Raw genomic sequence first — 114,351 nt, forward strand, 5'->3', positions numbered from 1 at the left:
GCCGCATCCCGTTTGAAATCTGTCGAAAAATATCGTCTGGTCAAATCACACCTCGTCGTTGGGCGTAGATTAACGCCCTTTAGGGGTGTCCAGAATCATTAAGCCAGATCAACCGAGGTGTCTGGCGTTATACATCGACCTGAATGACCGAGTCGATTATGGATTCGGTAAAGATCGATCACGTCGGCGCAGTTCTCCAATATCCCCCAATCAATCCCCTCTCCTTGAGGGAGAGGGGGCCGACCGAGGTGTCTGGCGTTATACATCGACCTGAATAACCGAGTCGATTATGGATTCGGTAAAGATCGATCACGTCGGCGGAGTTCTCCAATATCCCCCAATCAGTCCCCTCTCCCTCCGGGAGAGGGTTAGGGTGAGGGGCTTTTGATCTTGCCTTAAAACTCCAAAGTGCTGGACAACGAAACCTGCCGCGCATCCCCCATCGACACAAAGAACCGGCTCGCCGCCGAGGTGTAGTACGTGCGATCAAACAGGTTCTTCACATTGAGCTGAAACTTGACCTTCTGCCCCTCGACTTTGGTGTCGTAAGTGGCAAACGCATCGGCGACGGTGTAGCTCGGCAGATCAAAATCATTCACCGCATTACCGGCACGTTCACCGACATAACGCGCCCCCGCGCCGACGCGCAATTGATCGCCGCCGATCACGCTGCCGAAGTCATACACCGCCGACAACGAGCCGGAATTCTTCGCCACGTTTTGCAGGCGCTTGCCTTTATAGTCCGGGTCTTCGGTCACTTCGGCATCGGTGTAGGCGTAGCTGCCGATCATGCTCCAGTGGTCGCTCAACTGACCGGTCAGGTCCATTTCCAGACCGCGCGAACGCACCTCACCGGCCGCACTGTAAATGGTCGTCGGGCCTTCGGAATTGGCCACCAGCACGTTACGTTTCTTGATGTCGAACAACGCGATGTTGCCGGTGACGCGCCCCGGCATGTCCAGCCGCGCACCCAGCTCCCACGACTTGGCTTCTTCCGGCGCGATGCTGCCGTCGAGCACAGTGCTGCTGCCACTCAGCGGGGCGATGGTCGAGTTGGGTTTGAACGATTCGGTGTAGCTGCCGTAGAACGACAAGGCGTCGGTGTAGCGATACACCAGACCGGCGCGCGGGACGAACTTCTGGCCGTTGCTGTCGGTGTTGGCTTTGAACGGCACGCCTTTGCCGGCGTACTGGTCGTACTCCTGGAAGCGCCCGCCAGCAACCAGAATCCACTGATCGTTAAGGTGAATCGAGTCCTGCATGAACACCGAGTCACTGCGTAGCTCATCGGTCTGCGCGCTGTCGGGAGCGCTGACGGTCGTGCCGGCGACTTCGCGACCGTACACCGGATTGAGGTAGCTGAAGGTGGTCAGGCTTTTCTGCCGGATCAGGTCCTCACGGTAGATCTTGCGGTACTCGTCATCGACGCCGAACACCAGATCATGCTGCATGCCCAGCACGTTGACCTTGCCTTCGAGACTGGCGGTGGTGAAACGGTCGGTGCTGATCGCGTTCTGGGTGCCGTCCATGCTGCGGGTCAGTGTGCCCTTGTTGGTGTCGATGGCGGTCACGCGGACCTGGCTGGCGTCGTAGGTTTCGCGGTTCCAGCTGTAGCCGAAGTGGGCTTTCCAGTCGTCGTTGAGGTCGTGGTCGGCTTCGAAGTGATACAGATCCGAGCGGCCTTCCATGTTGTTGAACGGCTCATCGAGACGCTCTTTGCGCGAGATGTCCAGCGGATGATTGGTGCGCGGATCGATCAGCGTGCCACGGTCGAACGGCGTGAGAAATTCGCGATGCTCGTAGGCGAACAACAGCTTGGTGCTTTCGCCGAACCAGGCTAGGGACGGCGCAATCAGGGTTTCACGGTGGGTGCCGAAATTGCGCCAGTAATCTTCGTCTTCGTGATCGAGCACCATGCGGTAGGCCAGCCCGGAATCGCCCAGCGGGCCGGTGCTGTCGAAGGTGCCGCCGCTGCCGTTCTTGCCGTCGCCGTAGGTCGAACCGCGCAAGGTCAGGGCGTTGTATTGCGTCAGCTCAGGTTTCTTGCTGACCATGTTGACCACGCCGCCCGGGTCTTGAATGCCGTAGAGCAGCGAGGCCGGACCTTTGAGTACTTCAACCCGATCAACCGTGGCGTTCATGCCGCGGCCCTGCACGATCGGCATGCCGTCGCGCATGATTGAGCCGTTGCGGTTGTCGCCGAAGCCACGGGTCATCACCGAATCCTGGGTGCTGCCCAAGGTGTTGCCTTGGGTGATGCCACTGACATTGGCCAGTGCATCATCGAGATTGCGTGGCGCCTGATCGCGGATGACTTGGGCCGGGATGACGTTGACGGTCTGCGGGATTTCCTGAAGCGAGGCCGAAGAGCGCATCACCGAACTGGTTTCCGGTGGCTGATAACTCATCGATTCATCGCGCATCGAGGTGATGGTGGTGGCGCCGAGGTTCAGCGCGCCTTCAGTCGGTTTGGGCTCCAGCGCCAGCGTGTGGCTATCGGTGCGGCGGAAGTTGAGGCCAGAGCCACTGAGCAAGCGTTGCAGTGCCTGTTCGGCACTCATCTGGCCATTGACTGCCGGCGCGGTGAGGCCGTACGGCGCTTCGTCGGTGTACACCACACTCTGCCCGGTGACGCGGCTGAAGTCGCTCAAGGCTTGCGGCAGCGGTTTGGCGGCCAGGGAAAAATTGAACTGCTTTTGCGCCTGGCTGCTGACGGCTTCAGCGGCCAGAGACACGCTTATCGGCAGCAATGCCAATGCCGAAAAACTCAATGCCGACACGCTTAACCACTGTTTGACCGAACCCGACTTTGCCCTGGACTTCATGACTCAATGACCTGTGTAGAACCGCAACGGATGCGAATGACTCGCAGTTTCAGTCACTACACGGATGGGGCTCGGGTTTACCTCACCACAAATCTGAAAATATTTTTGCAGACGTGTTGTCGGGTCTGATGCCTTCGCGAGCAAGCTCGCTCCCACAGGGGGTTTGTGTCGATCACAGATCCAATGTGGGAGCGAGCTTGCTCGCGAAGAGGCCATCAGCCCTAACGCAAGATAATCAGATGCCCCAACACCTGATGCTGCTCAAACCCCAACACCCCTTGCAGGGAACTGAGCACCGCTTGCGGATCCTTGCTCGGAAAACTGCCACTGACCTTGCGCGCCGCCAGCTCATCGTTGAGCAATACGATCCGCCCCGGGTAATAACGGCGCAGATCCTCCACCACATCGGCCAGCGTCGACTTGTAATAAGTCAGCCAGCCCTGACGCCAGGCCAATTGCGCTTCGCTGTCCACGGCATGCAGTTTTTCCGCCGCACCGTCACCGTAAGCAACCTGCTGGCCGGCTGTGAGAATCTGCTGTTCGCCACCACGCTCCGCCGTCACCCCGACGCGCCCGGACAACACCGTCACCTGCGCGCCATGCGGTTGCAGTCGCACTTCGAATTGCGTCCCGAGCACGCGCGCTTCGCCCTGCTCCGCCGCAACCACAAACGGCTCGCCGGTGTGCGTAACCGTGAAAAACCCGGCACCACGACGCAGCTGAACATGCCGCTCGCCACGGCTGAAATCCACGGCAATCGCACTGTCAGCATCCAGCGTGACTTGCGACTGATCGGCCAGGGTCACGGTGCGGATCTCGCCGGGCGCCGAGACATAATCGGCACCCAGATCATCGATCCAGCGTTGCGGCTGCCACCCGCTGCCGAGGCTGACCATCAGCAACAGACACGCGGCCATCGCCAGCGCCCCCGACCAACGCAAAAGCTGCGGACGGCGCGGGCGATCCATCGCATCGAGAAAGCCCTGCAACGCCAAAGCCTCTTCATCGGCCAGCGTGCGCGCCGGGCTTTCGCTCAGTTCCCAGACCACCTGCGCCTGCGCATAGGCCTCGGCATGCGCCGGATCCGCCCGCAGCCATTGGCTGAAGGTCAATTGATCGCCCGCACTCGGCCGATCATGCAACAGGCTCAGCCACGCAAACGCGGCCTGCTCTTGCGCGGGCGTCGGGATGATCGAATCGGATCGGTTCACGGTGCTTTCCCTGGCAGGCGTGGCGCGGGTTCGCGCAGGCTGGCCTTGCAGGCCTCGAGGGCGCGCATCATATGTTTTTCCACGGCACTTTGGGACAAGCCCATGGCTTTGGCGATTTCCGCGTACTTGCGGCCGTGAATGCGATTGAGCAAAAAGATCTGCCGGGTACGCTCGGGCAAGGCGCGCAACGCCGCTTCGACATGGCGCAGATCATTGCCCGCTTCCAGCGCCGCTTGCGGTTCGCTGCCGTGGCTGTCCGGCGCGTCCGGTTGCCAGCCTTCGTTGACCCGCGTGCGCGTGCCTTCGCTGCGCAAATGGTCGATGGCAATGTTGCCGGCGCAGCGCAAAAGATAGGTGCTGAGTTCTTCGACCTGCACCAACGGCCGGCGCCAGAAACGCAGAAACAGATCCTGCACCAGGTCCGCCGCCGTCGCCCGACAACCGACGCGCCGGTTCACCAGCGCCTCCATTTGCGAACGCTGAGACAGGAAAACCTGGAGAAAATGCGCACGCGCCCCGCGCGGCTCGTCGTCGCGCGATTCCGGCGGCAGACCGATCAGCACGTCAGCACTGCGCCCATGCGGCCACCGGGCTGGCCAGCAGACTGATCCCGGCCAGCGCCAACGCCAGACGCGGGCGATACGGCAGCAGCAATACCAACGCCAGGGCGCTGAGCATCAGCACGGCGAACCAGTCGACCAGACCGAAGCTCCAGCCGTTGGAGGTCACCGCCGCCCACAGCGACAAACCCAGCAGCAACCAGCCCCCCAGCATCAAGCCCTGACGGCGTCGAGGCGAAGGTTTATGGCCGAGCAATTCATCGTGGTGGCGAGGCATCGACAGACACAACGCGGTGAATCCGGCGTAGGTGAGCAGCAAAGGCAAAAGCATCAGTTCGCCCCTTGCTCAAGGGTAATCGGCCGGGCCTTTTCGCGAGGAGGTCTTTTAGTGCTGACGGTGCTGCCGGCACGCTGCATTTTCCACGCGGCCCACGCCAGAAACACACCGGTTGCAAGGCACGTCAGATCAAAACCGGCCAACGCCCAATCACCCTGCATCAGACTGACGGCGAGATTCCAAGGGGTGGTCAGTGCATTGATCAGCGGCATCGCAACAAACAATGCGGCGCTCAGGGTGAGTTGCTCAACCCAGGCCTTTCGTCCCGGACGCAGTAGCGCGTGCAGCACACTCAGAGCCCAAGCGATAAAGAACGCATTCACTTCCCAATCTGCGCGTTCGGCAAGGCTCACCGGCAACAGACGATTGGCCAGGAAGAACACCGCCACCGCAGACACCAGCCCGGCCATGCTGGCGATGTTCAGCACTTCCACCAGCCGCAGTTCGAACGGCATCACGCCGCTCTTGGCGTGTTTGAGCTGACGCTTGCCCAGCCAGATCACCAGCCCGGTGCCGATCATCGCGGTGCCGGCCAGCCCACAGATGAAATACAGCCAGCGCAACACCGACCCGGCAAAGTGGCCCATGTGCAAACCATAGAACGCGCCCCCCACCGCCATCGCCAGCGGTTGCTCCGGTGTGCTGCCGAGCATCTGCCCGGTCACACCGTTGAAGGTCACGGCGCGGCCGAAATCATGCACCACACGGTCACCAGCACGGGACAGCACCACCGTCGCATTGGCATCGCCCGGATTGCTCACCGACAGGCGCGCCGTGTGGCCGCCCGCCCATTGCTCACTGGCCTTGCTCAACAGCGGCGCCATGGCCGCCAGCGGTGCCGCAATGTCGGCGCGCTCCGGTGTTTTCGATGCCGGGAAAACTTCGTCATAGAACTTGCGCACGTCATTGCCGTACGACGCGACGATGCTCGCCGGCATGACCATCGACATGAAAATCACCAGGCTGCTGTAGGTGATCATCAAATGAAACGGCAGCACCAGCACACCCACTGCGTTATGCCCGTCGAGCCAGGAACGCTGGCCCTTGCGCGGGCGAAAGGTGAAGAAGTCCTTGAAGATTTTCTTGTGGGTGATGATCCCGGTGATCAGGGCGACAAACATCACCATCGCGGCAATGGTCGATAGCCAACGACCCCACGGATAAGGCATTTGCAGTTGAAAGTGGAAACGGTAGAAGAACTCGCCGCCCATGCTGTCGCGGCCCTGAACTTCGGTGCCGGTTTGCGCATCCAGGGTTTTCGCTTCGAAACGTCCGCGCTCACCCGGTTTTGCCGGTGCCGGCTGCCAACGCACGGTCAGGGCGGGATCCCGGGCATCGGGCAAATCGATCAGCCAGCGTGACGCGCCGGCCGCGTGTTGCTGCAGATAATCCTGGGCCAGCGTCAGGCTCGTCTCGGCACTCACCGATCGCGCGGGGATTTCCGGCTGCATCCAGTGGCTGATTTCATCCTTGAAATACGCCAGCGTCCCGGTCAGAAAAATCGCGAACAACAGCCAGCCGAACAGCAGTCCGGCCCACGTGTGCAGCCAGGCCATCGCCTGACGAAAACCCTCTTTCATGCCAGGCCCAATCCACGTGCTGCGCCAGAGATGGTCGCCAGAATAACGCTTGGCACCAGCAAACCGACCCAGGCCGACCACGCCGTACGACAGGCGAAGCACCAGAGCACGGCCACCAGATAGACCAGAAAGGAAATGGTCATGCCGGTCACCACTGCTTCGGCGCGGCTCAACGGCAGCCACAGCGTCAGGGTGACACTGGCCAGCGCCGCGACCAGATAGCCGCCAAACACCGCGGCCAGTACCCGTGAGGTAACGGCCAGACGATAGGACATGGGGAGTGTGGCGAGTTTGCCTTTCATGTTTCGACCCTGAAACGAAAACCGTCCGGCCGACAAGCCGAACCCAAGGCGAGCAATATTAATGATAAATATTCTCATACGCAAAAGCATCTGATTGCCGGACAGTGTAGCTCCACCCTACAATGCGAACAGTTCTTGTTCTCTAACGCATACTCTCTACCGCGTCCTGAAAACGCCTGGAGTAATCCCGTTGTCCGCCGCCCATTCCGTCGAATCGCTCTATCAAGCCCATCACAGCTGGCTCACCGGTTGGCTGCGGCGCAAACTCGGCTGCCCGGACAGCGCGGCGGACCTGGCCCAGGACACCTTCATCAAGGTGCTGAGCGCCCGCGAGCCGCCGCTGATCATCGAGCCGCGCGCCTTTCTGACGACCCTGGCCAAACGGGTTCTGTTCAATCATTACCGACGTCAGGATCTGGAACGCGCTTACCTCGATACCTTGGCGCAGATGCCAGAAATGCTCGCGCCGTCGGAAGAGGACAAAGCGATCATCCTGCAAACCCTGATGGAGCTGGATCAGTTGCTAGACGGTTTGCCGCGTCAGGTCAAACGCGCCTTTTTGCTGGCGCAGGTCGATGGGCTGACTTATCCACAGATCGCCGCTGAGCTCGACATCTCTGTGGCCACGGTCAAACGTCACTTGAACAAAGCGGCGATGCGCTGCTACTTCGCCCTATGAACCGCGCCCCGGATTTTTCCTCGCAGGTTGCCGAGCAGGCGGTGCACTGGTTGCTGGAAATGCAACAAGGCACGCTCAATCCGCGTCAGCAACAGGCCTGGCAACAATGGCTGGACGCGCACAGCGAACACCGCCGCGCGTGGGAGCATATTCAGCGGGTCAACCAGCGCTTGCGCGGTGTGTCTTCGCCGCTGGCACACGCGGCGTTGAACGGGCCGAAGTCCGCCAGCCGTCGTCAGGCGCTGAAGCTGTTGCTGATTCTTGGCGCCGGTTCGGCGGTGACCTGGGGCATGCGCGAACACACACCGCTGCCGTCGCTCTTCGCCGATTACCGCAGCCCGATCGGGCAACGGCGCAAGGTGGCACTCGGTGCCGGCGATCAGTTGCAACTCAACACGGCCAGTGCTGCGGATGTCGACACCTCGGCGCGACTGATCCGCTTGCTCGAAGGCGAAATCCTCCTGACCGCCGCGCAATCGTTCGAAGTGCGCACGGCCCAAGGCACTCTGAAAACTCACGGCGCACGCCTCAATGTGCGGCAATTTGCCGATCACACCCAGGTTGCGCTGTTTGAAGGCCAGGTCGAGCTGAGCAGCAACGGAAGCGCGCCGATGCTGCTGCCGCTCGCGCGTCAGTTGAGTTTTACCTCTGCTTCAGTCGCCGAAGCCAAGCCTTTGGACGCCAACAGCGGCGCCTGGGCCGACGGCATGCTGGTGGCCGCGCATATGCGTCTGGGCGACTTCCTCGATGAACTGGCTCGCTACCGTCGCGGCCAGCTCAATTGCGACAGGAACGTCGCCGACCTGCTGATCTCCGGGACTTATCCACTGGACGACAGCGAGCGGATTCTCGATCTGCTGGAAATCAGTTTGCCGGTGAAAGTGAAGCGCTTTACCCGCTACTGGGTCACCGTCGAAGCGCGGGTTTAAAAAACTCAAAAATAAATGAGCCGTTTTTCAGATCTGGCGTGACAGAGAAGGAAAGCCCCCTTGATTCAACCTTCTCAGGATCATCCACCATGCACCCTACCCGCCTCACGCCACTGGCCCGCAGCCTGCGCAATCTTGTCCTCGGCGCCAGTCTGAGCTTCGCCGCTCTGCCCGCAGCACTGGCTGCCGATGCCAAGGCTTATCACATCGCGCCGTCGTCGCTGGAGAACGCCCTCAACCAGTTTGGCCGTGAAGCGGGGGTGTTGATTTCATTCGGTTCGCAAGTCACCAGCGGTGTGCAAAGTCGAGGTCTTGAGGGCAGCTACACGCCTGAACAGGGTTTGAATGCGCTGCTCGAAGGCACCGGTCTGCAAGCACGCGCCGAGGGCAACAATGCGTTCAGCCTGCAACCGGTGGCGGATGCCGCGCTGGAACTGGACACTTCGAAAGTCGTCGGCGACTGGCTCGGCGACGCTGCGCAAATCAATGTGTTCGAACATCCCGGTGCTCGTGATGTGATCCGTCGCGAAGAGTTCGAACGTCAGGGCGCAACGCAGGCCCGTGATGTGCTCAACCGTATCCCCGGCGTCAACGCCCCGGAAAACAACGGCACCGGCAGCCATGACATGGCGCTGAACTTCGGCATTCGTGGGTTGAATCCGCGCCTGGCCGCGCGCTCGACGGTGTTGATGGACGGCATCCCGGTGCCATTCGCGCCTTATGGCCAACCACAGTTGTCGTTCGCGCCGATCAGCATGGGCAACATGGATGCCGTGGACGTCGTGCGTGGCGGCGGCGCAGTGCGTTACGGCCCGCAGAACGTCGGCGGCGTGGTCAACTTCGTGACCCGGGCGATTCCCGACGAGCCGACGGTCAAGGGCGGCTTCCAGACGGAAACCAGCCCATCGTCGAGCCACGACGGCTTCAAGACCAGCGCCAACCTGCTGGCTGGCGGCACCAACGCCAATGGTCTCGGCGGCGCGTTGCTCTACTCCGGCACCCGTGGCGGTGACTGGCGCGAACACAGCGACACCGAGATCGACGACCTGATCCTCAAGGGCAAATACCAGCTCGACGAAGCCAACAGTTTCAACGCCATGGCCCAGTATTACGAGGGCAAGGCCGACATGCCCGGCGGTTTGAACGTCGCTGATTACGACGCCGACCCATACCAGTCGACACGGCCGAAAGACCAGTTCTGGGGCCGTCGCACGATGTTCAACTTCGGCTATCGCTACCAGGAAGATCGCCGCGAATTCACCGCCAATACCTTCTTCACCAAGACCCTGCGCAGCGGTTATCTCGATCAGGGCACGTTCCTTTCGCTGTCGCCGCGCGAGTATTGGGTGCGCGGTCTGGAAACCCGTTTCGCCCAAGGCTTCGACCTCGGCCCGACCAGTCATGAAGTCGGCGTCGGCTATCGCTACATCAACGAGGCCGGCCACGAACTGCGCTATCGCACGCCGATCGCCAGCAACGAATATCCGACCACCAGCAGTCGTAATGACCGCGACACCCGTGGCGGCACCGAGGCCAATGCGTTCTTCGTTGACGACCGCATCGACATCGGCAAATGGACAATCACCCCGGGCGTGCGCTACGAGATGATCGAATCGCAGCAGACCAACAACCTGACGAACGTCAAATACAAGGGCGACTACAACACCGCACTGCCGGCGTTGAACGTGCTTTATCACCTGACCGACAGCTGGAACCTGTACGCCAACACCGAAGGCTCGTTCGGCAGCGTGCAGTACAGCCAGATGCCCAACCGCGTGACCAGCGGTGAAGTGAAACCGGAGAAGGCGCGAACCTGGGAACTCGGCACGCGCTATGACAACGGTGCGCTGCGGGCCGAGATCGGCGCGTTCCTGATCAACTTCGACAATCAGTATGAAAGCAACCAGACCAACGATTCGGTGATCGCCCGTGGCGAAACCCGTCACCAGGGCATCGAGACCAGCATCAATTACGCGCTGGATGATTTGAGTCCGGCGCTGGCCGGTTTCGATGTGTACGCGAGCTACGCCTATGTTGACGCGACCATCCGCGAAGACGGGCCGAACCAAGGCAATCGCGTGCCATTCTCCTCGAAACACAAAGGCACGATTGGCGTGGGTTACACCGAAGGCCCTTGGAAGTTGAATCTGGACAGCAGCTTCCAGAGCGATCAGTTCGCCGACAACGCCAACACCTCGAAAGAAAGTGCCGATGGCAGCACCGGCAAGATCCCGGGTTACATGCTGTTCAGCAGCCGCGCCGGGTATGACTTCGGGCCGCAGTTGTCGGATCTGAATGTGGCGGTGGGGGTGAAGAACATTTTCAATACGCAGTACTTCACGCGTTCGTTTGATGACAACAACAAGGGCAAGTATGTGGGGGAACCGCGTACGGTTTATGTGCAGACATCTGTGGCGTTCTGAGGATTGAAAAAACCCTCACCCTAACCCTCTCCCAGAGGGAGAGGGGACTGATTGGGGGATGCTTGCGAGGTACGCCGACCTTAACGTGCTGTGCCGAATCCATAATCTACTCGACCTGAAACCGCTCGAATCCATAATCGACCCGGTCTGTCAGGTCGATGTAGCCCGCAAAACACCTCGGTCGGCCCCCTCTCCCTCCGGGAGAGGGCTGGGGTGAGGGGAATGGGCTACAGTGAAATATCAAACCCACTTCACAAGGATCGTGAAGCATGCAAACCCGCCCCAACCTCGCCCAATTCGCCCGCCAGTTACGCGTCAACCAAACCGATTGCGAACAGCTGCTCTGGCAAAAACTCCGCTCCCGCCAAATCGCCAATCTGAAATTTCGTCGGCAGTTTCCCTGTCCGCCCTATGTGCTGGACTTTTACTGTGCCGAACTGAAATTGGCGATTGAACTGGACGGTGGTCAGCACTATGAAACGTCGGGACTGATTCATGACCAGCGCCGGACACGCTATCTGAATCAAAAGGGCATTGAAGTCGTGCGCTTCAGCAATCTTGAGGTGATCCAGCAGATGGACGATGTGCTGGAGCAGATCATAAGAATTGCGGCGAATCGAAAAATGCCCTCACCCTAACCCTCTCCCAGAGGGAGAGGGGACTGATTGGCGGATGCTCATAATTTCCGTCGACCTGAAATTGCTTTGCTGAATCCATAATCGACACAGCCTTTCAGGTCGATGTACCTCACCAGACACCTCGGTCGGCCATCTCCCGGAGAGTGGCGGGACTGATCGGGGAATGCCTGAGAAATACACCGATCTGAAAGTACTGTGTCGAATCCATAATCGACTCGGTCTTCCAGGTCGATGTATCACGTAAGACACCTCGGTCGGCCCCCTCTACCTCCGGGAGAGGGCTGGGGTGAGGGGCTGCTTTCTCGTGCCATCCCCAAAAACCATCCAGCCACACAAACAAAAAACGGGCCTGCTTCCGGAGGCCCGTTCTCATTGGGTGGTTTATAAAGTCAGCGCATCAACTGTTGATCGCTGCCTGTTCGTTCTCAAGAAATTCTTCCTCCAGCAGAGCATCATTCGCCTTGCTAAATGGCACCACAGCGGCACGTGGCTTACCTCGCAGTTTGCCGAAAAGGTGCTCCAGTGCGTGCTCGAGTTTTTCGGCAGCGCCGTCGATCGCCTGTTCCAGCGAATCGGCTTTGTGGGTCACGGAAATCGGTTGATGGCCTTTTGGCCGCGCTTCCAGTTGGCAGCGCAAGTCATGGGGACCTGGTTTGTCACCGTTCTCGTCGGCCAGATGGACTTCGACGCGGGTCAGGTCTTCTTCATAACGTTCGAGCGTGCTCTCAATGGTTGTACGTACCCACTCCTCCAGTCGTTGACTACTTTGAATATGGTTATCGCTGTTGACTTGGATTTGCATAGTTCATCCCTTATTTCAGCTAGCTCGTGAGAGGCCTTGAGTTGAATTTCCTGACCTCCTGGTTACAACAATCGGCCCGACCGGCGAACATTTCAACCCCTGAAAAAAGATAAATTTTCATTCGCAAAAAAAGCCGGACAACCGAGCAAAGCACTGGTAAGGTCGGGAGTTGGATCGCCTCCTAATCCGGCAAAATTTGCTCACAATTGCCCGTCATTCAACGGGTGCAAGCTGCGAAAAATCCCCGCCTCCTCCACCAGCCAGTCATGCACGGCGCGCACGCCAGGATGGCTCAAGGCCCCCGGCGCATAGAGCAGCACATAACGTTTGTGATTGGGCACCGACAGGCCAAACGGCACAATCAATGTCCCCCGCTCCAGCTCATCGTTAAGTAACGTGCGTCTGGCAATCGCCACGCCCATGCCGGCAATCGCCGCTTCGATGGTCAGGTGATTGCGGTTGAAGGTATGCCCGCGCCGTACGTCGGCGCCTTCGAAGCCAATCGCGTTCAAATAGAATTCCCACTCTGCATATTCATAACTGCCACGCCAGGCGGTGATGTCGTGCAGCAACGGAAAATACACCAGATCCGCCGGCCCGTGCAGCGGCGGACGCCCACGCAACAGACTCGGTGCACACACGGGAAAAATCTGCTCGTCGAGCAAGGCTGTGGATAACAATCCCGGGTAACTGCCGTCGTTCAGATCGATCGCCAGATCAAAGTCGCCCTCGTGCAACGGCACGCTGCTGTCCTCGGCGACCAGTCGTAGCTGAATATCCGGATAGCGCTGTTGCAAGCGCGGCAGACGCGGCGTCAGCCACTTGCTGAGGAATGACGGAATCGAGCGCACACGCAAAATCCCGCTGATCATTCCAGCATCGAGCCGACGCAATTCCGCATCGATGCTGCCATATGCCTCATTGACGGTAATCGCCAGCCGTTGCCCCTCAGCACTCAATTCCACACCGCGCGCGCGCCGATGAAACAGACGGAAGCCGAGGCGTTCTTCCAGTTGGCGAATCTGCTGGCTGACCGCCCCCGGGGTGATGTGCAGTTCCTCGGCACAACGGGTGAACGACAGGTGCCGCGCGGCACAGGAAAACACCTGCAGCCAGACATAAGTCTGGGCATGCAATTGACGACTCATCGTTTAGTCCTGCTAAAGGCTTACTTAGGAAGTTTCGTTAGTCACGTAGGACCGAGGTAGGCAGTATCGCCGACATTGCGCTTGTCCTACAAAAAATGGCAGCGATTCCTACTCCATTGCTTGTAAGGGTTTAGCATGGCTATCAGTGTTTTCGATCTATTCAAAGTCGGCATCGGCCCGTCCAGTTCCCACACCGTCGGCCCGATGCGTGCGGCGGCGACCTTCGCTCAGGCACTGATCGATCAGCATCTGTTGAACGATGTGCGCCGTGTGGAAATCCGTTTGTACGGTTCGCTGTCGGCCACCGGCGTCGGCCACGCCACCGACCGCGCCACGGTGATGGGCCTGATGGGTGAATGGCCAGACAGCATCGATCCGACGACCATCGATCCGCGCATTCAGCAACTGCGCGAGACGGGCCAATTGTCCCTCGCCGGGCAAAGAGAAATTGCCTTCAACTGGCAGCGTGATCTCCTGCTGCTCGACGAGAGCCTGCCCTACCACCCCAACGCCATGTCCCTGACAGCCTTTGGCGAAACGGCCGAGCTGTTCGAGCAGACGTACTACTCGGTTGGCGGCGGTTTCATCATCGAAGCGGCCGAAGCCGAGTCCGGCGTCGCCCCGGCCGGTGACGTGGTGTTGCCGTACGATTTTTCCAGCGCCGCCGAACTGCTGTCACTGTGCAAACAGCACAACCTGCGCGTGTCCGAACTGATGATGGCTAACGAGCGCGCTTGGCGCACTGACGCGGAAATCCGTCAGGGCCTGCTGCACATCTGGTCGGTGATGCGTGAATGCGTTGAACAAGGCCTGCGCCATGAAGGCATCCTGCCCGGCGGTCTGAATGTGCCGCGCCGTGCAGCGAAACTGCACCGCAGCCTGCTGGAGATCGGCAAGCCGAATGTCATCAGTTCAACGCTGTCGGCAATGGAATGGGTCAACCTGTTCGCCCTCGCCGTCAACGAAGAAAACGCCGCCGGCGGGCGCATGGTCACCGCGCCGACCAACGGCGCAGCCGGGATCATCCCGGCCGTTCTGCACTACTACATGAAATTCAATCCGGATGCGTCTGACGATGACGTGGTCGCTTTCTTTCTCGGTGCGGCTGCGGTCGGCATTCTGTGTAAGAAAAATGCCTCGATCTCTGGCGCCGAAGTTGGCTGTCAGGGTGAAGTTGGTTCGGCGTGCGCCATGGCCGCAGCCGGCCTTGCCGATGTGCTCGGCGCGACCCCGGAGCAAATGGAAAACGCCGCCGAAATTGGCCTGGAACATAACCTCGGCCTGACCTGCGACCCGGTCGGCGGCCTGGTGCAAGTGCCGTGCATCGAGCGCAATGCGATCGCCGCCGTGAAGGCGATCAACGCCACGCAAATGGCCCTGCGCGGCGACGGCAACCACTTCATTTCCCTCGACCGGGTGATCCGCACCATGCGCGATACCGGCGCCGACATGCACGACAAATACAAAGAGACTTCACGGGGCGGCCTGGCTGTGAACTGGGTGGAATGCTGAGGCGCATTCCCTGACCGCCCCGGCAGACCGCATCCGACGGTCTGCCAAACGTGAGCCCGAGCAAAAATAATAACGAGGCGATACCGATGACCGATGTACGTACACCTGCTGCCGAAAATCCCGCTGTAGACCGCACACGCAACACAGAAACGGCCCACACGGGCTGGAGCAAATCCGACACCACCTGGATGCTTGGCCTGTACGGCACGGCTATCGGTGCAGGGACTTTGTTTCTGCCGATCAACGCCGGCGTCGGTGGTTTCTGGCCATTGCTGATTCTCGCCGTGCTGGCTTTCCCGATGACGTTTTTCGCCCACCGTGGCCTGACCCGCTTCGTGCTGTCCGGGCGCTCCGGGGACATCACCGAAGTGGTCGAGGAGCACTTCGGCATCGGTGCCGGCAAGCTGATCACGCTGCTGTATTTCTTTGCGATCTTCCCGATCCTGCTGGTGTACAGCGTGGCGCTGACCAACACTATGAGCAGCTTTCTCGAACATCAATTGCACATCGCCCCGCCGCCTCGGGCGATTCTCTCGCTAGGTCTGATTCTCGGTTTGATGGCGATCGTGCGCTGCGGTCAAAGTGTGATCGTCAAAGCCATGAGCGTGCTGGTTTATCCCTTTGTTGCCGCGTTGCTGCTGCTTGCACTCAGCCTGATTCCAAACTGGAATGGTGCGTTTTTCGCCAGCGCCCAAGAAGCCATGCCAATGTCCGATTTCTTCAAGACAATGTGGCTGGCGATCCCGGTGATGGTGTTCTCGTTCAACCATTCGCCGATCATCTCCGCGTTCGCGGTGGATCAGAAACAGCGCTACGGCGAGCAGGCCGAACGCAAGAGCAACGGCATCCTCGCCATGGCCCACGGCATGATGGTCGTGACGGTGATGTTCTTCTGCTTCAGTTGTGTACTGGCGTTGTCGCCGGCAGATCTGGCGGCGGCGAAAGCGCAGAACATTTCGATTTTGTCGTACCTGGCCAACCACTTCCAGACGCCAGTGATCGCTTACGCCGCGCCGCTGATTGCGCTGGTGGCGATCACCAAATCCTTCCTCGGCCACTACATCGGCGCCAGTGAAGGCTTCCAAGGCATGATCGTGAAAAGCCTGCGCAGCCGTGGCCGGGTCATGTCAGCGAGCTGGCTGAACCGCGCGACCGCCGTGTTCATGATCCTCAGCTGCTGGGCCGTGGCGACCTTCAACCCGAGCATCCTCGGCATGATCGAAACCCTCGGTGGGCCGGTGATTGCCTGCCTGTTGTTCCTGATGCCGATGTACGCCATCCACCGCGTGCCAGCTTTGCGCCAGTATTCGGGCCAGGTGTCCAACGTGTTTGTGTTGTTGATCGGCCTGATTGCACTGTCAGCGATCATCTATTCGGTTCTGCCCTGAAAACGGGCCATTAAAAAAGGCGAGCCGCGTGGCTCGCCTTTTTTATCCCCGTGTTCATTGTTCGACAATTTTCCCGGCATGCCCCTTGCTATATCCCAAATGAGGCAAACGGAAATTGCATACCTCAGCGAACGAGATGCCAGTGATCCGGTTTGGCGAACCAACCCGATCACGGCCGGTCAACAACTGCACGTTCAATCAGGCGGTGACGCATCATGGACAATCCTTTTCAGATCATTACCGATGCCTTCGCGCCGGACTATCAGATCAACCTGAGCATTCAGGGCCTGGACGGCAGCATCATGCTGACCCTGTCCAACAGCGGCCGAATCGTGGCCAAACGCATGATCAGCGCCGAGCAGCGCAACGATCCCGTGCGCCTCAAGCGCCTGGTGCAAAGCATTCAATTCGGCATCGCCATCGAACAGGGTCACAGCGCCATGGCGATCCTCGAAGCCATGACCAGCGGCGCCGGGCTGACCCCGCCACCGCCCCTCGTCAGCAGCCAGCCCGGACAAGCGGCCGGGCTTTAAAGCTCGCCCTTCTCGACTTCCGGATGCTCGCTGGAACCGGCGCCAAGTTTGCGCTGCGGTTTCTCGATCTTCACCGAAGGAAATTGTGACGAGGCGTAACGCACCACCAGAATCGAGAACGCCAGCAGCAGAATCCCGCCGCACAGGTAGATGATGCCCATGTCCGGCGGGTTGTGGTGCGAGACGTTGGAGATCAGCAGACGGGTCAGCGCGGTGATCGCCACGTAGATCAGGAAGCGCACCGGCATGTGGTTGGTCTTGAAGTAGATCCCGACCATCGCCCCCAGTTCGAGATAGATGAACAGCAGCAGAATGTCATCGATCTTGATGTGGCCTTCCTCGAGCATCCCGAGAAACTCCATCACCGCCGCCCACGCCGTCACCGCACCAATGGCAAATAGCGCCAGATAGTGGAAGGTCTCGACGAACAGGTTACCCAGGGACTCGGCCAGTTGATGCACGTTTTGCCGCAGTTTCTCGGCCCAGTTGATTTTCACGATGATGTTCCTTAGCTCGAATGCGAGCGGATGATGCGTGTTGGACGTGACGGTTTTCTGCACGTAACGGTTTTCATGCAGAAAAGAGGCCACGCCATCATGGCGAGCCGCCGCCAAACCCGCGCCGTGGCGTTTGGTCGCACCGCTGTACTTTTGTGGGAGCGAACCTGCTCGCGAATGCAGCGACACGGTCTCCCTGACAAACCCGAAATCCGGTCTACATTGAAAAGCCACTACCCATGGCGCAGGGATTCGCTTATCCTTTTCGCTGTATATGGATACAGTAGTCGTCAAGACAACTTAATGTGAAGGCATGTGAGGTGGTGAATGGCCGTCGAAGTGGTATACCGCAGCAGCCGAGATCTGGAGCGCTTGTTCATGGATAAAGCCGAAGCTGACCGTCATGACAAAATGCTCGAACTGGCCGAATATCTGGCCGATGTCCTGCAAAAAGCCGTTCCGTCCCTGACTGAACAGCAAGTGGAAGAAGCCGGGATCTACATGGCGAAGAATCGCGATGTGTTCGCCCGGGCGTTCAAGAGCCAGCCGGATGCACTGTCCGAGCTGCTCAATGCACCGGCCGAACCGGTCGAGAATGCCGAAGCTGCAGAACCTGCGGAAACGCCGGCGAAGCCAGCCAAAGCGGCAAAAGCGGCCAAGTAAGCAATGACCGAATTGAATAGGCCCTGAGTCGATTGGCTCAGGGCCTTTTTCATGCCTGTGAAACTCAGCGATACAAAACTTTCTCCGCCAACTCATCCGCCACCCGCGCCGGCGAACGTTTTTCCGCCTGCGCATGAGCGAACACCTCGGTCAGCCGCGAACTGATCTTCGACAGGTGCGCAGTAATCGTCGGCAACTCCTCGCCACGGTGTTTCAGCGAGACGTAGATCAAGCCACCGGCATTGATCACATAATCCGGCGCATACAGAATCCCGCGCCGTTCCAGTTGATCGGCGACATCCAGATGCGTCAGTTGATTGTTCGCCGAACCCGCCACCGCCGAGCAACGCAGTTGCGTGACGCTGTGGCTGTTCAGCACACCACCCAGACCGCACGGCGCGAGGATGTCACACGGCGTACTGAGCAACGCATCGTTGGCAATCGGATGCGCGTTGAGCTGTTCCATCGCCAGTTGCACCTTGCCGTGGTCAATGTCGCTGACCAGCAATTCCGCCCCGGCGGCGTGCAGTTGCTCGGCCAATGCGTAACCGACATTGCCCAGGCCCTGAATCGCGATGCGCAAGCCTTCGAGATTGTCGCTGCCCAGCCGTGCCATGGCGGTTGCCCGAATGCCGGCAAATACGCCCATTGCCGCGTGCGGTGCCGGGTCGCCGGCCGAGGTGGTGCTGGTGACATGCTGGGTCTGCTGAGCGATGCAATCCATGTCCGCCACCGAGGTGCCACTGTCGATGGCGGTGATGTAGCGGCCGTCGAGTTGTTCGATGCAACGGCCAAAGGCTTCGAACAACGAGCCACGGTTTTCCACATGAGCCGGGCGCACGATCACTGCCACGCCACCGCCCTGCGGCAGCCCCGCCAGCGCGGCCTTGTAGCTCATGCCCTGAGCAAGGCGAATGGCGTCCTCGACGGCCGATTCGTCATTGGGATAGGCAAGATAACGACATCCGCCCAAGGCTGGCCCGAGGCGACTGTTATGGATGGCAATGACCGCCTTCAACCCGGAGACCGGATCAACGCTAAGGTGCAGCGATTCCAGGCGAGTGCTTTGCATGAGCGCAAACATCGTTGGGCTCCCGAATCACTTCTTGTAGAACGCCAGTATAGGCTTGCGCCCGAAAATTGCTGGAGCGCACCGGAATAAGCGCCCGCGTCGACAACGACTTTGCGGCATAACCCGACACCGGTGTTGCGAGGCACTGGACGAATGACACGGACCGGGCTAAAACGAGGCATTCCCCGGAGATTTCGATGAGTGCGCGTCAACGTTTTTTCGAATGCCTGCACCGTTCACCGCCCGCGCTGTTCGAAGCCGCGCTGTGGATGGCGGCCGAGCACGAAAAAGCGGTCGATCCCGACGCGCTGCTGCACGAATTCAAAGAACTGCAACAGCGGGTCAGTTACGGCTTGCCGATGCTGCCGGTCAGTGAGCTGGCGCAACCTTTGTTACGCCGCATGACCGATCTGGGTTTTGCACAGGACGACTTTCTGCCGTTGCGCCCACAGGCTGCATTGCTGCACAAAGTGTTGCAGACTCGTCGCGGCCAGCCGTTGACGTTGGCGCTGATTGCTCTGGAACTGGCGCGCAGCCTGGAAATTCCGCTGGTCGGGGTCAACTTTCCCGGGCACTTCCTGTTGCGGGTGCCCGGTGCCGATCACTTGCTGGATCCCTGCGGTGGCCGGCGGTTGTATCCCAATGATTGTCGCGAGCTGTTGCAGCGCCAGTACGGGCCGAACATGAAGCTCAACGCCGAGCATCTGCTGACCGCCACACCGCAGCAGATGCTACAGCGCCTGTCGCGCAACCTGCGCCAATTGCACCTGACCCATGATGACTTTATTGCTGCGCTGATCGACGCCGAGCGCGTCCTCGAACTGGGTGACGCTGGCGCCGCCGATTATCTGGCCCGTGCCAGTCTGTATCAGCGGCTCGACTGCCCGAATGCCGAGCGCTTCGATCTGGAGCATGCGTTGCTGCTCAGCGATGATCCGATTCAGCGCCTGCGCCTGACAGAACGCCTCAGCCACCTGCCGCCCAACTCAGTCGTCCACTGAAAACGCTCGCGATAGCGGTGTGTCAGGCAACGAATGTACTGACAGAAACACCGCCTTCGCGAGCAAGCTCGCTCCCACAGGTTTGGTGTGGACCTAAATTATCGGCTCGGCACACATCACTGTGGGAGCGAGCTTGCTCGCGAAGCAGACGGCGCGGTCTTTCAGTTAAACCGCGTTATCGTTCTTCGCTAGCAGGCTAGCTCCCACAGGAGATTGCGCTGTGTCGGTGGGCGAACGCACCTGAATGATCAGCAGCGCGGCAATCACCGCCGGGATCGCACAGAAGAAGAAAATCTGCGCCACCGGAATGTGCATTGCCAACAACAGGCTGCCGAACAGCGGCCCGAGAATCGAACCGAAGCGCCCCACGCCCAATGCCCAACCGGTGCCGGTCGCGCGCACATGCGCCGGGTAGAAGTTACTGGCAAACGCATTCAGCGTCAGTTGCCCGCCGATGATGCAGAACCCGGCGGCAAACACGCAGGCTACCAGATACCGCGGATTGTCATGATTGAGTCCGAGCAGAATCGTGCACAGCGCCGCGCCCGCCAGCACCGCTGACAACAGACGCACCTTGCGCTTCAAGCGGTCGGCGAACCACGCCATGCAGATCGCGCCCAACGTACCGGCGAAGAGGAACATCGACGTCACCAGATTGGCTTCGTTGAGTTTCAGGCCACTTTCCAGCAGCAGCGTCGGCAGCCAGCTGATCATGAAGTACAGCAGAATCAGGCTGACGAAAAACGTCGCCCAGATCAGCAAGGTCGGCCGCGCGTAACCGTTGCGGAACAACTCGACCACCGTTAGCTTGCTGCCCTGCTCGCGTTCGTTCTGTTCTAGGCTGGCAACGGGCGGTTGCCAGTCCGGCAACATCCGCGCGGTGACTTTGCGCAGTCGCGCGTATGGCGGCGCATCACGCAGCAGGCGTGGCAGCGACTCCGGCAGCATCCACCACAGAAACGGAAACAGCAGCAACGGCGTGACGCCACCGGCGAGGAACACCGCTTGCCAACCGAATTGGTCGATGAACCCGGCGGCGACGAAACCACCCGCTGCCCCGCCGAACGAGAAGCCACACGCAGCCAGCGTCACCATCAACGTGCGCAGGCGCGGCGGCGAATATTCCGACATCAGCGCCATTGCACTGGGCATCGCCCCGCCCATGCCGATGCCGCAGATAAAGCGCGCGATCATCAGCGTGTTAAGCGAATCGGCGAAGACCATCAACACTGTCAGGCTGGCGTAGATCAAGACGCACGCGAGCAGAATCCGCCGCACACCGAAACGGTCAGCCAGTGGCGTGACCGCCAGCGAACCGAGGGTCAGGCCCAGCAGGTTGGCGCTGAACACCGGGCCGAACGCAGACTTTTCCAGGCCCCAATCCTGCGCCAGCGCGGGCACCACATAACCGAGCACCTGGGCGTCATAGCCATCGGTAACGAGCAGCAAGGCGAGCAGGATCAAGAGCAACCACTGATATCGGGACACAGGACGGGCGTCGAGTGCCGCCCGGAAGCTGGCAATCTGGTTGTGCATCGCAAGGTACCTGTTTTGTTTTTATGATTTTTTGGTGTCGCATCCGAGACCCCTTGTGGGAGCGAGCTTGCTCGCGAAAGCGGTGTATCAGGTATATAAATGTTGCCTGACAGACCGTCTTCGCGAGCAAGCTCGCTCCCACAGGGTTACGGTGTATCTGGTTGATTGGCCGGATGGGCCTTGATGAACGCTGGATGTTCAGCCGCCAGTGCGGCGACCCGGCGGATTTTCGGATACGCCTCAAGGCTGACGTTGAACCGCTCTGCCGCATACAACTGCGGAATCAGGTAAACATCAGCCACGCACGGCCACTCGCCGAAACAGAAACCCTCGTCGCCAATCAACGGCTCCACTGTCGCCAGCCCTTGGCTGATCCAGTGACTGATCCACTCGACCACCTGCGGCTCGTCTAGCCCCAATTGGCGCAGGCGATTAAGCACACTGACGTTGTGCAGCGGATGTACATCGCAACCGATCACCGCCGCCACTCCCCGCACCTGCGCACGGGCGAGCAGATCCTCAGGCAGCAACGGCACCTGTGGATAACGTTCCTCCAGATACTCGATGATCGCCGGCGACTGAATCAGCAAACCGCCTTCGTCAGTTCGCAAGGCCGGCACCCGGCCCTGCGGGTTGATCGCCAGATACGCCGCTTGCCGATGCTCGCCACCCAGCGGCGCGATCAGATTGACCGGCACCGCCTGATAGTCGAGCCCCTTCAGCGCCAGCGCGATTCGCACCCGGTACGACGAAGTGGAACGGTAATAGGTATAGAGATCCATAAGCCGCTCCTGTCAGCGCGCCGCCAGCACTTTGCCGCGGCACTCGCCGAAGCCGATCGAAGCAAAACCATCACGAGCACAACGCGCGCGCAGAATGATTTCGTCACCGTCCTCAAGGAATTTGCGCACTTCGCCAGAGGCCAGTTCGATCGGCTTTTTGCCGCCCTCGGTGATTTCCAGCAGACTGCCGAACTGACCGTTCTCAGGGCCGGACAAAGTGCCAGAACCGAACAGGTCACCGGCCTGCAACTGGCAACCGTTGACGCTGTGGTGCGCGACCATTTGCGCGACGGTCCAGTACATGTAGCGGGTGTTGCTCAGGGTCAGGCGATGGGCCGGCAGGTTCTGCTCGCGCATGGCTTCGGTGAGCAACAGCACTTCCAGTTCGATGTCGAAGGCACCACCGTCCTGATCACGCTTGTCGAACAGATACGGCAGCGGCTGCGGATCACCTTCAGGGCGCGCCGGTTGCGCGGTGCGGAACGGCTCCAGCGCTTCGGCAGTGACGACCCACGGCGACACACTGGTAATGAAACTCTTGGACAGGAACGGGCCCAGCGGCTGGTATTCCCACGCCTGAATATCACGCGCCGACCAGTCGTTGAGCAGGCAGAAACCGGCGATGTGATCGGCCGCGTCACCGATGGCGATCGAATCGCCCATCTCGTTGCCCTGACCGATCCAGATGCCCAGTTCCAGCTCATAGTCCAGACGTGCGCACGGGCCAAACGTCGGCTCGGTCTGACCGGCCGGCAAGGTCTGTCCTTTCGGACGACGCACGTCGGTGCCGGATGCACGCACAGTGGAGGCGCGACCGTGATAACCGATCGGCACATGCTTGTAGTTCGGCAACAGCGGGTTATCCGGACGGAACAGTTTGCCGACGTTCTGCGCGTGCTCGATACCGACGTAGAAGTCAGTGTAATCGCTGATGCGTGCCGGCAGATGCAGTTGGCAATCGGCAGCCAGTGGCAGCAGTTTCGCGCCTTGGGCTTCGATGTTGCCGCGATGCGTGCTGCCTTCACTGAACAGTTCCAGCAGACGCTCTCGCAAGGCCACACGAGCGTCGCGACCAAGTTCGAAGAATGCGTTCAACTGGCCGCCGTGCATGGCTTCGACTGCACTGCGCGCAGCACCGTCGAACAGCCCGGCTTCCAGCGCCACTTGCAGATCGAAGATGTGTTCGCCAATTGCCACGCCTGCACGCGGCGCCGAACCGTTAAGGCTGAACACGCCCAACGGCAGGTTCTGCAACGGGAAATCTGTGTGGCCATTGGCCGAAGCGACCCAACTGCGGGTGATGGAATTCTGTGTCATGGGTTATCTCCGGGTCGGGTCGAACGTGGCGGGCAGCGTGGCCCAGCAAGCGTCGTAAGTGGATTGCAGTTGCGGGCAGTCGAGGGCGAAACGGCTTGGGCGCAGCACCTGGCTGGTCTCGAACATGAAGGCCATGGTGTTGTCGATTTTCGCCGGTTTGAGCTCGGCGTTGATCGCTTTGGTGCAGGTCTCGCCATCCGGGCCATGAGCGCTCATGCAACTGTGCAGCGAAGCACCGCCGGGCACGAAACCTTCGGCCTTGGCGTCATATTCGCCCTGGATCAAACCCATGAATTCGTTCATCAGGTTGCGGTGGAACCAGGGTGGCCGGAAGGTGTTTTCGGCAACCATCCAGCGTGGCGGGAAGATCACGAAGTCGAGGTTGGCCAAGCCGTGCACGCTGGTTGGCGAAGTCAACACAGTGAAGATCGACGGGTCCGGGTGATCGAAACTGACCGTGCCGATGGTGTTGAAACGGCGCAGGTCGTATTTGTACGGCACGTTATTGCCGTGCCAGGCGACCACGTTCAGCGGCGAGTGATTGAGTTCGGTGGCCCACAACTGGCCGAGGAATTTCTGCACCAGCGTGGTCGGTTGCTGGAGGTTTTCGTAGGCGGCGACCGGGCTCAGGAAATCGCGCGGATTGGCCAGACCGTTACTGCCGATCGGCCCCAGATCCGGCAAGCGCAGCGGCGCACCGTGGTTCTCGGCGACATAACCGCGCGCTTGCGGGTCAAGCAGTTCAACGCGAAATTTCAGCCCGCGTGGCAGCACAACGATTTCCAGCGGCGCCACTTCCAGCACACCCAGTTCGGTGGCGATGCGCAGACGGCCGAGTTGCGGCACCAGCAGCAGTTCACCGTCGGCGTTGAAGAATACGCGCTCCATCGAACGGTTGGCGGCATAGTTGTAGATGCTGATCCCGGCCGGCTTCTCGGCGCCAGCGTTGGCGGCCATGCTCACCAGTCCGTCGATGAAATCGGTCGGTTCGGCCGGGATCTCCAGCGGGTTCCAGCGCAGGCGATTGGGGGTCACTTCACCCAACGGGCCACCGGCCAGTTGTCGCTCCAGTTTGACGAAGGCCGGGTGATTGGCCGACGGCTGAATGCGGTACATCCAGGTGCGCCGCGCTTCACTGCGGGTCATGGTGAACGCGGTACCGGAAAACAATTCGGTGTAGAGGCCGTAAGGGGCTTTTTGCGGGGAGTTCTGGCCGACGGGCAGCGCGCCGGGCAAGGCTTCAGTGCTGAATTCGTTGCCAAAACCGGACTGATAGGCCAAGGCCTGCGCGGTTGAATCGAGGTTCATGGAGCCTCCTGAACAGGGAGTCGGCAGTGGCCCATCGCTCTGGCTCAGAGGTTTCGGCACGCCGGGGTTGTTATTATCGTAATTCGATTACGCATAACGTAATTTGCTCGCTATCCAGCGTCAAGCTATAAAGACGCCCATTCGTTTCGGAACCCGGCCGCACCATGGAAAAAACCAGCGACAGCAACGGCAAACAGAAAGTCCGCTCCGCCGAAGTCGGCACCGACATCCTCAAGGCCCTGGCCGAGTTGTCGCCGTCGACTTCGTTGTCGCGGTTGGCCGAACATGTGCAGATGCCGGCGAGCAAGGTCCACCGCTATCTGCAGGCGCTGATCGCTTCGGGTTTTGCCGAGCAGAACGCCGCCACCAACCATTACGGCCTCGGCCGCGAAGCGCTACGCGTTGGCCTTGCCGCCCTAAACAGTATGGACGTACTGAAAGTCGCCGCCCTGCCGCTAGCCGAACTACGCGACGAACTCAACGAAACCTGCTTTCTGGCGGTGTGGGGCAATCAGGGCGCAACCGTTGTGCACATCGAACCGGCGGTGCGCGCAGTGACGGTGGTGACGCAACTGGGTTCAGTGCTGCCGCTGCTCAGCTCATCGACCGGGCTGGTATTCAGCGCCTATCTGCCGCATCGGGAAACCGACGATTTGCGCGAACTGGAAATCGCCGCTGTCGATCATCCTTTGAAGGACGAAAAAGCCTACGCGACGCTGTGTGAACAGATCCGCGAACGCGGTCTGCATCATGTGCATGGTTTGCTGATGCCGGGTGTGGATGCGTTGTCCGCACCGGTATTCAACGCCGTCGGCCAGGTCGCAGCGGTGCTGACCATCGTTGGCCCGACCTCGCTGTTCCACGCCGACGAAAACGGCCCGGCGGCGCAGCGGTTGCTGGCTGCGACGCGGGCCGTGAGTTGGCGGATGGGATTTGATGCGGACAGCCCTCCTGACGTCCGCTAGTCAGCACCTAGTCATGGCTTACAGCAAGACGGTTTTGCTGTCGCTCGCAGGTTCCTCTGCAAGGATATCTTCCAGCAATTCCTGGAAGCGCTCGTAGCCGAGTTTTTGACCAGTTGCCGAAGCAACTAGCCCGACAATGGTCTTGCTGTCACCCATTAATTGAATCAAGGTTTTCTGCGCTTTGGTCGCCTCCTTGCCGCCGGGAACCAGCGAATACAGATCGAGCAAGGCATCCTTGAAATTGTCGAGCGCCGTGGCCCGGTCGCCATATCGGTAAGCTTCGGCGCCGTCCAGTACGTTCTTGGTGATCTGCACGACGGTGAGGGCCACGCCTACCGGTGGGATTACCAGACTGATCGCGCTTGCCGCCAAAACCGCAGAATCATAAGCCAGCTTGCCAATGATTTCGCTGAGACTGGTGGTTTGCGCGTCGACATCGGAAATAATTCGTTCAATGCGCTGGTTATAGCTCGAGCGCAGCGACAGCACTCGGCTGTTCAACTCAAGCACCGGAAGTTTTTCAGCGATATTGGTGAACTCGACATTGTTGATGAAAGTTCCCATGATCCGCTGATCCACATACTTCACTCGCTTATAGAAGTATTGGCCCAAGCCATTCTCCCTGATCGACTCAAAGAGCTGACTCAACGGGCGAAAATTCACACCGTCGGGGGCGTTTGGCGTGTAGAGAATCTCATTGATCTTGCCATTATTTATCAGCCTGAAAACATACACCCCTTCAACCAGGCACCTCTTCACATGAAAATTGAATACTGCACTGTACGTGACATTTGAAACTGCCTCACCGTAAGGGGGAAAAGATGAAGAAGTCGGCTTATTAAAGCCCTCAACCAGCGCAAATAGTTGTCCACTCACGTCATGGGAAATCTCACCAGAGAAATAACTGGACTGCACTGCACGGTACATTTCCGCATATTGAATCTTAAAATGAGCTTCTCGCTTGAGCTGATAATCTGGATGCTGCAGATTCAAGTATTCAGCCCGCAACATTGCAATGTATTTTTCTCCCGGGCGCAAAGTCCTTGACCAACTCGACACCTGACGTATGTCCAAATTACGCAATTGTGGATGCTTGACGCCCACAGACAACCGAGGGTAGGCACCAATAACACTGCCACCACGCTCTTGAACATAAAAAGGCGTTTCCTTAATGATAAGCTGTGTGAGAGTAACTTTCTCCTTCTCACTTAACTCAATAAAAATCTCGTCCGGATTTACCTTTACGTTTTCCCCAAAGGTTTTCAATAGTTCTTCAATACGTTGTTTTATCAGGTCGTAACAGAATCGCTCATAGGTAATGACACCCGCTTCGCGCGTTCCGAGGGTGTAGAGCGCCTTCAGGTCGGTACTCAACCGAGCGAAAACCTGACGTGCCTCCCCGGCTGCATTTCGATAGGCCGCCGGATGCACGAGATCTTCCTGGGCCTCATCCCATGCGATCTGATGAAACACCGGCTCGGCGAGAATCCCTTCAGGCGCGTTTGACCATTCGGTAAACGTTGCGCCTTTCCAGGCGCTGGGGAGTTGCCTGAGCGCTGCCATATACTTTGCCAACACCGCCCTCTGTGCAGGATGCGCCTGCGAGGACAGGTAGGCCAGCCCCTGATCAGTACGCCCCCAACCGGCCACCTGGAACTCAAGTTCGCGTATATTGGGAAATTCATACCAGTCGCGTCCCCCTGGCGATCCCGGCGCGAACAAGACACAGCTTCCAAATGGATTGGCCTTCTCCCGGAAGACCATCAGATCCCGGAAATTGACGCGATACCCCGTCATCACGAAGGCAGACGCTGAAATATTTTGATCTGTGCGCATAAAGCGCTCGACCATCGCCACACTTGGTTGCTTGATATGTCCCTGCAAGGTTGCCGCAAACATGCTGTAAGTGATGCGCGCGCCCAGCACTTCGATCAAGGCGATTTGCAGGTCGTAGCCATTAACAGCTTTACGCCGTACATTCCGAAAGTCAGAGCGAATATCACTGTTAGAGAGCCAGTTTTCCACATGCGCAGAAGTCAACCCTGCCGGCACCGGGCCTTCGAAAGTCATATCGTAACGATTGTCACGATCATGCAGACCAAACAGAGCAAGTTCCACGAGCGTGCGTTTGTCTTCTTGAACAAGTTCACGCTGGGCAACTTTGATTGTATAGCGGCACGTCACCTTCACTTGCTCAGGCTCGATCGAGACACCCCGCGCACTATTGGCCCACTCTTTAATCCGGAAAGACGCATAGGCTTTTAAAGATGCCGCCTTACCGAGCAAGCGATCACGCTGGCTCTCCAGTTCAATCAGTTGTTGCATTAAATCATCGTGCCGCTTCAGCTCTTGCTGGCTGACGCGCGACAACCATACCGGCCGAATAACTGCAGACTTAATTAAATCACTCATATTCAGTTCCTTTGTTTTCCCGCACTAAAAAAATGACATCAGGTCACTTTTCGAATGCAACAAAGTTATCGAACACGCACCATCATTAAAACCAGAGAGACGTTACCTTAGATTTTAAAAAGTCATAAAACATCTCCGAAAAAAATCCGGACAGATAAGTACCACTCCATCTGTAACCAACTCAATGCAGATCCAGCCCCAACAATTTCGCACTCGCAACCGCTTGCGTCCGACGTTTTACACCCAACTTCCCATGTATCCGTCTCGCATGAGTTTTTACCGTATGCAAAGAGATATACAGTTGATCGGCAATTTGTTGATTGGAATATCCTTTGGCAATCAGGCACAACACTTCTAACTCTCGCTGACTGAGCAAAGCGCTATGAGTCAATGTCTCGGCACCGGGTGCTTCAACAACTTTTCCCAGCAAACCCAACAGGCTCGGCTGACGCAACTTCAGTTCATGCAGTGACTGATGCAGCCCATGCTGGCTGACCCGTTCAAGCCCCTGTCGCAAGTGCTGGCGCGCGCCAGCATGATCACCCAGCGAAAAGGCGGCTTCTGCCAACGCCAGACGCACATCGGTTTCCAGCGAGATCATTTTGCATCGTTGCGCCGTTTCAAGCAGGCGCCCAAGGTCGACCATCGGGTCGCAAGCCGTACCTGAACCCACCTGGGCAAGGACCAACAGGTATTCAACCCGCGGAATCAGCTCAAGTGTCGCCGGCGGTGCCTGTAATGCCGCAGAGCCTTGATAATGCCGTAGCAATCGCGTCATTGCCTCGCATGCCAGTTCGGCACGTCCTTGCTGCAACCAGAACAGGCTGCTGACCTGTAACACCACTCCCCGATAAACCGTGTCTGGAATCTGCCGTTGCTGCATCAGTCGCTCGGCATCACGCAACCATACGAACGCAGCGTCGTAATCGGTCTGGTTGGCGGCCAGTTGCGCCATTCCCAGGTAGCCGTAAAGAACACGCTTGTCACCGTTACGTTTGCAATCCTCCAGTCCGGATTTGAAGAACGCTGCTGCCGATGCCTCCTGACCCTGACTCAACGCGAGACGCCCTCGACGTAACGCTACCCTGCCCTTGAGCGGCGTCAGCCGATTCGGTTGTCGGGCGAGCAAATCATCAACACCGGCCAAAAGGCTTTCGGCGCGAGACGCCGCGCCGCGTTGTTCAAGTAATTGCGCATGATCAAGCTCAAGCAGCGCTTCGAAAACCAGCGAACCGTGCGCCCGAGCCAGGCACAAGCCTTGTCGGTTGAGTGCATGGGCCACGTCGAGTTGCCCTCGCAAGAGCGCTTGCTGCGTCAACCCGGACAGACACATCACCCGCGCGATCCAATTGTCGCAATCAAGAGCCTCCAATGCCTGCGAGAAGTGTCCATGGGCGCAATCCATCCGCCCTTCCAGATGACCTGACCAGCCACTCAGCGTTTGCCAGCGGGCGATCAATTGCTGCTCAAGCGCCGCCGAGGGCTGCGGCATGAAATGTGAGAGGTGGGCGATGCACCGCGCCGCCTGCTCGAAACGACCGGCAAACAGCAACGCAGCGGTGATCAGCCCGACCAATTGAGGGGTGCCCATCGTCAGTTCTTCACCCTTGCACTCATGCAGCTGCAACAGCAGCGCTACCGTCTGCTCCTCGAACAGGTGCTCGAAATTGAAGTGTTGTAAAAGGCTGACCGCCGTTTCGAACTCCTCGGCAAGCAAGGCTTGTTCAAACGCTGAACGCCAGTCCTGCCTGACCGCAAACCACTGGCACGCCCGGCGATGCCACGAGCGGGCGGCAGGCCAGTGTTCGTCCTGCATCACCCGTGATAGGGGTGGGAAAACCTGTAACCAGTCGGCGGAGTCCTGCCAAGGTTCGATAAAACATCCAAGAACTTGCAGTAACCGCAGGCTCTGCGCCCCCTCCCCGACACCGAACAAGTGCTCACACAGCTCAGCATTGAAGCGCGGCAGATTCGCCAGCACCCGCCAGACTTCTGCCAACTCCGGCGTCAGACCGCTGAACAGTTCGTGCTGCAGATAATCAAGCAACGTATCAACCCGTTGCTGCGACTGGATACTGTGCGACCAGTCGCACTTTTGCAGCAACGCCATACGCACGCCGGCGCACCAGCCACCGGTGCGATGAACGATCCGCCCAGCCACACTGGCCACCTGCTCGGCTGACAAATGTTTCAACGCCTGGGCAATCTCGTCTTGGGTCAGCGCCAGCGTCGCGCTCTCGCATTCATACAATTCGTCGTCCAGCAGCAACCGTGGCCAATTGCATTGTGGGCGTCGACGCGTACCGATCCACCAGACCAACGCAGGGCTGCTGAGGGCCAGCAAGCGGTCCAGCAGCGCATCGAGTGCCGGGGCGGGTAGCCGACAGTAATCATCGATAAACAGCCAGGTGGGTGTCGACCAGCAGGCCAAAGCAGCAATCAACTGTGCCTCATCCATTTCTGCCAACCCCAACGCATGACCAAGCCGCCGACAGAGTTCCTCGCTGCTCAAAGACGCGCCCATCAATGGCAGCCAGTGCAGCAGACAATGCGCCGGCGCCTGTGCCAGGCACTCAACGAGCAACGCACTTTTGCCACTGCCGGCCGGCGCACAGATCAGCCTGATCCGTGCGACCGATGTCAGCAGAGGGTCACTCAATCGAGGGCGAGGTTGATGATGGGAAGAAAGTCTGGGCAAGAATCCGGGGCGATCCAGACAGGCAGTCATGGCGGTCATCGGGTGAGCCTTTTTATCGTTGTGCCTTCACCCTAGCCCTCTCCTCTGTACTTGTTGACGAGTATTCAGCGCGCTGATTGGCAGCCATAAAAAAGGCGACCGAGCGGTCGCCTTTTGTCCACTGATGTATCAGAACCGTTACCGCACACCCTCTGCACGCAAGGCTGCTGGCGTGTAGTCGGCAGCCTTGGCTTCAAAGCCGAATTCGTAACTGTGCTTCTCTTCGTTCTTCATCCCCAAGGCAATGTAGCGGCCGGCAATGATGTCGTAGAGCGCTTCGAGTGTGTATGCCTGTGCCTGATGCTCGTAGTGATATTCAGAGTGGCCTTCGGCTACGCGCCAGAGTTGACCGCGACCGTCGTAGTGGTCAGCCAGTGCAACCTGCCAACTGTCCTCGTCGATATACATGTGGCGTTTGGCGTAGATATGCCGCTCATTCGGTTTGACGGTGCCGATCACTTCCCAGACCCGGTGTAACTCATAGCGCGTCAGGTCCTGATTGATGTGCCCGGCCTTGACGATGTCGTCGTACTTGAGCTTCGGCGAATCGAGTTTGTAGCTGTTGTACGGGATGTACATTTCCTTCTTGCCGACCAGTTTCCAGTCGTATCGATCCGGTGCGCCGGAGAACATGTCGAAGTTATCCGAGGTACGCAGGCCATCGGCGGCGGTGCCCGGACCGTCATAGGCTACTTGCGGCGCACGACGCACGCGGCGCTGACCGGCGTTGTAGATCCACGCCAGGCGCGGTTCCTTCACCTGATCGAGGGTCTCGTGTACCAGCAATACGTTACCGGCCAGACGCGCTGGCGCAGTCACCGACTGCTTGAAGAAGGTCAGCACGTTGGCGGCTTTTTCCGGGTCGATATCCTTGATCAGTTGCGGCACGGCGATCTCTTCTTCGAAGCGGATCGGCGTGTAGCTGCCGTTGGTCTGCGGGGTCACCTGGGTGATGATGCGTTTGACGTTGCCGCCGTGATAACGGGTGATGTGGTTCCACAACACCTCGACGCCGTTCTTCGGAATCGGGAAGGCGTAATAGCGATTGCCGGTGAAATTGGCCAGGCCATTACCGTCGTTGATCGTGGTGACATTGAGCGCGCTGCGCTTGGCCGATTCGTAGATTTCCGCCGGTGCGGCCACCGTACGGTGGGTCGGGTAAACCGGGATCTTGTAAGTTTCCGGGTAACGTTTGAACATCGCCACCTGGCCGTCGGAGAGCTTGTCCTTGTACTTGTCGACGTTGGCCGCGGTGATGGTGAACAACGGTTTTTCATTGGCGAACGGGTCAGCGAGAAAGCCTTTGCTGTCCACCGCGGCGGCATTTTTCGGGATGCCGCCGGTCCATGCCGGGATAGAGCCATCGGCGTTACCGGCTTTCTCGGCACCCAGCGGGGTCAGGCTGGTGCCGAGTTTGTTGGCCTCTTCCGGCGACACCGCCGCCATTACATTGGCCGCCAGCAGACTCAGGGCCAGCACGCCACATTGCAGAATTTTTTTGCGCATTGCAGTCATCCTTCTCGGGCAGATCAGAAGTTCACGCCGAAGCTCAGGGCCACGAAGTCACGGTCTTCGAGGACGTTGTAGTCACCACCGAAAAAGTCGGTGTAACTGAGGCTCGCGGTGTAGGTGTTGCGGTAGTCGGCATCGACGCCGACGCTGATTGCTTTCGCGCCTTCGTTGAACAGGCCGTTGGGGCCGTAACCGGCGACGTCATGCGACCACGACAGGTTGGGTTTGAGGTTGATCCCGCCGATCACGTTGGCGTAATCGAGGATCGCCCGGGCGCGGTAGCCCCACGAGGTCGAGGTGACGAAACCATCAGTGTCGCCGCCGAAACCGGACTGCCCGTAAACCGAATCGCGGCCATAACGCAGCTTGTCGCGCGACTCCAGGCCGCCGACCCGCACCACTGCGGCTTCACCGACCAGGGTCAAACGTTGAGCACCCCAGACCTGATCGAAAAAGTGCGTGAGCGTGCTCTGGATTTGCGTGACTTCTTTGCGCCGATAGCCCTTGTTGTCCGCTCCCGGTGACGTCGAGAGTGGCGACGCCGTGCCGCCCGCAATCGGGTTGAGCAACGCCAGTGTCAGGTCGTTGGTGTTGACCTGCACCGGGGCATTCGGCCGGTAGCTGATCTCGCCGGTCCATGCGGTGCCGGTCGGTAATGTGGTGGAGAAACTCGCGCCGTACAGGCGAATGTCTTCCGGATACTCAAGGTAGTACTGGCCGCGCCCGAGCATCACGCTCTGCGCCAGACCGGAACCGCTGCCGGGGGCGAGGCCATTGGCGATACCGACCATGCCCGGCAATGCTGCCAACGTCGAAAGACCGGCTGTGGTAGTGCCTACCGTCGGCGTGCGGCTGTGGTAGTTCATGAAGTAGAGACCGTACTCAGTGTCATCACCGAGCCAGCGCAACGCCGTCCCCCACTGCCCGGAATCCCGCGCATCGCGGTCGCCGCTACGCGGGATCACCACGCCTTCGCGAGTCACCTGAATGCCTTGGCCAAAAGCCTGGGTCAGCGGCACAAACGGTGCAATTGCCGGGTTGCCGACGGTGTAGCCGTTGTTGCAACCGTCCGCCGCCACATCGACACCGAAGAAGGTGCCGCAGTTGTCGAGAACAGTCTGATCCCATTCCAGTTGATAGAAACCTTCGACGGTCAATTGATCGGTCAGGCCTTGCGAGCCAAACAGCATGTTGACCGGAATCAGACCTTCCTTGATCTCCGCTCCGGGGCGACGAAACGCTGAAACGTCGATCGGGTTGATGCTGTTGATCGAGTTACCGATGAAGGTACTTTCGCCCCAGCTCACCACTTGCTTGCCGGCGCGCACCGTGCCAGGCAGATCGGCGATGGAATAGTTGTGATAGACGAACGCATCGAGAATCTGCGCGCCGGACGATTTGGCGCCTTCCTTGCGGCCCTTGTCGCTGATTTGCTTGAACTCGCGGTCTTCATCCTTGAGTTCGAAGTCGTACCAGTATTTGCCGCGCACAAACACGCCGGTATCGCCGTACTTCAGTTCGAGGTCGTGAATGCCTTTGACGATTTTCGAGAAGGTCTCGCCCTTCTTGAAGTTCAGGCGCCCGTCATCACCGGTCGAGGATTGCCCGGTACCACCGTTGACCGTACCGACCAGCGATCTGTCGGCATCACGCATGCCCCAACTCGCGCCGACCGACAGCGACGAGTCGAAGGTGCCTTCAATCTCGCCAATGTTGAACGCGACCGCTTGCGCCTGGGCGCAGCAACCCAAAGCCACCGCGGCTGCCAGCGCCTGCGGTGTGAAGATGGCGCGCATTGTTGTTTTTGTCATGCGTCTTCCCCGGTGAGTGACAGAAGGCCCCACCCTACTGCCGGGCAACCGCGTCGATAAGCGCACCAAGGAGGTATTCGTGTTGTCGCTCGAAAGGATGAATGGCCTTGCGCGGCGGGACTTTGCGCCGTTCATGGATCGGCTGGATGGCGGATCATCAGTCCAGTGCATGGTGCACATCGGATCACGGGACTGTTGCATGCCCCGCAACAGTGCATGTCCGGAATCGGTATTTTTCCTACGCGCTCAAGACCTTATTCTGAACGCGCTTTCACGGGACACGCCGCAAAGCAACAAGCACTGGCCTTTGAGCGACTCAGGCCATTGCTGACAGATTTCAGGTGAATCGAAGTTTTCGGTTTATCGCCCCGGTGTTCACTGACGTTGATTTGTAGCTCCTTGATCCAACGTCTTACCTTGGCCGCTGCGTTTGCAGCGGCCTTTTTTATGCCTGTTGAAAAGTCATCCCTACAACCTGCAAACACTTTCCGAGAACAACGTAGGAACTTTCCTGCGGCGCAGAAGAATTCTCCTTGCTTTGTTATTAGCCTGCGAAAAACCTCTCGAAACAACGCCCTGTTACTTACGGGCTTCTCAGATTTTGTAACCGCAAGTCTGATGTAACTTGAAACACCTCAACCCCTCGCTGGTGACACGGACGTCACTATCGGCCGCGCTGACTTGCCAGCGAGTTATCACGCACATTCAAAAGGACATGAATATGCAAAAGCCTCCCCCCTTTGTGTTAACCGAAGCTGTTCATACGACAGCAACAGCCCCCCCAACACACCTTTGATTCGAGGGACATCACCGAACCTCTCCCAAAGCGGCACGTTTGCTATTCCCAACAATGTTCAAGTCAACTCTCGGGAGTTTACTGCCCACAGCCTGAGAACTGCTCGTGAGTTTCAAACTCGAACAGAGCAACTGCCCCAATCAATCGAGCAGGATCTGGCCGCAACGCGGCTGGAAGGCGCAACCCACCCACTTCCTCCCGGGCAAGCAATCATTCGTGAGCTGGGTGTACGGCATACCCTGATTCAAAGAAAGACCGCTGAATTTCATCAAAAAACAGCACAAGCCAATCAGTTCTTTGGAGATGACCCACTTAATAAAGACTTCCATGCCTACTTTCGAAAAGCCCAGAGCATCGATAGAACCGTTAATGCGCGGGGAATTGCGATGCAGACCTGGGCTGCCTCGTACAGAGCCGCACACGAAGCGAAATTGCTGGCGCAATCAATTCAGATGCTCAACCAGCAACAGGTCAACGTGCAGAACTGGCTTACCGCCGTTCAGGCAAATGATCAGGCGCAAGCACAAGCGGCGGCAGAGGCTCAGCGATTGGCAGCAGAACGCGCGCGAATCGCGGCCGAACAGCAACGTCAAAGAGAACTCGCCGAAACAGCACGTGTGGAGCAAGCAAGACTTGCTGCTCTGGCAGAGGCTCAGCGGTTGGCTAAGGAACGCGCTCGCACCGAAGCAGAAACAAGGCGAAAGGCTGCTGAAAAGGCAAGACTTTCCGAACAGCGTCACCAGCAGGCATTGGTCGAGGCGACAAGACGCACAAAGGAAGAGGAGCTGATACGCACGCCTGAACAGGCCCGACTTGCAGAGTTGGCAAAGAAACAGGAACTGGCTGCCAGTTTGGCAAGATACTCTGAAATCTTGACACGATTGATTGCTGAAGCCCGGGCCCAATCGCAGGAGACATCTCGGATTGCAGCAACGAAGACCGCGGTGGATGGCGCAGATTCCAAAGCTGAAGCAGCTGAGCAGAAATTGGCAACCGAGAAGCCCCAACCTAAAACGAAACCGGAACAACCTATCGAGAAGTCGCAACAGCAAGAACGCCGTGCGACAGAAGTTCAGCATGTCTACCCGGCTAATGGAGCACTGGCGAGCAACAGTCCGGCGGTATCATTTGCTTCTAAAGCTACGCACCTTCCTCCAGCAACATCTTCCGCGATCCTTACCTCTCTGCGGGCGGGGTTACTGACCGTGAGAGCGGCAGGGGCTGCGCTGATCAGCGGTCCGGTGCTGGTAGGTTTCGCGGCACTGTTAATGCCATCACGCTTGGGCAACGGCGAACGCTTTTCCATGAGCGTTCCACTTGCGGAGTTGTCGCCGGAGTCTCCTCAGAGATTGCGCGAAATAGCAGATCGGCAAGGCACGCTGGAGTTGCCCGTGGGATTGGGTGTAAGGCGGCTCGGGGCTGGCGCGGAAGTCTTCGTCGCCACAAGCGATGACTTCCATATCCGCTCGAGTGTGCTGGTTCTGAATGCGGCCTATGACTTGCTGAATGATGTTTATGAAGTAGCGCTACCAGATTCGCCGACGGACTTTCTGACCTGGACACCCGCTATCTCGCCGGATGACAGCTCGACTGCTTCGCCCATTGCCGAGACTGATGCGCCAACCTATTTCGGCGCCCCGATTGTTCCGATTGAAGGGCGGCTGGACCTCAATCCGATCCTTGTTGAAGGTTGGGAACGATTCATCATCGTGTTTCCCGATGACTCGGGGATTGCACCGCTTTATGTGGTGTTTAGCAGTCCGTACGGGGGTGTCGAGGACGGAGAACACAGCGGGCGAGATTTCAACCCCGAAGAAACAGGGTTACCGGTTACAAGCTCGGACTGGGCACCGTCCATCATCGCAAAAAACGGAATTAATATCGTGAGGCTACACACTTCAAAGTTCCCCGATTCTGATGCGAATAAAATAATGATCGATCGCCTAGAACGAATTTTTCGAGGAGAACTAGAGGTAACCGATACCGACAAACGCTTCTACACTCATGAGATCAGAGAGTTCGAAAGGCTTAAAGCCTTGGGATATGGGGACACGGAAATGCCCGACAAAGACTCTTCCGTATGGAACAACGTCCACACTGCAACACTGGAGGATTACAAGCTTAAAGATGATCCAACGTTGTTATATACGCCAGAGGCGCTGGAAGCTGCCAGGCGGCAAGAAGAGCGTGAGTATCAGAAGTTGCTTAAGGAGATGTGGTAATGAATACCATTGAACAAATTTTAAAAAATGAACCATTGGATGACATCGTGACCGTATTTTCACTGTTCAAACCAAACCCGCACTTGGACATGATGATCAGACAATACAACCGAGATTTGATCAGTCAATATGGAGCCCTTGAGGGTGCCTACACTCGACTCATTGCGTCTGGAGTACTGGCACACGGAGATAAAGGCTTAGCTATTAAAGGCCCCAACTGGAAGGCTCCAAAATTCATGACCGAAAAACGATACGTTTAATGGTTTGTTGGCCGCCAAGCCCGAGCTTGGTGGCCTCACCCCTTAAAGCGAATACTTCTGCAAATTCGCCATCTTCTCTTTCAGCACCTCAATGTTGCCTTTCGGATGCGCCGCACCTTCGAAATCACAAATCTGCTGCCAATGTTTCGGATAAATTATTGCGCAGCCACGCACTAACGGTGATTTGTCGCTCCTTGATCCAACGTCTTACCTTGGCCGCTGCGTTTGCAGCGGCCTTTTTTGCGCGCCGTTTTACCCATGCCATCTGCATCAGCGGGAAAATCCCCTATTGTTGTAGGAAATCTCCTTTTTTATCTTCTAATGCCAAGCTATCAAACCGCCTTCCACATTATTCATACAACCAAGCAGGTCATTACTGACGATCGATGCAGATTTTTCCGTTCGAAAGCTGATGTAGGTTAATTGCTCCGCAAAACCGAAAATTCGCAGTGAGTAAAACGAATGTTGGAGCAAAGTTTTGTTGAGGTCGCAGAAACAAAAATTGAAGGAAAAGGGTCTGCAGCCAACCTCATCATGATCAAGCGTCTTGACGCCATACTGGAGCGCAAGCTCGAGATGACCGATACCGATCGACGGTTCTATGCCTATTCACTTCGAATGATGGAGCGATTCAGAGCGATGGGATTCGCCGACGACTACATTCCCAAAAGTAATCCGTCCCTTTGGAATAACCTCCATACGGCCACACTTGAAGACTTCAAACTGAGCGACGATGAGTCATTACGCTATACCGACGAGGCCATCGACGCGGCGAAAAAACAGGAGCGGGAAGCATTTGAATGCGTCAGCGGATGCAAGAGTTCGATTGCAAAACTCGAACAAGCTGTCAGGCAAGAAAATCTCAGAGACTTGTTATCAGTTTTAGCTATCGGTTTGGCATTTCCCTCAATCGACACACTGTTCGGGCGTTATCGATTTGAAGTCATCGCGCGCGGTGAATTGTGGAGAGCGTATGAGGAATTATTTCATGAGGGTGTATTGGCTGAGGGCAATGCGGCTGTCGCCATTGCGGGTCCAAACTGGAGAATCCCGGAGTTCATGATTGATAAACGGTACAAGGAATAATGGAACGAGCCTCGCCGCATCGAGAACGCAGCGAGGCTCAAACGTCCCTTAAACCGAATACTTCTGCAAATTCGCCATCATCTCCTTCAGCGCCTCGATATTGTCCTTCGGATGCGCCGCCCCTTCGAAATCACAAATCTGCTGCCAGTGCGCCGCCACGTCTTCCGGCGAGAAACCCAAGCGTGGGTCGAAGCCGGCACCGAGGCTGCGTTCCCAGCGCACCTTGCCCATCCAGCCGCCACCCACTTCGAACAACCCGGAAGTCTCCTGGCATTGCTCGCTGGCCAGATACACCACCAGCGGACTGACCAGCTCCGGCTTCAATTGCTCGAACACTTGCGGCGGGATCAGGCCTTCGGTCATGCGCGTGCCGCCGGTTGGCGCGATGGCATTGACGAGAATGTTGTTCTTGCGACCTTCGATGGCCAGGGTGCGGGTCAATCCATACAGGCCCAGTTTGGCCATGCCGTAGTTGGACTGGCCGAAGTTGCCGTAGATGCCCGAGGTCGAGGCGGTGAAGATTACCCGGCCGTAGTTTTGCTCGCGCAGGTGCGGCCATGCGGCGCGGGTGACTTTGTAGGCGCCTTCGACGTGGACGCGGTAAACCAGATCCCAGTCGGCGTCGTCCATCTTGTGAAAGGTCTTGTCGCGCAGGATCCCGGCGTTGTTGACGACGACGTCGACACGGCCGAAGGCATCGAGGGCGTTCTGCACCAGTTTGTCACCGTCGGTGACCGAGTCGTGGTTGGCTTCGGCAATGCCGCCAGCTTCGCGGATTTCCGCCACCACGCGGTCGGCGGCGGAGGCATTGGCGCCCTCGCCCTGGGTCGAGCCGCCGAGGTCGTTGACCAGCACTTTGGCGCCTTGCCTGGCAAACAGCAATGCATGGGCGCGTCCGAGGCCGCCACCGGCTCCGGTGACGATGACGACTTTATCTTCGAAACGCACAGACTCATTCATCGCAGCAACTCCAGCAGGCCAGTAGTGATCCCGAGTGTCAGGCAGACAGCTTTTGGTCACAATGAATACGGCTGAGGCTGAATGGTGTGCGATAAGGTTGGGGGATAGTGAAGATCAAAAGATCGCAGCCTGCGGCAGCTCCTACATTAGATTTGTGTAGGAGCTGCCGCAGGCTGCGATCTTTTGATTTTCAGGAGCAGGCGACTTTGCGCGGCGGCAGCACAAAACGCTCACGAAACGCTAGGTAGTGCTTGAGCACCTGCACTGGCGCCTCGGTCTGTGGATAGTGACCGATGCCCGGCAACAACACCGTGTCCGCGTCGGGAATCAATTCGCGGTAACGCTCGACCATGTGCGCCCCGGAAATCGGATCGACCTCGCCATCGATCACCCGCAACGGAATTTCACCGCGCTGCATCGCCATCACCCAGCGATCACGCTGCACGCGGCGTTCGGGAATGTAGCTGATCAACTTGTGCATGATCCGTGGCCCGCGATTGCTGTCGACCAGGCTCCAGAAATCGTCCAGCTCACTTTCAGTCGGCCGGGTCTGCGGGCCGAAGATCTGCCGGAAACTTTTCACCAGCGCATCGCGCGTGAACGCGCGGCCAATCATCCAGCCCAGCGGACTAAGCAGCAGTTTCTGCATCAGCACCGGACGGTGGGTTTCCGGGAACAATCCGCCGTTGAGAAACACACAACTGGCCACTTCGATCTGGTCTTCGTAGTGCCGGGCGAGCAGTTCCTGCGCAACGCTGTCACCGTAATCGTGCGCAAGCACATGCACCGGTTGCTCGACCTGCAAATGCGCGAGCAAGGCTTGCTGCAGGTCAGCCTGCTCCAGCAGGCTGTAGGTGTGATTGAGCGGCTTGGCCGAATCGCCAAAGCCGAGCATGTCGCAAGCAATCACTCGATATCGCTGGGCCAGCGGCTGCCACAGGTAATGCCAATCCCAACTGGCGGTCGGGAAGCCATGGATCAGCAGCAACGGCTCACCCTGCCCCGCTGTCCAGTAACGAATCGGCTGGCCACGAAAGACGAACGTCTGGCTGCGTTTGCGCCAGACACACAGAGGAATCTCGGCAAGAGGCATTAGAGTTTATATCCGGGGTCTTGTTTATCGAGTTTGCGCAGCAGCGCCGGCCAGGCCAGCGCACCACCCATGCCTCGAGCACTTTTAGTGACGCCGGCGATCATCGCTTTGGCGCCGGCCAGAATTTGCGGTTCGATGGCGATGAGTTCAGCCCCGCCGGTTTGCGCCATGACCTGAATGTCGCAGGCGCGCTGGAAGGTGAACATCATCAGAAAAGTGTCGGCGATGGTGCCGCCACAGGTCAGCAGACCGTGGTTGTGCAGCATCAGGAAATTGCTCTCGCCGAGGTCGGCCTGCAAACGGGCCTTTTCTTCGTGGTTCAGCGCCACGCCTTCATAGGCGTGATACGCCAGGCTCGACAGCACGAACAGCGATTGCTGGCTGATCGGCAACACGCCCTGCTTTTGCGCCGACACTGCGACACCGGAAGCGGTGTGCGTATGCAGCACACAAACCACGTCGTGTCGCACTTCGTGTACGGCGCTGTGAATGGTGTAGCCGGCGGGGTTGATCTCGTACGGACTGTCCATGAGCTTGTTGCCGGCCTGATCGACCTTCACCAGGCTAGAGGCGGTGATCTCATGAAACATTAGACCGAACGGGTTGATCAGGAAGTCTTCGGTGCCCGGCACCTTGGCGGAAATATGGGTGAAGATCAGATCGTCCCAGCCATGCAGCGCGACCAGACGATAACAGGCGGCGAGATCGACACGGGTCTGCCACTCGGCGGCGCTGACCTGGTCTTTGACATTAAGGGACGATTGGACGGGGGCTACGCTCACTGTATGCACCTCTGCGTTCTTATTGTTCTGCACGTGTGAGCAGTCTAGTCAGGCGCAGAGGATCACGTAGTTGCATTGGCAGCCAGCTTGATGACTGATCGAGTCAGCAATGCAAACAGCTTGGATCCATGTCAAAGCAACGACGCCAACAACGGTGCAGCGAATAGATTCAGCAAACCGGTAAGCACCATCACCAGCCCGGCGACTGAGCCTTCTTCCCCGCCCACTTCATGGGCCCGGCTGACCCCGGCACCGTGCGCGCCAACCCCGAACAGCGCACCGCGGGCCAAGGCACTGCGTAGCGGCAACCACTTCAACAACACGCCGCCGAGCATCGCGCCAAACACACCGGTGAACATCACGAAGACTGCCGTCAATTCCGGCACACCGCCGAGATTTTGCGCCAGCGGCATAGCGAATGGCGTGGTGATCGAGCGCGGCACCAGTGACATCGTCACCGAGCTGTCGAGCGCCAGCGCCTTGGCCAATCCGAAGGACGTGCCGATCGACGCTGCGCTGCCGGCAATCATCCCCAGCAGGAGTGCCGACCAGTGCCGCATCAACAAACGGCGTTGCTGCCAGATCGGCACGGCGAAAGCCACGGTGACCGGGCCGAGCACCAGCATCAGCCAGTGGGTGTTGCTGGAATATTCGGCATAGGCGGTGTGCAGCGGCACGGCGAGCGCCAGCAGCAACGCCGGCACCAGAATCAACGGTGACAAGACGTAGCGTCCGGTGCGCCGATACAACCAGCGGCTGAACAGATACGCCAACAGGGTGAAAGCCAGCCAAAACATCGGCATCCATTCAAGCTTCATGGGAACGCCTCATGCGCACCGCAAGCTCGACGGTGAACGCCGTGACCAACATCACCATCAAGGTGCTGGCGGCGATCACCAACAGAATCCGCCAGCCGTCATTGCGCAACAGCGCGCCGTAGTCGAGCAGACTCATCAGCGCCGGAATAAAGAACAACAACATCTCGGCCATCAGCAGTCCCGCGCCCAATTGCAGCGCTGCCGGTTTGACCCATCCAAAGGCAAATGCCAGCAGCAACAGCGCCATACCGATGACGCCGCCGGGGATTGGCCACGCCAGCCAGGCCGCCAGTTGGCAGCCGAACAGGTAGAGACCGAGCAACACGGCGAGTTCGACGACTAAACGAGAAAGGTACTTGAGGGGGACGACGTTCATGATTTTGCTCCTGACATGCGCTTATTTTACGAAGCGCACAGCCATCTCCGAAGCGAATTGTTAGACTCAAAGCCATTCCAAAACGGAATCAGGTAATGGAATTCAAACAGCTGCGAAGTTTTGTCGAAGTCATGCATCAGGGCGGTTTCACCCAGGCCGCAAAAACCCTGCATATCAGTCAATCAGCGGTCAGCAAACAGATCGCGCAACTGGAGCAGAGCCTCGGCACGCCATTGCTTGAACGGCTCGGTTCGCAATTGCGCCTGACCGCCGCTGGCAGCGTCGTGCTGCAACGGGCCGAGGGCATGCTGCGGTTGCGCAACGAGTTGCTCGCGGAACTGGACGACCTCAGTCATATGGCCCGAGGAGAGCTGCGACTCGGCTTGCCACTACTCGGCAGCGACGCGCTGTTCGCCGGACTGTTTGCCGAATACCGGCGGCGCTATCCGAATATCAGCGTGCAATTGCTGGAGGGCGGCAGTCGCAATATCGAGCAGGCAGTGTTGAGCGGGGAACTGGAATTGGGCGGCAGTCTGTTGCCAAAGGATCCGCAATTCGACTGTCAGCTGTTTTGCGATGAGCCACTCGACGCCCTGCTGCCGGTGGATCATCCGCTGGCCGAGCGGGGTGAGATCGGTCTGCAAGAATTGGCCGAGACGCCCTTTCTGCTCTATCAGCGCAGCTTCGTACTCAACGACCGCTTGCTGCAGGCGTGCCAGCAACTGGGCTTTACCCCGCAGGAAGGTGGACGCAGCGGGCAGGCCGATTTTCTTGCGGCGCTGGTGGCCGCCGGGCAAGGCGTGGTGCTGTTGCCCAGCGTGGTCGCACGGGGCCTGGTAAGGCCAGGCGTGGTCCGCCTGACCTTGCGCGCGCCGGATTATCTGCGTTGGGATATCGCCTTCATCTGGCGTCGCGGCGCGTATCTGTCGAAAGCGGCGCAGGCATGGCTGGCGCTGTTGCGCGAGCGCGGAATCAGCCCTTGAGCGCGTCGATAAACTGTACCAGCCAAGGCTCGGCATCGGTTTCCGGGGTGACGCTTTCGCTGGCGTCGATGCGCAGCATCTCTTGCACTTCGCGCACGCCGAGTTCGCCGAACAGTTCACGCATTTGCTCGCCACCGCCGCAGAAGGTGTCGCCATAACTGGCGTCGCCCAGGGCAATCACTGCACCCGGCAAACCGAGCAGTTGCGCTGGCAGCTGGTCGCGAATCGCCGAATACAGCGGTTGCAGGTTGTCGGGCAATTCGCCCATGCCGGTGGTCGAGGTCACCGCGAGCAACGCTTCGGGGCCGAACGCCTGGATGTCGGCGAGGTTGGCGCGCGAGTTGTAGAAGGTTTCAATGCCAGCGTCTTTCAACAGGTTCTGGGCGTGGCGGGCGACTTCTTCGGCGGTGCCGTAGACCGAACCGGAGAGGATGGCGACTTTCATCAATCTGATCCTGAAACTGGAAAAAAGAGCGGCGATAGTAACAGCCTCCAGCGCAAAGCTGCGATTGGATCTCAATTGGCGGTAATGGCCAGTAGACAGCGCCTACGGTTCTTCTAGAATGCGTGCCACTGACAACTCTGAAAGGATTCAAAGATGATCAACGCCAGCCTGCTGCAAATGGTAATCAACGCGTCGAACGACGGGATCGTGGTCGCCGAAAAGGAAGGTGAACAGAACGATATCCTGATCTATGTGAACCCGGCCTTTGAACGACTGACCGGCTACACCAGCGAGGAAATCCTCTATCAGGACTGCCGCTTTCTGCAGTCTGGAGACCGAGATCAGGACAGCCTGAAACTGATTCGCGAGACGCTGGATAACGGCGGATCGTGCCGGGAAATCCTGCGCAACTATCGCAAGGACGGCACACCGTTCTGGAATGAACTGTCGCTTTCAACGGTGAAAAACGCCGATGACGGGCAGACTTATTTCGTTGGCGTGCAGAAGGACGTCACCGTTCAGGTCAAGGCTCAGCAGCGCGTGGCGCAGCTTGAAGCTCAAGTCGCAGCCCTTGAAGCAGAACTGGCTGCACTGAAAGCGACAAACGGTCAAAACAAAATCGCGAACTAAGTGTCATTAACTACAATCACCAATGACTTTGTAACTATATCTTTCGAGTTAGCCATGCAGCGCGACGCCTTACTCACTCAGGATGAGCTGGATTTCATCCAGACCATGCAGCACAACCCGCAATTGAACGTGCGGGATGCGACGTCGAGTCTGCTGGTTAACGGCGGTTCGCAGATTCGTGATTTGCTCACGCGGCTGGCCGCTCACGAGCAGGTGACCATTCAGGCCAACTTCGAAAATCAACAAATGACCTTCCCGCTGCATCTGGTGGAAGACGAGTTTCACGCGTTGCATCTGCGCCTCGGCGTGCCGAGCATTTATGAGGACGGCCCGATGGTGCGGCCATGGCGATTGACTCTCGAAGAGCCAGTAGCCCTGGAGAACGCCAAAGGTCAGCCGGGCACGTTGTGGGTCCACGAGGTTTCGCACAAGGGTGTGCTATTGGAAGTGCGCAACAAGACCAAACCACCCAAGCACTTCGCGCTGTGGTTCAGCCCTTCGGGATACGAACGGATTTCATTGCGCGGCAATTTCGAACGGGAAACCGAAAGTGGTTTCTATGCCTACGAACTGAGCCAGACCGACACCGACGAAACCGAGCGTCTGCGCCAGTTCATCCTGCAGCAACATCGCCTGACGCATCCTGCGCTTCACACCTGAGGTTCAGGTATCCAGCTTCCCGGCCATAAATTGCAGCATGCGCTGACGCATGTTCGCCCCTTCATTGCCCAGACACGCTACAGAAGATCCGGCCAGGCTGTCCTGCGCCAGATCTGAAGCGTTGCCCGCCAGCATCAACTGACAATCGAGACTCAATGCCAGCCGGTTCAGACGTCGTGGCAATTCGGCGCTGGGCGCGTGATTGGAAAACAGGACGAGTGCATCAGGTTTGATTTTTTCGCAAACCAACGTCAGCTCATCGAACGGCTGACCGGTGGTCAGCACTCGAACACCAGAATTGCTGTCGCTGAGAAACAGCGCCGCCACCAGCAACTCCAGCTCTCGACATTGCCCGGCCAGCGCGCTGACGATCACCCGGCGCGGTTGCGTGCCGCGCAGCATGACAATCCGTTGCAACACCCGCGCCCGCAGGAATCCATCGAAGAACAGCCACTCGCTGGTTTGCCCGAACGCCTCCTGGCGCTGCAACAATTGCAGCCACAGCGGCATCAGGATGTCCTGAAACACCACCGGCAATGAGTAAGAAGAGAAAATCTGACCATATACACGGTCCAGTTGCTGATCATCGAATGCGCTGACCGCCTGCTGGATCTGTTCCTGCCATTGCAGATAATCAGCCTGCACCAGATCATCGGAGATGATGTGCGCCAGCACTTTCTTCGGTTCGGTCTTGGCGAGGATCTTGCCGACTTTGCTCACGGCTACACCGCGATCAATCCAGTCAACAATGCTGCGCACGCGCTCGATATCGGTCATCGAATAGAGCCGATGCCCACTTTCGGTGCGTGTCGGCTGAATCAAACCATAGCGCCGCTCCCATGCGCGCAAGGTCACCGGGTTTACACCGGTAAGGCGTGCGACCTCACGGATCGGGAACAGATCAGCGCGCTCGAGCGCAACAGAGGCCTGCGTAGCGGGGCTTGCGTCCGTGATGACAGGCATATGGCGTTCAACTTCCATGTCGGTTCAATTGGATCCCATTCTAACGCTTATGCCCTAATTGGGTTCAAGTGGTGAAATGCGACGAAAGTCGCTGGTTTAATCGTGAAAAACCGGAATAATCCTTGCTTGTTGAAAAACGCAGGCCTCTACCCCAGCCCTGCGTCAGGCGAAACTCCTACCCGGAGCGACGCACTCGAAATACGGAGATACAAAATGTCTACTTCCCCCGTCACGCTGATGGTTGCCCGTCGCGTCGCTGATGGCCGCTATCAAGACTTGATCGCCTGGCTGCGCGAAGGCGAACAACTGGCTACAGATTTCCCCGGCTACCTGGGTTCTGGTGTGCTCGCTCCGCCACCCGGCGATAACGAATTCCAGATCATTTTTCGCTTTGTCGATGAGCAAACCCTGCATGCGTGGGAACATTCGGCATCACGCACCGCGTGGTTGAGTCGAGGCAGCGATCTGTTTGCCCATCCGAAAGAGCATCGGGTCAGCGGTATCGAGGGCTGGTTCGGCGCCGTCGGCCAACGTCCACCGCGCTGGAAACAGGCCGTTGCGATCTGGCTGGCGTTTTTTCCGGTGTCACTGTTGTTCAACTTTGTCTTCGGCCCGTTGCTCGCTGACATGAGTTTGTTGCCGCGCGTATTGATCAGCACGGCGTGCCTGACGCCGCTGATGGTTTACTTCTTTATTCCGCTGTCGACGCGCTTGCTGGCGAACTGGCTGAACAGCACCCCGGTGCGCCTGCCTGTTTCGGCGACACCTCAGAAACATTAAAGATCGCAGCCTCGTTGCAATCGACAGCTCCTACAGGACTGAACACAGACCAGGGTAGGAGCTGCCGCAGGCTGCAATCTTTTCAGGCTCGTCGCTGTTATAGTTTTTGCTCCCACCGCGATGCGAGCCGTTCATGCCTGATTCCTCAGCCCCGATCCTCATCACCGGTGCCGGCCAGCGTGTCGGTCTGCATTGCGCGCAGCGGTTGCTCGAAGAAGGCTATCGCGTCATCTTCACCTACCGTAGCGAACGCCCCGGCGTGCAGACACTACGCGATCTGGGCGCGACTGGCCTGTTCGCCGATTTTTCCAGCGAAGCCGGGATTCTTGCCTTCATCAAGGAACTGAAAACCCACACCGAGAGCCTGCGCGCCATCGTGCACAATGCCTCCGAATGGCTGGCCGAAACCCCGGGCAGCGAAGCCGAAGCGTTCACGGGCATGTTCAATCTGCACATGCTTGCGCCGTACCTGATCAACCTGCACTGCGGTGAACTGCTAAAGCACTCGACGCCCGCCGACATCATCCATATCAGCGACGATGTCACCCGCAAAGGCAGCAGCAAGCACATCGGTTATTGCGCCAGCAAAGCCGGGCTCGACAGTCTGACGCTGTCCTTCGCCGCCCGCTATGCGCCGGCCATCAAGGTCAACGGCATCGCCCCGGCCCTGCTATTGTTCAATCCTGACGACGACGCGGCATACCGCGCCAAGGCGCTGGCCAAGTCTGCGCTGGGCATCGAACCCGGCAGCGAAGTGATCTATCAGAGCCTGCGCTATCTGCTCGACAACCCTTATGTCACCGGTACGACCCTGACCGTCAACGGCGGAAGGCACGTCAAATAACACCTGCCTGCGAGGCTGCCCATGAGCCGCTCACTGCCCGAGAACTACCGCGAAATCCTCATCGGCCTCGGTGAAGACCCTGACCGTGAAGGACTGCGCGACACCCCGGTACGCGCGGCCAAGGCCATGCAATACCTGTGTCACGGCTATGAACAGAACGTCGACGAGATCGTCAATGGCGCGCTGTTTGCCTCGGACAGCGACGAGATGATCATCGTCGCCGACATCGAGTTGTACTCTTTGTGCGAACATCACCTGCTGCCCTTCATCGGCAAGGCTCATGTGGCTTATATTCCGACGGGCAAGGTGTTGGGCCTGTCGAAAATAGCGCGTCTGGTGGACATGTTCGCCCGGCGCCTGCAGATTCAGGAAAACCTCACCCGGCAAATCGCCGATGCGGTGCAACAGGTCACCGATGCTGCCGGCGTCGCCGTGGTCATTGAGGCCAGACACATGTGCATGATGATGCGCGGTGTCGAAAAACAGAATTCGACCATGAACACCTCGGTCATGCTCGGCGCCTTTCGCGAGTCGAGCAACACCCGCCAGGAGTTCCTGCAATTGATTGGACGGAGCAAATAAATGTCACAACTTCAGCCGGGAATGGCGCGCATCCGGGTCAAGGATCTGCGCTTGCGCACCTTTATCGGGATTAACGAGGAAGAGATCCTCAACAAGCAGGATGTGCTGATCAACCTGACCATTCTGTATGCCGCGCAGGAAGCGGTGCGTGACAACGACATCGACCACGCGCTGAATTACCGCACCATCACTAAATCGATCATCGCCCACGTCGAGGGCAATCGCTTTGCGCTGCTCGAACGCCTGACTCAGGAATTGCTCGATCTGGTGATGAGCAACGGTTCGGTGCTGTACGCCGAAGTCGAAGTCGACAAGCCGCATGCGCTGCGTTTTGCCGAGTCGGTGTCGATCACGCTCGCGGCTAGCCGCTGAGCTTCAAGCTTCGAGCTGCAAGCGGTAAGCTAACGGCCGACCCCGATCCAATCTTGCAGCTTGAAGCTTGCCGCTCGAAGCTGTCTCGCAGAGACTTTTATGACTGATCAACAACGCCTCGAACTCGAAGCCGCTGCCTTCCGCCGGCTGGTCGCGCACCTGGACAGCCGCAAGGACGTGCAGAACATCGACCTGATGAACCTCGCCGGGTTCTGCCGCAACTGCCTGTCGAAGTGGTACAAGGCCGAAGCCGACGAGCGCCAGATCGAGGTCAGCCTCGATGACGCCCGCGAAGTGGTTTACGGCATGCCGTACGCCGAGTGGAAAGCCCAATATCAGCAAGAAGCCAACGCCGACCAGCAAGCGGCGTTCGCCAAAGGAAAAACCCATGAGTGACCTGAACACCCTGCGCGCCCGCCTCAACAGCGGCGAACACGCTTTCGCCGACACTCTGGCGTTCATTGCCGCCGGTTACGACTATCAACCGCAGGCGTTCAACAATGGCGGCGTGGAAAACGCCGCCGGACAGAACGAAGGCTCGTGCAAGACCTTGGGTCTGGCGCTGCTGGAAGGTCTGAGCGATGAAGAAGCGCTGCTGGCGTTTGGTGAGCATTACCGCTCGGTGGTGGCGACGCCTGAGGGCAGCGATCACGGCAACATTCGTGCGTTGATCAAGCACGGCCTGGCCGGCGTGAAATTTACCGCCCAACCCCTGACTCGCCGCTGATCCCTACAGCCCCCCCCTGTGGGAGCGAGCTTGCTCGCGAATACGGACTGACATTCAACATTAATGTCGACTGACAAGCCGCTTTCGCGAGCAAGCTCGCTCCCACAGAGTTATGCGGCGTGGCTGAACCTGCGGGCACAAAAAAACCGGCCAATATGGCCGGTTTTTTTATGCCTGCGATCTTAGAACGAAGCGTTCTGCAGACCGTCCAGGTAACGCTCGGTGTCCAGTGCGGCCATGCAGCCGGCGCCTGCCGAGGTGATGGCTTGACGGTAAACGTGGTCAGCCACGTCACCGGCGGCGAAGATACCTTCGACGCTGGTCGCAGTGGCGTTGCCATCACGGCCGCCTTGCACCACCAGATAACCGTCTTTCAGGGTCAGTTGGCCTTCGAACAGCGAAGTGTTCGGGGTGTGGCCGATGGCGATGAACACGCCGTCGACGGTGATTTCGTCGAAGCTGCCGTCGTTGTTCTTCAGACGCGCACCGGTCACGCCCATGTTGTCGCCCAGCACTTCGTCGAGGTTGGCGTTCAACTTGAGGATGATCTTGCCTTCAGCGACGCGAGCGTTGAGCTTGTCGATCAGGATCTTTTCGGCGCGGAAGGTTTCGCGACGGTGGATCAGCGTCACGGTGCTGGCGATGTTGGCCAGGTACAGTGCCTCTTCAACCGCGGTGTTGCCACCACCGACCACAGCTACCGGTTTGTTGCGGTAGAAGAAACCGTCACAGGTTGCGCAGGCGGAAACGCCTTTACCCATGAACGCTTCTTCCGACGGCAGGCCCAGGTAACGAGCGCTGGCGCCAGTAGCGATGATCAGGGCGTCACAGGTGTAGGTCGCGCTATCGCCAGTCAAGGAGTACGGCTTGGAAGCGAAGTCCACAGCGTTGATGTGGTCGAAGACGATCTCGGTTTCAAAACGCTCGGCGTGTTCACGCATGCGCTCCATCAGCACCGGGCCCGTCAGACCGTGGACGTCGCCCGGCCAGTTGTCGACTTCAGTGGTGGTGGTCAGTTGACCGCCGGCCTGCATGCCGGTGATCAGCAGTGGCTTGAGGTTGGCACGGGCCGCGTATACCGCAGCGCTGTAACCGGCAGGGCCGGAACCGAGAATAATCACTCGCGAATGACGGACTTCAGACATGACCTGCTCCTGTTGACCGGGCCGAAAAACAGGCCCGGATCGCCGGACTGCCGGCGGGAATAAAAAAGGACCGTGGAAAACCTTGGGGAAGGCTTGAGCTCGACAGTCCTGTAAAAAGTTGGGTGCAGCGTATCGAGGGGGGCAAGATTAAGGAAATACGGTTTAACAATCCAGCTCATAGGTGGTCTCTATGCCGACACACTGACGAGATGGACGTCTTTGTTACAGTGAATGTCGATCGCTCTGCCGCGCTTTCGCAGCCCTTGCAAAGTCGGTAAGGTCGGCGCGTTTTCCCTTGCTCGGAGCACCTTATGCCCGCCCCTGTTCTGTCTGGCCCGCAATACCTGCGCGAAGGCCTGAAACTGGTCCTAAGCCCCGGCTTGCGCCTGTTCGTGTTGTTGCCGCTGGCGATCAACCTGGTGCTGTTCGTCGGATTGATCTATCTGGCCGGCCACCAGTTCAGCCTGTGGGTCGATACGCTGATGCCATCGCTGCCCGACTGGCTGAGTTTTCTCAGCTACATCCTCTGGCCGTTGTTTGTAGTGCTGGTGGCGCTGATGGTGTTTTTCACCTTCACCATGCTCGCCAACGTGATCGCCGCACCGTTCAACGGCTTCCTCGCGGAAAAAGTCGAAGTGGTAGTGCGCGGCACTGATGATTTCCCGGCGTTCAGCTGGGGCGAGTTGATCGCCATGGTCCCGCGCACCCTTGCACGGGAAATGCGCAAACTGGGCTACTTCCTGCCGCGCGCCATCGGCCTGTTCATTCTCTCGTTCATCCCGGTGGTGAACATCATCGCCGCGCCGCTGTGGCTGCTGTTCGGCGTATGGATGATGGCAATCCAGTACATCGACTACCCGGCGGACAACCACAAACTGGGCTGGAACGAGATGCTCGCCTGGCTGCGCCAGAAGCGCTGGCAGAGCATGAGTTTTGGCGGGATCGTCTATCTGGTGCTGCTGATTCCGGTGGTCAACATCCTGATGATGCCGGCCGCAGTGGCCGGGGCAACGTTGTTCTGGGTGCGTGAGCGTGGCGCCGAGAATCTGGTAACGCAACGCTAGGCCGCTGACCAGGCGCGTCACAAATCCATCATCCGAACGTCACAAGCACGACATGGCCTCAGCCGACACTGAGGCCATGACGACAGCTCTGCATATCACCCTGATCAGCGAAACCTTCCCACCGGAAATCAACGGCGTGGCCAATACGCTTGGCCGCTTGTGCGATGGGCTGCGCGCGCGCGGCCACCAGGTCGAACTGGTGCGCCCGCGGCAGGCTGGCGATCCGCAGCGCAGTGAAGATGAAGCGCTGCTGTTGTGTCGGGGCTGGCCGTTGCCGGGGTATCCGGGGCTGCAATGGGGCCAGTCGTCGATGCATAAACTGCTGCGGCGCTGGAAGCGTCAGCGCCCGGATGTGCTGTACATCGCCACGGAAGGCCCGCTCGGGTTGTCGGCGCTGCGGGCGGCGCGGCGTCTGGGGATTTCAGTGGTCAGCGGGTTTCACACCAACTTTCAGCAGTACACCAGCCAATACGGCCTGGGTCTGCTGACACGGATGCTCACGCATTATCTGCGTTGGTTCCACAACCGTTCGGCCATGACGTTGGTGCCGAGTGTCAGCCAACGCCTGGAACTGGAGCGGCGGCATTTCGAGCGGTTGGCGCTGTTGTCTCGAGGCGTGGACAGCCAATTGTTTCATCCGAGCAAGCGGATGAATGCCTTGCGTGAGCAATGGGGTCTGTCCGAGCGCGATATTGCCGTGATTCATGTCGGACGCCTCGCGCCGGAGAAGAACCTTGGGCTGCTCAAACGCTGCTTCGAAGAGTTGCGTGACACTTATCCACAGCGCAATCTGAAGCTGATCGTGGTGGGTGACGGGCCGCAACGGCTGGCGCTGGAAAAGGATTTGCCCGAAGCGATCTTCTGCGGTGCACAGCGCGGTGAAGCGTTGGCGGCGCACTATGCGTCCGGCGATATATTTCTGTTTCCAAGCCTGACCGAAACCTTCGGCAATGTGGTGCTGGAGGCGTTGGCTTCCGGGCTCGGGGTGGTGGCTTACGATCAGGCTGCGGCGGCGCAGCACATTCGCCATGGTTACAACGGCGTGTTGGCGATGCCTGGTGATGAGCAAGCCTTTTGCGAGGCGGCGGCGTGGTTGCTGGAAGAGGATGAGCGGTTGCGCTGTGTGCGCCTGAATGCGCGGCAACATGCTAGTCGCCAAGGCTGGCCGGCGGTTATCGAGCAGTTTGAAAAGCATTTGCGTGGAGCTTGTTTGGGGGAGCAGGTGGTGCCGAATGCGCAGACATTGCCTTGAGTTCAGGCGACTTGGAGAACGCCATCGCGAGCAGGCTCACTCCTACAGGGGAAATGCATTCCAATTGTAGGAGTGAGCCTGCTCGCGATGGCGTCAGTACAGTCGCTGGTTAAACCAGCGTCATCAACGCCTCACGGCTGAACGGCAGAATATCCTGCTCACGCCCTCCGCGGACTTTCTGCGCCCAGTCCGGATCGACCAGCAGCGCGCGCCCCACCGCGACCAGATCGAATTCCTCTTTGTTCAGACGCTCCAGCAGGTTTTCCAGACTGGCCGGTTGCGCGACCTTGTCGGTGTTGACCATGAACTGCAGGAACTCGCCATCCAGACCGACGCTGCCAACGGTGATGGTCGGCTTGCCGGTGAGTTTGCGTGTCCAGCCCGCGAGGTTCAGTTCGGAGCCGTCAAACTCCGGCTCCCAGAAACGCCGCGTCGAGCAGTGGAAAATATCCACACCGGCGTCAGACAACGGCTTGAGGAATTCGCCCAGCGCTTGCGGAGTTTGCACCAGACGTGCGGTGTAATCCTGCTGCTTCCACTGCGAGAAACGGAAGATGATCGGGAAACCTTCGCCGACCGCAGCACGTATGGCTTGAATCAGCTCGATGGCGAAACGCGAACGGTTAGCCAGGCTGCCGCCGTATTCGTCGCTGCGCTGGTTGCTGCCTTCCCAGAAGAACTGGTCAATCAGATACCCGTGTGCGCCATGGATTTCCACGCCGTCCATGCCGATGCTTTGTGCATCCTTGGCGGCCTGGGCGAACGCAGCGATCACGTCCTGAATGTCTTGTCTGGACATGCCGTGCACCACGACCTGACCGTCCTTGAGTTTTTCCGACGGGCCGTAAGCCGGCACGCTGGCGTCCGGCTCGGTGCCGATGCGGCGTACGCTGCCCACGTGCCACAGTTGCGGAACGATCTTGCCGCCCTCAGCGTGAACGGCGTCGACGACTTTCTTCCAGCCGGCCAATGGCGCGTCTCCGAAGAACTGCGGCACGTTCGGGTAGCCGTTGGAGGCAACGTGGCCGACGGTGGTGCCTTCAGTGATGATCAGGCCCACACCGGCGGCAGCGCGACGGCGGTAGTATTCGATGACTTTCGAATTAGGCACGCCGCCCGGGGAAAACGAGCGGGTCATTGGTGCCATGACCACGCGGGTCGGCAGTTCGAGGGCACCGAGATGGAACGGTTTGAACAAGGCTTGAACGGGCATCGAAAGGCTCCACGAAAACGTTATCGACAGGGCATAAAATCATATGACGGCGATAATATGCGTGAACACGTCGGCGCGATAGCATTATTGATATGAATGATTAAGGTTCAAAAGGCAGGCAAAAAAATCGTCGCTCGAAGGCGACGATTTTCGTATTTCAGCTCAGCGCTTTTTCAATCGCATGAACAATGGTCGGATCATCCGGCGCCGTGCGCGGCGAGAACCGGGCCAGCACACGGCCGTCTTTGCCGAGCAGGAACTTCTCGAAATTCCAGGTGATATCACCGGGAAACTCCGCGCCCTCGCCTGCCAGCAGGCGGTAGAGCTGGTGACGATCATGACCGTTGACTTCGAGCTTGCTCGACAACGGAAACGTCACGCCATAGTTGAGGCTGCAGAAATCCTGAATTTCCTTTTCAGAACCGGGTTCCTGGCCGGCAAACTGGTTGCACGGCAGGCCCAATACACTGAAGCCTTTGCCTTTGAATTGCTGATAGAGGTTTTCCAGCGCCGCGTACTGAGGCGTCAAGCCGCACTTGGAGGCGACGTTGACCACCAGCACGACTTGGCCCTTGAACGGCGCCAGCGGTAGCTCCTGACCATCCAGGGCTGTCAACTTAAGGTCGTGAAAAGCACTCATGACGAACTCCAGGATTCCGATGTTCTACTCGAAACAGCCACTTGGCGAGGTCACCAAGGACAGCCGCGGACTAAAAAGGCGCCCGCAGGCGCCTCTCCAGTACTCGAAGCTTAGCGCAGAAAATCAGTGGTGATGGCCACCTTCGCCATGGACGTGGCCATGAGCGATTTCTTCCTGGCTGGCGTCACGGATGTCAACGATCTTCACTTTGAAGTTCAGGCGCTGACCGGCCAGTGGGTGGTTGCCGTCGACTGTTACGTCGTCGCCGTCGAGGTCACGGATGGTGACGATCTGCATCTGGCCGTCCGGCGCCGAAGCGTGGAACTGCATGCCGACTTCCAGCTCGTCAACGCCTTCGAACATGCTGCGGCTCAGGGTGCTGACCAGCTCAGCAGCGTATTCACCGTAAGCGTCTTCCGGCTCAACGGCAACTTCCAGCTCGTCACCAACAGCTTTGCCTTCCAGAGCTTTTTCCAGGCCCGGGATGATGTTGCCTGCGCCTTGCAGGTAGACCAGCGGAGCGCCGCCGGCGGAGCTGTCGATGACCTCACCAGCGTCGTTGGTCAGGGTATAGTCGATGGAGACAGCCTTATTGGCGGCGATCAGCATGGGGCGAGACCTTTTGCATAAGAATATAGAAAGGCCAAGTTTAGCGAAGCAATCGCGCGAAAGCGAACACAACCCGGACAAACGGGTTTCGACGATCACCGGCTTCCATCAGGACGAAGACCACCACTGGGTGGCCGAGCTTTCCTGTGGCCACACCCAACACCTGCGCCATCAACCGCCATGGCAATCGCGCGCCTGGGTGCTGGACCCGGCGCAACGTATTGAAAAAATAGGCCAACCCTTTGCCTGCGGTTGGTGCGCACAAGGCTCGGTTAGCGATAACCTTGGCGAATGAATTTCGGTAGGTCGTCAGCTATAGGCGATCGCCATTGCCATGCAACTTTAGAGAATTCGCATGCAAACTTTTTTTATCGCGCCCACCGATTTTGGCGTGGGTCTGACCTCCATCAGCCTCGGGTTGGTGCGCACGCTTGAGCGAGCCGGGCTGAAAGTCGGCTTCTTCAAACCGATCGCGCAGCCGCATCCGGGTGACACCGGCCCTGAGCGTTCGACCGAACTGGTCGCCCGCACCCATGGCCTGAAACCGCCGCAACCGCTGGGCCTGGCCCACGTTGAACGGATGCTCGGCGACGGTCAGCTCGATGAACTGCTCGAAGAAATCATCACGCTGTATCAGCAAGCGGCCATCGGCAAAGACGTGCTGGTGGTCGAAGGCATGGTGCCGACCCGCAGCGCCAGTTACGCCGCGCGGGTCAACCTGCACCTGGCCAAGAGCCTCGATGCCGAGGTGATTCTGGTCTCGGCGCCGGAAAACGAAGTGCTTGCCGAGCTGTCCGGTCGCGTCGAATTGCAGGCGCAATTGTTCGGCGGTCCGAAGGATCCGAAAGTCCTCGGCGTAATCCTCAACAAGGTCAAGACCGACGAGAGCATGGACGCCTTCGCCACGCGTCTGAAAGAGCATTCGCCGTTGCTGCGCAGCGGTGATTTCCGCTTGCTCGGTTGCATCCCGTTCCAACCCGAACTCAACGCACCACGCACCCGCGACGTCGCCGACCTGATGGGCGCGCAAGTGCTCAATGCCGGTGACTACGAAACCCGGCGCATGACCAAAATCATTATCTGCGCGCGGACCATGCGCAACACCGTCGAGCTGCTCAAGCCTGGTGTGTTGGTGGTGACGCCGGGGGATCGCGACGACATCATCCTCGCCGTCAGCCTCGCGGCGATCAACGGCGTGCCGCTGGCCGGCCTGCTGCTGACCAGCGACACCCTGCCCGATCCGCGCATCATGGATCTGTGCCGGGGCGCGTTGCAGGCCGGTTTGCCGGTGCTGTCAGTGAGCACCGGTTCCTACGACACCGCTAACCTGCTCAATGGCCTGAACAAGGAAATCCCGATCGACGATCGTGAGCGCGCGGAGATCATCACCGATTTCGTCGCCAGCCATCTCGACGCCAAATGGCTGCACCAGCGCTGCGGCACGCCGCGGGAAATGCGCCTGTCGCCGGCGGTGTTCCGCTATCAGTTGATCCAGCGCGCGCAAGCGGCGAACAAGCGCATCGTCCTGCCCGAAGGCAGCGAGCCATTCACCGTGCAAGCGGCGGCGATCTGCCAGGAACGCGGGATTGCCCGTTGCGTGTTATTGGCCAAACCGGAAGACGTCGAAGCCGTCGCCCGCGCCCAAGGCATTGTGTTGCCGCCGGGCCTGGAGATTCTTGATCCGGACCTGATCCGCGAGCGCTACGTCGAACCGATGGTGGCCCTGCGCAAAAGCAAAAGCCTCAACGCGCCGATGGCCGAACAGCAACTGGAAGACACCGTGGTGATTGGCACCATGATGCTCGCACTGGATGAAGTCGACGGACTGGTTTCCGGCGTGATCAACACCACCGCCAACACCATCCGCCCGGCTCTGCAACTGATCAAAACCGCGCCGGGCTGCACGCTGGTGTCGTCGGTGTTCTTCATGCTGTTCCCGGAAGAAGTGCTGGTGTACGGCGACTGCGTGATGAACCCGCACCCGAGCGCCACCGAGCTGGCCGAGATTGCCCTGCAAAGCGCCGACTCGGCAGCGGCCTTCGGCATCACCCCGCGCGTGGCGATGATCAGTTACTCCAGTGGCGAATCGGCCACCGGAGAGGAAGTAGAGAAAGTGCGCGAAGCCACCCTGCTCGCCCACGAACAACAGCACTCGCTGCTGATCGACGGCCCGCTGCAATACGACGCCGCGGCCAACGCCGAAGTCGCCCGGCAACTTGCGCCGAACAGTCAGGTGGCCGGTCGCGCCACGGTGTTTGTGTTCCCCGACCTGAACACCGGCAACACCACGCACAAAGCCGTACAACGCAGTGCCGATTGCGTCAGCCTCGGGCCGATGCTGCAAGGCCTGCGCAAACCGGTGAATGACTTGCCGCGCGGCGCGCAAGTCGATGACATCGTCTACACCATCGCCCTCACCGCAATTCAAGCCGCCAACCGACCTATGGATGTGTAAATGCTGGACTTTCTCCCTGCACCGTTGCGCGGCGTGATCGCCTCGCTGCTGTTGGCACTCAATACGATTCTGCTGTGCTCGTTTCTGTTCTGCGTGGCGCTGATCAAAGTGCTGCCGTTCGACTTTGCCCGGCGTGCCTCACTGTGGCTGATGAGCCACACCCACGAAGCGTGGATCAGCAACAACAAGGGCTGGATGAATCTGGTTCGGCGTACACGCTGGCACCTCAGCGGCCTGCAAGGACTCGATTACCAACACTCGTACCTGATCACCAGCAACCACCAGAGCTGGGTCGATATTCTGGTGCTGCAATATGTACTCAATCGGCGGATTCAACCGCTGAAATTCTTCCTCAAGCAGGAGCTGATCTGGGTGCCGGTGATTGGTCTGGCCTGGTGGGCGCTGGGCTTTCCGTTCATGAAGCGTTACTCCAAGGCGTACCTGGCCAAGCACCCCGAGAAGAAAGGCAAAGACCTGGAAACCACGCGCAAAACCTGCGCGAAGTTTCGCAATAATCCGGTGGGGATTTTCAACTTCGTCGAGGGCACACGCTTTACCGAAGGCAAGCATGCGCAGCAACAGTCGCCGTTCAAATACCTGCTCAAGCCCAAGGCTGGCGGCATTGCCTTTGTGCTGGATGCAATGGGCGAACAGCTGGAGTCGATCGTCAACGTGACGATTCACTACCCGGCCGGGCGTCCGGGGTTCTGGGATTTGCTCTGCGGCAATGTGCGCGATGTGGTGGTGCATTTTGAAGAGCTGAAGATTCCGCAGCAGTTCATTGGCAAGAATTACGATCAGGACGGCGAGTATCGCCTGCAGTTCCAGGGCTGGATCAATCAGCTGTGGCTGGACAAGGATGCGCTGCTGGAACAGATGCACCGCGAATTTCCAGCCAGACACTGATCCCTTGTAGGAGTGAGCCTGCTCGCGATAGCGGTGGATCAGCCACCAACAATGTTGAATGACACACCGCTATCGCGAGCAGGCTCACTCCTACAATTGACCGAGTTGGCCACAAATAAAAAGCCCGCCGATGATTGCTCATCGGCGGGCTTTATATTTGGTAGCTAACGCTTAGATCGCGCCACGCTGACGCAGCAGATCCAGCACTTGCTTGACGCTGTCTTCCAGACTCAGTGTCTGTGTGTCGATCACCAGATCGGCATTCAGCGGCACGTCGTACGGGAAGGATTCGCCCGGGATGTTGTCGCCACCGGCGGCATACAGGCCTTGCGGGTCACGCTCGGCGCATACGGCCGGCGAGGCCTGGACGTAGACGGTCAGCAGACGATCCTTGCCGATCAGGTCCTTGGCCTGTTCACGCCCTTCAGCGCTTGGCGCAACGAACGAAGCCAACGTCAGCAGACCCGCTTCGTTGAACTGACGCGCCACGTGCGCGGCACGACGCCAATTCTCGGTGCGACCGGCGCGATCCTGTGGCAGGCCTTTGTTCAGGTCCTGACGCAGGTTCTGGCCATCCAGCACAAACACCGCACGGCCCATGTCGAACAGTTTGCGCTCGACCGCATAAGCCAGCGTACTTTTGCCCGCGCCCGACAGGCCGCTGAACAGCACGGTCGCCGGTTGCTGGCCGAAGCGCTGAGCACGTTCTTCAGTGGCCACGTGCGCCAGTTTGCCGTGGTGCGTGGCAGTGCCATGCGACACAGGCTGGGCGACGATCATACCGGCGCCAACAGTGCCGTTGGTCAAACGGTCGATGATGATGAACGCGCCGGTGGTGCGGTTGCTCTCGTAACCGTCGAGGGCGATCGGCGCGTCGAGCGCAATCTTCACCTTGCCGATTTCGTTGAGCTGCAATGCGCTCGCCGGGCCTTCTTCCAACGTGTTCACGTCGACCTTGTTAACGATGCTGGCAATCGAGCCCGGCACGTAACTGGTGGCGCGTTTGATGTCGTATTTTTTGCCCGGCAGCATCGGCTCTTCAGCCATCCACACCAGCATCGCTTCGAAGCTGTCGGTGACCGGCGGCACGTTGTCGGCATGCACCAACAGATCGCCACGGGAGATGTCGATTTCGTCCTCCATGGTCAGCGTCACAGCCTGACCTGGACCGGCGTGCTCCAGTTCACCTTCGAAAGTGACGATGGATTTCACCCGGCTGCTCTTGCCCGACGGCAGCACCACGACTTCGTCGCCCTTGTGCACGATGCCGCTGGCCAGCGTGCCGGCGAAGCCACGGAAGTTCAGGTTCGGACGGTTGACGTACTGCACCGGGAAACGCAGATCGGTGAAGTTGCGGTCGCCCGCCACTTCCACGGTTTCGAGAATCTCCATCAGCGACTGGCCGGTGTACCACGGCGAGCGCTCGGACTTGTTCACCACGTTGTCGCCCTTCAGGGCAGACATCGGCACGAAGTGCATGCTGGTCGGCTTCATCTTCAAGCCTTCGGCGAACTTCAGGTAGTCAGCCTTGATCGACTCGAACACGCCTTCATCGAAGTCCTTGAGGTCCATCTTGTTGATGGCGACAACGATGTGTTTGATCCCCAGCAGGGACGCGATGAAGCTGTGGCGACGGGTCTGGGTCTGCACGCCGTAACGGGCGTCGACCAGAATGATCGCCAGGTCACAGGTGGACGCACCGGTGGCCATGTTGCGGGTGTACTGCTCATGGCCAGGCGTATCGGCGATGATGAATTTGCGCTTGGCGGTGGAGAAATAGCGGTAGGCGACATCGATGGTGATGCCCTGCTCACGCTCGGCCTGCAGGCCGTCGACCAGCAATGCCAGGTCGATGTCGTCACCGGTGGTGCCGACTTTCTTCGAGTCGCGGGTGATCGCTTCGAGATGATCTTCGTAGATCATTTTCGAGTCGTGCAGCAGACGCCCGATCAGGGTGCTCTTGCCGTCATCGACGTTACCGCAGGTCAAAAAGCGCAGCAGTTCTTTACGTTCGTGCTGGCCCAGGTAGGCGAGGATGTCCTCGCTGATCAAATCAGATACGTGCGACATGACAGCCCCTTAGAAATAGCCTTGACGTTTTTTATCTTCCATCGAGCCGGCGCCATCGTGGTCGATGACTCGGCCCTGGCGCTCGGAAGTTCGCGTCAGGAGCATTTCCTGGATGATGTCCGTCAGCGTTTCGGCCTCGGACTCCACCGCGCCCGTCAACGGGTAGCAGCCAAGGGTACGGAAACGCACTTTCTTTTTGACGATGCGTGCCTTGTCCTCATCGGACAGGTGCTCGAGGATGCGCTCGTCGTCGATCATGATCAGCGTGCCGTTCTTCTCGATCACTTCGCGTTCAGCGGCGAAGTACAGCGGCACAATCGGGATGCCTTCGAGGTAGATGTACTGCCAGATGTCCAGTTCGGTCCAGTTCGACAACGGGAACACACGAATGGACTCGCCCTTGTTGACCTTGCCGTTGTAGACGTTCCACAGCTCCGGACGCTGGTTTTTCGGATCCCAGCGGTGCTTGCTGTCGCGGAACGAGTACACGCGCTCTTTGGCACGGGATTTCTCTTCATCGCGACGGGCGCCGCCGAACGCTGCGTCGAAACCATGCTTGTCGAGTGCCTGCTTCAGGCCCTCGGTTTTCATGATGTCGGTGTGCTTGGCGCTGCCGTGGGTGAACGGGTTGATGTTCTGCGCCACGCCATCGGGGTTGATGTGGGTGATCAGGTCCAGGCCCAGTTCTTCGACCATCTTGTCGCGGAACTTGTACATCTCCTGGAATTTCCAGCGGGTGTCGACGTGCATCACCGGAAACGGCAGTTTGCCCGGGAAGAACGCCTTGCGTGCCAGGTGCAGCATCACGGCGGAGTCTTTACCGATGGAGTACAGCATCACCGGGTTATCGAACTCGGCGGCCACCTCGCGGATGATGTGGATGCTTTCCGCCTCCAGCTGTTTCAGATGCGTCAGTTTGTCGACCATGGCTACTCACGAAAACTTTCTTATGAACGGCCAGCGGGCCGTGTTCGAGCGGGGAATCCTAGCACAGCGACCTATTCTAATCAGGACGCCAACTAGATCGAAAGGGCATATGAATATGCCTGCCAGTTCGGCCGATGGGGATCAATGTGGAAGCGAGCTTGCTCGCGAAAGCGGTGTGCCATTCAACAATGATGGCGACTGATATGGCCTCTTCGCGAGCAAGCTCGCTCCCACAGGGTTTGGGTGAATTCAGATCGGATTCGGGCAATCGATGAAGATGTGTTCGACGGCGAAACGTTTTGCCAGGTAGTCGCCCAGCGCCTGCACGCCATAGCGTTCGGTGGCGTGGTGGCCGGCGGCGACAAAGCTGATGTCGTTCTCGCGAGCGCTGTGGAAGGTTTGCTCGGACGCTTCACCGCTCAGGTACAGATCGACGCCGGCAGCGATGGCCTGATCGATATAGCCCTGACCGCCGCCGGTGCACCAGCCAACCCGACGAATCATCGGATTACCTTCAATCAGCAACGGTTCGCGGCCCATGACTTCTTGCACCTTGCGGGCGAAATCGCGGGCGGTCAGCGGTTCTTTCAGCGAACCGACCAGACCGACGATTTTCAGATTATCCGGATCCAGTGGCCCTTCTACGGTGATATCCAACTGCCGCGCCAGCTGCACGTTATTGCCAACGTCCGGGTGCAGATCCAGCGGCAAGTGGTAGGCGAGCAAACTGATGTCGTGCTTGAGCAGCGTCTTCAGACGGCGCTGCTTCATGCCGGTGATGCACGGGTTTTCACCCTTCCAGAAGTAGCCGTGGTGCACCAACACCAGATCGGCTTCTGCCTCGACGGCTGCGTCCAGTAATGCCTGACTGGCGGTGACACCGCTGACAATGCGCATCACTTGCGGCCGGCCTTCGACCTGCAAGCCGTTAGGGCAATAATCGGCAATTTTCGCACTGCCAAGGTAACGGTCGGCTTCTTCGACGAGGGTGCTGAGGGCAACGGCCATGAAAGACTCCTAAATATCCCGTTCAGAGGCACGCGCGGCCTCGTATAATGCGCGACATTATGGGCGGTCTGACCCCGCCTGCAACTTTTCCAGGACGTGCTTAATGTTCAAGGCGCTGCGTTTTATGGGCTGGCCGCTGTTGGCCGGCGTGCTTATCGCTCTGTTGATTATTCAGCGTTACCCGCAATGGGTCGGCTTGCCGAGCCTCGACGTCAACCTGCAACAGGCCCCGCAAACCACCAGCGTGCAGCAGGGGCCGGTGTCCTATGCGGATGCGGTGACTATTGCAGCGCCTTCGGTGGTCAACCTCTACACCACCAAAGTCATCAACAAACCGGCGCATCCACTGTTTGAAGATCCGCAGTTCCGCCGTTTCTTCGGTGACAACTCGCCCAAGCAGAAACGCATGGAATCGAGCCTCGGCTCCGGCGTGATCATGAGCCCGGAAGGCTACATCCTGACCAACAACCACGTGACCAGCGGCGCTGATCAGATCGTCGTGGCATTGAAGGACGGTCGCGAAACCCTCGCCCGCGTCATCGGCAGCGATCCGGAAACCGACCTCGCGGTGTTGAAGATCGATCTGAAAACCCTGCCGGCGATCACCGTCGGCCGCTCGGACAACATTCGTATCGGCGACGTCGCGCTGGCGATCGGCAACCCGTTCGGCGTCGGCCAGACCGTGACCATGGGCATCATCAGCGCCACCGGGCGTAATCAGTTGGGCCTGAACAACTACGAAGACTTCATCCAGACCGACGCGGCGATCAACCCGGGCAACTCCGGCGGCGCGCTGGTAGATGCCAACGGCAATCTCACCGGCATCAACACGGCGATCTTCTCCAAGTCCGGCGGTTCGCAGGGCATTGGCTTTGCCATCCCGGTGAAACTGGCGATGGAAGTGATGAAGTCGATCATCGAGCACGGTCAGGTGATTCGTGGCTGGCTGGGCATTGAAGTGCAGCCGCTGACGCAGGAACTGGCTGAGTCGTTTGGCCTCTCCGGGCGCCCGGGGATTGTTGTGGCGGGGATCTTCCGTGATGGCCCGGCGCAGAAGGCGGGCCTGCAATTGGGTGACGTGATTCTGAGCATCGATGGCGAGCCTGCGGGTGATGGCCGTCGTTCGATGAACCAGGTTGCACGGATCAAACCGACCGACAAAGTGACGATTCAGGTGATGCGCAACGGTAAAGAGATCAAGCTCACCGCTGAAATCGGCCTGCGCCCACCACCGGCGCCGGTGAAAGAAAAAGAAGAATAAAACTTTTCTCGCGCGGAACGCGCAGATAAAAGACATTCTCAAAAGGCATGTTATATTGTTTCAATTCTAAGAATTGGAACAACATAACATGTCGTCTCGAACAAAGGCTTCACTGCTCGGCCTGAGCCTTGGTCTGCTGGTCGACCCAGCCTTCGCCGAAGAACCCAAACCCCTCGAACTCGACGCCATCAGCGTCATCTCCGACTACGAATCGCCGACCGGCCCGGTCAAGGGCTACCGCGCCACCCGCTCGTCCAGCGCGACCAAAACCGACACCGCGATCCGCGATATCCCGCAAGCGATCAGCGTAGTGCCTGCGAGCGTGCTCAAGGATCTGGGCAGCACCAGTGTCGAACGCGCGCTGGATTTCGCCGGTGGCGTATCCAAGCAAAACAACTTCGGCGGCCTGACGCTTTACGAGTACAGCGTGCGCGGCTTCACCACCTCGGAGTTCTACAAGGACGGCTTCAGTGCTAACCGGGGTTATCCGAGCACACCGGATGCGGCCAACATCGAGCGCATCGAAGTGCTCAAAGGCCCGGCTGCCAGCCTCTATGGTCGAGGTGATCCCGGCGGCACGGTGAACATCGTCACCAAGAAGCCGCAGCCCGAAGCCTTCACCACGTTGCAAACCAGCGCCGGCAGTTGGGACCGCTATCGCACTGCACTGGACGTCAACACGCCACTCGATAAACAAGGTGATGTGCTTTCGCGGATCAACCTCGCGGTCGAAGACAACAACAGTTTTCGCGATCACGTTGACAGCAAACGTGTGTTCGTCGCGCCGTCGATCAGTTGGCAATTGAACCCGGACACGTCGCTGTTGGTGGAAAGCGAAATCGTCCGTCACAGCTCCACGTTCGATCGCGGCATCGTCGCGCCCAACAATAAATGGAGCGGTGTTTCGCGCTCGACTTTCCTCGGCGAACCCAACGACGGCAACATCGACAACCACAACAACCTGCTGCAGGCGACCCTCGAACATCATCTCAATGACAGCTGGAAGCTGCGCCTGGCCAGCCATTACAAGGAAGGCAAACTCTGGGGCGACGCCTCGGAACAACGAGCGCTGAACGCCGACGGGCACACGGTCAACCGACGCTATCGCGAACGCGATACCAACTGGCATGACAGCATCACCCAACTGGAACTGCGCGGTCTGTTCGACCTCGGCCCGTGGCAGCACGAACTGCTGATCGGCAGCGAATACGAAAACTTCCGCAAGAACGAGCGCGTCACCACGATTGCTGGCGGCCCGTACGCCATCGACATCTATAACCCGGTCTACGGCCAGTCGAAACCCAACGGCGCGCGCTCGGGTACTGACTTCTTCGAACAGGTCGAAAGTCATGCACTGAACCTGCAGGATCAGATCGTCTTCACCGACAAATTGCGCGGGATGATCGGTGCGCGCTTCGAGCATTTCGATCAGCACATCGATGATCACAGTCGCAACGCCACGAGCAACCAGCGCCACGACGCCCTCACCCAACGCGCCGGCCTGCTTTATCAACTGACGCCGAACACCGGGCTGTTCGCCAACGCCTCGACCTCGTTCAAACCGAACAATGGCCTCGACGCGTCCGGCAAATCCTTCGACCCGGAAGAAGGCGTCGGCTACGAAGTCGGGATCAAGAACGAGCTGTTCGACGAACGCCTGAGCAGCACCCTCGCCTTCTTCCACATCGACAAGGAAAACGTCCTCGCCCTCGATCCTGCCACCGACACCAGCCGGGCGATGGGCAAGGCGCGCAGTCGTGGTTTCGATCTGCAAGTCACCGGACAGGTTACCGATGCTGTACGGCTGATTGGTGCCTTCGCTTACATCGACGCAGAAGTGACCCAGGGCGACGCAGTGATTCCCACCGGCAGTCGCATCCTCGGCGTGGCCAAACGCAGCGGCAGCCTGCTCGGGGTTTATGAGTTCCAGGATGGCCATTTGCGCGGCTCGGACGTCGGCGCCGCGTTCACCTATGTCGGTGATCGCTCAGGCGAATCCGGCAGCGACTTCGAGTTGCCGGCCTACCAGACCGTCGACTTGCTGGCGCACTACAAGGCCAGCGACAACGTCACTGTCGGCCTGAACCTCAATAACGTCTTCGACGAAAAGTATTACGAGCGCTCCTACAGCAACTACTGGGTCAACCCCGGCGAGCCGCGCAATTTCACCGTCAGCCTGACACTCAACCTGTAAAAGGACGTCACCATGCAATTCGGCAAAACCTTTGTGCTCATCGCCGCGCTGTTCGCAGGCCAGGTCTCGGCTCATGGCCTGTGGACGGAACAACGCCGCGGCAATATCGAAGTGGTCTACGGTCACGGCGCTGAGGACAATGCGTTCAAGGCACAGAAAATCAGCGGCGCATGGGCCTACGATGCGGGCGGCAAGATGATTCCGGTCAGCGTTGAACGTCTGGCTGATCACGCACGTTTGAAGCCGCTGAAGTCGCCTGCGGTGATGGCGGTGGCGCTGAACAATGGCATGTGGTCGCAAACGGCTGACAAGAAGTGGATCAACCAAGGTCGCAGCAAAGTGCCGGGCGCCGTTGAGGCAACCGAGACGTTTAAATACAGCCTGGCGATTTATCAGCCAGGGGCGAAATTGCCCAAGCTCGATCAGATCAAGTTGCTGATTTTGCCGGAGGTCGACCCGTTGAGCGTTGGGCCGGGCAAGTCATTGCCAGTGCGGGTGTTGCTCGATGGCAAACCGGCGGCGGGGGTGAAGTTGATTGGCGATTACCGCAGTGCGCCGAACACGTTGAGTACCGAGACTGACAAGGATGGTCGGGCGCAGGTGTTGGTTAGGAATGAAGGGTTGAATGTGATTGCGGCACAGGTTGAGGTGCCGGTGAAGGGCAGCGCTGATGTGGATAGTCGTGGGTTGTTCAGTTCGCTGACATTCCTTGGCGAAGCGCATCACGAGTAAAAGCGCACCCTCACCCCAGCCCTCTCCCGGAGGGAGAGGGAGCCGACCGAGTTGTCTTGTGAGGTACATCGACCTGAAAGACCGAGTCGATTATGGATTCGGTACAGCACTTTCACGTCGGCGTTACTCTGCAATATCCCTCAATCAGCCCCCTCTCCCTCTGGGAGAGGGGGTCGACCGAGTTGTCTTGCGAAGTACATCGACCTGAAAGACCGAGTCGATTATGGATTCGGTACAGCACTTTCACGTCGGCGTTACTCTGCAATATCCCCCAATCAGTCCCCTCTCCCTCTGGGAGAGGGGGCCGACCGAGTTGTCGGGCGAAGTAGATCGACCTGAAAGACCGAGTCGATTATGGATTCGGTACAGCACTTTCACATCGGCGTTACTCTGCAATATCCCCCAATCAGTCCCCTCTCCCTCTGGGAGAGGGGGTCGACCGAGTTGTCTTGCGAAGTACATCGACCTGAAAGACCGAGTCGATTATGGATTCGGTACAGCACTTTCACATCGGCGTTACTCTGCAATATCCCCCAATCAGTCCCCTCTCCCTCTGGGAGAGGGCTAGGGTGAGGGGCTTTTGCTTTTATAGATCGCCAAGCCCCTCGATCAACGCCTGATTCTGCTCCGGCGTGCCAATCGAAATCCGCAGGAACTGCGCAATCCGCTCCTGCTTGAAGTGGCGCACGATCACACCCTGCTCACGCAATTTGGCCGCCAGCCCCGCCGCATCATGCTGCGGATGCCGGGCGAAAATGAAGTTCGCCGCCGACGGCAGCACTTCAAATCCTTTGGCCTGCAACTGCGCAATCACCCACTCACGGCTCTCGATGACCAAGCGGCAGGTCTTGTCGAAATACTCACGATCTTCGAACGCCGCTGCCGCACCGACAATCGCCAGACGATCCAGTGGATAAGAGTTGAAGCTGTTCTTGATCCGCTCCAGCGCCTCGATGAGATCGGGATGGCCGACCGCGAAACCAACGCGCAAACCCGCCAAAGAGCGCGACTTGGACAAAGTCTGCGTCACCAGCAGGTTCGGATAACGGTTCACCAGACTGATCGCTGTCTCGCCACCAAAGTCGATGTAAGCCTCGTCCACCACGACCACCGAATCCGGGCTGGCCTTGAGGATCTGCTCAACCGCGTCCAGCGCCAACAGGCAACCGGTCGGAGCATTCGGATTCGGGAAAATGATCCCGCCGTTCGGCTTGGCGTAGTCGGCCGGATTGATCTGGAACTGCGCGTCCAGCGGCACCGCATCAAACTCGATACCGTACAAACCGCAGTAAACCGGATAGAAGCTGTAGCTGATGTCCGGGAACAGCAGCGGCTGATCGTGTTGCAGCAAACCGTGGAAAATATGCGCGAGCACTTCGTCCGAACCGTTGCCCAGAAAGACCTGATTGCTCTGCACGCCGTAATAGTTGGCGACCGCAGTTTTCAGCAGATCACTGTTCGGATCCGGGTACAGACGCAGGTTGTCGTTGAGTTCGACTTGCATCGCCGCCAAGGCTTTTGGCGATGGGCCGTAGGGGTTTTCATTGGTGTTGAGCTTGACCAGTTTGGTCAGCTTCGGCTGTTCACCCGGCACGTACGGCACCAGATCCTTGACGAACGGGCTCCAGAATTTACTCATTTTTCAGTTCCCCTTCTGTTCGTCTTTGATGCGGTATTCGGCGCTGCGCGCGTGCGCGCTCAGCGATTCGCCACGGGCCAGTACCGATGCAGTCTTGCCCAGCTCGGAAGCGCCGGCTTCAGAGCAGAAGATGATCGACGAACGCTTCTGGAAGTCATACACACCCAGCGGCGAGGAGAATCGTGCGGTACCGGAAGTCGGCAATACGTGGTTCGGGCCTGCGCAATAGTCGCCCAGTGCTTCCGAGGTGTGACGGCCCATGAAGATCGCGCCAGCGTGGCGGATCTGCGGCAGCCAGGCTTGCGGGTCAGCGACCGAAAGCTCCAAGTGTTCCGGGGCAATGCGGTTGGCGACTTCGATCGCTTGCGCCATGTCCTTCACGTGAATCAGCGCACCGCGGCCATTGATCGAGGTTTCGATGATGGTCGCGCGGTCCATGGTCGGCAGCAATTTATCGATGCTCGCGGCGACCTTGTCGAGGAACTCGGCGTCCGGGCTGACCAGAATCGCCTGCGCGTCTTCGTCGTGCTCGGCTTGCGAGAACAGGTCCATGGCGATCCAGTCCGGATCGGTCTGGCCATCGCACACCACGAGGATTTCCGAAGGGCCGGCGATCATGTCGATGCCGACCTGACCGAACACGTGGCGCTTGGCGGTGGCGACATAGATGTTGCCCGGGCCAACCACCTTATCGACTTTCGGCACGCTTTCGGTGCCGTAGGCCAGAGCCGCGACAGCTTGCGCACCACCGATGGTGAACACGCGGTCAACGCCGGCGATGCACGCCGCCGCCAGCACAAGCTCGTTGATTTCACCGCGCGGGGTCGGCACAACCATGACCACTTCGGTCACACCGGCGACCTTGGCCGGAATCGCGTTCATCAACACCGACGACGGGTACGACGCCTTGCCGCCCGGCACATACAGGCCGGCGCGATCCAGCGGCGTGACCTTCTGGCCGAGTACGGTGCCGTCGGCTTCGGTGTAGCTCCAGGAATCCTGCTTCTGTTTTTCGTGGTAGCTGCGCACGCGGGCGGCGGCTTTTTCCAGTGCTTCGCGCTGTGCCACGGTGATGCGCGTCAGCGCCAGTTCCAGGCGCTCGCGCGGCAGGATCAGGTCGGCCATCGAAGCGACTTCGAGGCCGTCGAACTTCTGGGTGAACTCGACCAGCGCCGCGTCGCCGCGCTCACGCACAGCCTTGATGATGTCCAGCACGCGCTGATTGACCGAGTCGTCAGACACACTTTCCCAGCTCAGCAGATGATCCAGATGATGCGCGAAATCCGGGTCAGCAGCGTTGAGTCGGCGAATTGCAGTCGGTGCGGTCATAGCGAGAGCCTCATAGGAATGGCAAAAACTCAGGCGCCCTAACTTAGCAGTCGTTTCCGCTTGGGCACCTGAGAATTCTGGCTATGAGGCGGATAGACGGGCGCGACTTAACGTCGCGCGGGTGAATCAGCCGCGGTGTCGCGATTCCACTGCATTGCGCAGGGTATCGATCAACGCCTGGATTCGGGCGTGTTGCATTTTCATCGAAGCCTTGTTGACCACCAGGCGCGAGCTGATCGTGGCGATCAGTTCCTGAGGTTCCAGACCGTTGGCGCGCAGGGTGTTGCCGGTGTCGACCACGTCGATGATCTTGTCAGCGAGACCGATCAGCGGCGCCAGTTCCATCGAGCCGTACAGTTTGATGATGTCGACCTGACGGCCCTGCTCGGCGTAGTAACGCTTGGCGACGTTGACGAACTTGGTCGCCACGCGCAGACGGCCCTTGGGCTCGGGCGCGCCGATCTTGCCGGCGGTCATCAGTTTGCACTGAGCAATTTGCAGGTCCAGTGGTTCGTACAGACCCTGGCCGGTGTATTCCATCAGCACGTCTTTACCGGCAACGCCAAGGTCGGCCGCGCCATGCTCGACATAGGTCGGCACATCAGTGGCGCGCACGATCAGCAGACGAACGTCGTCCTGGGTCGTGGGAATGATCAGCTTGCGGCTCTTGTCCGGATTCTCGGTCGGCACGATGCCCGCTTCAGCAAGAAGCGGCAGGGTGTCGTCAAGGATGCGGCCCTTGGACAGTGCGATGGTCAACATGGGAAACGTCAGTCCTTATCAAGGTACTCATGTCCGGTCGCAATCGGCGCCGGACACACATCGCGCCGGAAACCGGCTCGACTCAAAACGAATTCAGTGGACACATCCCTGTGTCCCAATGCAGCAATCAGCCCGGGACGCGACGGATCTTGGCGCCCAGCATCTGCAGTTTTTCTTCGATGCACTCGTAACCACGGTCGATGTGGTAGATGCGGTCGATCAGGGTATCGCCTTCGGCAACCAGTGCCGAGATCACCAGGCTGGCCGAAGCACGCAGGTCGGTGGCCATGACTGGCGCGCCCTTGAGGACTTCGGTCCCGGTAACGATGGCAGTGTTGCCTTCAACCTGGATCTTGGCGCCCATGCGGTGCAGTTCGTACACGTGCATGAAACGGTTTTCGAAGATCGTCTCGATCACCGCACCGGTGCCTTCGGCAATGGCGTTGAGCGAGATGAACTGCGCCTGCATGTCAGTCGGGAAAGCCGGGTACGGCGCAGTGCGCACGTTGACCGCTTTCGGACGTTTGCCGTGCATGTTCAGCTCGATCCAGTCTTCACCGCAGGTGATTTCTGCACCGGCTTCACGAAGCTTTTCCAGCACGGCTTCGAGGATGGTCGGATCGGTGTCCTTGACCTTGACGCGGCCACCGGTCACGGCAGCGGCGACCAGGTAGGTGCCGGTTTCGATACGGTCAGGCATGACCTTATAGAAAGCCGAACCCAGGCGCTCGACGCCATCGATGGTGATGGTGTCGGTGCCAGCGCCGGAAACCTTGGCGCCCATGGCGTTGAGGAAGTTCGCCAGGTCAACCACTTCAGGTTCGCGAGCGGCGTTCTGCAACACGCTGCGGCCCTTGGCCAGAGCAGCGGCCATCATGATGTTCTCGGTACCGGTCACACTGACGGTATCGAAGAAGAAGCTTGCACCGCGCAGGCCACCTTCAGGCGCCTTGGCCTTGATGTAACCGCCTTCGACGTCAATCACCGCACCCATGGCTTCGAGGCCACGGATGTGCAGGTCAACCGGACGCGAACCGATGGCGCAACCGCCAGGCAGTGCGACTTCGGCTTCACCGAAACGGGCAACCATCGGGCCCAGTACCAGGATCGACGCACGCATGGTTTTCACCAGTTCGTACGGAGCGATCAGGGTCTTGATGGTGCGCGGGTCGATTTCGACGCTGAGTTTCTCGTCGATCACCGGCTCAATGCCCATGCGACCGAACAGCTCGATCATGGTGGTGATGTCGTGCAGGTGCGGCAGGTTGCCAACGGTCACCGGGCCATCGCACAGCAGCGTGGCCGCCAGGATCGGCAGGGCGGAGTTTTTTGCGCCGGAAATGCGGATCTCGCCATCAAGACGAGCGCCACCGGTAATAATCAATTTATCCATAAGAATCTCGACGCCCTTAGGCTCAGGTGCGCTCGGCCCAGGCCGCGCTGCTGAAAAATTTCATAGTGACCGCATGGATGCTGCCATCGGTGATCCATGGGTTCAAATGGGCATAGATCTGCTGCTGACGCTTCACCGGGCTCAACGCCGCCAGTTCATCGCTAATCACGTTCAGCTGGAAATTGCAGCCTTCGCCCTCAACTTCTACCAACGTTCCGGGCAGCTTTCCTTCAAGGAAGCTCTTCACTTCTACGGCCTGCATGCTCAACCTCAATCGGCGCCCTGTGCGCACGGGTCGGACATCATACAAAAAAGCCCCGCGCCTGCGAACCCCGCATGGCAGGACTCTGACGGGGGGCTTCTTTATGATGTGGGTTCAGGGGTGCGCCAACAGTTCGGTCAGTTCACTGACCTGAGCAATTTCGCGCATGTCTTCGGGCATCGCGCGGATGCTGACGGCCTTGCCGGCCTCTTTGGCATCGCGCATGAAGCACAGCAACAGGGACAAGCCAACGCTGCTGGACTTCTTTACGGCCGAGCAATCGATGATCAACGAAGACGCCTTGCTGGACTTGATCAGCGCCTGACCTTCCTTGCGCAAGTCAGGGCCGGTGCGATAGTCCAGCACTCCGCTGAGCTGGAGCTCGTCGACATCACTCATACGAACTGCCGCCTCATTCATTGCGCCGGCTTCTCGGCTGCTTGCTCGGTGGTTTGCTTGGCCTTGGCCACTTCACCTGCCCAGTTGTTGATGGTCTTGTCCAGATCATTGCCGTTACGCTGCATCGCGTCAGCGAACTGGTCACGGAACAGCTTGCCGATGTTGATGCCGTTGATGATCACGTTGCGCAGCTTCCACTCGCCGTTGATCTTCTCCAGCGTGTACTGCACAGGATAGATCGCGCCGTTGCTGCCTCTGACGGTCATGCCGACACTGGTGCGGTCGCCCGACTCATCCTTGGCAGGATCAACGGTGATTCCCTGGTTGTTGTACTCAAGCAAGGCATTGCCATAGAACTGGAACAGGCCTTTCTTGAAGTTTTCCTGGAAGGTCTGCATCTGCGCCGGCGTGGCCTTGCGCGAATATTTGACCGTCATGATGCTTTTGGAAATGCCTTCAGCATCTACCACCGGACCTACGATGGTGTTCAGAGCAGTGTAGAAATCCTGCGGATCCTGCTTGTACTTCTCTTTGTTGGCCGACAGGTCGGCAAGCATCCGGTTGGTGGTGTCCTGAACCAGATCATGCGCGGATTGAGTCGCAGCGTTAGCCATCAGCGGCAATGCCGCGAGCAACACCAACAGGCCACGTCGCAAGGTAGAGATCATTCAAAAGCTCCTCATTTGGCGTCTTTGCTAACGGTATTGAGCAGGAATTTACCTATCAGGTCTTCCAGTACCAGAGACGACTGCGTGTCGTGAATGGTTCCGCCATCCTTCAGCGGCTTGTCTTCCCCACCGACGCTGATCCCGATGTACTTCTCGCCCAGCAGACCAGCGGTCAGGATAGACGCTGTGGAGTCGGTCGGCAGATTGTCGACTTTTTTGTCCACTTGCAGGGTCACCCGACCGGTGAAGCTGTCGCGATCCAGATCGATGGCCGTGACCTTGCCGATGGTTACACCGGCCATGGTCACTTTGGCTCTGACCGTCAAACCGGCGATATTGTCGAAGTAGGCGTAGAGTTTATAGGTATCGGTGGTCGACGTCGGAGACAGGCCACTGACGCGCAAGGCAAGCAGCAACAAAGCCAGTATCCCTGCCAGCAGGAACAGGCCGACACCGATTTCCAGGGTGCGGTTTTGCATCAGAAATCTCCAAACATCAAAGCAGTCAGAATAAAGTCCAGGCCGAGCACTGCCAGCGAGGCAAACACCACGGTCTTGGTGGTGGCTCGACTGATGCCCTCGGAAGTGGGCTCACAGTCATAGCCTTGGAATACGGCAATCCAGGTCACGACAAAGGCGAAAACAATACTTTTGATCACGCCATTGAGCACATCACTGGTGAAATTAACGCTGTTCTGCATGTTCGCCCAATAAGAGCCTTCATACACACCCAGCCAGTCGACAGCCACCCACGAACCGCCCCAGATACCCACCACGCTGAAAATCATCGCCAGCACCGGCAGAGAAATGAAACCGGCCCATAGGCGCGGGGCAATAATGTATTTGAGCGGATCGACACCGATCATTTCCAGGCTGGAAAGCTGTTCGGTGGACTTCATGTTGCCGATTTCTGCGGTCAGCGCCGAACCGGCACGACCGGCGAACAACAGCGCTGTCACCACCGGGCCGAGCTCACGCAGCAGCGTCAGCGCAACCATCTGCCCCACCGCCTGCTCCGAACCGTAGCTCGACAGAATGCTGAAGCCCTGCAACGCCAACACCATGCCGATAAAGATACCGGAGACCACGATGATCACCAGCGACATGACGCCGACCGAATGCAACTGCTTGACCAGCAGACCGAACCCGCCACTGATCCCGCCACGCCCCAGCAGGGCATGAAACAGGAACAACGTGGCCCGACCAAACACCGCAACGGCATCGATCGCCGCTTCGCCGAACCGGCGCACGCGTTCTATTAATGAAATTCTGCGCATCAGCGCTTCCCCAGAAGATCTGCGCGGTAATCCGTCGCTGGAAAATGGTACGGCACCGGACCATCGGGATCGCCGGTCATGAACTGACGGATACGCGGCTCGTCCGAGTTCATCAATTCGTCCGGCGTGCCCTGCCCCAATACCTGACCATCACCCACCACATAGATGTAGTCGGCAATGCTCGCGGTTTCGGCCAGATCATGGGAGACGACGATACTGGTGATCCCCAGCGCATCGTTAAGCAGGCGGATCAGGCGCACCAGCACGCCCATGGCGATCGGGTCCTGGCCGACGAACGGCTCGTCGTACATGAGGATCTGCGGATCCAGCGCAATGGCCCGGGCCAGCGCCACGCGACGCTTCATGCCGCCGGACAGCTCGTCCGGCATCAGCTCGATGGCACCGCGCAAACCTACCGCCTGCAATTTGAGCAGGACGATGTCGCGGATCATTTCTTCCGGCAACTCGGTATGAACGCGCAGGGGAAAGGCGACGTTCTCGAAGACATCGAGATCGGTGAACAGCGCACCGCTCTGAAACAGCACACCCATGTGCTTGCGCGCATCGAACAGATCGCTGCGCGACAGCGCCGGCAGGTTCTGACCGTTGACCCAGACTTCGCCGCTGGCCGGGCGCAACTGGGCGCCCATCAACCGCAACAGCGTGGTCTTGCCGCACCCGGAAGGTCCCATGATACCGGTGACCTTGCCGCGCGGGATGCGAATATCGACGTTATTGAAAATGCTGCGCGCACCGCGCTTGAAGGAGACTCCCTTCAGCTCGACCGCGTAGGCGTTATCGGCACTCATCTAAACTCCTTGCGATGCAGCCTCTCACTCGGACGCCTGGCTTTATTTAAAAAGCACGTACATCCCGGGCAGGCCGAACTGGCGGCGAACTATATCACTGCAAAGGCCAAGCGCCCAAGGCTTGTGCCTGCCGGTGTTCGGCGATATGACAGGTCTGCGGGGTATTTTTCCGGGTTTTGGTAACGAGGAATGACAAAGCACGACGAACTTGCGTGAGGCTTTGCAACATAACCGCTATAATCGCCGCCTTTTCATCGGGCTATACGATTTCTGACATGAGCCAATCCAGCGACCTGATTCAATCGGCACAACGCACCATCCAACTCGAAGTGGAGGCCGTACAAGGCTTGCTGCCCCATATCGACGCCGATTTCGTACGCGCTTGCGAGATGATTCTGGCCAGCAAAGGCCGTGTAGTCGTGGTCGGCATGGGCAAATCCGGGCACATCGGCAACAAGATTGCCGCGACCCTGGCCAGCACCGGCACCCCGGCTTTTTTCGTGCACCCGGCCGAAGCCAGTCATGGCGACATGGGCATGATCACCCGTGATGACGTGATCCTCGCTCTGTCGAACTCCGGCTCGACCAACGAAATCGTCACCCTGCTGCCGCTGATCAAACGCCTGGGCATCCAGCTGATCAGCGTCACCGGCAACCCGCAATCGCCGCTGGCCAAGGCTGCCGAGGTCAATCTCAACGTTCACGTCGAGCATGAGGCTTGCCCGCTGAACCTGGCGCCGACCTCGTCGACCACTGCGGCCCTGGTCATGGGGGATGCGCTGGCCGTGGCGCTGCTGGAAGCCCGCGGCTTTACCGCAGAAGATTTTGCCTTTTCCCATCCGGGTGGCGCCCTTGGCCGTCGCCTGCTGTTGAAAGTGGAAAACGTCATGCACGCCGGACAGGAGTTGCCGCAAGTACAACGCGGTACGCTGCTCAAGGACGCGCTGATGGAAATGACCCGCAAAGGTCTGGGCATGACCGTCATCCTCGAAGCCGATGGCAAACTGGCCGGGATCTTCACCGACGGCGATTTGCGCCGGACCCTGGATCGCAGCATTGATATCCGTAGCGCCACTATCGACCAGGTGATGACGGCCCACGGCAAGACTGCCCGGCCCGAAATGCTTGCCGCCGAAGCCCTGAAAATCATGGAAGACCACCGAATCAACGCACTGGTCGTTGTGGATGAAGATGATCGCCCGGTCGGCGCCTTCAACCTCTCCGATCTGCTGCGCGCAGGAGTGATGTAATGAGCAACGATCTGCTGCAACGCGGCAAAGCGATCAAACTGGCGGTGTTCGACGTCGACGGCGTTCTCACCGACGGTCGCCTGTACTTCCTTGAAGACGGCAGCGAATTCAAGACCTTCAACACCCTCGATGGTCAGGGCATCAAGATGCTGATGAACGCTGGCGTACAGACCGCCATCATCAGTGGCCGCAAGACGCCAGTGGTCGAACGCCGGGCGAAAAACCTCGGCATCCCGCACCTGTTTCAGGGACGCGAAGACAAATTGGTCGTTCTCGACGGCCTGCTTGAGCAACTGGGCCTAAGCTATGAACAGGTCGCCTATCTCGGTGACGACCTGCCCGACCTGCCAGTGATCCGCCGGGTCGGTCTGGGCATGGCCGTGGCCAACGCTGCCGATTTCGTCCGCGAACACGCCCATGGCGTTACCCAGGCTCGCGGGGGCGAAGGTGCCGCCCGCGAATTCTGTGAATTGATCCTGCGCGCCCAGGGCCGCCTCGATGCGGCCAACGCCGCGTACCTGTGAGCCAAACCATGTTCAGCAAAAAATTTCGTAACTTCCTGCTGTTCGGCTGCATCGCTGCGATTTTCGCAGCGGTCGGCTATTGGAATATCAGCCCGGAACGCTTTCTCGACAAACCACCGGCCACCTCGGTGGAAACACCTATCGACTGGTATGCAACCAACACGCATACCCTGCAATACCTGCCGGATGGCAAGGTGCAGTATGAAATGACCTCCGAAAAAGCCGAGCACGTGAAGGCAACCGACGTCACGCTCGTGACCAAACCCGACCTGAACATGTATCGCGGAACGGAATTTCCGTGGCACGTGACCAGTGAGCGCGGTGAAGTGAACTCAGGCGGTACCGAAGTCGAACTGATCGACTCGGTACGCGTTGCGCGCACCGATGAAAAGAAGCGTGACATCCTGATCACTTCCACTCGCATGACCGTGTTCCCGCAGCAGGAATATGCGCAGACCGAGCAACCCGTTAGAATCGACGGCGCTGGCGGTGTATCGACTGGCGTTGGAATGAAAGCGTACCTGAAGGAAAGCAGGATACACCTGCTATCGAACGTAAGAGGACAGTATGAGGCTCGTTAAAACCCTCCCTATTTTGCTCAGTCTGGGCGCAGCACTGGGAAGCGTGAGCGCCTGGGCTCTGCCGAACGATCAGCAGCAACCTATCCGCATTCAGGCCGACGACGCCCAACTGGATGACAAGAACGGCATCGCTACCTATAAGGGTGATGTGATCATCACCCAGGGCTCGATGATCGTTAAAGGCAACACTGTCACCATGACTCGCGCACCGAATGGCGATATCGACGTAGTGACCTCCGTGGGCAACCTGGCTTACTTCGAGCAGTTGCAAACCCAGGGCGATACCAAACCGGTTCAAGGCTACGGCGTGACGATTCAATACCATGCCCAGCAAAACCGCGTCGTGCTGATCGACAAGGCCAAGGTCGTCGACAAAGACGGCAACGTCACTCAGGGCGAGAAAATCGTCTATGACACCGTGAAGAAACTGGCCAGCGCCGGCCGCGCTACCGGCAGCAAGGTCACCGAGACGCGTCCGCGCATCGACATGGTGATCCAGCCGAAGAAGAAAACCGACGAGAAAACCCAGTAATGGCAACTCTGAAAGCTCAGCACCTGGCCAAGGCCTATAAAAGCCGCCAGGTCGTGCGTGATGTCAGCCTGTCGATCGACAGCGGCCAGATCGTCGGTCTGCTCGGCCCGAACGGTGCCGGCAAGACCACGTGCTTCTACATGATCGTTGGCCTGGTGCAGGCCGATCAGGGCCGCGTGCTGATCGATGATCTGGACGTCAGCCATCAGCCAATGCACGGCCGTGCAAAGGCTGGCATCGGCTATCTGCCGCAAGAAGCGTCGATCTTCCGCAAACTGTCGGTGGCCGACAACATCATGGCCATCCTCGAGACCCGTCAGGAACTCGACAAGGCCGGTCGCCGCAAGGAGCTGGAAAGCCTGCTGCAGGAATTCCACATCAGCCACATCCGCGACAACCTCGGCATGAGCCTTTCCGGTGGTGAACGCCGCCGGGTGGAAATCGCTCGCGCGCTGGCAACGGCACCGAAATTCATCCTGCTCGACGAACCGTTCGCCGGTGTCGACCCGATTTCGGTCGGCGACATCAAGCAGATCATCCACCACCTCAAGGCCAAGGGCATCGGTGTATTGATCACCGACCACAACGTCCGTGAGACGCTGGACATCTGCGAAACCGCGTACATCGTCAACGATGGCCAGCTCATTGCTGAAGGCGATGCAGAAACCATCCTGGCCAACGATCTGGTCAAGGAAGTGTATCTGGGTCACGAGTTCCGCCTGTAAGCGTAACAGTGCCCGGTGCGCCGCCCGGGCGCTGTTTCGATTCAAGCAGGATTTAATACGCTTTAATTGTTACAGCGCTCTAGGCAAACACTTCAGTTTCAGGCATATAATTTGCTTAAGTTTGGCGCCCCGGCGCCCTGTAGTGGATGGCGCATAGCGCCGGCGAATAAGGTGTTAAGCCCCTGCCATGAAACCATCGCTAGTCTTGAGAATGGGCCAGCAGCTGACGATGACACCGCAGCTGCAACAGGCCATCCGCCTGCTCCAATTGTCGACCCTGGATCTGCAACAGGAAATCCAGGAGGCTCTGGAATCCAATCCGATGCTCGAACGCCAAGAAGAAGGCGACGACTTCGACAATTCCGATCCGATGGCCGACAACGCCGAACAGAAACCCACTGAAATCCAGGAACCTTCCTATCAGGAAACCGCCCCGACGGTGGACAACCTCGAGGACGGCGAATGGAACGAACGCATCCCCAACGAGCTTCCGGTCGACACGGCCTGGGAAGACGTTTACCAGACCAGCGCCAGCAGCCTGCCCAGCAGCGATGATGACGAGTGGGACTTCACCACCCGCACCTCCGCTGGCGAGAGCCTGCAAAGCCACCTGCTGTGGCAACTGAACCTCGCGCCGATGTCCGACACTGATCGCCTGATCGCCGTGACCCTGATCGACTGCATCAACAATCAGGGCTACCTGGACGAAACCCTCGAAGAAATCCTCGAAGCGTTCGATCCGGAACTGGACATCGAACTGGACGAAATCGAAGCCGTTCTGCACCGCATCCAGCAGTTTGAACCGGCCGGCATCGGCGCCCGCAACCTTGGCGAGTGCCTGCTGCTGCAATTGCGCCAGCTGCCAGCCAAGACGCCTTGGCTGGCTGAAGCCAAGCGTCTGGTCAGCGATTACATCGACCTGCTGGGCGGCCGCGACTACAGCCAGTTGATGCGGCGCATGAAGCTCAAGGAAGACGAGTTGCGCCAGGTCATCGAGCTGGTGCAAAGCCTCAATCCGCGTCCGGGCTCACAGATCGAGTCCACTGAAGCCGAATACGTCGTCCCTGACGTCATCGTACGCAAGGACAACGAGCGCTGGCTGGTCGAGCTGAACCAGGAATCGGTGCCGCGCCTGCGCGTCAACGCCCAGTACGCCGGTTTTGTCCGTCGCGCCGACACCAGCGCCGACAACACTTTCATGCGCAATCAGTTGCAGGAAGCTCGCTGGTTCATCAAGAGCCTGCAGAGCCGCAACGAAACCCTGATGAAAGTAGCCACCCAGATCGTCGAGCATCAGCGCGGTTTTCTGGAGTACGGCGACGAAGCCATGAAACCGCTGGTGCTGCATGACATCGCCGAAGCCGTGGGCATGCACGAATCGACGATTTCCCGGGTGACCACGCAGAAATTCATGCATACCCCGCGCGGTATTTATGAACTGAAATACTTTTTCTCCAGCCACGTCAGCACCTCTGAAGGCGGCGAATGCTCGTCCACGGCGATTCGCGCGATCATCAAAAAACTGGTTGCCGCGGAAAATCAGAAAAAGCCGTTGAGTGACAGCAAGATCGCTGGTTTACTGGAGGCACAAGGCATTCAGGTGGCTCGCCGCACCGTCGCCAAGTACCGCGAATCCCTCGGGATCGCGCCTTCGAGCGAACGCAAGCGGTTGATGTAAGCCACGTTACAGCGTTCCAGTGGCAGGCTATCCAGCCTGCCGCTTTATGCACTGGCAACGAAGGAGAAGCTGTATGCAAGTCAACATCAGTGGACACCAACTGGAAGTGACCCAACCTCTGCGTTCCTATATCGAGGAAAAACTCCAACGACTGGAGCGACATTTCGACAAGATCACCAACGTGCAAGTCACGATGTGCGTCGAAAAGCTGAAGCAGAAAATCGAAGCCACCTTGCATATTCCCGGCAGCGAAGTGGTCGCCAACGCAGAAGATACTGATATGTACGCTGCGATCGACTCACTCACCGACAAGCTGGATCGCCAACTCAAAAAGCATAAGGAAAAGACCCAGAGCCTCCTCCAGGGCGCGACCGGTCGTTAACACCCCTAACCCATGATCCGACTTGAAAACATCCTGACCCCCGGCCGTTCCCTGGTGAACGTGCCGGGCGGCAGTAAAAAGAAAGCCCTCGAACAAATTGCCAACCTTATCCATAAAGAAGTGCCGGATCTGGCCATGCAGGATGTCTTCGAGGCATTGATTGCCCGTGAAAAACTCGGCTCCACCGGTTTTGGTAACGGCATCGCCATTCCCCATTGCCGCCTCAAGGGTTGCGAAGCACCCATCAGTGCACTGATGCACCTTGATGCACCGATCGATTTCGACGCCATCGACGGCGCCCCGGTTGACCTGCTTTTCGTATTGCTTGTCCCGGAAGCCGCAACCGATGCGCACCTGGAGTTGCTGCGTCAGATCGCCAGCATGCTCGATCGCAAGGATGTACGCGAAAAACTGCGCAGCGCTCAGAGCAACGAAGCCTTGTATCAGGTTGTCCTGGACGAGCAGAACGGGCAGTAATCATGCGCTTGATCATCGTCAGTGGCCGTTCCGGCTCGGGTAAAAGTACCGCATTGGATGTCCTTGAGGACAACGGCTACTACTGCATCGACAACCTGCCGGCAGGCTTGCTGCCGGAACTGGCCGAACGTGCGCTGATTCACACTGAACTGGCGCAGCCGCTGGTGGCCGTATCGATCGATGCGCGCAACCTGCCGAGCCACCTGACGCGCTTTCCCGAACTGCTTGAAGATGTGCGCAGCAAGCACATCCAGTGCGACGTCCTGTATCTGGATGCCGACGAAGAAACCTTGCTCAAGCGTTTTTCCGAAACCCGCCGTCGCCATCCGCTGAGCAATGCCAACCGCTCGCTGGCCGAGGCGATCCAGGATGAAACCGCCCTGCTCGGCCCGATTGCCGACCTCGCGGACCTGAAGATCAACACCACCAATCTGAACCTGTATCAGCTGCGCGACTCCATCAAGCTCCGTCTGCTGAACCAGCCGGAGCCGGGCACGGCGTTTCTGGTCGAGTCATTCGGCTTCAAGCGCGGCATGCCGGTGGATGCGGATCTGGTGTTCGATGTGCGCTGCCTGCCCAATCCGTACTGGAAGCCGGAACTGCGCGCGCAATCCGGTCTCGATGAACCGGTAGCCGAATACCTGGCATCCCAGCCCGAGGTCGAAGAAATGTTCCAGGACATTTTCACCTACCTGCACAAATGGCTGCCGCGCTTTGCCGCCAGCAACCGCGCCTATGTCACCATTGCCATTGGCTGCACCGGTGGGCATCACCGCTCCGTCTACCTGACCGAACGCCTGGGTCAGGCCCTGCAGAAAACCCTGAAGAACGTCCAGGTTCGCCACCGCGACCTCACTTAAAGGATTCACACCGCGATGCCTGCTCTGGAAATCGAAATTATCAACAAACTGGGCCTGCATGCCCGTGCATCGGCCAAGTTCGTCGGGGTGGCCGGGCAGTATCCGGATTGCACGATCAGAGTGGGCCGCACGCCGGAAACGACCGTTGATGGCAAAAGCATCATGGCGATGATGATGCTCGCCGCAGGCAAGGGCACGAAGATCTATTTGAGTACCGAAGGCCATCAGGAACAGGAAGCGCTGGACTCGCTGGTGGCGCTGATCAACAACTATTTCGATGAAGGCGGTTGATTGAGTTGATCCCACAACAGATGCCCTTGGCGATGAACATGGACAGTGTGCGTCTCATCTGCTCGCTTCAGTAATCCTCCCGTAGCACATTCCCGAGCAATGATCGCTCCATGAGAAAAAGGACTTTTCGCAGTGACAACAGATCCCTACAGCATTGTTATTAGTGAGCCAGACGATGGCAACTTGCTTTCGCTGCCCGTCGATCGCGAGAAACTGAGCAGTTTCATTTCTGGACTACTTGGCCAGCCACAATCGATCGAAGGAGAGATGCACGGTATTTTCAATATTGACCATGAATGGCTTTTGCATATTCATGCACTCCTTGACCAGCGGATCAGACAGAATCACTCCACACTGACGGCTTTCAAGGGCTCAATATTTTTCAAGAACGGAAAGAAGCGCACCCTTGAAACGCTGGACTCGTTTCTGCATTACTCAGAAACGAAGAAAATGACTTCTGTGGCGGTTCGCCTTACGTGGACCTACCTGATTAATTTCCCCGACAAGTCCATTCCCGAAAAGCAGGAAATAACTTTTTACGCGGCAGCAACTCCACCACAGGCCGCGGGACCTATGGACCCGATCAGGTGGCTGCTGTCCACGAGATCCGAGCCGGGTGTCATCTCCTATAAAATCCACCACACCGAACGCAGTTGGGGTGACGACATCGATACGATATTGGGCCAGCAAGTTGAACTTGCAATGGAAAAACCCAATCGTTTCACCTCGCTCCTTTCGACGTCCTTGTTCTTTCTGACGTTTGTACTTTTTCTGGCCGGGGCCATGTTGCCGGAAGGTATGAATACATTGATTCAGGAACGCCATATAGAAGCTGTTTTTTCGACTTATTCCGTTCAGGCTCAAATACCCACGACCGATCTTGCTTCGGTCGGGGAGAAACTTGATCTGGCCCTTAAAGCGCTTGATCCAAGAAACTCGGCGAATCAGGTCGGCTTCCTGTATCGCGTTGTCAGTCTTCTGCTGACAGGCTTGCTCGCAATGTGGTGTTTCTACTTGTCGGGCAAGGGCAAACCGTCCTATGTGGTACTGAGCAAGGAAACGGAAAAATTACGAGACAAGGAGTTGAGTGCGGTTCGCCGGAATTACCTCCTCGCCACGTTCTCATTCCTGGCAAGTATCGCTGCCGGCGTTATTGGTAACTACGTGTACCTGGCTCTGTCATCCTGACTACTGGAGGCGGGGGGGATACTCTCCCCCTTGAGCACCGGTAAAGGAAACCGAACTACCCCAACGCGGTATCCATCACCATCATCAGACAAAACCCGATCAGAAGCCCGAGGCTGGCCAGCTTGTCGTGACCGTTGCGTCGCGACTCGGGAATCACTTCATGAGTCACCACCAGCAACATTGCCCCCGCCGCCAGTGCCAGACCTAACGGCAACAATACCTGCGCCAGGCTGACCAGCCACGCACACAACAGGGCAAATACCGGCTCGACCAGACCTGACGCCGCCCCGATCAAAAACGCTTTGACCCGCGACATCCCTGCCCCGGCCAGCACCAACGCAATCACCAGACCTTCCGGCACATCCTGCAAGGCGATGCCCATGACCAGACTGTCAGCATCCGGCATGCCTCCGCCGGCAGACACGCCGACAGCCATGCCTTCAGGGATGTTATGGGCAATGATGGCGAACACGAACAGCCAGATCCGTGGCGGAATCACCGGATGTTCGACAGTGCCGACAAGCATTTCCGGGGACGCACCGGAAACCTTGCGATCAACCAGATACAGCCCGAACGCTCCGAGCATGATGCCAAAACAGATCAGGCCACTGCCGCCCCACGGAGTCAGACCGAGGCTTTCAGCGGCCGCGATGCCCGGCACGATCAGCGAAAACGCCGTCGCCGCCAGCATCACCCCGGCGCCAAAACCCAGCAAGGTATCGTTGAGTGCCTGTGGCATGCGCCGAATCACCAACACCGGCACCGCGCCAAGCGCCGTGCCGAGGGCGCAGATCGCGCCACCCTGCAACGCCCGCGACAGCCTCGGCTGCAGATTCAACCATTCCAGCCCGTGAGCGACCAGCAAGGTCATGCCCGCCAACAGCAACAGCGATCCCACTGCGTAACGAAACATACGCCCACTTCCGATCGCCAGTGTCTCAGTGCCCATAGTCAGCCTTGGATTGTTTTTATAGAAGACTTAAACCAGTGCGGCCTGATAGCGCGCAGCCACTTCAGGCCAATTGATCACGTTGTAGAACGCATTGATGTATTCCGGGCGACGGTTCTGATAGCGCAGGTAATAGGCGTGCTCCCAGACGTCGAGACCGAGGATCGGCGTGTTGCCATTCATCAACGGGCTATCCTGATTGCCGCTGCTTTCCACGATCAGCTTCTTCTGCGGGGTCACGCTGAGCCAGGCCCAGCCGCTGCCGAAGCGGGTCAGCGCGGCTTTGGTGAAGGCATCCTTGAAACTGTCGAGGCCGCCCAGTTGCTCATCGATGGCCTTGGCCAGTGCACCGTCCGGTTTGCCGCCGCCGCTTGGCACCATGACTTCCCAGAACAGCGAGTGATTGGCGTGACCGCCGCCCTGATTGATCACCGCCGCACGCAGTTTTTCCGGCAGTTGCTGAACACTGGCGACGAGTTTTTCTACCGGCCATTCAGCGTACTCAGTGCCTTCTACGGCGGCGTTTAAGTTGTTGATGTAAGTCTGGTGATGCTTGGTGTAGTGAATCTCCATGGTCTGCGCATCGATATGCGGCTCAAGAGCGTCGTAGGCGTAAGGCAAGGCAGGCAAGGTAAAAGCCATTTCAATGGACTCCATGGTGGTGTGGGGCAGGCGCGCGGCGCGCATTGCCGGTATCCGGGTGCAGCAGACGCTGGGTGCGCGGGTATTCGCCGTGTTCGCTGATGAAATTCAGCAGCTCGACGTAGGTCTTGCTGCTCTGGCGCAGCGCCGCTTCACGCAATGCCAGGCGCTGACGTTCGTCCTGCATGGTCTGCAGCAGCCGTTGATGAATAGCGCAGAGGTATTCGGCGCTCTCCTCCGGCTGATTCAGGCGCAGGTGCAAGTCCGCCAGGTTGTGATGGGAGATGACGCAGGCCGCCACCGCTTCGTCAGCATCCGCCCAGCGTTCGAACAACACTTGCGCCAGGGCCAGGGCCTGCAGGTAAGCCTCACGGGCGTCGATCAGTTCGCCGAGCATGAAGCAGCGATTGGCCCGTTCGATCGTGCGTTTCCAGTGCTCCATGGTGAGCCTCCAAAGCGGTTGCGGGGTTTACACGCCGCCGGCGGTGAGTTTCTCGGGATTGAGCAACTCTTCCAGTTGGCTGCGCGACAGATTGGTGTGTTCCAGCGCAACGTCAATCACCGCGCGGCCTTCTTTGTAGGCCTGCTTGGCGATTTCGGCGGCCTTCTGGTAACCGATGATCGGGTTGAGCGCGGTGACCAGAATCGGGTTGCGCGACAACGCTTCTTTCAAGCGCGATTCATTGACCTTGAAGCTGGCGATGGCTTTGTCACCGAGCAGGCGGCTGGAGTTGGCCAGCAGTTCGATGCTGCTCAACAGGTTCTGCGCGATGATCGGCAACATCACGTTGAGTTCGAAGTTGCCCGACTGGCCGGCGATAGTGATCACCGAATCGTTACCGATGACTTGCGCGGCGACCATGGCAGTGGCTTCCGGGATCACCGGATTGACCTTGCCCGGCATGATCGACGAGCCCGGCTGCAAAGCTTCGAGTTCAATTTCGCCGAGACCGGCGAGCGGGCCGGAGTTCATCCAGCGCAGGTCGTTAGCGACTTTCATCAGCGACACAGCGGTGGCCTTGAGCTGGCCGGAGACGGCGACGGCGGTGTCCTGCGAGCCGATTAGCGCAAACAGATCCTTGCCCGGGGTGAATTGCACGTCGGTCAGTTGGCTCAACTGACGGCTGAAACGAGCGGCGAACTCAGGATGTGCGTTGATCCCGGTGCCGACCGCCGTGCCGCCCTGCGCCAACGATTGCAGGCTCGGCAGCAAATCCTGCAGGTGGCCGATGTTGGCCTTGAGCTGCTGCGCCCAGCCATTGAGTACCTGGCTCATGCGCACTGGCATCGCGTCCATCAAATGCGTACGGCCGGTTTTGACGTGGTGATGCACCTGCCCGGCTTTTTGCTCGATCACTTGCACCAGGTGCAGCAGCGCCGGCAGCAGTTGTTCGTGCAGGGCCAGTGCGGCACTGACGTGGATGGTGGTCGGGATGATGTCGTTGCTACTCTGGCCGCAGTTGACATGATCGTTGGCGTTGACCGGCTCCCCGAGCAGGCGGCTGGCGAGAGTCGCGATCACTTCGTTGGCGTTCATGTTGGAACTGGTGCCGGAGCCGGTCTGGAAGATATCCACCGGGAAATGCTGCATGAAATCGCCTTCGAGCAGGCCTTGGGCGGCATCGCTGATGGCTTTGCCCTGCGCGGCGCTGATCTGGTTGAGCTCAACGTTGGCCCGAGCGGCGGCGGCTTTGGCGAGGATCAGCGCGCGGATGAATTGCGTCGGCATCGGCTTGCCACTGATCGGGAAGTTATCCACTGCGCGCTGGGTTTGCGCGCCGTAGAGAGCGTCCACCGGCACCTGCAGTTCGCCCATGCTGTCGCGCTCAATACGTGTCTTGGTCATCGGTAAATCCTTGGACTAATTCAATGAGAGGAATCGAGGGAAGCAGTTCGCAAGTGGCGAGCTGCCAGGTGTAGCGTTGCCAGCGATTGAGCCGGCAGTTGCACAGGGACAGGCGCTCCATTTCACGCAACGGGCGCCAGGCTTGATCGAGGCAGATGCTCCGCCAGTGCCACGGCAAGGCGATGTCAGTGGCCGTGTCGAGCAGCAGACGGAAGGAGGTTTCAGCGATGGTCCAAGGCGAGGTCGCGGTGCAACAAGACAGATACCGGCCTTCGGCGAGGTAATGTTCGATCAGGCGCGGCTCATCGGGATCCATCGCGCAACGGATCTGGCGACTCATCCAGCGCCAGCTTTCGAGGTACGGCTGCTCGTGCAAGGCAGAACTCATGATCCGGGGCTCATCCGATAATGAGATTTATTATTAGATGATAATGAGAACCAAAACAAGAGCGTCTGGTTACACACACTCCATTGTGGGAGCGAGCTTGCTCGCGAAGGCGTCGTGTCAGTCACCATGACGGTCGGCAGTTAAACCGCTTTCGCGAGCTGGCTCGCTCCCACATGGGTTTCGTGTGGAGCCAATAAAAAAGGCGCGCTACCCGGTGGGGTGGCGCGCCTTTTGTGTGACAGTTGCGGTTTAGCTGCCCGCGACAGTCATCCGCTCGATCAACACCGAGCCGGTGCGAATGTTGCTGCGTAGCTCCAGGTCGTTACCCACGGCCACGATCTGTTTGAACATGTCACGCATGTTGCCGGCGATGGTGACTTCCTGCACCGCGAACTGGATTTCACCGTTCTCGACCCAGAAACCCGCCGCCCCGCGCGAATAGTCGCCGGTGACCATGTTCAAACCATGGCCCATCAATTCGGTGACCAGCAAGCCACGGCCCATGCGCTTCAACAGCGCCGCCTGGTCTTCGTCGCCATGGGTGACGAACAGGTTATGCACGCCGCCGGCGTTGGCGGTGCTTGGCATACCGAGCTTGCGCCCGGAGTACGTGCCGAGGATGTACGACACCAACTCGCCCTTTTCGACGAACGGTTTGGCATACGTCGCCAGCCCATCACCGTCGTACGAAGCACTGCCCATTGCGCGCATGAGGTGCGGACGCTCATCGATGGTCAGCCATTCAGGGAACAATTTTTGCCCCAGAGTGCCTTCAAGGAACGACGATTTGCGATACAGACTGCCGCCGGACACTGCGGAAAGAAAACTGCCAAACAGACCACCAGCCAGTTCTGCGGAAAACAGCACCGGCACTTCGCAGGTCGGCACCGGACGCGCGCCCAGACGGCTTGCCGCGCGTTGCGCAGCACGCTGACCGATGCTCACCGGATCCGCGAGCAGGCTGCCCTGACGGTTTACGTCATACCAGTAATCGCGCTGCATCTGGCCATCGGCCTCGGCAATCATCACGCAACTCAAGCTGTGCCGGGTCGAAGCGTAGCCACCAATGAAACCGTGGCTGTTGCCGTAAACCCGGCAGCCCTGATGGGTGCTGAGGGTCGTGCCGTCGGCGTTCTTGATCCGCGCGTCGGCGTCGAACGCCGCCGCTTCACAGAGCAAGGCCTTCTCGATCGCTTGCTCTGGCGTAATGTCCCACTCGTGAAACAGGTCGAAATCGTGCTGTTCCTTGGCCATCAACGCCGCATCGGCCAGACCCGAGGCCTCGTCTTCTGAAGTGTGTTTAGCGATGGCCAGAGCCGCAGCGACGGTTTCGCGAATTGCGTCCGGACCGGTCGCCGAGGTGCTGGCCGAGCCTTTGCGCTGGCCCACATACAGCGTGATGCCAAAACCCTGATCGCGGTTGAACTCGACGGTTTCGACTTCACGCTGACGCACCGAAGTCGACAGGCCCTGCTCCAGCGACACCGCTACTTCGCAGGCACTGGCGCCCTGACGCTTGGCTTCGGCGATGATCTGCTCGACTTGTTCCTGCAGTGCCGGCAATGCCTGCGGGCCGACGCTTTGAACTGCACTCATGCTCATCTCCACTCAAATTCTGCTTTCGGCTGGGGTCATCGAGCGACCGGGCCGGACAAGCGGCCCCCGACTGGTTATCATGGCGGCGTTTCTTTGCGGACTGCCACCATGGTTGATTCTTACGACGACTCCCTCGATACGGGAGAAAAAAGCAAATCTCAGGTCAAACGAGAGCTGCATGCTCTGGTTGACCTCGGCGAGCGCCTGACAACACTCAAGCCAGACTTGATCGCAAAACTGCCGCTGACCGACGCCATGCGCCGGGCTTTGGCCGATGCGCCCAAGCACACCGCGAACATCGCGCGTAAACGGCATTTGCAGTTCATCGGCAAACTGATGCGCGACCAGGACACGGACGCCATTCTCACGTTGCTCGATCAACTCGATGCCTCGACTCGTCAGTACAACGAGCGTTTCCACAATCTCGAACGCTGGCGTGATCGCCTGATCGCAGGCGACGATGCCGTGCTGGAAAAATTCGTCGTCGAGTACCCGGACGCCGATCGCCAACAACTACGCTCCCTGATCCGTCAGGCTCAGCACGAGGTTGCGCAAAACAAACCTCCTGCTTCCAGCCGCAAGATCTTCAAGTACATCCGTGAGCTGGACGAGACTCAACGCGGTCTGCGTTGATATTCGCCACCGGGTGGCCGCCCTGCGCGCCACCCGAAGCTCCACCTCTTCTTATGCGCCCGTGCCCCCCACGGTGATCGCATCGATTTTCAGCGTCGGCTGACCCACGCCTACCGGCACCGACTGCCCATCCTTGCCGCACGTGCCCACACCGCTGTCCAGCGCCAGATCGTTACCGACCATCGACACCCGGCTCATTGCCTCAGGGCCGTTGCCGATCAACGTCGCGCCTTTGACCGGCGCGGTGATCTTGCCGTCTTCGATCAGGTACGCCTCGCTGGTGGAGAACACGAACTTGCCGCTGGTGATATCAACCTGACCGCCGCCGAGGTTGGCGCAGTAGATGCCCTTCTTCACCGACGCAATGATTTCCGCCGGATCGCTTTCGCCACCGAGCATGTAAGTGTTGGTCATGCGCGGCATCGGCAGGTGTGCGTAGGACTCACGACGACCGTTACCGGTGCGGGCCACACCCATCAGACGCGCGTTGAGCTTGTCCTGCATGTAGCCTTTGAGTACGCCGTTTTCGATCAGCGTGGTGCACTCGGTCGGGGTGCCCTCGTCGTCGACGCTCAGCGAACCGCGACGGCCACTCAAAGTGCCGTCATCGACGATAGTGCAAAGTTTCGAGGCAACCATTTCGCCCATGCGCCCGCTGTAAGCGGAACTGCCCTTGCGGTTGAAATCGCCTTCCAGACCGTGGCCGACGGCTTCGTGCAGCAGCACGCCAGACCAGCCCGAGCCCAGTACTACCGGCAACGTACCGGCCGGTGCCGGAATTGCTTCCAGATTCACCAGCGCCTGACGCAGCGCTTCACGGGCATAGCCCATGGCGCGGTCTTCGGCGAGGAAATAACGGTAGTCGGTACGCCCGCCGCCGCCATGCCCGCCACGCTCGCGACGGCCATTCTGTTCAACGATCACGCTGACGTTGAAGCGTACCAATGGCCGCACATCTGCCGCCAGGCCGCCGTCGGTGGACGCCACCAGAATCCGCTCCCAGACGCCAGCCATGCTGACGCTGACCTGCTGAATACGCGGGTCGAGCGCGCGGGTAGCCACATCAATGCGCTTGAGCAGCTCGACTTTCTCGGCGCGGCTCAGCACTTCCAGCGGGTTGTCCGGCGCGTACAGTTGCGCGACATCCTGCGTGGTGAACGCCTGCACCGTGCCGTTCTGCCCGGCGCGGGAGATCGAACGCGCGGCGCGGGCGGCTGCGCCGAGGGCTTCGAGGGTGATCGCATTGCTGTAGGCGAAACCGGTTTTTTCACCAGACTGCGCACGTACGCCGACACCCTGGTCGAGATTGAAGCTGCCTTCCTTGACGATGCCGTCTTCCAGCGCCCAAGACTCGGAGATCTGGCCCTGGAAATACAGGTCGGCGGCGTCGATGCCGGGGCCGGCCAGATCGCCGAGGACGCCTTGCAGGCTCTCGATCGTCACGCCGCCGGGCGCCAACAGGTGATCACTGACTGAGGACAACAACTCGCTCATAGGTTTACGCCTTAAATTCGTGTTCTGAAGCAGGCCGCTGTGCGCCCTGCGAGAAAAACCGCCGATGACTGGTCACCGGCATTCGCGCCCTGATGGACGATTGTTCATTGCTGTCGCGTTCGGCCAACAACACCGCTTCGCCTTGATCCTGACTCGCCAGCACACGGCCCCACGGGTCGATAATCGCTGCATGACCGAAAGTTTCCCGCGGTCCCGGATGGGTCCCGCCTTGCGCGGCGGCCAGCACATAACACTGTGTCTCGATGGCCCGCGCGCGAATCAGCACATCCCAATGCGCCGCGCCGGTCACCGCAGTAAACGCCGACGGTGCGGTAATCAGTTCAGCACCGGCAGCACGTAATTCGCTGTACAGTTCCGGAAAGCGCAAGTCGTAACACACGCTCAGACCGACTTTGCCCACCGGCGTGTCGGCAACCACCACGCCACTGCCATAAGCATAGTCATCGGATTCGCGATAACGGCCGCGATTGTCCGCTACATCAACATCGAACAGATGCAACTTGTCATAGCGTGCAACGGTTTCGCCCTGATCATCGACCAGCAACGAGCAGGCATTGGCCTTGGCCGTCGGTTGATCCACCGGCGGCAACGGCAAGGTGCCAGCCACTATCCATAACTTGAGGTCGCGGGCGGTCTGTTTCAACCACGGCAGGATCGGTCCTTCGCCCAGAGCTTCGGCACGGCCGATGTCAGCAACGTCACGACGGCCCATGGCGGCGAAGTTTTCCGGCAGCACCGCCAGCTTCGCGCCGCTGGCAGCAGCCTGTTCGAGCAGGCGTCGGGCCTGAGCCAGATTGGCCAGCACGTCGCTCTGGCTGACCATTTGAATCACCGCTAAAGACATGGCGAACTCCGCAAGAGGTATGCGGCCATGCTACTCCATCGGTTCAGGGGCTGGCTGTTCAAAAAGGCTTGTCGAAGGTGATTTTCGGCTCTTTCCATGGGCCTTTGACGGTGTATTTCACACTGGCAAAGCGCGCCACCCGGTCGCCGATCAGCTTGTCGATCAGGAACAGTGCGCCGCCAACTGCCGGCGCGCCAACGATCAGCGCAGCGATCGGCAGGTTGTTGGTCACCGGCAAGGTCACCAGCAACTTGGCGTCAACCTTGTCGCCGACCAGATCCAGCGTTCCGTCGAGTTCAAGATTGCTCGAAGGGCCGGTCAGGCGGATCGGTTCGCGAGTCACGTAGACACCGTTGGTGGCGACCAGCAAACCTTTGACCCGGTCATAGCTCAAGCCTTTGCCAAACAGATCGGAGAAGTCCAGACGCAAACGGCGGCCGATGGAGTTGAAGTTGAGCAGACCGAACACTCGCAACGCCTGTGCGCCACCCTCCACCTCAACAAACTGGCCTTTGTTCAGCGACGCATCAAGGGTGCCGGAGAAGCGCTTGGTTGCCAGCCATGCCGGCGAGCCGGGCCAGCGGCCATCGACGTCCATGTGAAATTCTTCACTGGTCACGCTCGGAGCAAAGCCCCAGCCCTTGAGGACATCAGCGAGGTTCTTACCGCCAATGCGACCCTTATACCAACTGGTGGTCGCACCCGGGGGCCCTTCCCAGCCGCCGTTGCCCTGCAACAGGATGCCTTTGAGGCCCATGTCCAGGTTGTTCAGAGCGATGCCTTTGGCGGTCGGGCGCACCTTCAGCGACCAGCCGCCAACCAGATCCGGGCCGAGGAACAGTTGATTGATGGTGATATCCAGCGCTGGAATTTTCGTCGGATCGACCGAAACCAACGGATCCGGCGAATTCTCGTCAGCTTGAACCGTCGGGTCTGGCGCTGGCAGTTTCACGTACTGCAAATTCACCGCAATCGGCACGCCCTTGGCGTCCGGCAGGCTCGCCGAGCCTTTCGCCTGTTGACTGTCGAGGGACAGATTCCACGTACCCGGCTTGCGATTGACCTGCACCGATGCCTGATCCAGCGTAGTCCCGAATGCCGTGAGCTTGCCGACCTTGAAATCAGCACTGTTGAGCAATTGCTTGGCACTGCCGCCCGGATCCTGCCCGGCGTACTTGTTGACCAGGTCCTGCCACGGCGCGACATCCAGCTCCGAAAGCACCCCGCGAATCCGCAAGCCTTTGGCGCCCGGCAGCACCGCTTCGCCGGCTCCAAGGAACAACTCGCCACGGCCGTCGGCAAAATTGCTCGGCGGCGCGGCAAAGGTGAAATTGGCCAGTTGATCGTAATTGACCCAGTAACGCCGCTCCTGCCCCTGCAGGGTCATGCGAAACACCGTGTCGCGACCGACATCCGCCGCCATGCCGAACGGCGCCGGCAGATCCACCGCCACGCCTTTCATGTTGGAACTGACCAGCAACTGGCTGTCGACGCCGTCCAGATTCAATTGCAGTTGGTACGGAATCGTCCCTGACACTGGCAAAGGTTGCGTCACGCCCAGCCAGTCGGTGAGTTTCTTCACTTCGACCTGACCGGATGCGGCGACCCGAGTCTTGAGCTTACCGGGGCTGCCATCGGCGAAGATCTGCGCCGTGACCGGTTTGTCGAATGCGCGCGCTGCGATGTTCTGCCCACTGAGCCCTTTGGCACTGTCAAAGCGGAAATCGCCTTTGAGTTGAGTCAGCTCCAGCTTCGGCTCAGCCAACTTCAGGCGCGCATTGGCGGTTTTGAAGTCGACGAGAATTTTTGGCTGGTCGCCGCCCTTGTCCAGCGGGATATCGAGCTTGAGCTTGCCTTGCAGATCACCCGCCCCTTCCCAACCGGCAAAGGTCTCACCGGTGCCGATCGGTGCGTCCTGAAGAATTTTCAGGCCATCACCGAGGCCGCCGGCAAAGCCGCCATCAAGATACATGTGCGTGTGTTGCCCGGCCGGTACGTGGGGAATATTGACGAAGACATCGCTGACTTGAGTGTCGAGCAACTGGCCCTTGTCGGCCCAGATCCGCACACCACTGTCTTCGATAAACACATCGCCGCTGACCTTGCTCACGTGCGGCCAGCCCGGCTGGAACGCCAGTTCGGCATCGTGCACTTTGAAGAACAGGCTGATGCTGCGGTCGGCCTCACCGGCATTCTTGCTCAGCGAACCCTGATACTGGAAGAAACCCTGATCGACTGCGCCTTTGAGGATGGCCGTACGCAGCCACTCGTCGAGCGCCGGACTCAAGACTTCGGGCAGGTATTTGGCGGTGTAGCGACCATCGCCCTCGACCAGACCGACCCGCAGGTCCATGTAATCTTCCTGGCTATGGTCGAAATGCAGACGAATCAGGAAGTCGCCGGCAATCTTGCCCTCTTCGCCGAGGACCTTCAGGTACGGAGCGATCAGGGTGAAGCCGTCTTTATCGAGTTTCCAGGTCAGGCGTGCGTTGGCCTGAATGTACTGCCATGGCTTGGCGAAAATCGGGTCGAGGTGCAGGACGAAATCCTTGCTGTCCATGCGCAACTCGCCACCGTCGAGGTTGCCGCTCAGGCTGCCGCTGACGTTCCGAGCCGCGGGCGCGCCGTGGTAGGCATCGAAACCGACGTTATCCAGATTGGTGGCGAAACTGAATTTGTTGCCGTCGGTGGCATTGGGGCGAAAATCCAGCAGCACGTTACGCAGGCCACCGGTGACTTTCAGATGATCAACAGCCGTGGCGAAACCTTGCGGTAACGGCCCCAAGGCATTGAGCAGTGGAGTGATCGGGGTCAGATCGAGACGATCCGCCTGCAAGTGCCAGAGCTCTTCGACCTTGTCGGTCGCGCGCGTCTGCTTCAGCTGTACGTGCGACTCCCAGCGGTTTTCGCCGAAATTCATCGCCAGTGAATCGAGGGTAACAGTCGCGCCCTCATCACTGTTCTCGTAGTAGGCGTTAAGCGCCAGATTATTGATCTGGATCGGCTTGCGATCGGCATAGGCGCCGGTCAGTTGCGGAGCATTCAAGCGTAACGCGGCACTCTGCAGCGTGCCCTTGGCCCAATTGACCCAGAGTTCGCCGCCAGCCCTGATCTCGGAAAAACTCCATTGTCGGGTAAGACGCTCCGGCAGCCACTTCGACCAGTCGCTTTGCGGCAGGCTGGCGTAACCGTCCACCACACTGTCCTGCCATTGCTCGGGGCGAATCCGCGTGCGCAGGCTCAGTGCAACAGGCTGGCCATCCGGCAAGGTCAAACGCGCGTCGAGCCTCTGACGGCTGGCGCCGGTTTTCAGATTGAGGCCAACATAGGTGAGGGTCAGCGGCGTGTGATCCAGCGGTTGCAAGGTTACCTGGCTGTCGAGCACCGACAGTTGCTGAATCATCTGCGAGCGATTGAACAATTGCTGCGGATCGAGCGGCTGATCGTTCTGCACCGGCAGCCCTTCCAGCGCCCAACTGCCGTCCTCGGCTTCCTTGAGGCTGATTTTCAGGCCGTTGAGTTCCAGGTGGGCAATGCGCACTTCGCGCGCCAACAGACTGGCCCACAGATCCGGCACGACGCGCACCTGATCGAGACGCAAAGCATTGGCGCCGCTGCCGACCATTACGTCATGCGCCAACAGGATCGGGGCAAAACCGCTCCAGTTGCCTTCCAGCTCACCGATCTGCAAGGGCATGCCGAGGGCGGCACTGGCCTTGTCTTCGATGTCGGCACGGTATTCAGCCACCAGTGGCGTCAGTTCGCGGCCGAGACTGACGTACAACGCCATCAACACCAGAACCAACGCGCACAGGCCCAGCCCCCAACGGGTGAGTGCGGCCAGAATGCGTGTCAGACGCTCCATGTCAGTTGGCTCCCATGGCAAAAATACTGCGAAAAGCTGAGGCCAGCCGCGTTGGAATAAAGGTGACGCAGGGGATCAGAGCAACACCACGTCATATTGTTCCTGGGAATACATGGTTTCCACCTGGAAGCGTATGGTGCGACCGATAAACCCTTCAAGCTCGGCAACGTTACCGGATTCTTCGTCGAGCAGGCGGTCCACCACTTTCTGGTTGGCCAGCACCCGATAACCCTCGGCCTGATAGGCGCGGGCTTCACGCAAGATCTCGCGGAAGATCTCGTAACAGATGGTTTCCGGGGTTTTCAATTTGCCGCGCCCCTGACAGCTGCTGCACGGTTCGCACAGCACTTGTTCGAGGCTTTCGCGGGTGCGCTTGCGGGTCATCTGCACCAGGCCCAACTCGGTGATGCCGATGATGTTGGTCTTGGCGTGATCGCGCTCCAGCTGTTTTTCCAACGTGCGCAGCACCTGGCGCTGGTGCTCTTCATCTTCCATGTCGATGAAGTCGATGATGATGATCCCGCCCAGATTGCGCAGGCGCATTTGCCGGGCAATCGCGGTGGCCGCTTCGAGATTGGTCTTGAAGATGGTTTCTTCGAGGTTGCGATGGCCGACGAAAGCGCCGGTGTTCACATCGATGGTGGTCATGGCTTCCGCCGGATCCACCACCAGATAACCACCGGATTTCAGCGGCACCTTGCGTTCGAGGGCTTTCTGGATTTCGTCTTCGACGCCGTACAGGTCGAAAATCGGTCGTTCACCTGGGTAGTGTTCCAGACGATCGGCGATTTCCGGCATCAGTTCGGCGACGAATTGCGTGGTTTTCTGGAAGGTTTCCCGCGAGTCGATACGGATCTTCTCGATTTTCGGATTGACCAGGTCACGCAGCGTACGCAACGCCAGACCGAGGTCTTCGTAAATCACGCTCGGCGCGCCGATGGTTTTGATCTGCTCGTTGATCTGATCCCACAGGCGTCGCAGGTAACGGATGTCCATGAGGATTTCATCGGCGCCAGCACCTTCGGCGGCGGTGCGCAGAATGAAACCGCCCGCTTCTTTGATCCCTTCCTTGGCCACGCAATCGCTGACCACCTGCTTGAGGCGTTCGCGCTCGGCTTCGTCTTCGATTTTAAGGGAAATGCCGACGTGGGCAGTACGCGGCATGTACACCAGATAGCGCGACGGAATCGACAGTTGCGTGGTCAACCGCGCGCCTTTGGAACCGATCGGATCCTTGGTGACTTGCACCACCAGGCTTTGGCCTTCGTGCACCAGCGCACTGATGCTTTCCACCGCCGGGCCTTCGCGCAGGGAGATTTCGGCGGCATGAATGAATGCCGCACGATCCAGGCCGATGTCGACGAAGGCCGCCTGCATTCCCGGCAGCACCCGCACGATCTTGCCTTTATAGATGTTGCCGACAATCCCGCGCTTCTGTGTGCGCTCAACATGGACTTCTTGCAGCACACCGTTTTCGACCACCGCCACGCGCGACTCCATCGGCGTGATGTTGATCAGAATCTCTTCACTCATGGCAGGATCTCGTTCAGGCATGTTCACGATAATGGCCGCATCTGGTTTCGTACGACGCTTATTGCGCGTTCAGGTTTTGCCAACAGGGTATGCCGAAATGGCCCAACAGTTCTGCGGTTTCGCAAACAGGCAGCCCGACGACTGCCGAGTAACTGCCATTGAGCCCGGCGACAAACACCGCACCGAGCCCCTGAATGCCATAGCCGCCGGCCTTGTCATGCGGTTCACCGCTAGCCCAATAGGCGGCAGCTTCATCCCCGCTGATCGGCCGGAACCGCACCAGACTGCGCACCACCCGCGATTCGCAACGATCGCCTTCGAGCACGGCGATGGCGGTCAGCACTTCATGCTCCTTGCCGGACAACATCATCAGCATGGCGCATGCATCGGCTTCGTCCACCGGTTTGCCAAGAATTTTGCCGTCCAGCACCACGGCGGTGTCGGCACCCAGCACACAGAAAGGCTGAGCAGACACGACGCTACGGCGCCCGGCCTCGGCCTTGCCGCGCGCCAGACGCTCGACATAGGCCGACGGCGATTCTTCGGGTAATGGGGTTTCGTCGATATCCGCACTGATGGCGGAGAACGGAACGCCGATCTGCGTGAGCAATTCACGGCGACGCGGCGATCCGGAGGCGAGGTAAAGCGGCTTCATCAAAACATCTCCCTGTTCAGTGCCCTGCTTCACCGGCTCAATTGATTTTGTAGCGGCGGCGCAATCCACGCAGGGCGAAGCTGACCCAAGGCCAGAGCAATGCGCTGACCAGCGCCGGCAGTACCAGCGCCAGGGTCGGCTGACGGTTACCGGTCAAGGCACTGAGCCACAATTGCACCAGTTGCGCGAGGCCAAAAATCACCAGGATCACCAGGCACTGCTGCCACATCGGGAACATCCGCAGGCGTTGCTGCAACGACAGCACCAGGAACGTAATCAGCGAGAGGATGAGCGCGTTTTGCCCAAACAGATCGCCTTGCAATACGTCTTCGGCCAATCCCAGACAGAACGCAGTGACCATGCCGACCGTCTGCGGCATGTACAGCGCCCAGAACGTCAGTAGCAAGGCCAGCCACAGCGGGCGGAGGATTTCCATGAAGATCGGCAACGGCGACACGCTGAGCAACAGGCCGATCAAAAATGTCAGCCAGACCATCCAGCCATTTCGAGAAGCTTTCACACCAACCATTATTCTCGCCCCCTGGTGGTGACTGGCGCCGTGACCGGCGGTTTGGCGGGTGGTTTGCCGGTGGCTGGCGAAGAGGCCGGTGGCTTCGTCGCGGCCGGCACAGTCGCTGGCGGTTTGCTTGCACCCGGTTTGACCGCCGTCGCGGCGGGCGCTGTGGTGGCCGGTGCCTGTTCGGGAGTCGCAGGGGCGGCAGGCACCGGCATGACCAGAGGTTTCGAAACGTTGGCCGGCATCATCGGACCGCCGCCATGCGCATCCAGAATTTCCTGAGCCTGCGCAGCGTCGTTGGCGCGCTCCTCAGCCGTGCGCGAGTCACTGAACACCAGCAGCAAGTAGCGACTGCGGTTCAGCGCAGCGGTCGGTACCGCGCGAACGATCGCAAATGGCTGGCCGGAGTCGTGGATCACTTCCTTGACCGTCGCCACCGGATAACCCGCCGGAAAACGCTGTCCGAGACCGGAACTGACCAGCAGATCGCCTTCCTTGATATCCGCCGTGTCGGCGACATGCCGCAATTCCAGGCGCTCCGGGTTGCCGGTGCCGCTGGCAATCGCCCGCAGTCCGTTACGGTTCACCTGCACAGGAATGCTGTGGGTGGTGTCGGTCAACAGCAATACACGGGAGGTGTACGGCATCAACTCGACCACTTGCCCCATCAGACCGCGAGCATCGAGTACCGGCTGACCGAGCACCACGCCGTCGCGCTCACCTTTATTGATGATGATTCGATGGGTAAAGGGATTGGGATCCATGCCGATCAGCTCGGCCACTTCGACCTTCTCATTGACCAGCGCGGAAGAGTTGAGCAACTCGCGCAATCGAACATTCTGCTCCGTCAGGGCTGCCAATTTCTGCATACGCCCTTGATAAAGCAGGTTTTCGGTCTTGAGCTTTTCGTTTTCGGCGATGAGCTCGGTGCGGCTGCCGAACTGGCTGGCAATCCCTTCCCACAGCCGTCCGGGCAGGTCAGTGATCCAGTAGGCATCCATCAGCACCAGCGACGCTTGTTTGCGCGCAGGCTTGAGCAGATCAAAGCGGGCATCGACCACCATCAGCGCGACCGATAGCACGGCCAGCACCAACAGGCGCACACCCAACGAAGGGCCTTTGGCGAAAAGCGGTTTAATAAGCCGCTCCTCCCAGGCAAATGTTCTGTTTATTCATACGGCATCAAACCGGCCTGGATGAAGACTGACAGAAGATAAACGCCAACAGGCAGCACTGCAAAGTGCTGCCTGCGCGCTCACCCACGTATTGCACTCGGCGACTTATTCGCTCGAGAGCAGGTCCATGGTGTGCTTATCCATCATTTCCAATGCACGGCCACCGCCGCGAGCAACACAGGTCAGCGGGTCTTCGGCAACGATCACTGGCAGACCGGTTTCCTGGGCCAGCAACTTGTCGAGGTCACGCAGCAATGCGCCACCACCGGTCAGCACCAGGCCACGCTCGGCGATGTCGGAAGCCAGTTCCGGCGGCGATTGCTCCAGGGCGCTTTTCACAGCCTGAACGATGGTTGCCAGGGACTCTTGCAGAGCTTCCAGCACTTCGTTGGAGTTCAGGGTGAATGCGCGTGGAACGCCTTCGGCCAGGTTGCGACCGCGAACGTCGACTTCGCGAACTTCGCCGCCCGGGTAGGCCGTGCCGATTTCCTGCTTGATGCGCTCAGCGGTGGATTCACCGATCAGGCTGCCGTAGTTACGGCGTACGTAGGTGATGATCGCTTCGTCGAAACGGTCGCCGCCCACGCGGACGGATTCGGCATAGACCACACCGTTCAAGGAGATCAGCGCGATTTCGGTAGTACCACCACCGATATCCACGACCATCGAGCCGCGCGCTTCTTCTACCGGCAGGCCGGCACCGATCGCAGCAGCCATTGGCTCTTCGATCAGGAACACTTCACGGGCACCGGCACCGAGGGCCGATTCACGGATGGCACGACGCTCAACCTGGGTGGATTTGCATGGAACGCAGATCAGCACACGAGGGCTAGGCTGCAGAAAGCTGTTTTCGTGAACCTTGTTAATAAAGTATTGCAGCATCTTTTCGCAGACGCTGAAGTCGGCGATCACGCCGTCCTTCATCGGACGAATGGCAGCAATGTTGCCCGGCGTACGGCCGAGCATGCGCTTGGCCTCGGTGCCGACAGCAACGACACTTTTCTGGTTACCGTGTGTCCGAATGGCCACAACCGATGGCTCATTCAGGACGATACCGCGCTCGCGCACGTAAATAAGGGTGTTGGCAGTGCCCAGGTCAATGGAAAGATCGCTGGAAAACATGCCACGCAGTTTCTTGAACATGGGAAAGGGACCCTAGGCAACGCGTGGGTAAAAAAGTGCGGCAAACTCTAACAACGACAGGGATTTTGGGCAAGGCGCCAATATGTTAAATTGGCCGCTTTTCTGTGCACCAAGCCCCACAATCGCGGCCTTATGACCGTAGAAGTGCGGTAGTGTTCCGACAATCTAACACACGGACGCCGTCCGTTCTGTTTTCCACAGGAGAATCCCGATGGCGCTAGAACGCTCCGACGTGGAAAAAATCGCTCATCTGGCCTGCCTTGGCCTCAATGATGCCGATCTTCCACACATTACTTCCGCTCTCAACAGCATTCTCGGTCTGGTCGACGAAATGCAGGCTGTTAATACCGACGGAATCGAGCCTCTGGCCCACCCGCTGGAAGCCAGTCAGCGCCTGCGCGCCGACGTCGTGACCGAGAGCAATCACCGCGAGGCCTACCAGTCCATCGCACCAGCGGTCGAAAACGGCCTGTATCTGGTTCCGAAAGTCATCGACTAAAGGGAAAGAGCCTGCAATGCATCAAATGACTCTGGCCGAGATCGCCCGCGGTCTCGCCGATAAAAAGTTTTCCTCCGAAGAGCTGACCAAAGTCCTGCTGGCGCGTATCACCCAGCTCGATCCGCAGCTCAACAGTTTCATCAGCCTCACCGAAGCGCTGGCCCTCGAGCAGGCGAAAGCCGCCGATGCCCGCCGCGCCAACGGTGAGAGCGGCGCCCTGCTCGGTGCGCCGATCGCTCACAAGGACCTGTTCTGCACCCAGGGCATTCGCACCAGCTGCGGCTCGAAGATGCTCGACAACTTCAAGGCCCCGTACGACGCCACCGTGGTCGCGAAACTGGCGGCTGCCGGTGCCGTGACTCTGGGCAAGACCAACATGGACGAATTCGCCATGGGTTCGGCCAACGAGTCGAGCTGGTACGGCGCGGTGAAAAACCCGTGGAACCTGGAACACGTACCAGGCGGTTCGTCCGGTGGTTCGGCGGCGGCAGTGGCCGCTCGTCTGTTGCCAGCGGCGACGGCCACCGACACTGGCGGTTCGATTCGTCAGCCGGCGGCATTCACCAACCTCACCGGCCTGAAACCGACCTACGGTCGCGTTTCGCGCTGGGGCATGATCGCTTACGCCTCCAGCCTCGATCAGGGCGGCCCGTTGGCGCGCACGGCCGAAGACTGCGCCATTTTGTTGCAAGGTATGGCTGGCTTCGATCAGAACGACTCCACCAGCATCGATGAGCCGGTGCCGGATTACTCGGCAAGCCTGGGCGATTCGCTGCAAGGCCTGCGCATCGGCGTGCCGAAGGAATACTTCAGTGCCGGTCTCGACCCGCGTATCGCCGAGCTGATCCAGAACAGCATCAAAGAGCTGCAGAAGCTCGGTGCCGTGATCAAGGAAATCAGCCTGCCGAACATGCAGCACGCGATCCCTGCGTACTACGTGATCGCGCCGGCAGAAGCCTCCTCGAACCTGTCGCGTTTCGACGGCGTGCGTTTCGGCCACCGTTGCGAGCACCCGAAAGATCTGATCGACCTGTACAAGCGCTCCCGTGGCGAAGGCTTCGGTGCGGAAGTGCAGCGCCGGATCATGGTCGGTGCCTACGCGCTGTCCGCCGGTTACTACGACGCCTATTACCTGAAAGCGCAGAAGATCCGTCGTCTGGTGAAGAACGATTTCATGGCGGCCTTTAATGAAGTCGACATCATCCTCGGCCCAACCACGCCGAACCCGGCCTGGAAGCTTGGCGCGAAGAACAGCGACCCGGTCGCTGCCTATCTGGAAGACGTCTACACCATCACCGCCAACCTCGCGGGCCTGCCGGGCCTGTCGATGCCGGCCGGTTTTGTCGACGGCTTGCCGGTGGGCGTGCAGTTGCTCGCGCCGTACTTCCAGGAAGGTCGCCTGTTGAACGTTGCCCACCAGTATCAGCTCAACACTGACTGGCACACCCGCACCCCAACCGGCTTCTGAGGAGACACACATGCAATGGGAAGTCGTGATCGGGCTGGAGATTCACACTCAGCTCACTACCCGGTCGAAAATCTTTTCCGGTAGTTCCACCACGTTCGGTTCCGAGCCGAACACCCAGGCCAGCCTGATCGACCTGGGCATGCCTGGCGTATTGCCGGTGCTGAACCAGGAAGCCGTGCGCATGGCGGTGATGTTCGGTCTGGCGATTGACGCCGAGATCGGTCAGCACAACGTGTTCGCCCGTAAAAACTACTTCTACCCGGATCTGCCGAAGGGCTACCAGATCAGCCAGATGGAATTGCCGATCGTCGGTAAGGGCCACCTGGACATCGCGCTGGAAGACGGCACCGTCAAACGTGTCGGCATTACCCGCGCGCATCTGGAAGAAGACGCCGGCAAGAGCCTGCACGAAGAATTCAACGGTGCCACCGGCATCGACCTGAACCGTGCCGGCACGCCGCTGCTGGAAATCGTCTCCGAGCCGGACATGCGCAGCGCCAAGGAAGCCGTGGCTTACGTCAAGGCGATCCACGCACTGGTGCGTTACCTGGGCATCTGCGACGGCAACATGGCCGAAGGTTCGCTGCGTTGCGACTGCAACGTGTCGATCCGTCCGAAAGGCCAGGTTGAGTTCGGCACCCGCTGCGAGATCAAGAACGTCAACTCGTTCCGCTTCATCGAGAAGGCGATCAACTCCGAAATCCAGCGTCAGATCGAGCTGATCGAAGACGGCGGCAAAGTGATCCAGCAGACCCGTCTGTACGATCCGAACAAAGACGAAACCCGTCCGATGCGTTCGAAAGAGGAAGCCAACGACTACCGTTACTTCCCCGATCCGGACCTGCTGCCGGTGGTTATCGAAGAATCGTTCCTCGGTGAAGTGCGTGCCACCCTGCCGGAACTGCCTCCGCAGAAACGCGAGCGCTTCCAGGAGCAATTCGGTCTGTCGGTCTATGACGCTAGCGTGCTGGCCACCAGCCGCGAGCAAGCCGACTACTTCGAGAAAGTCGCGAGCATCGGCGGCGACGCCAAACTGGCGGCGAACTGGGTAATGGTCGAGTTGGGCAGCCTGCTCAACAAGCAAGGCCTGGACATCGACGAGTCGCCGGTTTCCGCTGAACTGCTGGGCGGCATGCTGCTGCGCATCAAGGACAACACCATCTCCGGCAAGATTGCCAAGGTTGTGTTCGAGGCAATGGCCAACGGTGAAGGCAGCGCAGACGAGATCATCGAAAAACGCGGCCTCAAGCAGGTTACCGACAGCGGCGCGATCTCGGCCGTGCTCGACGAAATGCTCGCGGCCAACGCCGAGCAAGTTGAACAGTACCGTGCGGCTGATGAAGCCAAACGCGGCAAGATGTTCGGCTTCTTTGTGGGTCAGGCGATGAAAGCGTCGAAAGGCAAGGCCAACCCGCAGCAAGTGAACGAACTGCTGAAAAGCAAGCTCGAAGGCTGACCGCAATTGAGCCAGATCCCAAGCCTGGCTCTATTCCCTGTGGGAGCGAGCTTGCTCGCGAAGGCGTCATGACATTCAACATGAATGCTGAATGTAACGGCCTCTTCGCGAGCAAGCTCGCTCCCACATTGTTATCTGGGAGCTTTCGAATGAAACGTCTGCTCGGCGCCTGCGCCCTGCTCTCTTTACTGGCCGGTTGCGCCAGCACCGACACCATCGACCCGCACGGTTACGACCAGACCGGCGTCGCTTCCTATTACGGTGCCAAGCACCACGGTAAACGCACCGCCAGTGGCGAAGCGTTCAACCAGAATTCCCTGACCGCCGCCCACCGCCAGCTACCCTTTGGCACACGGGTGAAGGTCACCAATCTGAAAAACGATGAATCCGTCGTGGTCCGCATCAACGACCGTGGCCCGCACACCCGTGGGCGCCTGATCGACGTGTCCCGCGAGGCCGCCGAACAGCTCGGCATGCTGCGCAGCGGCACCGCACGGGTTCGCGTGCAAGCCCTCGACTGATGGAGCTCTGACCATTTTCGGACTAGCCGATTTGCCGCTGATCAGCGTGATCGAACTGCTCGCCGGCCTGTGCCTGCTGATCTTCGGCGCCGAACTGATGGTGCGTGCGGCAGTGCGTCTGGCGGCGCGCCTGCATGTGCGGCCACTGATCATCGGTCTGACCATCGTCGCCCTCGGCAGCAGTGCGCCGCAAATGGCCGTCAGCGTGCAAGCTGCTTTGGCGCACAATCCCGATATCGCGGTCGGCAGCGTGGTTGGCAGCAGCATCTTTAACATCCTCGTCACCCTTGGCCTGTCGGCACTGATCATTCCGCTGCGCGTCTCGCGACAACTGGTGCGCCTCGACATTCCGTTGATGATCGGCGCCAGTCTGCTGGTGTTCGTCCTGGCCTGGAATGAAGAAATCGGTCGCTTCGACGGCATGCTGCTGCTCGGTGCATTGGCGCTGTATCTCGGCTTGCTGCTGCGCCAATCGCAACATTCGACGCGGCCGCACTCCGAACAACCTGAAGCGACACAGGCCTCGTGGTTCAGCAGCCTGCTGATGATCATTGCCGGTCTGGCGATGTTGGTATTCGCCGGGCATCTGCTGCTCGGCGCTGCCGTCGTGGTGGCCACCGATCTTGGTTTCTCCGAGCGGGTAATCGGCCTGACCGTGGTCGCCGTCGGCACTTCGCTGCCGGAACTGGCAACCTCGCTGATCGCCGCATTGCGCGGGCAACGCGACATCGCCGTGGGCAACGTGATCGGCGCCAACCTGTTCAATCTGCTCGGGGTGCTCGGCCTGACCGCACTGATTGCGCCGACACCGCTGTCGGTATCGCCGAATGCGCTGGATTTCGACCTGCCGGTGATGCTCGGCGTCGCCGCGCTGTGCCTGCCGGTGTTCTATTCCGGCTATCGGGTAACGCGCGCCGAAGGTTTGTTGCTGCTCGGTTTGTATCTGGTTTACGGGCTGCACGTGGTGTCGTTCACCACCGGCATGCCGCTGGCCGGCAAGCTGGAGCGGCTGATGCTGTTTTATGTCTTGCCGACGCTGTTGACGTTTTTGCTGTTCACGTCGATCCGCGCCTGGCGCCGCCAACACCACAAGAGTGAAAAACCATGACCGAATCGAAGAAGTCCGGGGTTGAAGTCCGCCGCCAGGTAATGGGCGATGCGTTTGTTGATCGCGCGCTGGGCAACGCCACCGAGTTCACCCAGCCGCTGCAGGATTTCGTCAATGAGCATGCCTGGGGTGGCGTGTGGAACCGCGAGGGTCTGCCGCTGAAAACCCGCAGCCTGATCACCCTCGCCGCGCTGACGGCACTGAAGTGCCCGCAGGAGTTGAAAGGCCACGTGCGCGGCGCACTGAACAATGGCTGCACGGTGGACGAGATTCGCGAAGCGCTACTGCATTGCGCGGTGTATGCCGGCGTACCGGCAGCGATTGATGCGTTTCGGGCGGCGCAGGAAGTGATCGACAGTTACGAGAAAAGCTAAAAGATCGCAGCCTTTATATCCACCCACCCCACTGCAAAACGAAAATCCCGACGTTGGTGGTGATCGCCGCCATCAACGTCGTCATCACGATAATCGCCGCCGCCAATTCATGATTGCCCTGCGCCGCGCGGGCCATGACAAAACTCGCCGCCGCCGTCGGGCTGCCGAAGTACAGAAACAGAATCCCCAGTTCCGCCCCGCGAAATCCCCACAGCCACGCGCCGAGCGTCGCCAGCACCGGCAGGCCGACCATCTTCACCAGGCTCGAACTCAGCGCCATATTGCCGCTCTTGCGCAACGCCGCCAGTGACAGCGTGCCGCCAATGCAGATCAACGCCAGTGGCAACGTGGTCTGCGCCAGATACTGACCTGACGTCTCCAGCCAGCCCGGCAAACCGATCTTGAAATAGGCAAACGGCGCCGCCGCGATGACACTGATGATCAGCGGATTGCTGAACACGCTTTTGCAGATGCTCCACGGATCGGACTTGATCACCGGGCTGTACACCGCCAAAACGATGGTCGACAGCGTGTTGTAAAACAGGATCACCAGCGCCGCGAGAATTGCGCCGAGGGAAATGCCGTAATCGCCGTACATGCTTGCCGCCAGCGCGAGACCGATGACGCCGTTATTGCCGCGAAACGCGCCTTGGGTATAAATGCCGCGATCTTCACGCGGACATTTGAAAATCGCCCAGCCCCAGGCCAGGGCAAAACTCACCAGCGTGGCGAGGGAGAAGTAGATCAGCAGGGACGGTTGCAATGCTGCGTGCAGGTCGGCATGCAGAATGCCGAGAAACAGCAGCGCCGGCATGGTCACGTTGAACACCAGCGAGGAGGCGGTGTGGATGAAATTGTCGTTGATCCAGTCGATGCGCTTGAGCAGCACACCGAGAAACAGCATGGCAAACACCGGCGCGGTGATGTTCAGGGTTTCGAGGAAAATTGCCAGCATGCCGGGGAGCCTTGGGTGAGCGTCGTTAGTGGCCAATGATAAAGCAAAAGCCCCTCACCCTAGCCCTCTCCCGGAGGGAGAGGGGACCGATCGGGGGATATTGCATAAATCCATCGACCTGAAATGACTTCGTTGAATCCATAATCAACTCGGTATTTCAAGTCGATGTATAGCGCCAGACAACTCGATCAGCCCCTCACCCTAGCTCTCTCCCCGAGGGAGAGGGGACCGATCGGGGGATATTCTAAAAATCCACCGACCTGAAATGACATCGCTGAATCCATAATCGACCCGATTTTTCAGGTCGATGTGCAGCGCAAGACAACTCGGTCGGCCCCCTCTCCCTCCGGGAGAGGGCTGGGGTGAGGGGTAGCTTTTGCCCCCCCCAAACCATCAGGTAATCGGCGCCGGATTGAACAACGTAATGTCGTTATGCAACTTGTGCTTCTCCGCCCACGTCTGCTGCTTGCCGCTCGCAACATCCAGATAGTAGTGAAACAACTCCCAACCCAATTCCTCAATGGTCGCGCGCCCGGTAGCAATCCGCCCGGCATCGATATCGATCAGATCCGGCCAACGCTGCGCCAACTCCGTCCGCGTCGATACCTTCACCACCGGCGCCATCGCCAACCCATACGGCGTGCCACGCCCGGTGGTGAACACATGCAGGTTCATCCCCGCCGCCAACTGCAACGTGCCGCAGACAAAATCACTGGCCGGCGTCGCACAGAAAATCAGCCCCTTCTGCTTGAACCGCTCGCCCGGGCCGAGTACGCCATTAATAGCACTGCTACCGGATTTGACGATCGAACCCAGCGACTTCTCGACAATGTTCGACAGTCCGCCCTTCTTGTTGCCCGGCGTGGTGTTGGCGCTGCGATCCGCTTCACCCTTGGCCAGATAACGGTCGTACCAGTCCATCTCACGCACCAATTCCTCGGCAACGGTTTTGCTTTCGGCGCGTGAAGTCAGCAGGTAAATCGCATCGCGCACTTCGGTGACTTCGGAAAACATCACCGTCGCCCCGGCGCGCAGCAGCAAGTCCGAGGCATAGCCCAGCGCCGGGTTGGCGGTGATCCCGGAAAACGCATCGCTGCCACCGCACTGCATGCCCAGGATCAGCTCGGACGCCGGCACGGTTTCGCGACGGCGCAGGTCGAGTTTCTTCAGGCGCACTTCAGCCAAGTTCATGATCTGTTCGATCATCTCGGTAAAACCGTGACTGGAATCCTGCAAGCGATACAGCCACGGATCGCTGAGATCCACCGACGCATCGTCCTCGTGCATCACCTGCCCGGCCTGCAATTTCTCGCAGCCGAGACTGATCACCAACGCTTCGCCACCGAGATTCGGGTTGCGCGCCAGATTGCGCACGGTGCGAATCGGGATGTAAGCATCAGTGGCGGTGATCGCCACGCCGCAGCCGTAACTGTGGGTCAGTGCCACCACGTCATCGACGTGCGGATACTTCGGCAGCAGTTCTTCCTTGATTCGTTTCACCGCGTGATCGAGCACGCCGGTGACGCACTGCACCGTGGTGGTAATGCCGAGAATATTGCGCGTGCCGACGGTGCCGTCAGCGTTGCGGTAACCCTCGAAGGTGAAGCCTTCCAGCGGTGCCTGTGCGTCCGGCACCTCGGTGGACAGCGGCAAGCTGTCCAGCGGCGGCGCGGTCGGCATGCGCAGTTGATCTTCCTTGACCCAACTGCCACGGCGAATCGGCTGCAACGCGTAGCCAATCACCTGACCGTAGCGAATCACCTGGCCGCCCTCGGGAATGTCTTCGAGGGTGACCTTGTGGCTCTGCGGCACAAATTCCAGCGTCACCAGGCCATCGGCAAACTCAGTGCCGGCCGGTGCGCCCTGGTCGTTGACCACGACCACCACATTGTCCCGCTCGTGCAGGCGGATGTGGCGCGGCGAGTCGGAATGTTCAATCAACTGCATGACGCCGCTCCTCAGGAATGCGCTTGGGACAATTTACCGCTGGCTTCAACACCGCCGTTGGTTGGTGGCTCTTTGAGTACCACACGTTTGATCGGGCCGACGATGACCAGATAGCTGAACACCGCCACCAGTGCGTTGGCACCGACAAACACCAGCGCCCACTTGAACGAACCGGTGGAGCTGATGATGTAGCCAATCACGATCGGCGTGGTAATCGAAGCGATGTTGCCGAAGGTGTTGAACAGGCCACCGCTCAGACCGGCGATCTGTTTGGGCGAGGTGTCGGAAACCACCGCCCAGCCCAGTGCGCCAACGCCTTTGCCGAAGAAGGCCAGGGCCATGAAGCCAACGACCATCCATTCAACTTCTACATAGTTGCAGGCAACGATGCTGCTGGAAACCAGCAGGCCGGCAATGATCGGCGCTTTGCGGGCGAAGGTCAGCGAGTGGCCCTTGCGCAGCAGGTAGTCGGAAATCACCCCGCCAAGTACGCCGCCGATAAAGCCGCAGATTGCCGGCAACGAGGCGATGAAACCAGCCTTGAGAATGGTCATGCCACGCTCTTGCACCAGATACACAGGGAACCAGGTCAGGAAGAAATAGGTGATGCCGTTGATGCAGTATTGACCCAGATACACACCGAGCATCATGCGGTTGGTCAGCAACTGACGGATGTAATCCCACTTCGGACCGTCGGACTTTTTGCCCTTCTGGTCCATGTCGACCATGCCGCCGTTTTCAGCGATGTGTTTGAACTCGGCTTCGTTGATACGCGGGTGTTCACGCGGGCTGTGGATAACCTTCAGCCAGATGCCCGAGAAGACAATACCGAACAGGCCCATGACGATGAACACGTGCTCCCAGCCAAAGGAGTAAACGATCCAGCCCATCAGCGGTGCGAACAACACGGTGGCAAAGTATTGCGCCGAGTTGAAGATTGCCGAAGCGGTGCCACGTTCCGCGGTCGGGAACCACGCCGCGACAATGCGCGCGTTGCCGGGGAACGAAGGCGCTTCAGCCAGACCGACCAGGAAGCGCAGCATGAACAGCGCAACAATGGCCGTGGACATGCCGAACTCACCGACAAAGCCTTGCAGCACGGTGAACAGCGACCAGGTGAAGATGCTCAAGGCATAGACTTTTTTCGAACCGAAGCGATCGAGCAGCCAGCCGCCGGGGATTTGCCCGGCCACGTAGGCCCAACCGAATGCGGAGAAGATATAGCCGAGGGTGACTGCGTCGATGCCCAGATCTTTTTGCAGGCTGGAACCGGCGATGGCGATCGTGGCGCGGTCGGCGTAGTTGATCGTGGTCACCAGAAACAGCATGAGCAGGATCAAATAGCGGACGTGAGTCGGCTTGGACGATTGCATGTAGATGTACTCCCACTGATTATTTTTATGCGGGTAAAACATTCTTTGGTCTTGTGCCGCGCAGGGCCTCAGGCGAAGGCCCGGCGCGGGTGCAGCGGGTTACGATCCGATGTAGGCAGTTTTTACAACCGTGTAAAACTCTTGCGCATAGCGGCCTTGCTCACGTGATCCATAGGATGAACCTTTACGGCCACCGAACGGAACGTGGTAATCCACACCAGCGGTCGGCAGATTGACCATGACCATCCCGGCTTGCGAATGGCGCTTGAAGTGGTTGGCGTACTTCAGCGAAGTCGTCGCGATACCCGCCGACAGACCGAACTCGGTGTCGTTGGCCATCGCCAGCGCCGCGTCGTAATCGGCCACGCGAACGATGTTGGCCACCGGGCCGAAGATCTCTTCGCGGCTGATGCGCATCGACGCTTCGCTGTCGGCAAACAGGGTTGGCGCGAGGAAGTAACCTTCGGTGTCACACGTCACCAAGCCACCGCCGCTGACCAGACGCGCACCTTCGGACTGACCGATGTCGATGTACTTCATGTCCTGTTCAAGCTGCGCTTGCGAAACCACTGGACCGATGTCGGTACCGGATTTCAGCGCGTGGCCGACCTTGATCGACTTCATGCGCTCGGCCATGGCTTCAACGAACTTGTCATGAATCCCGGCGGTGACAATCAAACGGCTCGACGCGGTGCAACGCTGACCGGTGGAGTAGAACGCGCTCTGCACCGACAGCTCGACCGCTTGTTTGAGGTCGGCGTCGTCGAGAATGATCTGCGGGTTCTTGCCGCCCATTTCCAGCTGAACCTTGGCCTGACGCGAAACGCAGTTGACCGCGATCTGACGACCCACACCGACCGAACCGGTGAAGCTGATGCCATCGACTTTCGGGCTCTGCACGAGAGCATCACCGACCACGCGACCGCTGCCCATCACCAGGTTGAACACGCCGGCCGGGAAGCCTGCGCGGGAGATGATTTCCGCCAGCGCCCAAGCGCAACCCGGCACCAGATCGGCCGGTTTCAGCACTACACAGTTGCCGTAGGCCAACGCAGGAGCAATTTTCCACGCAGGAATGGCGATCGGGAAGTTCCACGGGGTGATCAGACCGACCACACCCAGCGCTTCGCGGGTTACTTCAACGTTGACACCCGGACGCACCGACGGCACGTAGTCGCCGGACAGACGCAGGCATTCACCGGCGAAGAATTTGAAGATGTTGCCGGCGCGGGTCACTTCGCCGATGGCTTCGGGCAGAGTCTTGCCCTCTTCCCGGGCCAGCAGGGTGCCGAGTTCTTCGCGACGGGCAAGAATTTCCGTGCCGATTTTATCCAGCGAATCGTGACGGGCCTGGATACCCGAAGTCGAATAGGCCGGGAATGCCGCGCGGGCGGCGTCGATGGCGGCATTAACCTGAGTCAGATCAGCCTTGGCGTAATCGCCGATGGTGTCGCTCAGTTCCGACGGGTTGATGTTGGCCGAGTAGTCGGCACCGGCAACCCATTCGCCGTTGATGTAGTTGTCGTAGCGTTTTGCATTTGTCACAGGGGCAGCCCTCAAAACTAAAAGCCTTTACGCAAAAAGCCGCTGATTACTCAGCGGCCGCGTTTTTGTCGGGTGTTACTGCGCACCTTGCTTGTCGATCAGCGCAGCGAGCATTTCGTACTCTTCGCCAGTCAGATCGGTCAGCGGCGCCCGCACCGGGCCTGCGTCATAGCCGGCGATTTTCGCGCCTGCCTTGACGATGCTCACGGCATAACCGGCCTTGCGGTTGCGGATGTCGAGGTACGGCAGGAAGAAGTCGTCGATGATCTTGCCAACGGTAACGTGATCTTCACGAGCGATCGCGTGGTAGAAGTCCATCGCGGTTTTCGGGATGAAGTTGAACACCGCCGAGGAGTAGACCGGCACGCCCAGCGCCTTGTAGGCAGCGGCATAGACTTCGGCGGTCGGCAGACCACCCAGGTAGCTGAAGCGATCACCGAGGCGGCGACGGATCGACACCATCAACTCGATATCGCCCAGACCATCCTTGTAGCCGATCAGGTTCGGGCAGCGCTCGGCCAGACGTTCCAGCAGCGGCGCGGTCAAGCGGCAAACGTTGCGGTTGTAAACGACGACGCCGATGTTGACCGATTTACACACGGCTTCAACGTGAGCGGCAACACCGTCCTGGCTCGCTTCGGTCAGGTAGTGCGGCAGCAACAACAGACCTTTGGCGCCCAGACGCTCGGCTTCCTGAGCGTATTCGATGGCCTGACGGGTCGAACCACCGACACCGGCGAGGATCGGCACGCTGGTTTCGCAAGTGTCGACGGCAGTCTTGATGATTTCCGAGTATTCGCTGGCGGCGAGGGAGAAGAACTCACCGGTGCCGCCGGCGGCGAACAAGGCTGAAGCGCCATACGGAGCCAGCCATTCCAGGCGTTTGATGTAGCCCGCGCGGTTGAAATCGCCCTGCGCGTTGAAATCGGTCACCGGGAAAGACAGCAGGCCGGCAGAGAGGATGGACTTCAGTTCTTGTGGATTCATTATTCGAACACCCTGGTAGCAACGTTTTTTGTGAGTGGACCGTTCAGCCTTCGCCGAAGTTGTAGGTCATCGTACAACTTAAATAATAACCGTCAACTGCATTTCATCGTTGTGGGTGTTTTTTTGTCGGACAAAACTGTTTAAGGCTTGCCAGGACTCGTCGCAAAGCCCCGCGTTTGAAGGGTTTTAGCGCGGAAATGTCTGGTCAAGATTCGTTTACTGAACGCTGGAGAAACGCCGGGTAAGGTGCGACGACTGCCACGAAGGATCGTGGCGGACCTTCGAAGGAAACCGAAATGTTTGTGAATTATGCTGCGCCGACCCTCGCGCAAATGACCTCTTCTGCCGCAGGCATCCTCACCCTGCAGCTATCCGTGCTACCCGATGTATTGATCGTAGAGGTCCCGGATTCGAGCGATTTTCCGGCGAACTGGAGTGTTTATCCGATTCTCGGCAA

At 59.0% G+C, this 114,351-nt stretch carries 109 protein-coding genes and 2 pseudogenes (1 of these 111 only partly in view); 49 read left to right on the plus strand and 62 right to left on the minus strand.

The window, feature by feature from the left end; all coding sequences use genetic code 11:
* Window positions 1-395: 395 nt before the first annotated feature.
* The 6 genes from GTU76_RS05695 to GTU76_RS05720 all read right to left on the minus strand — a co-directional run bounded on the left by GTU76_RS05695 (window position 396) and on the right by GTU76_RS05720 (window position 6,815).
* Complete coding sequence (locus GTU76_RS05695; protein WP_180698229.1) at window positions 396-2,825, minus strand: TonB-dependent siderophore receptor; 2,430 nt, start codon at window positions 2,823-2,825, stop codon at window positions 396-398.
* A gap of 221 nt (window positions 2,826-3,046) precedes the next feature.
* Window positions 3,047-4,036 carry a FecR domain-containing protein gene (locus tag GTU76_RS05700; protein WP_180698230.1) on the minus strand — a complete coding sequence of 330 codons (990 nt, stop codon included), beginning with the start codon at window positions 4,034-4,036 and terminating at the stop codon, window positions 3,047-3,049.
* Window positions 4,033-4,599, minus strand: a complete 567-nt coding sequence (locus tag GTU76_RS05705) for an RNA polymerase sigma factor (RefSeq protein ID WP_016986983.1) — start codon at window positions 4,597-4,599, stop codon at window positions 4,033-4,035. The genes GTU76_RS05700 and GTU76_RS05705 overlap by 4 nt, the downstream gene beginning before the upstream one ends.
* 1 nt (window position 4,600) lies before the next feature.
* On the minus strand, window positions 4,601-4,927 hold the full coding sequence (locus GTU76_RS05710; protein ID WP_180698231.1) for a DUF3325 domain-containing protein: 327 nt from the start codon (window positions 4,925-4,927) through the stop codon (window positions 4,601-4,603).
* A complete protein-coding gene (locus GTU76_RS05715) occupies window positions 4,927-6,513 on the minus strand; it encodes a PepSY-associated TM helix domain-containing protein (RefSeq protein ID WP_180698232.1) in 1,587 nt (528 codons plus the stop codon). The genes GTU76_RS05710 and GTU76_RS05715 overlap by 1 nt, the downstream gene beginning before the upstream one ends.
* Window positions 6,510-6,815 (minus strand): DUF3649 domain-containing protein, encoded by a 306-nt coding sequence (locus tag GTU76_RS05720; protein WP_016986986.1) that lies wholly within the window; start codon window positions 6,813-6,815, stop codon window positions 6,510-6,512. The genes GTU76_RS05715 and GTU76_RS05720 overlap by 4 nt, the downstream gene beginning before the upstream one ends.
* 190 nt (window positions 6,816-7,005) lie before the next feature.
* On the opposite strand from GTU76_RS05720, the gene GTU76_RS05725 reads away from it, so the two are divergent.
* The 4 genes from GTU76_RS05725 (at window position 7,006) to GTU76_RS05740 (ending at window position 11,484) form a co-directional block, all read left to right on the plus strand.
* Window positions 7,006-7,494 carry a sigma-70 family RNA polymerase sigma factor gene (locus GTU76_RS05725; RefSeq protein ID WP_016986987.1) on the plus strand — a complete coding sequence of 163 codons (489 nt, stop codon included), beginning with the start codon at window positions 7,006-7,008 and terminating at the stop codon, window positions 7,492-7,494.
* Entirely contained in the window at window positions 7,491-8,423 is a 933-nt protein-coding gene (locus GTU76_RS05730) for a DUF4880 domain-containing protein (protein WP_180698233.1), read from the plus strand. Before GTU76_RS05725 ends, GTU76_RS05730 begins: the two co-directional genes overlap by 4 nt.
* A gap of 89 nt (window positions 8,424-8,512) precedes the next feature.
* The gene (gene fecA / locus GTU76_RS05735; RefSeq protein ID WP_180698234.1) at window positions 8,513-10,846 is read left to right on the plus strand and encodes a TonB-dependent Fe(3+) dicitrate receptor FecA; all 2,334 of its coding nucleotides are present in this window, start codon (window positions 8,513-8,515) and stop codon (window positions 10,844-10,846) included.
* 269 nt (window positions 10,847-11,115) lie between these two features.
* A complete protein-coding gene (locus GTU76_RS05740) occupies window positions 11,116-11,484 on the plus strand; it encodes an endonuclease domain-containing protein (RefSeq protein ID WP_175555311.1) in 369 nt (122 codons plus the stop codon).
* A 397-nt stretch (window positions 11,485-11,881) separates the two neighbouring features.
* Here the strand turns inward: GTU76_RS05740 and GTU76_RS05745 are convergent, their stop codons facing one another.
* The gene (locus GTU76_RS05745; RefSeq protein WP_016986992.1) at window positions 11,882-12,286 is read right to left on the minus strand and encodes an HPF/RaiA family ribosome-associated protein; all 405 of its coding nucleotides are present in this window, start codon (window positions 12,284-12,286) and stop codon (window positions 11,882-11,884) included.
* 200 nt (window positions 12,287-12,486) lie between these two features.
* Complete coding sequence (locus GTU76_RS05750; protein WP_016986993.1) at window positions 12,487-13,434, minus strand: LysR substrate-binding domain-containing protein; 948 nt, start codon at window positions 13,432-13,434, stop codon at window positions 12,487-12,489.
* 135 nt (window positions 13,435-13,569) lie between these two features.
* Between GTU76_RS05750 and GTU76_RS05755 the strand changes: the two genes are divergently transcribed.
* From GTU76_RS05755 to GTU76_RS05765, 3 genes are all read left to right on the plus strand, one after another.
* Window positions 13,570-14,946, plus strand: a complete 1,377-nt coding sequence (locus GTU76_RS05755; RefSeq protein ID WP_180698235.1) for an L-serine ammonia-lyase — start codon at window positions 13,570-13,572, stop codon at window positions 14,944-14,946.
* An 86-nt stretch (window positions 14,947-15,032) separates the two neighbouring features.
* Window positions 15,033-16,334, plus strand: a complete 1,302-nt coding sequence (locus tag GTU76_RS05760; protein ID WP_016986995.1) for a serine/threonine transporter — start codon at window positions 15,033-15,035, stop codon at window positions 16,332-16,334.
* Window positions 16,335-16,549: 215 nt separating this feature from the next.
* Window positions 16,550-16,867, plus strand: coding sequence for a DUF3509 domain-containing protein (locus GTU76_RS05765; protein WP_016986996.1), 318 nt, complete (start codon window positions 16,550-16,552; stop codon window positions 16,865-16,867).
* Here the strand turns inward: GTU76_RS05765 and GTU76_RS05770 are convergent.
* A complete protein-coding gene (locus tag GTU76_RS05770) occupies window positions 16,864-17,364 on the minus strand; it encodes a phosphate-starvation-inducible protein PsiE (RefSeq protein WP_026000737.1) in 501 nt (166 codons plus the stop codon). The two genes, GTU76_RS05765 and GTU76_RS05770, sit on opposite strands and share 4 nt — an antisense overlap.
* 327 nt (window positions 17,365-17,691) lie before the next feature.
* On the opposite strand from GTU76_RS05770, the pseudogene GTU76_RS05775 reads away from it, so the two are divergent.
* Window positions 17,692-17,946: pseudogene (locus GTU76_RS05775) on the plus strand (YebG family protein); the annotation flags it as partial.
* A gap of 145 nt (window positions 17,947-18,091) precedes the next feature.
* Here the strand turns inward: GTU76_RS05775 and GTU76_RS05780 are convergent.
* Window positions 18,092-19,111 carry a Leu/Phe/Val dehydrogenase gene (locus GTU76_RS05780; protein WP_016986999.1) on the minus strand — a complete coding sequence of 340 codons (1,020 nt, stop codon included), beginning with the start codon at window positions 19,109-19,111 and terminating at the stop codon, window positions 18,092-18,094.
* Window positions 19,112-19,296: 185 nt separating this feature from the next.
* On the opposite strand from GTU76_RS05780, the gene GTU76_RS05785 reads away from it, so the two are divergent.
* Window positions 19,297-20,100, plus strand: a complete 804-nt coding sequence (locus tag GTU76_RS05785) for a SirB1 family protein (protein WP_016987000.1) — start codon at window positions 19,297-19,299, stop codon at window positions 20,098-20,100.
* Between the two features lie 165 nt (window positions 20,101-20,265).
* Here GTU76_RS05785 and GTU76_RS05790 read toward each other — a convergent pair whose 3' ends face one another.
* The 4 genes from GTU76_RS05790 to hmgA form a co-directional block, all read right to left on the minus strand.
* On the minus strand, window positions 20,266-21,636 hold the full coding sequence (locus GTU76_RS05790; RefSeq protein WP_180698236.1) for an MFS transporter: 1,371 nt from the start codon (window positions 21,634-21,636) through the stop codon (window positions 20,266-20,268).
* A gap of 146 nt (window positions 21,637-21,782) precedes the next feature.
* Window positions 21,783-22,418: a maleylacetoacetate isomerase gene (gene maiA, locus GTU76_RS05795; RefSeq protein ID WP_180698237.1), complete on the minus strand. Its 636-nt coding sequence runs from the start codon at window positions 22,416-22,418 to the stop codon at window positions 21,783-21,785.
* 12 nt (window positions 22,419-22,430) lie between these two features.
* Window positions 22,431-23,735 (minus strand): fumarylacetoacetase, encoded by a 1,305-nt coding sequence (gene fahA, locus GTU76_RS05800; RefSeq protein WP_180698238.1) that lies wholly within the window; start codon window positions 23,733-23,735, stop codon window positions 22,431-22,433.
* A 3-nt stretch (window positions 23,736-23,738) separates the two neighbouring features.
* The gene (gene hmgA, locus GTU76_RS05805) at window positions 23,739-25,043 is read right to left on the minus strand and encodes a homogentisate 1,2-dioxygenase (protein WP_016987004.1); all 1,305 of its coding nucleotides are present in this window, start codon (window positions 25,041-25,043) and stop codon (window positions 23,739-23,741) included.
* A 164-nt stretch (window positions 25,044-25,207) separates the two neighbouring features.
* Between hmgA and GTU76_RS05810 the strand changes: the two genes are divergently transcribed.
* Window positions 25,208-26,008, plus strand: a complete 801-nt coding sequence (locus tag GTU76_RS05810) for an IclR family transcriptional regulator (RefSeq protein WP_016987005.1) — start codon at window positions 25,208-25,210, stop codon at window positions 26,006-26,008.
* A gap of 18 nt (window positions 26,009-26,026) precedes the next feature.
* Here GTU76_RS05810 and GTU76_RS05815 read toward each other — a convergent pair whose 3' ends face one another.
* From GTU76_RS05815 to GTU76_RS05830, 4 genes are all read right to left on the minus strand, one after another.
* Window positions 26,027-28,420, minus strand: coding sequence for a dermonecrotic toxin domain-containing protein (locus GTU76_RS05815; RefSeq protein WP_180698239.1), 2,394 nt, complete (start codon window positions 28,418-28,420; stop codon window positions 26,027-26,029).
* Between the two features lie 181 nt (window positions 28,421-28,601).
* Window positions 28,602-31,157 carry a helix-turn-helix transcriptional regulator gene (locus tag GTU76_RS05820; protein ID WP_180698240.1) on the minus strand — a complete coding sequence of 852 codons (2,556 nt, stop codon included), beginning with the start codon at window positions 31,155-31,157 and terminating at the stop codon, window positions 28,602-28,604.
* 138 nt (window positions 31,158-31,295) lie between these two features.
* Window positions 31,296-32,663, minus strand: coding sequence for a DUF1329 domain-containing protein (locus GTU76_RS05825; protein WP_180698241.1), 1,368 nt, complete (start codon window positions 32,661-32,663; stop codon window positions 31,296-31,298).
* Window positions 32,664-32,686: 23 nt separating this feature from the next.
* Window positions 32,687-34,480, minus strand: a complete 1,794-nt coding sequence (locus GTU76_RS05830) for a DUF1302 domain-containing protein (protein WP_180698242.1) — start codon at window positions 34,478-34,480, stop codon at window positions 32,687-32,689.
* A 681-nt stretch (window positions 34,481-35,161) separates the two neighbouring features.
* Between GTU76_RS05830 and GTU76_RS29940 the strand changes: the two genes are divergently transcribed.
* The gene (locus tag GTU76_RS29940; RefSeq protein ID WP_246376013.1) at window positions 35,162-37,498 is read left to right on the plus strand and encodes an S-type pyocin domain-containing protein; all 2,337 of its coding nucleotides are present in this window, start codon (window positions 35,162-35,164) and stop codon (window positions 37,496-37,498) included.
* The gene (locus GTU76_RS05840; protein WP_180698243.1) at window positions 37,498-37,758 is read left to right on the plus strand and encodes a hypothetical protein; all 261 of its coding nucleotides are present in this window, start codon (window positions 37,498-37,500) and stop codon (window positions 37,756-37,758) included. The genes GTU76_RS29940 and GTU76_RS05840 overlap by 1 nt, the downstream gene beginning before the upstream one ends.
* Window positions 37,759-37,800: 42 nt before the next feature.
* Here GTU76_RS05840 and GTU76_RS05845 read toward each other — a convergent pair.
* Window positions 37,801-37,902 (minus strand): annotated as a pseudogene (locus GTU76_RS05845) (serine/threonine protein kinase); the annotation flags it as partial.
* Window positions 37,903-38,220: 318 nt separating this feature from the next.
* Here GTU76_RS05845 and GTU76_RS29945 point away from each other — a divergent pair.
* The gene (locus tag GTU76_RS29945; RefSeq protein ID WP_246376014.1) at window positions 38,221-38,844 is read left to right on the plus strand and encodes a hypothetical protein; all 624 of its coding nucleotides are present in this window, start codon (window positions 38,221-38,223) and stop codon (window positions 38,842-38,844) included.
* A 48-nt stretch (window positions 38,845-38,892) separates the two neighbouring features.
* Here GTU76_RS29945 and GTU76_RS05855 read toward each other — a convergent pair whose 3' ends face one another.
* The 5 genes from GTU76_RS05855 to GTU76_RS05875 form a co-directional block, all read right to left on the minus strand.
* Window positions 38,893-39,804 (minus strand): SDR family oxidoreductase, encoded by a 912-nt coding sequence (locus GTU76_RS05855; RefSeq protein ID WP_180698244.1) that lies wholly within the window; start codon window positions 39,802-39,804, stop codon window positions 38,893-38,895.
* 190 nt (window positions 39,805-39,994) lie between these two features.
* Window positions 39,995-40,897 carry an alpha/beta fold hydrolase gene (locus tag GTU76_RS05860; protein ID WP_180698245.1) on the minus strand — a complete coding sequence of 301 codons (903 nt, stop codon included), beginning with the start codon at window positions 40,895-40,897 and terminating at the stop codon, window positions 39,995-39,997.
* Entirely contained in the window at window positions 40,897-41,679 is a 783-nt protein-coding gene (locus GTU76_RS05865) for a class II aldolase/adducin family protein (protein ID WP_016987015.1), read from the minus strand. The genes GTU76_RS05860 and GTU76_RS05865 overlap by 1 nt, the downstream gene beginning before the upstream one ends.
* 131 nt (window positions 41,680-41,810) lie before the next feature.
* Window positions 41,811-42,497 (minus strand): LrgB family protein, encoded by a 687-nt coding sequence (locus GTU76_RS05870; RefSeq protein WP_134174650.1) that lies wholly within the window; start codon window positions 42,495-42,497, stop codon window positions 41,811-41,813.
* Window positions 42,487-42,873, minus strand: a complete 387-nt coding sequence (locus tag GTU76_RS05875) for a CidA/LrgA family protein (protein WP_016987016.1) — start codon at window positions 42,871-42,873, stop codon at window positions 42,487-42,489. The genes GTU76_RS05870 and GTU76_RS05875 overlap by 11 nt, the downstream gene beginning before the upstream one ends.
* A 95-nt stretch (window positions 42,874-42,968) precedes the next feature.
* Here GTU76_RS05875 and GTU76_RS05880 point away from each other — a divergent pair, with 95 nt between their 5' ends.
* Entirely contained in the window at window positions 42,969-43,856 is an 888-nt protein-coding gene (locus GTU76_RS05880) for a LysR family transcriptional regulator (RefSeq protein ID WP_180698246.1), read from the plus strand.
* Here the strand turns inward: GTU76_RS05880 and GTU76_RS05885 are convergent.
* The gene (locus tag GTU76_RS05885) at window positions 43,846-44,301 is read right to left on the minus strand and encodes a flavodoxin (RefSeq protein ID WP_016987017.1); all 456 of its coding nucleotides are present in this window, start codon (window positions 44,299-44,301) and stop codon (window positions 43,846-43,848) included. The two genes, GTU76_RS05880 and GTU76_RS05885, sit on opposite strands and share 11 nt — an antisense overlap.
* 153 nt (window positions 44,302-44,454) lie before the next feature.
* Between GTU76_RS05885 and GTU76_RS05890 the strand changes: the two genes are divergently transcribed.
* Entirely contained in the window at window positions 44,455-44,931 is a 477-nt protein-coding gene (locus GTU76_RS05890; RefSeq protein WP_016987018.1) for a PAS domain-containing protein, read from the plus strand.
* Window positions 44,932-44,985: 54 nt separating this feature from the next.
* Window positions 44,986-45,591, plus strand: a complete 606-nt coding sequence (locus GTU76_RS05895; RefSeq protein WP_016987019.1) for a hypothetical protein — start codon at window positions 44,986-44,988, stop codon at window positions 45,589-45,591.
* Window positions 45,592-45,594: 3 nt separating this feature from the next.
* Here the strand turns inward: GTU76_RS05895 and GTU76_RS05900 are convergent, their stop codons facing one another.
* Window positions 45,595-46,554 (minus strand): MerR family transcriptional regulator, encoded by a 960-nt coding sequence (locus tag GTU76_RS05900; protein WP_026000739.1) that lies wholly within the window; start codon window positions 46,552-46,554, stop codon window positions 45,595-45,597.
* 213 nt (window positions 46,555-46,767) lie between these two features.
* Here GTU76_RS05900 and GTU76_RS05905 point away from each other — a divergent pair, with 213 nt between their 5' ends.
* The 6 genes from GTU76_RS05905 to GTU76_RS05930 all read left to right on the plus strand — a co-directional run bounded on the left by GTU76_RS05905 (window position 46,768) and on the right by GTU76_RS05930 (window position 49,859).
* Complete coding sequence (locus GTU76_RS05905) at window positions 46,768-47,334, plus strand: antibiotic biosynthesis monooxygenase (RefSeq protein ID WP_180698247.1); 567 nt, start codon at window positions 46,768-46,770, stop codon at window positions 47,332-47,334.
* A gap of 133 nt (window positions 47,335-47,467) precedes the next feature.
* Window positions 47,468-48,178 carry a dihydromonapterin reductase gene (folM, locus tag GTU76_RS05910; protein ID WP_016987023.1) on the plus strand — a complete coding sequence of 237 codons (711 nt, stop codon included), beginning with the start codon at window positions 47,468-47,470 and terminating at the stop codon, window positions 48,176-48,178.
* Between the two features lie 21 nt (window positions 48,179-48,199).
* Window positions 48,200-48,760, plus strand: a complete 561-nt coding sequence (folE, locus tag GTU76_RS05915; RefSeq protein ID WP_016987024.1) for a GTP cyclohydrolase I FolE — start codon at window positions 48,200-48,202, stop codon at window positions 48,758-48,760.
* Window positions 48,761-49,132, plus strand: coding sequence for a dihydroneopterin triphosphate 2'-epimerase (folX, locus tag GTU76_RS05920; protein ID WP_016987025.1), 372 nt, complete (start codon window positions 48,761-48,763; stop codon window positions 49,130-49,132).
* A 99-nt stretch (window positions 49,133-49,231) separates the two neighbouring features.
* A complete protein-coding gene (locus GTU76_RS05925; protein WP_016987026.1) occupies window positions 49,232-49,528 on the plus strand; it encodes a DUF1244 domain-containing protein in 297 nt (98 codons plus the stop codon).
* Window positions 49,521-49,859, plus strand: coding sequence for a HopJ type III effector protein (locus tag GTU76_RS05930; protein ID WP_016987027.1), 339 nt, complete (start codon window positions 49,521-49,523; stop codon window positions 49,857-49,859). The genes GTU76_RS05925 and GTU76_RS05930 overlap by 8 nt, the downstream gene beginning before the upstream one ends.
* A gap of 182 nt (window positions 49,860-50,041) precedes the next feature.
* Here GTU76_RS05930 and trxB read toward each other — a convergent pair whose 3' ends face one another.
* Window positions 50,042-51,004 (minus strand): thioredoxin-disulfide reductase, encoded by a 963-nt coding sequence (gene trxB / locus GTU76_RS05935; RefSeq protein WP_016987028.1) that lies wholly within the window; start codon window positions 51,002-51,004, stop codon window positions 50,042-50,044.
* Window positions 51,005-51,315: 311 nt separating this feature from the next.
* On the opposite strand from trxB, the gene cysZ reads away from it, so the two are divergent.
* Together cysZ and GTU76_RS05945 are read left to right on the plus strand one after the other, a co-directional pair.
* Complete coding sequence (gene cysZ, locus GTU76_RS05940; RefSeq protein ID WP_016987029.1) at window positions 51,316-52,068, plus strand: sulfate transporter CysZ; 753 nt, start codon at window positions 51,316-51,318, stop codon at window positions 52,066-52,068.
* Window positions 52,069-52,120: 52 nt separating this feature from the next.
* The gene (locus tag GTU76_RS05945) at window positions 52,121-53,320 is read left to right on the plus strand and encodes a glycosyltransferase family 4 protein (RefSeq protein ID WP_180698248.1); all 1,200 of its coding nucleotides are present in this window, start codon (window positions 52,121-52,123) and stop codon (window positions 53,318-53,320) included.
* Window positions 53,321-53,429: 109 nt separating this feature from the next.
* Here GTU76_RS05945 and GTU76_RS05950 read toward each other — a convergent pair whose 3' ends face one another.
* The 3 genes from GTU76_RS05950 to GTU76_RS05960 all read right to left on the minus strand — a co-directional run bounded on the left by GTU76_RS05950 (window position 53,430) and on the right by GTU76_RS05960 (window position 55,782).
* Window positions 53,430-54,533 carry an NADH:flavin oxidoreductase gene (locus GTU76_RS05950; RefSeq protein ID WP_180698249.1) on the minus strand — a complete coding sequence of 368 codons (1,104 nt, stop codon included), beginning with the start codon at window positions 54,531-54,533 and terminating at the stop codon, window positions 53,430-53,432.
* A 157-nt stretch (window positions 54,534-54,690) separates the two neighbouring features.
* A complete protein-coding gene (locus GTU76_RS05955; protein ID WP_016987032.1) occupies window positions 54,691-55,173 on the minus strand; it encodes a glutathione peroxidase in 483 nt (160 codons plus the stop codon).
* A gap of 123 nt (window positions 55,174-55,296) precedes the next feature.
* Window positions 55,297-55,782 (minus strand): FKBP-type peptidyl-prolyl cis-trans isomerase, encoded by a 486-nt coding sequence (locus GTU76_RS05960; RefSeq protein ID WP_056782966.1) that lies wholly within the window; start codon window positions 55,780-55,782, stop codon window positions 55,297-55,299.
* On the opposite strand from GTU76_RS05960, the gene GTU76_RS05965 reads away from it, so the two are divergent.
* The 3 genes from GTU76_RS05965 to GTU76_RS05975 are packed head-to-tail and all read left to right on the plus strand — an operon-like array spanning window position 55,751 to window position 59,143.
* Window positions 55,751-56,077 carry a DUF3565 domain-containing protein gene (locus GTU76_RS05965; protein ID WP_180698250.1) on the plus strand — a complete coding sequence of 109 codons (327 nt, stop codon included), beginning with the start codon at window positions 55,751-55,753 and terminating at the stop codon, window positions 56,075-56,077. The two genes, GTU76_RS05960 and GTU76_RS05965, sit on opposite strands and share 32 nt — an antisense overlap.
* Before the next feature lie 60 nt (window positions 56,078-56,137).
* On the plus strand, window positions 56,138-58,237 hold the full coding sequence (gene pta, locus GTU76_RS05970; RefSeq protein WP_175555327.1) for a phosphate acetyltransferase: 2,100 nt from the start codon (window positions 56,138-56,140) through the stop codon (window positions 58,235-58,237).
* Window positions 58,238-59,143, plus strand: coding sequence for an acyltransferase (locus GTU76_RS05975; protein WP_016987034.1), 906 nt, complete (start codon window positions 58,238-58,240; stop codon window positions 59,141-59,143).
* 171 nt (window positions 59,144-59,314) lie between these two features.
* Here the strand turns inward: GTU76_RS05975 and cysN are convergent, their stop codons facing one another.
* The 3 genes from cysN to GTU76_RS05990 all read right to left on the minus strand — a co-directional run bounded on the left by cysN (window position 59,315) and on the right by GTU76_RS05990 (window position 63,148).
* Window positions 59,315-61,213 carry a sulfate adenylyltransferase subunit CysN gene (gene cysN / locus GTU76_RS05980; protein ID WP_016987035.1) on the minus strand — a complete coding sequence of 633 codons (1,899 nt, stop codon included), beginning with the start codon at window positions 61,211-61,213 and terminating at the stop codon, window positions 59,315-59,317.
* A 9-nt stretch (window positions 61,214-61,222) separates the two neighbouring features.
* Window positions 61,223-62,140, minus strand: coding sequence for a sulfate adenylyltransferase subunit CysD (cysD, locus tag GTU76_RS05985; protein ID WP_008085033.1), 918 nt, complete (start codon window positions 62,138-62,140; stop codon window positions 61,223-61,225).
* 249 nt (window positions 62,141-62,389) lie between these two features.
* Window positions 62,390-63,148 (minus strand): Nif3-like dinuclear metal center hexameric protein, encoded by a 759-nt coding sequence (locus tag GTU76_RS05990; RefSeq protein ID WP_016987036.1) that lies wholly within the window; start codon window positions 63,146-63,148, stop codon window positions 62,390-62,392.
* 103 nt (window positions 63,149-63,251) lie between these two features.
* Between GTU76_RS05990 and algW the strand changes: the two genes are divergently transcribed.
* The 3 genes from algW (at window position 63,252) to GTU76_RS06005 (ending at window position 67,335) form a co-directional block, all read left to right on the plus strand.
* Complete coding sequence (algW, locus tag GTU76_RS05995; protein ID WP_016987037.1) at window positions 63,252-64,409, plus strand: Do family serine endopeptidase AlgW; 1,158 nt, start codon at window positions 63,252-63,254, stop codon at window positions 64,407-64,409.
* A gap of 88 nt (window positions 64,410-64,497) precedes the next feature.
* The gene (locus GTU76_RS06000; protein WP_016987038.1) at window positions 64,498-66,603 is read left to right on the plus strand and encodes a TonB-dependent siderophore receptor; all 2,106 of its coding nucleotides are present in this window, start codon (window positions 64,498-64,500) and stop codon (window positions 66,601-66,603) included.
* A gap of 12 nt (window positions 66,604-66,615) precedes the next feature.
* Window positions 66,616-67,335 carry a DUF4198 domain-containing protein gene (locus GTU76_RS06005; protein WP_180698251.1) on the plus strand — a complete coding sequence of 240 codons (720 nt, stop codon included), beginning with the start codon at window positions 66,616-66,618 and terminating at the stop codon, window positions 67,333-67,335.
* Window positions 67,336-67,921: 586 nt separating this feature from the next.
* Here GTU76_RS06005 and hisC read toward each other — a convergent pair.
* The 10 genes from hisC to GTU76_RS06055 form a co-directional block, all read right to left on the minus strand.
* Window positions 67,922-68,974 (minus strand): histidinol-phosphate transaminase, encoded by a 1,053-nt coding sequence (gene hisC, locus GTU76_RS06010; protein WP_016984145.1) that lies wholly within the window; start codon window positions 68,972-68,974, stop codon window positions 67,922-67,924.
* A gap of 3 nt (window positions 68,975-68,977) precedes the next feature.
* The gene (gene hisD, locus GTU76_RS06015; protein WP_175555331.1) at window positions 68,978-70,303 is read right to left on the minus strand and encodes a histidinol dehydrogenase; all 1,326 of its coding nucleotides are present in this window, start codon (window positions 70,301-70,303) and stop codon (window positions 68,978-68,980) included.
* A gap of 126 nt (window positions 70,304-70,429) precedes the next feature.
* Window positions 70,430-71,065: an ATP phosphoribosyltransferase gene (hisG, locus tag GTU76_RS06020; protein ID WP_007912384.1), complete on the minus strand. Its 636-nt coding sequence runs from the start codon at window positions 71,063-71,065 to the stop codon at window positions 70,430-70,432.
* 127 nt (window positions 71,066-71,192) lie between these two features.
* A complete protein-coding gene (gene murA / locus GTU76_RS06025; RefSeq protein ID WP_016984147.1) occupies window positions 71,193-72,458 on the minus strand; it encodes a UDP-N-acetylglucosamine 1-carboxyvinyltransferase in 1,266 nt (421 codons plus the stop codon).
* A gap of 22 nt (window positions 72,459-72,480) precedes the next feature.
* Entirely contained in the window at window positions 72,481-72,720 is a 240-nt protein-coding gene (locus GTU76_RS06030; RefSeq protein ID WP_007912386.1) for a BolA family protein, read from the minus strand.
* A gap of 114 nt (window positions 72,721-72,834) precedes the next feature.
* The gene (locus tag GTU76_RS06035) at window positions 72,835-73,140 is read right to left on the minus strand and encodes an STAS domain-containing protein (protein WP_016984148.1); all 306 of its coding nucleotides are present in this window, start codon (window positions 73,138-73,140) and stop codon (window positions 72,835-72,837) included.
* The gene (locus GTU76_RS06040; protein WP_016984149.1) at window positions 73,137-73,787 is read right to left on the minus strand and encodes an MlaC/ttg2D family ABC transporter substrate-binding protein; all 651 of its coding nucleotides are present in this window, start codon (window positions 73,785-73,787) and stop codon (window positions 73,137-73,139) included. Before GTU76_RS06040 ends, GTU76_RS06035 begins: the two co-directional genes overlap by 4 nt.
* Before the next feature lie 11 nt (window positions 73,788-73,798).
* Window positions 73,799-74,266, minus strand: coding sequence for an outer membrane lipid asymmetry maintenance protein MlaD (gene mlaD, locus GTU76_RS06045; RefSeq protein ID WP_007912400.1), 468 nt, complete (start codon window positions 74,264-74,266; stop codon window positions 73,799-73,801).
* A complete protein-coding gene (mlaE, locus tag GTU76_RS06050) occupies window positions 74,266-75,063 on the minus strand; it encodes a lipid asymmetry maintenance ABC transporter permease subunit MlaE (protein ID WP_003221704.1) in 798 nt (265 codons plus the stop codon). Before mlaE ends, mlaD begins: the two co-directional genes overlap by 1 nt.
* Complete coding sequence (locus GTU76_RS06055; RefSeq protein ID WP_016984150.1) at window positions 75,063-75,872, minus strand: ATP-binding cassette domain-containing protein; 810 nt, start codon at window positions 75,870-75,872, stop codon at window positions 75,063-75,065. Before GTU76_RS06055 ends, mlaE begins: the two co-directional genes overlap by 1 nt.
* A gap of 275 nt (window positions 75,873-76,147) precedes the next feature.
* Between GTU76_RS06055 and GTU76_RS06060 the strand changes: the two genes are divergently transcribed.
* The 11 genes from GTU76_RS06060 to GTU76_RS06110 all read left to right on the plus strand — a co-directional run bounded on the left by GTU76_RS06060 (window position 76,148) and on the right by GTU76_RS06110 (window position 84,360).
* A complete protein-coding gene (locus GTU76_RS06060) occupies window positions 76,148-77,122 on the plus strand; it encodes a KpsF/GutQ family sugar-phosphate isomerase (protein ID WP_175555334.1) in 975 nt (324 codons plus the stop codon).
* The gene (locus tag GTU76_RS06065) at window positions 77,122-77,646 is read left to right on the plus strand and encodes a KdsC family phosphatase (protein WP_016984152.1); all 525 of its coding nucleotides are present in this window, start codon (window positions 77,122-77,124) and stop codon (window positions 77,644-77,646) included. Before GTU76_RS06060 ends, GTU76_RS06065 begins: the two co-directional genes overlap by 1 nt.
* 8 nt (window positions 77,647-77,654) lie before the next feature.
* The gene (gene lptC / locus GTU76_RS06070; protein ID WP_016984153.1) at window positions 77,655-78,227 is read left to right on the plus strand and encodes an LPS export ABC transporter periplasmic protein LptC; all 573 of its coding nucleotides are present in this window, start codon (window positions 77,655-77,657) and stop codon (window positions 78,225-78,227) included.
* Window positions 78,214-78,759: a lipopolysaccharide transport periplasmic protein LptA gene (gene lptA / locus GTU76_RS06075; protein ID WP_016984154.1), complete on the plus strand. Its 546-nt coding sequence runs from the start codon at window positions 78,214-78,216 to the stop codon at window positions 78,757-78,759. The genes lptC and lptA overlap by 14 nt, the downstream gene beginning before the upstream one ends.
* On the plus strand, window positions 78,759-79,484 hold the full coding sequence (gene lptB, locus GTU76_RS06080) for an LPS export ABC transporter ATP-binding protein (protein ID WP_008085069.1): 726 nt from the start codon (window positions 78,759-78,761) through the stop codon (window positions 79,482-79,484). The genes lptA and lptB overlap by 1 nt, the downstream gene beginning before the upstream one ends.
* A gap of 187 nt (window positions 79,485-79,671) precedes the next feature.
* On the plus strand, window positions 79,672-81,162 hold the full coding sequence (locus GTU76_RS06085; RefSeq protein WP_016984155.1) for an RNA polymerase factor sigma-54: 1,491 nt from the start codon (window positions 79,672-79,674) through the stop codon (window positions 81,160-81,162).
* 73 nt (window positions 81,163-81,235) lie between these two features.
* The gene (hpf, locus tag GTU76_RS06090) at window positions 81,236-81,544 is read left to right on the plus strand and encodes a ribosome hibernation-promoting factor, HPF/YfiA family (RefSeq protein ID WP_007912419.1); all 309 of its coding nucleotides are present in this window, start codon (window positions 81,236-81,238) and stop codon (window positions 81,542-81,544) included.
* 12 nt (window positions 81,545-81,556) lie between these two features.
* The gene (ptsN, locus tag GTU76_RS06095) at window positions 81,557-82,021 is read left to right on the plus strand and encodes a PTS IIA-like nitrogen regulatory protein PtsN (protein ID WP_016984156.1); all 465 of its coding nucleotides are present in this window, start codon (window positions 81,557-81,559) and stop codon (window positions 82,019-82,021) included.
* A 2-nt stretch (window positions 82,022-82,023) separates the two neighbouring features.
* A complete protein-coding gene (gene rapZ / locus GTU76_RS06100) occupies window positions 82,024-82,881 on the plus strand; it encodes an RNase adapter RapZ (protein ID WP_016984157.1) in 858 nt (285 codons plus the stop codon).
* Between the two features lie 15 nt (window positions 82,882-82,896).
* Window positions 82,897-83,172, plus strand: a complete 276-nt coding sequence (locus GTU76_RS06105) for an HPr family phosphocarrier protein (protein WP_016984158.1) — start codon at window positions 82,897-82,899, stop codon at window positions 83,170-83,172.
* A 132-nt stretch (window positions 83,173-83,304) separates the two neighbouring features.
* The gene (locus GTU76_RS06110; RefSeq protein ID WP_016984159.1) at window positions 83,305-84,360 is read left to right on the plus strand and encodes a hypothetical protein; all 1,056 of its coding nucleotides are present in this window, start codon (window positions 83,305-83,307) and stop codon (window positions 84,358-84,360) included.
* Between the two features lie 55 nt (window positions 84,361-84,415).
* Here GTU76_RS06110 and GTU76_RS06115 read toward each other — a convergent pair whose 3' ends face one another.
* The 6 genes from GTU76_RS06115 to pmbA form a co-directional block, all read right to left on the minus strand.
* Window positions 84,416-85,309 (minus strand): ZIP family metal transporter, encoded by an 894-nt coding sequence (locus GTU76_RS06115; protein ID WP_180698252.1) that lies wholly within the window; start codon window positions 85,307-85,309, stop codon window positions 84,416-84,418.
* 30 nt (window positions 85,310-85,339) lie between these two features.
* Window positions 85,340-85,951 carry a superoxide dismutase gene (locus GTU76_RS06120; RefSeq protein ID WP_026000533.1) on the minus strand — a complete coding sequence of 204 codons (612 nt, stop codon included), beginning with the start codon at window positions 85,949-85,951 and terminating at the stop codon, window positions 85,340-85,342.
* Window position 85,952: 1 nt separating this feature from the next.
* Complete coding sequence (locus tag GTU76_RS06125; RefSeq protein WP_016984162.1) at window positions 85,953-86,393, minus strand: hypothetical protein; 441 nt, start codon at window positions 86,391-86,393, stop codon at window positions 85,953-85,955.
* Between the two features lie 27 nt (window positions 86,394-86,420).
* Window positions 86,421-87,797: a class II fumarate hydratase gene (locus GTU76_RS06130; RefSeq protein WP_016984163.1), complete on the minus strand. Its 1,377-nt coding sequence runs from the start codon at window positions 87,795-87,797 to the stop codon at window positions 86,421-86,423.
* On the minus strand, window positions 87,778-88,185 hold the full coding sequence (locus GTU76_RS06135; protein ID WP_016984164.1) for a hypothetical protein: 408 nt from the start codon (window positions 88,183-88,185) through the stop codon (window positions 87,778-87,780). The genes GTU76_RS06130 and GTU76_RS06135 overlap by 20 nt, the downstream gene beginning before the upstream one ends.
* A gap of 249 nt (window positions 88,186-88,434) precedes the next feature.
* Window positions 88,435-89,781 (minus strand): metalloprotease PmbA, encoded by a 1,347-nt coding sequence (gene pmbA / locus GTU76_RS06140; protein ID WP_371929228.1) that lies wholly within the window; start codon window positions 89,779-89,781, stop codon window positions 88,435-88,437.
* 108 nt (window positions 89,782-89,889) lie between these two features.
* Between pmbA and yjgA the strand changes: the two genes are divergently transcribed.
* Window positions 89,890-90,414, plus strand: coding sequence for a ribosome biogenesis factor YjgA (gene yjgA, locus GTU76_RS06145; RefSeq protein ID WP_007915377.1), 525 nt, complete (start codon window positions 89,890-89,892; stop codon window positions 90,412-90,414).
* Window positions 90,415-90,465: 51 nt separating this feature from the next.
* Here the strand turns inward: yjgA and tldD are convergent, their stop codons facing one another.
* The 8 genes from tldD to mreB all read right to left on the minus strand — a co-directional run bounded on the left by tldD (window position 90,466) and on the right by mreB (window position 101,661).
* Window positions 90,466-91,908, minus strand: a complete 1,443-nt coding sequence (gene tldD, locus GTU76_RS06150) for a metalloprotease TldD (protein WP_034154473.1) — start codon at window positions 91,906-91,908, stop codon at window positions 90,466-90,468.
* Between the two features lie 4 nt (window positions 91,909-91,912).
* Window positions 91,913-92,773, minus strand: a complete 861-nt coding sequence (locus tag GTU76_RS06155; RefSeq protein ID WP_016984167.1) for a carbon-nitrogen hydrolase family protein — start codon at window positions 92,771-92,773, stop codon at window positions 91,913-91,915.
* 58 nt (window positions 92,774-92,831) lie between these two features.
* Window positions 92,832-96,638, minus strand: coding sequence for a YhdP family protein (locus GTU76_RS06160; RefSeq protein ID WP_180698253.1), 3,807 nt, complete (start codon window positions 96,636-96,638; stop codon window positions 92,832-92,834).
* A gap of 75 nt (window positions 96,639-96,713) precedes the next feature.
* Window positions 96,714-98,171 (minus strand): ribonuclease G, encoded by a 1,458-nt coding sequence (rng, locus tag GTU76_RS06165; RefSeq protein WP_016984169.1) that lies wholly within the window; start codon window positions 98,169-98,171, stop codon window positions 96,714-96,716.
* A 58-nt stretch (window positions 98,172-98,229) separates the two neighbouring features.
* Window positions 98,230-98,826 (minus strand): Maf family protein, encoded by a 597-nt coding sequence (locus GTU76_RS06170; protein WP_016984170.1) that lies wholly within the window; start codon window positions 98,824-98,826, stop codon window positions 98,230-98,232.
* A 37-nt stretch (window positions 98,827-98,863) separates the two neighbouring features.
* The gene (mreD, locus tag GTU76_RS06175) at window positions 98,864-99,355 is read right to left on the minus strand and encodes a rod shape-determining protein MreD (protein ID WP_016984171.1); all 492 of its coding nucleotides are present in this window, start codon (window positions 99,353-99,355) and stop codon (window positions 98,864-98,866) included.
* Window positions 99,355-100,482 (minus strand): rod shape-determining protein MreC, encoded by a 1,128-nt coding sequence (gene mreC, locus GTU76_RS06180; RefSeq protein ID WP_080587461.1) that lies wholly within the window; start codon window positions 100,480-100,482, stop codon window positions 99,355-99,357. The genes mreD and mreC overlap by 1 nt, the downstream gene beginning before the upstream one ends.
* A 141-nt stretch (window positions 100,483-100,623) precedes the next feature.
* A complete protein-coding gene (gene mreB, locus GTU76_RS06185) occupies window positions 100,624-101,661 on the minus strand; it encodes a rod shape-determining protein MreB (protein WP_002555108.1) in 1,038 nt (345 codons plus the stop codon).
* Window positions 101,662-101,872: 211 nt separating this feature from the next.
* Between mreB and gatC the strand changes: the two genes are divergently transcribed.
* From gatC to GTU76_RS06215, 6 genes are all read left to right on the plus strand, one after another.
* Window positions 101,873-102,160 (plus strand): Asp-tRNA(Asn)/Glu-tRNA(Gln) amidotransferase subunit GatC, encoded by a 288-nt coding sequence (gene gatC / locus GTU76_RS06190; protein ID WP_007915356.1) that lies wholly within the window; start codon window positions 101,873-101,875, stop codon window positions 102,158-102,160.
* 16 nt (window positions 102,161-102,176) lie between these two features.
* Window positions 102,177-103,628, plus strand: coding sequence for an Asp-tRNA(Asn)/Glu-tRNA(Gln) amidotransferase subunit GatA (gene gatA / locus GTU76_RS06195; RefSeq protein ID WP_016984173.1), 1,452 nt, complete (start codon window positions 102,177-102,179; stop codon window positions 103,626-103,628).
* 10 nt (window positions 103,629-103,638) lie between these two features.
* The gene (gene gatB, locus GTU76_RS06200; protein ID WP_008085412.1) at window positions 103,639-105,084 is read left to right on the plus strand and encodes an Asp-tRNA(Asn)/Glu-tRNA(Gln) amidotransferase subunit GatB; all 1,446 of its coding nucleotides are present in this window, start codon (window positions 103,639-103,641) and stop codon (window positions 105,082-105,084) included.
* 149 nt (window positions 105,085-105,233) lie between these two features.
* On the plus strand, window positions 105,234-105,605 hold the full coding sequence (locus tag GTU76_RS06205; RefSeq protein ID WP_115986714.1) for a septal ring lytic transglycosylase RlpA family protein: 372 nt from the start codon (window positions 105,234-105,236) through the stop codon (window positions 105,603-105,605).
* A 46-nt stretch (window positions 105,606-105,651) separates the two neighbouring features.
* Window positions 105,652-106,713: a calcium/sodium antiporter gene (locus GTU76_RS06210; RefSeq protein ID WP_180698303.1), complete on the plus strand. Its 1,062-nt coding sequence runs from the start codon at window positions 105,652-105,654 to the stop codon at window positions 106,711-106,713.
* Window positions 106,710-107,087, plus strand: a complete 378-nt coding sequence (locus GTU76_RS06215; RefSeq protein ID WP_007915345.1) for a carboxymuconolactone decarboxylase family protein — start codon at window positions 106,710-106,712, stop codon at window positions 107,085-107,087. Before GTU76_RS06210 ends, GTU76_RS06215 begins: the two co-directional genes overlap by 4 nt.
* Window positions 107,088-107,100: 13 nt before the next feature.
* Here GTU76_RS06215 and GTU76_RS06220 read toward each other — a convergent pair whose 3' ends face one another.
* From GTU76_RS06220 to kdgD, 5 genes are all read right to left on the minus strand, one after another.
* A complete protein-coding gene (locus GTU76_RS06220) occupies window positions 107,101-108,042 on the minus strand; it encodes an AEC family transporter (RefSeq protein WP_016984178.1) in 942 nt (313 codons plus the stop codon).
* A gap of 393 nt (window positions 108,043-108,435) precedes the next feature.
* On the minus strand, window positions 108,436-109,989 hold the full coding sequence (garD, locus tag GTU76_RS06225; protein ID WP_180698254.1) for a galactarate dehydratase: 1,554 nt from the start codon (window positions 109,987-109,989) through the stop codon (window positions 108,436-108,438).
* A gap of 11 nt (window positions 109,990-110,000) precedes the next feature.
* Entirely contained in the window at window positions 110,001-111,362 is a 1,362-nt protein-coding gene (locus GTU76_RS06230; protein WP_180698255.1) for an MFS transporter, read from the minus strand.
* A 99-nt stretch (window positions 111,363-111,461) separates the two neighbouring features.
* Window positions 111,462-112,907, minus strand: a complete 1,446-nt coding sequence (locus GTU76_RS06235) for an aldehyde dehydrogenase family protein (protein WP_180698256.1) — start codon at window positions 112,905-112,907, stop codon at window positions 111,462-111,464.
* A gap of 75 nt (window positions 112,908-112,982) precedes the next feature.
* Complete coding sequence (gene kdgD / locus GTU76_RS06240) at window positions 112,983-113,894, minus strand: 5-dehydro-4-deoxyglucarate dehydratase (protein WP_150705935.1); 912 nt, start codon at window positions 113,892-113,894, stop codon at window positions 112,983-112,985.
* A 296-nt stretch (window positions 113,895-114,190) separates the two neighbouring features.
* Here kdgD and GTU76_RS06245 point away from each other — a divergent pair, with 296 nt between their 5' ends.
* Window positions 114,191-114,351 carry the beginning of a hypothetical protein gene (locus tag GTU76_RS06245; protein ID WP_180698257.1) on the plus strand. The gene runs 220 nt beyond the window's last position, so the window shows 161 of its 381 coding nt (coding positions 1-161); it begins with the start codon at window positions 114,191-114,193; its stop codon lies beyond the right edge, outside the window.

It is taken from the genome of Pseudomonas crudilactis, assembly GCF_013433315.1.
Lineage (GTDB): Bacteria > Pseudomonadota > Gammaproteobacteria > Pseudomonadales > Pseudomonadaceae > Aquipseudomonas > Aquipseudomonas crudilactis.

Coding starts and splice junctions, on each gene's coding strand:
- GTU76_RS05695 (WP_180698229.1), bottom strand. CDS start 2,825: ATGAAGTCCAGGGCAAAGTCGGGTTCGGTCAAACAGTGGTTAAGCGTG.
- GTU76_RS05710 (WP_180698231.1), bottom strand. CDS start 4,927: ATGCTTTTGCCTTTGCTGCTCACCTACGCCGGATTCACCGCGTTGTGT.
- GTU76_RS05715 (WP_180698232.1), bottom strand. CDS start 6,513: ATGAAAGAGGGTTTTCGTCAGGCGATGGCCTGGCTGCACACGTGGGCC.
- GTU76_RS05720 (WP_016986986.1), bottom strand. CDS start 6,815: ATGAAAGGCAAACTCGCCACACTCCCCATGTCCTATCGTCTGGCCGTT.
- GTU76_RS05730 (WP_180698233.1), top strand. CDS start 7,491: ATGAACCGCGCCCCGGATTTTTCCTCGCAGGTTGCCGAGCAGGCGGTG.
- fecA (WP_180698234.1), top strand. CDS start 8,513: ATGCACCCTACCCGCCTCACGCCACTGGCCCGCAGCCTGCGCAATCTT.
- GTU76_RS05740 (WP_175555311.1), top strand. CDS start 11,116: ATGCAAACCCGCCCCAACCTCGCCCAATTCGCCCGCCAGTTACGCGTC.
- GTU76_RS05745 (WP_016986992.1), bottom strand. CDS start 12,286: ATGCAAATCCAAGTCAACAGCGATAACCATATTCAAAGTAGTCAACGA.
- GTU76_RS05750 (WP_016986993.1), bottom strand. CDS start 13,434: ATGAGTCGTCAATTGCATGCCCAGACTTATGTCTGGCTGCAGGTGTTT.
- GTU76_RS05755 (WP_180698235.1), top strand. CDS start 13,570: ATGGCTATCAGTGTTTTCGATCTATTCAAAGTCGGCATCGGCCCGTCC.
- GTU76_RS05760 (WP_016986995.1), top strand. CDS start 15,033: ATGACCGATGTACGTACACCTGCTGCCGAAAATCCCGCTGTAGACCGC.
- GTU76_RS05765 (WP_016986996.1), top strand. CDS start 16,550: ATGGACAATCCTTTTCAGATCATTACCGATGCCTTCGCGCCGGACTAT.
- GTU76_RS05780 (WP_016986999.1), bottom strand. CDS start 19,111: ATGTTTGCGCTCATGCAAAGCACTCGCCTGGAATCGCTGCACCTTAGC.
- GTU76_RS05785 (WP_016987000.1), top strand. CDS start 19,297: ATGAGTGCGCGTCAACGTTTTTTCGAATGCCTGCACCGTTCACCGCCC.
- GTU76_RS05790 (WP_180698236.1), bottom strand. CDS start 21,636: ATGCACAACCAGATTGCCAGCTTCCGGGCGGCACTCGACGCCCGTCCT.
- maiA (WP_180698237.1), bottom strand. CDS start 22,418: ATGGATCTCTATACCTATTACCGTTCCACTTCGTCGTACCGGGTGCGA.
- fahA (WP_180698238.1), bottom strand. CDS start 23,735: ATGACACAGAATTCCATCACCCGCAGTTGGGTCGCTTCGGCCAATGGC.
- hmgA (WP_016987004.1), bottom strand. CDS start 25,043: ATGAACCTCGATTCAACCGCGCAGGCCTTGGCCTATCAGTCCGGTTTT.
- GTU76_RS05810 (WP_016987005.1), top strand. CDS start 25,208: ATGGAAAAAACCAGCGACAGCAACGGCAAACAGAAAGTCCGCTCCGCC.
- GTU76_RS05815 (WP_180698239.1), bottom strand. CDS start 28,420: ATGAGTGATTTAATTAAGTCTGCAGTTATTCGGCCGGTATGGTTGTCG.
- GTU76_RS05820 (WP_180698240.1), bottom strand. CDS start 31,157: ATGACCGCCATGACTGCCTGTCTGGATCGCCCCGGATTCTTGCCCAGA.
- GTU76_RS05825 (WP_180698241.1), bottom strand. CDS start 32,663: ATGCGCAAAAAAATTCTGCAATGTGGCGTGCTGGCCCTGAGTCTGCTG.
- GTU76_RS05830 (WP_180698242.1), bottom strand. CDS start 34,480: ATGACAAAAACAACAATGCGCGCCATCTTCACACCGCAGGCGCTGGCA.
- GTU76_RS05840 (WP_180698243.1), top strand. CDS start 37,498: ATGAATACCATTGAACAAATTTTAAAAAATGAACCATTGGATGACATC.
- GTU76_RS29945 (WP_246376014.1), top strand. CDS start 38,221: ATGTTGGAGCAAAGTTTTGTTGAGGTCGCAGAAACAAAAATTGAAGGA.
- GTU76_RS05855 (WP_180698244.1), bottom strand. CDS start 39,804: ATGAATGAGTCTGTGCGTTTCGAAGATAAAGTCGTCATCGTCACCGGA.
- GTU76_RS05860 (WP_180698245.1), bottom strand. CDS start 40,897: ATGCCTCTTGCCGAGATTCCTCTGTGTGTCTGGCGCAAACGCAGCCAG.
- GTU76_RS05870 (WP_134174650.1), bottom strand. CDS start 42,497: ATGAAGCTTGAATGGATGCCGATGTTTTGGCTGGCTTTCACCCTGTTG.
- GTU76_RS05875 (WP_016987016.1), bottom strand. CDS start 42,873: ATGAACGTCGTCCCCCTCAAGTACCTTTCTCGTTTAGTCGTCGAACTC.
- GTU76_RS05880 (WP_180698246.1), top strand. CDS start 42,969: ATGGAATTCAAACAGCTGCGAAGTTTTGTCGAAGTCATGCATCAGGGC.
- GTU76_RS05885 (WP_016987017.1), bottom strand. CDS start 44,301: ATGAAAGTCGCCATCCTCTCCGGTTCGGTCTACGGCACCGCCGAAGAA.
- GTU76_RS05890 (WP_016987018.1), top strand. CDS start 44,455: ATGATCAACGCCAGCCTGCTGCAAATGGTAATCAACGCGTCGAACGAC.
- GTU76_RS05895 (WP_016987019.1), top strand. CDS start 44,986: ATGCAGCGCGACGCCTTACTCACTCAGGATGAGCTGGATTTCATCCAG.
- GTU76_RS05900 (WP_026000739.1), bottom strand. CDS start 46,554: ATGCCTGTCATCACGGACGCAAGCCCCGCTACGCAGGCCTCTGTTGCG.
- GTU76_RS05905 (WP_180698247.1), top strand. CDS start 46,768: ATGTCTACTTCCCCCGTCACGCTGATGGTTGCCCGTCGCGTCGCTGAT.
- folM (WP_016987023.1), top strand. CDS start 47,468: ATGCCTGATTCCTCAGCCCCGATCCTCATCACCGGTGCCGGCCAGCGT.
- folE (WP_016987024.1), top strand. CDS start 48,200: ATGAGCCGCTCACTGCCCGAGAACTACCGCGAAATCCTCATCGGCCTC.
- folX (WP_016987025.1), top strand. CDS start 48,761: ATGTCACAACTTCAGCCGGGAATGGCGCGCATCCGGGTCAAGGATCTG.
- GTU76_RS05925 (WP_016987026.1), top strand. CDS start 49,232: ATGACTGATCAACAACGCCTCGAACTCGAAGCCGCTGCCTTCCGCCGG.
- GTU76_RS05930 (WP_016987027.1), top strand. CDS start 49,521: ATGAGTGACCTGAACACCCTGCGCGCCCGCCTCAACAGCGGCGAACAC.
- trxB (WP_016987028.1), bottom strand. CDS start 51,004: ATGTCTGAAGTCCGTCATTCGCGAGTGATTATTCTCGGTTCCGGCCCT.
- cysZ (WP_016987029.1), top strand. CDS start 51,316: ATGCCCGCCCCTGTTCTGTCTGGCCCGCAATACCTGCGCGAAGGCCTG.
- GTU76_RS05945 (WP_180698248.1), top strand. CDS start 52,121: ATGGCCTCAGCCGACACTGAGGCCATGACGACAGCTCTGCATATCACC.
- GTU76_RS05950 (WP_180698249.1), bottom strand. CDS start 54,533: ATGCCCGTTCAAGCCTTGTTCAAACCGTTCCATCTCGGTGCCCTCGAA.
- GTU76_RS05955 (WP_016987032.1), bottom strand. CDS start 55,173: ATGAGTGCTTTTCACGACCTTAAGTTGACAGCCCTGGATGGTCAGGAG.
- GTU76_RS05965 (WP_180698250.1), top strand. CDS start 55,751: ATGGAGACAGCCTTATTGGCGGCGATCAGCATGGGGCGAGACCTTTTG.
- GTU76_RS05960 (WP_056782966.1), bottom strand. CDS start 55,782: ATGCTGATCGCCGCCAATAAGGCTGTCTCCATCGACTATACCCTGACC.
- pta (WP_175555327.1), top strand. CDS start 56,138: ATGCAAACTTTTTTTATCGCGCCCACCGATTTTGGCGTGGGTCTGACC.
- GTU76_RS05975 (WP_016987034.1), top strand. CDS start 58,238: ATGCTGGACTTTCTCCCTGCACCGTTGCGCGGCGTGATCGCCTCGCTG.
- cysN (WP_016987035.1), bottom strand. CDS start 61,213: ATGTCGCACGTATCTGATTTGATCAGCGAGGACATCCTCGCCTACCTG.
- cysD (WP_008085033.1), bottom strand. CDS start 62,140: ATGGTCGACAAACTGACGCATCTGAAACAGCTGGAGGCGGAAAGCATC.
- GTU76_RS05990 (WP_016987036.1), bottom strand. CDS start 63,148: ATGGCCGTTGCCCTCAGCACCCTCGTCGAAGAAGCCGACCGTTACCTT.
- algW (WP_016987037.1), top strand. CDS start 63,252: ATGTTCAAGGCGCTGCGTTTTATGGGCTGGCCGCTGTTGGCCGGCGTG.
- GTU76_RS06000 (WP_016987038.1), top strand. CDS start 64,498: ATGTCGTCTCGAACAAAGGCTTCACTGCTCGGCCTGAGCCTTGGTCTG.
- GTU76_RS06005 (WP_180698251.1), top strand. CDS start 66,616: ATGCAATTCGGCAAAACCTTTGTGCTCATCGCCGCGCTGTTCGCAGGC.
- hisC (WP_016984145.1), bottom strand. CDS start 68,974: ATGAGTAAATTCTGGAGCCCGTTCGTCAAGGATCTGGTGCCGTACGTG.
- hisD (WP_175555331.1), bottom strand. CDS start 70,303: ATGACCGCACCGACTGCAATTCGCCGACTCAACGCTGCTGACCCGGAT.
- hisG (WP_007912384.1), bottom strand. CDS start 71,065: ATGTTGACCATCGCACTGTCCAAGGGCCGCATCCTTGACGACACCCTG.
- murA (WP_016984147.1), bottom strand. CDS start 72,458: ATGGATAAATTGATTATTACCGGTGGCGCTCGTCTTGATGGCGAGATC.
- GTU76_RS06030 (WP_007912386.1), bottom strand. CDS start 72,720: ATGCAGGCCGTAGAAGTGAAGAGCTTCCTTGAAGGAAAGCTGCCCGGA.
- GTU76_RS06035 (WP_016984148.1), bottom strand. CDS start 73,140: ATGAATGAGGCGGCAGTTCGTATGAGTGATGTCGACGAGCTCCAGCTC.
- GTU76_RS06040 (WP_016984149.1), bottom strand. CDS start 73,787: ATGATCTCTACCTTGCGACGTGGCCTGTTGGTGTTGCTCGCGGCATTG.
- mlaD (WP_007912400.1), bottom strand. CDS start 74,266: ATGCAAAACCGCACCCTGGAAATCGGTGTCGGCCTGTTCCTGCTGGCA.
- mlaE (WP_003221704.1), bottom strand. CDS start 75,063: ATGCGCAGAATTTCATTAATAGAACGCGTGCGCCGGTTCGGCGAAGCG.
- GTU76_RS06055 (WP_016984150.1), bottom strand. CDS start 75,872: ATGAGTGCCGATAACGCCTACGCGGTCGAGCTGAAGGGAGTCTCCTTC.
- GTU76_RS06060 (WP_175555334.1), top strand. CDS start 76,148: ATGAGCCAATCCAGCGACCTGATTCAATCGGCACAACGCACCATCCAA.
- GTU76_RS06065 (WP_016984152.1), top strand. CDS start 77,122: ATGAGCAACGATCTGCTGCAACGCGGCAAAGCGATCAAACTGGCGGTG.
- lptC (WP_016984153.1), top strand. CDS start 77,655: ATGTTCAGCAAAAAATTTCGTAACTTCCTGCTGTTCGGCTGCATCGCT.
- lptA (WP_016984154.1), top strand. CDS start 78,214: ATGAGGCTCGTTAAAACCCTCCCTATTTTGCTCAGTCTGGGCGCAGCA.
- lptB (WP_008085069.1), top strand. CDS start 78,759: ATGGCAACTCTGAAAGCTCAGCACCTGGCCAAGGCCTATAAAAGCCGC.
- GTU76_RS06085 (WP_016984155.1), top strand. CDS start 79,672: ATGAAACCATCGCTAGTCTTGAGAATGGGCCAGCAGCTGACGATGACA.
- hpf (WP_007912419.1), top strand. CDS start 81,236: ATGCAAGTCAACATCAGTGGACACCAACTGGAAGTGACCCAACCTCTG.
- ptsN (WP_016984156.1), top strand. CDS start 81,557: ATGATCCGACTTGAAAACATCCTGACCCCCGGCCGTTCCCTGGTGAAC.
- rapZ (WP_016984157.1), top strand. CDS start 82,024: ATGCGCTTGATCATCGTCAGTGGCCGTTCCGGCTCGGGTAAAAGTACC.
- GTU76_RS06105 (WP_016984158.1), top strand. CDS start 82,897: ATGCCTGCTCTGGAAATCGAAATTATCAACAAACTGGGCCTGCATGCC.
- GTU76_RS06115 (WP_180698252.1), bottom strand. CDS start 85,309: ATGGGCACTGAGACACTGGCGATCGGAAGTGGGCGTATGTTTCGTTAC.
- GTU76_RS06120 (WP_026000533.1), bottom strand. CDS start 85,951: ATGGCTTTTACCTTGCCTGCCTTGCCTTACGCCTACGACGCTCTTGAG.
- GTU76_RS06125 (WP_016984162.1), bottom strand. CDS start 86,393: ATGGAGCACTGGAAACGCACGATCGAACGGGCCAATCGCTGCTTCATG.
- GTU76_RS06130 (WP_016984163.1), bottom strand. CDS start 87,797: ATGACCAAGACACGTATTGAGCGCGACAGCATGGGCGAACTGCAGGTG.
- GTU76_RS06135 (WP_016984164.1), bottom strand. CDS start 88,185: ATGAGTTCTGCCTTGCACGAGCAGCCGTACCTCGAAAGCTGGCGCTGG.
- pmbA (WP_371929228.1), bottom strand. CDS start 89,781: ATGAGTGCAGTTCAAAGCGTCGGCCCGCAGGCATTGCCGGCACTGCAG.
- yjgA (WP_007915377.1), top strand. CDS start 89,890: ATGGTTGATTCTTACGACGACTCCCTCGATACGGGAGAAAAAAGCAAA.
- tldD (WP_034154473.1), bottom strand. CDS start 91,908: ATGAGCGAGTTGTTGTCCTCAGTCAGTGATCACCTGTTGGCGCCCGGC.
- GTU76_RS06155 (WP_016984167.1), bottom strand. CDS start 92,773: ATGTCTTTAGCGGTGATTCAAATGGTCAGCCAGAGCGACGTGCTGGCC.
- GTU76_RS06160 (WP_180698253.1), bottom strand. CDS start 96,638: ATGGAGCGTCTGACACGCATTCTGGCCGCACTCACCCGTTGGGGGCTG.
- rng (WP_016984169.1), bottom strand. CDS start 98,171: ATGAGTGAAGAGATTCTGATCAACATCACGCCGATGGAGTCGCGCGTG.
- GTU76_RS06170 (WP_016984170.1), bottom strand. CDS start 98,826: ATGAAGCCGCTTTACCTCGCCTCCGGATCGCCGCGTCGCCGTGAATTG.
- mreD (WP_016984171.1), bottom strand. CDS start 99,355: ATGGTTGGTGTGAAAGCTTCTCGAAATGGCTGGATGGTCTGGCTGACA.
- mreB (WP_002555108.1), bottom strand. CDS start 101,661: ATGTTCAAGAAACTGCGTGGCATGTTTTCCAGCGATCTTTCCATTGAC.
- gatC (WP_007915356.1), top strand. CDS start 101,873: ATGGCGCTAGAACGCTCCGACGTGGAAAAAATCGCTCATCTGGCCTGC.
- gatA (WP_016984173.1), top strand. CDS start 102,177: ATGCATCAAATGACTCTGGCCGAGATCGCCCGCGGTCTCGCCGATAAA.
- gatB (WP_008085412.1), top strand. CDS start 103,639: ATGCAATGGGAAGTCGTGATCGGGCTGGAGATTCACACTCAGCTCACT.
- GTU76_RS06205 (WP_115986714.1), top strand. CDS start 105,234: ATGAAACGTCTGCTCGGCGCCTGCGCCCTGCTCTCTTTACTGGCCGGT.
- GTU76_RS06215 (WP_007915345.1), top strand. CDS start 106,710: ATGACCGAATCGAAGAAGTCCGGGGTTGAAGTCCGCCGCCAGGTAATG.
- GTU76_RS06220 (WP_016984178.1), bottom strand. CDS start 108,042: ATGCTGGCAATTTTCCTCGAAACCCTGAACATCACCGCGCCGGTGTTT.
- garD (WP_180698254.1), bottom strand. CDS start 109,989: ATGCAGTTGATTGAACATTCCGACTCGCCGCGCCACATCCGCCTGCAC.
- GTU76_RS06230 (WP_180698255.1), bottom strand. CDS start 111,362: ATGCAATCGTCCAAGCCGACTCACGTCCGCTATTTGATCCTGCTCATG.
- kdgD (WP_150705935.1), bottom strand. CDS start 113,894: ATGAATCCACAAGAACTGAAGTCCATCCTCTCTGCCGGCCTGCTGTCT.